The sequence below is a fragment of the Enterovirga sp. CN4-39 genome (genome assembly GCF_049446235.1).
Classification (GTDB): Bacteria; Pseudomonadota; Alphaproteobacteria; order Rhizobiales; family Beijerinckiaceae; genus Enterovirga.
In genome coordinates this window covers 223,032-334,680 of record NZ_JBMSEF010000003.1, presented here as the reverse complement: position 1 = coordinate 334,680, position 111,649 = coordinate 223,032, and the positions used below count along the sequence as shown (strand labels likewise).

The 111,649-nt window shown below is 65.9% G+C and carries 109 protein-coding genes and 1 pseudogene (2 of these 110 only partly in view); 43 read left to right on the top strand and 67 right to left on the bottom strand.

Features of this window, described 5'->3' with window-relative positions; all coding sequences use genetic code 11:
• The 3 genes from ACO2SS_RS08210 to ACO2SS_RS08200 form a co-directional block, all read left to right on the top strand.
• Positions 1 to 853: the 3' portion of an MFS transporter gene (locus tag ACO2SS_RS08210; protein WP_423277123.1), read on the top strand. It extends 830 nt beyond the left edge of the window; 853 of the gene's 1,683 nt are visible here — the last part of the coding sequence; its start codon lies off the left edge, out of view; it ends in the stop codon at positions 851 to 853.
• Between the two features lie 174 nt (positions 854 to 1,027).
• Positions 1,028 to 1,534: an NUDIX domain-containing protein gene (locus ACO2SS_RS08205; protein WP_423277122.1), complete on the top strand. Its 507-nt coding sequence runs from the start codon at positions 1,028 to 1,030 to the stop codon at positions 1,532 to 1,534.
• 81 nt (positions 1,535 to 1,615) lie between these two features.
• Positions 1,616 to 2,716 carry an alkene reductase gene (locus ACO2SS_RS08200; protein WP_423277121.1) on the top strand — a complete coding sequence of 367 codons (1,101 nt, stop codon included), beginning with the start codon at positions 1,616 to 1,618 and terminating at the stop codon, positions 2,714 to 2,716.
• 46 nt (positions 2,717 to 2,762) lie between these two features.
• Here the strand turns inward: ACO2SS_RS08200 and ACO2SS_RS08195 are convergent, their stop codons facing one another.
• Entirely contained in the window at positions 2,763 to 3,002 is a 240-nt protein-coding gene (locus tag ACO2SS_RS08195) for a hypothetical protein (RefSeq protein WP_423277120.1), read from the bottom strand.
• Between the two features lie 197 nt (positions 3,003 to 3,199).
• Between ACO2SS_RS08195 and xth the strand changes: the two genes are divergently transcribed.
• Complete coding sequence (gene xth / locus ACO2SS_RS08190) at positions 3,200 to 3,994, top strand: exodeoxyribonuclease III (protein ID WP_423277119.1); 795 nt, start codon at positions 3,200 to 3,202, stop codon at positions 3,992 to 3,994.
• Between the two features lie 63 nt (positions 3,995 to 4,057).
• Here the strand turns inward: xth and ACO2SS_RS08185 are convergent, their stop codons facing one another.
• The 15 genes from ACO2SS_RS08185 to ACO2SS_RS08115 form a co-directional block, all read right to left on the bottom strand.
• Positions 4,058 to 4,888 (bottom strand): tetratricopeptide repeat protein, encoded by an 831-nt coding sequence (locus ACO2SS_RS08185; protein WP_423277118.1) that lies wholly within the window; start codon positions 4,886 to 4,888, stop codon positions 4,058 to 4,060.
• Positions 4,875 to 6,605: a dihydroxy-acid dehydratase gene (gene ilvD, locus ACO2SS_RS08180; protein ID WP_423277117.1), complete on the bottom strand. Its 1,731-nt coding sequence runs from the start codon at positions 6,603 to 6,605 to the stop codon at positions 4,875 to 4,877. Before ilvD ends, ACO2SS_RS08185 begins: the two co-directional genes overlap by 14 nt.
• Positions 6,606 to 6,890: 285 nt before the next feature.
• On the bottom strand, positions 6,891 to 7,736 hold the full coding sequence (locus tag ACO2SS_RS08175; protein WP_423277115.1) for a protein-L-isoaspartate O-methyltransferase family protein: 846 nt from the start codon (positions 7,734 to 7,736) through the stop codon (positions 6,891 to 6,893).
• A gap of 9 nt (positions 7,737 to 7,745) precedes the next feature.
• The gene (locus ACO2SS_RS08170; RefSeq protein WP_423277114.1) at positions 7,746 to 8,699 is read right to left on the bottom strand and encodes a cyclase family protein; all 954 of its coding nucleotides are present in this window, start codon (positions 8,697 to 8,699) and stop codon (positions 7,746 to 7,748) included.
• Between the two features lie 86 nt (positions 8,700 to 8,785).
• Entirely contained in the window at positions 8,786 to 9,934 is a 1,149-nt protein-coding gene (locus ACO2SS_RS08165) for a DUF305 domain-containing protein (protein ID WP_423277113.1), read from the bottom strand.
• A 118-nt stretch (positions 9,935 to 10,052) separates the two neighbouring features.
• Positions 10,053 to 10,634 (bottom strand): NADPH-dependent FMN reductase, encoded by a 582-nt coding sequence (locus ACO2SS_RS08160; protein WP_423277112.1) that lies wholly within the window; start codon positions 10,632 to 10,634, stop codon positions 10,053 to 10,055.
• Positions 10,635 to 10,648: 14 nt separating this feature from the next.
• Positions 10,649 to 12,256, bottom strand: coding sequence for a carboxyl transferase domain-containing protein (locus ACO2SS_RS08155; protein WP_423277111.1), 1,608 nt, complete (start codon positions 12,254 to 12,256; stop codon positions 10,649 to 10,651).
• Positions 12,257 to 13,806: 1,550 nt separating this feature from the next.
• Positions 13,807 to 14,625: an AIPR family protein gene (locus ACO2SS_RS08150; RefSeq protein WP_423277110.1), complete on the bottom strand. Its 819-nt coding sequence runs from the start codon at positions 14,623 to 14,625 to the stop codon at positions 13,807 to 13,809.
• Positions 14,622 to 15,533 carry an AIPR family protein gene (locus ACO2SS_RS08145; RefSeq protein ID WP_423277109.1) on the bottom strand — a complete coding sequence of 304 codons (912 nt, stop codon included), beginning with the start codon at positions 15,531 to 15,533 and terminating at the stop codon, positions 14,622 to 14,624. The genes ACO2SS_RS08150 and ACO2SS_RS08145 overlap by 4 nt, the downstream gene beginning before the upstream one ends.
• Before the next feature lie 719 nt (positions 15,534 to 16,252).
• Complete coding sequence (locus ACO2SS_RS08140) at positions 16,253 to 16,603, bottom strand: ethanolamine utilization protein (RefSeq protein ID WP_423277179.1); 351 nt, start codon at positions 16,601 to 16,603, stop codon at positions 16,253 to 16,255.
• A 164-nt stretch (positions 16,604 to 16,767) separates the two neighbouring features.
• Complete coding sequence (locus tag ACO2SS_RS08135) at positions 16,768 to 17,193, bottom strand: hypothetical protein (protein ID WP_423277108.1); 426 nt, start codon at positions 17,191 to 17,193, stop codon at positions 16,768 to 16,770.
• A 148-nt stretch (positions 17,194 to 17,341) separates the two neighbouring features.
• A complete protein-coding gene (locus ACO2SS_RS08130; RefSeq protein ID WP_423277107.1) occupies positions 17,342 to 17,557 on the bottom strand; it encodes a hypothetical protein in 216 nt (71 codons plus the stop codon).
• The gene (locus tag ACO2SS_RS08125; RefSeq protein ID WP_423277106.1) at positions 17,554 to 17,877 is read right to left on the bottom strand and encodes a DUF4258 domain-containing protein; all 324 of its coding nucleotides are present in this window, start codon (positions 17,875 to 17,877) and stop codon (positions 17,554 to 17,556) included. Before ACO2SS_RS08125 ends, ACO2SS_RS08130 begins: the two co-directional genes overlap by 4 nt.
• Positions 17,878 to 17,923: 46 nt before the next feature.
• The gene (gene uvrA, locus ACO2SS_RS08120; RefSeq protein ID WP_423277105.1) at positions 17,924 to 20,902 is read right to left on the bottom strand and encodes an excinuclease ABC subunit UvrA; all 2,979 of its coding nucleotides are present in this window, start codon (positions 20,900 to 20,902) and stop codon (positions 17,924 to 17,926) included.
• Between the two features lie 312 nt (positions 20,903 to 21,214).
• The gene (locus tag ACO2SS_RS08115; RefSeq protein WP_423277104.1) at positions 21,215 to 22,180 is read right to left on the bottom strand and encodes a class I SAM-dependent methyltransferase; all 966 of its coding nucleotides are present in this window, start codon (positions 22,178 to 22,180) and stop codon (positions 21,215 to 21,217) included.
• 709 nt (positions 22,181 to 22,889) lie between these two features.
• Between ACO2SS_RS08115 and ACO2SS_RS08110 the strand changes: the two genes are divergently transcribed.
• A complete protein-coding gene (locus ACO2SS_RS08110; RefSeq protein WP_423277178.1) occupies positions 22,890 to 25,304 on the top strand; it encodes an arylsulfatase in 2,415 nt (804 codons plus the stop codon).
• Positions 25,305 to 25,612: 308 nt separating this feature from the next.
• Here ACO2SS_RS08110 and ACO2SS_RS08105 read toward each other — a convergent pair whose 3' ends face one another.
• The 4 genes from ACO2SS_RS08105 to ACO2SS_RS08090 form a co-directional block, all read right to left on the bottom strand.
• Positions 25,613 to 26,668 carry a dipeptidase gene (locus ACO2SS_RS08105; RefSeq protein WP_423277103.1) on the bottom strand — a complete coding sequence of 352 codons (1,056 nt, stop codon included), beginning with the start codon at positions 26,666 to 26,668 and terminating at the stop codon, positions 25,613 to 25,615.
• A 94-nt stretch (positions 26,669 to 26,762) separates the two neighbouring features.
• The gene (locus ACO2SS_RS08100) at positions 26,763 to 27,782 is read right to left on the bottom strand and encodes a zinc-binding alcohol dehydrogenase family protein (RefSeq protein ID WP_423277102.1); all 1,020 of its coding nucleotides are present in this window, start codon (positions 27,780 to 27,782) and stop codon (positions 26,763 to 26,765) included.
• Between the two features lie 63 nt (positions 27,783 to 27,845).
• Positions 27,846 to 28,733 (bottom strand): dihydrodipicolinate synthase family protein, encoded by an 888-nt coding sequence (locus tag ACO2SS_RS08095; RefSeq protein ID WP_423277101.1) that lies wholly within the window; start codon positions 28,731 to 28,733, stop codon positions 27,846 to 27,848.
• 148 nt (positions 28,734 to 28,881) lie between these two features.
• On the bottom strand, positions 28,882 to 29,685 hold the full coding sequence (locus tag ACO2SS_RS08090; protein ID WP_423277100.1) for an SDR family NAD(P)-dependent oxidoreductase: 804 nt from the start codon (positions 29,683 to 29,685) through the stop codon (positions 28,882 to 28,884).
• A 98-nt stretch (positions 29,686 to 29,783) separates the two neighbouring features.
• Between ACO2SS_RS08090 and ACO2SS_RS08085 the strand changes: the two genes are divergently transcribed.
• Positions 29,784 to 30,176: a winged helix-turn-helix transcriptional regulator gene (locus tag ACO2SS_RS08085; protein ID WP_423277099.1), complete on the top strand. Its 393-nt coding sequence runs from the start codon at positions 29,784 to 29,786 to the stop codon at positions 30,174 to 30,176.
• 80 nt (positions 30,177 to 30,256) lie between these two features.
• Here the strand turns inward: ACO2SS_RS08085 and ACO2SS_RS08080 are convergent, their stop codons facing one another.
• Positions 30,257 to 30,850: a TetR/AcrR family transcriptional regulator gene (locus tag ACO2SS_RS08080; protein ID WP_423277098.1), complete on the bottom strand. Its 594-nt coding sequence runs from the start codon at positions 30,848 to 30,850 to the stop codon at positions 30,257 to 30,259.
• Between the two features lie 74 nt (positions 30,851 to 30,924).
• Here ACO2SS_RS08080 and bdcA point away from each other — a divergent pair, with 74 nt between their 5' ends.
• A complete protein-coding gene (gene bdcA / locus ACO2SS_RS08075; protein ID WP_423277097.1) occupies positions 30,925 to 31,638 on the top strand; it encodes an SDR family oxidoreductase in 714 nt (237 codons plus the stop codon).
• 186 nt (positions 31,639 to 31,824) lie between these two features.
• Here bdcA and ACO2SS_RS08070 read toward each other — a convergent pair whose 3' ends face one another.
• Both ACO2SS_RS08070 and ACO2SS_RS08065 read right to left on the bottom strand, forming a co-directional pair.
• The gene (locus tag ACO2SS_RS08070; RefSeq protein WP_423277096.1) at positions 31,825 to 33,081 is read right to left on the bottom strand and encodes a vanadium-dependent haloperoxidase; all 1,257 of its coding nucleotides are present in this window, start codon (positions 33,079 to 33,081) and stop codon (positions 31,825 to 31,827) included.
• A 199-nt stretch (positions 33,082 to 33,280) separates the two neighbouring features.
• Positions 33,281 to 34,045 carry an ArsR/SmtB family transcription factor gene (locus ACO2SS_RS08065; protein ID WP_423277095.1) on the bottom strand — a complete coding sequence of 255 codons (765 nt, stop codon included), beginning with the start codon at positions 34,043 to 34,045 and terminating at the stop codon, positions 33,281 to 33,283.
• Here ACO2SS_RS08065 and ACO2SS_RS08060 point away from each other — a divergent pair.
• Positions 34,044 to 34,358: an NIPSNAP family protein gene (locus ACO2SS_RS08060; protein WP_423277094.1), complete on the top strand. Its 315-nt coding sequence runs from the start codon at positions 34,044 to 34,046 to the stop codon at positions 34,356 to 34,358. The genes ACO2SS_RS08065 and ACO2SS_RS08060 overlap by 2 nt on opposite strands.
• Positions 34,355 to 34,702 carry an antibiotic biosynthesis monooxygenase family protein gene (locus tag ACO2SS_RS08055; RefSeq protein ID WP_423277093.1) on the top strand — a complete coding sequence of 116 codons (348 nt, stop codon included), beginning with the start codon at positions 34,355 to 34,357 and terminating at the stop codon, positions 34,700 to 34,702. The genes ACO2SS_RS08060 and ACO2SS_RS08055 overlap by 4 nt, the downstream gene beginning before the upstream one ends.
• A 22-nt stretch (positions 34,703 to 34,724) precedes the next feature.
• Here ACO2SS_RS08055 and ACO2SS_RS08050 read toward each other — a convergent pair whose 3' ends face one another.
• From ACO2SS_RS08050 to efp, 3 genes are all read right to left on the bottom strand, one after another.
• On the bottom strand, positions 34,725 to 35,213 hold the full coding sequence (locus ACO2SS_RS08050) for a BA14K family protein (RefSeq protein WP_423277177.1): 489 nt from the start codon (positions 35,211 to 35,213) through the stop codon (positions 34,725 to 34,727).
• A gap of 395 nt (positions 35,214 to 35,608) precedes the next feature.
• Positions 35,609 to 36,781, bottom strand: coding sequence for an aminotransferase (locus ACO2SS_RS08045; protein WP_423277092.1), 1,173 nt, complete (start codon positions 36,779 to 36,781; stop codon positions 35,609 to 35,611).
• A 20-nt stretch (positions 36,782 to 36,801) separates the two neighbouring features.
• Complete coding sequence (gene efp, locus ACO2SS_RS08040; protein WP_423277091.1) at positions 36,802 to 37,368, bottom strand: elongation factor P; 567 nt, start codon at positions 37,366 to 37,368, stop codon at positions 36,802 to 36,804.
• Between the two features lie 121 nt (positions 37,369 to 37,489).
• Between efp and epmA the strand changes: the two genes are divergently transcribed.
• The 5 genes from epmA (at position 37,490) to ACO2SS_RS08015 (ending at position 42,310) form a co-directional block, all read left to right on the top strand.
• Positions 37,490 to 38,527 (top strand): EF-P lysine aminoacylase EpmA, encoded by a 1,038-nt coding sequence (epmA, locus tag ACO2SS_RS08035; protein ID WP_423277090.1) that lies wholly within the window; start codon positions 37,490 to 37,492, stop codon positions 38,525 to 38,527.
• 102 nt (positions 38,528 to 38,629) lie between these two features.
• On the top strand, positions 38,630 to 39,667 hold the full coding sequence (locus ACO2SS_RS08030) for a lysine-2,3-aminomutase-like protein (RefSeq protein WP_423277089.1): 1,038 nt from the start codon (positions 38,630 to 38,632) through the stop codon (positions 39,665 to 39,667).
• Positions 39,668 to 39,741: 74 nt separating this feature from the next.
• Entirely contained in the window at positions 39,742 to 40,614 is an 873-nt protein-coding gene (locus ACO2SS_RS08025) for a sulfurtransferase (RefSeq protein WP_423277088.1), read from the top strand.
• 51 nt (positions 40,615 to 40,665) lie between these two features.
• Positions 40,666 to 40,995 (top strand): hypothetical protein, encoded by a 330-nt coding sequence (locus tag ACO2SS_RS08020; RefSeq protein WP_423277087.1) that lies wholly within the window; start codon positions 40,666 to 40,668, stop codon positions 40,993 to 40,995.
• A gap of 94 nt (positions 40,996 to 41,089) precedes the next feature.
• Entirely contained in the window at positions 41,090 to 42,310 is a 1,221-nt protein-coding gene (locus ACO2SS_RS08015; protein ID WP_423277086.1) for an alpha/beta hydrolase, read from the top strand.
• 82 nt (positions 42,311 to 42,392) lie between these two features.
• Here the strand turns inward: ACO2SS_RS08015 and htpG are convergent, their stop codons facing one another.
• Positions 42,393 to 44,282, bottom strand: coding sequence for a molecular chaperone HtpG (htpG, locus tag ACO2SS_RS08010; RefSeq protein WP_423277176.1), 1,890 nt, complete (start codon positions 44,280 to 44,282; stop codon positions 42,393 to 42,395).
• Positions 44,283 to 44,569: 287 nt separating this feature from the next.
• Between htpG and ACO2SS_RS08005 the strand changes: the two genes are divergently transcribed.
• A complete protein-coding gene (locus ACO2SS_RS08005) occupies positions 44,570 to 45,880 on the top strand; it encodes an FAD-dependent oxidoreductase (RefSeq protein ID WP_423277085.1) in 1,311 nt (436 codons plus the stop codon).
• A gap of 271 nt (positions 45,881 to 46,151) precedes the next feature.
• Here the strand turns inward: ACO2SS_RS08005 and ACO2SS_RS08000 are convergent, their stop codons facing one another.
• The 6 genes from ACO2SS_RS08000 to ACO2SS_RS07975 all read right to left on the bottom strand — a co-directional run bounded on the left by ACO2SS_RS08000 (position 46,152) and on the right by ACO2SS_RS07975 (position 50,671).
• The gene (locus ACO2SS_RS08000) at positions 46,152 to 46,580 is read right to left on the bottom strand and encodes a hypothetical protein (RefSeq protein WP_423277084.1); all 429 of its coding nucleotides are present in this window, start codon (positions 46,578 to 46,580) and stop codon (positions 46,152 to 46,154) included.
• A gap of 79 nt (positions 46,581 to 46,659) precedes the next feature.
• Complete coding sequence (locus tag ACO2SS_RS07995; protein WP_423277083.1) at positions 46,660 to 47,139, bottom strand: Hsp20 family protein; 480 nt, start codon at positions 47,137 to 47,139, stop codon at positions 46,660 to 46,662.
• Between the two features lie 269 nt (positions 47,140 to 47,408).
• Positions 47,409 to 48,437 (bottom strand): adenylate/guanylate cyclase domain-containing protein, encoded by a 1,029-nt coding sequence (locus ACO2SS_RS07990; protein ID WP_423277082.1) that lies wholly within the window; start codon positions 48,435 to 48,437, stop codon positions 47,409 to 47,411.
• 92 nt (positions 48,438 to 48,529) lie between these two features.
• Positions 48,530 to 49,498 carry an NADP-dependent oxidoreductase gene (locus ACO2SS_RS07985; RefSeq protein ID WP_423277081.1) on the bottom strand — a complete coding sequence of 323 codons (969 nt, stop codon included), beginning with the start codon at positions 49,496 to 49,498 and terminating at the stop codon, positions 48,530 to 48,532.
• Positions 49,499 to 49,540: 42 nt separating this feature from the next.
• Complete coding sequence (locus ACO2SS_RS07980; protein WP_423277080.1) at positions 49,541 to 49,969, bottom strand: cupin domain-containing protein; 429 nt, start codon at positions 49,967 to 49,969, stop codon at positions 49,541 to 49,543.
• 63 nt (positions 49,970 to 50,032) lie between these two features.
• On the bottom strand, positions 50,033 to 50,671 hold the full coding sequence (locus tag ACO2SS_RS07975) for an HD domain-containing protein (protein WP_423277079.1): 639 nt from the start codon (positions 50,669 to 50,671) through the stop codon (positions 50,033 to 50,035).
• A gap of 188 nt (positions 50,672 to 50,859) precedes the next feature.
• Here ACO2SS_RS07975 and ACO2SS_RS07970 point away from each other — a divergent pair, with 188 nt between their 5' ends.
• The 3 genes from ACO2SS_RS07970 (at position 50,860) to ACO2SS_RS07960 (ending at position 53,926) form a co-directional block, all read left to right on the top strand.
• Complete coding sequence (locus ACO2SS_RS07970; protein WP_423277078.1) at positions 50,860 to 51,876, top strand: GlxA family transcriptional regulator; 1,017 nt, start codon at positions 50,860 to 50,862, stop codon at positions 51,874 to 51,876.
• Positions 51,877 to 51,989: 113 nt separating this feature from the next.
• Positions 51,990 to 52,784 (top strand): crotonase/enoyl-CoA hydratase family protein, encoded by a 795-nt coding sequence (locus ACO2SS_RS07965; RefSeq protein ID WP_423277077.1) that lies wholly within the window; start codon positions 51,990 to 51,992, stop codon positions 52,782 to 52,784.
• Between the two features lie 53 nt (positions 52,785 to 52,837).
• A complete protein-coding gene (locus ACO2SS_RS07960) occupies positions 52,838 to 53,926 on the top strand; it encodes a TRAP transporter substrate-binding protein (RefSeq protein WP_423277076.1) in 1,089 nt (362 codons plus the stop codon).
• A 22-nt stretch (positions 53,927 to 53,948) separates the two neighbouring features.
• On the opposite strand, the gene ACO2SS_RS07955 is transcribed toward ACO2SS_RS07960, so the two are convergent.
• Entirely contained in the window at positions 53,949 to 54,230 is a 282-nt protein-coding gene (locus tag ACO2SS_RS07955; RefSeq protein WP_423277075.1) for a hypothetical protein, read from the bottom strand.
• A gap of 47 nt (positions 54,231 to 54,277) precedes the next feature.
• Entirely contained in the window at positions 54,278 to 54,721 is a 444-nt protein-coding gene (locus ACO2SS_RS07950) for a PaaI family thioesterase (protein WP_423277074.1), read from the bottom strand.
• Between the two features lie 157 nt (positions 54,722 to 54,878).
• Between ACO2SS_RS07950 and ACO2SS_RS07945 the strand changes: the two genes are divergently transcribed.
• The 3 genes from ACO2SS_RS07945 to ACO2SS_RS07935 all read left to right on the top strand — a co-directional run bounded on the left by ACO2SS_RS07945 (position 54,879) and on the right by ACO2SS_RS07935 (position 57,681).
• Positions 54,879 to 55,610: an MBL fold metallo-hydrolase gene (locus ACO2SS_RS07945; RefSeq protein WP_423277073.1), complete on the top strand. Its 732-nt coding sequence runs from the start codon at positions 54,879 to 54,881 to the stop codon at positions 55,608 to 55,610.
• Positions 55,611 to 55,756: 146 nt separating this feature from the next.
• Complete coding sequence (locus tag ACO2SS_RS07940) at positions 55,757 to 56,422, top strand: helix-turn-helix domain-containing protein (protein ID WP_423277072.1); 666 nt, start codon at positions 55,757 to 55,759, stop codon at positions 56,420 to 56,422.
• Positions 56,419 to 57,681 carry a YbfB/YjiJ family MFS transporter gene (locus tag ACO2SS_RS07935; RefSeq protein WP_423277071.1) on the top strand — a complete coding sequence of 421 codons (1,263 nt, stop codon included), beginning with the start codon at positions 56,419 to 56,421 and terminating at the stop codon, positions 57,679 to 57,681. Before ACO2SS_RS07940 ends, ACO2SS_RS07935 begins: the two co-directional genes overlap by 4 nt.
• Here the strand turns inward: ACO2SS_RS07935 and ACO2SS_RS07930 are convergent.
• The 3 genes from ACO2SS_RS07930 to ACO2SS_RS07920 form a co-directional block, all read right to left on the bottom strand.
• On the bottom strand, positions 57,600 to 58,643 hold the full coding sequence (locus ACO2SS_RS07930) for a LysR substrate-binding domain-containing protein (RefSeq protein ID WP_423277070.1): 1,044 nt from the start codon (positions 58,641 to 58,643) through the stop codon (positions 57,600 to 57,602). The two genes, ACO2SS_RS07935 and ACO2SS_RS07930, sit on opposite strands and share 82 nt — an antisense overlap.
• Before the next feature lie 67 nt (positions 58,644 to 58,710).
• Entirely contained in the window at positions 58,711 to 59,463 is a 753-nt protein-coding gene (locus ACO2SS_RS07925; RefSeq protein WP_423277069.1) for an enoyl-CoA hydratase-related protein, read from the bottom strand.
• A gap of 38 nt (positions 59,464 to 59,501) precedes the next feature.
• The gene (locus ACO2SS_RS07920; RefSeq protein ID WP_423277068.1) at positions 59,502 to 60,254 is read right to left on the bottom strand and encodes an SDR family oxidoreductase; all 753 of its coding nucleotides are present in this window, start codon (positions 60,252 to 60,254) and stop codon (positions 59,502 to 59,504) included.
• Between the two features lie 201 nt (positions 60,255 to 60,455).
• Here ACO2SS_RS07920 and ACO2SS_RS07915 point away from each other — a divergent pair, with 201 nt between their 5' ends.
• Complete coding sequence (locus ACO2SS_RS07915; RefSeq protein WP_423277067.1) at positions 60,456 to 61,331, top strand: AraC family ligand binding domain-containing protein; 876 nt, start codon at positions 60,456 to 60,458, stop codon at positions 61,329 to 61,331.
• A gap of 119 nt (positions 61,332 to 61,450) precedes the next feature.
• Entirely contained in the window at positions 61,451 to 62,707 is a 1,257-nt protein-coding gene (locus tag ACO2SS_RS07910) for an MFS transporter (RefSeq protein ID WP_423277066.1), read from the top strand.
• A 41-nt stretch (positions 62,708 to 62,748) separates the two neighbouring features.
• Here ACO2SS_RS07910 and ACO2SS_RS07905 read toward each other — a convergent pair whose 3' ends face one another.
• Complete coding sequence (locus ACO2SS_RS07905) at positions 62,749 to 63,819, bottom strand: NAD(P)H-dependent flavin oxidoreductase (protein ID WP_423277065.1); 1,071 nt, start codon at positions 63,817 to 63,819, stop codon at positions 62,749 to 62,751.
• A 304-nt stretch (positions 63,820 to 64,123) separates the two neighbouring features.
• Entirely contained in the window at positions 64,124 to 64,504 is a 381-nt protein-coding gene (locus ACO2SS_RS07900) for a tautomerase family protein (RefSeq protein ID WP_423277064.1), read from the bottom strand.
• A 95-nt stretch (positions 64,505 to 64,599) separates the two neighbouring features.
• On the opposite strand from ACO2SS_RS07900, the gene ACO2SS_RS07895 reads away from it, so the two are divergent.
• From ACO2SS_RS07895 to ACO2SS_RS07880, 4 genes are all read left to right on the top strand, one after another.
• The gene (locus ACO2SS_RS07895) at positions 64,600 to 65,457 is read left to right on the top strand and encodes a LysR family transcriptional regulator (protein WP_423277063.1); all 858 of its coding nucleotides are present in this window, start codon (positions 64,600 to 64,602) and stop codon (positions 65,455 to 65,457) included.
• 438 nt (positions 65,458 to 65,895) lie between these two features.
• Complete coding sequence (locus ACO2SS_RS07890; protein WP_423277062.1) at positions 65,896 to 68,631, top strand: ATP-binding protein; 2,736 nt, start codon at positions 65,896 to 65,898, stop codon at positions 68,629 to 68,631.
• A gap of 92 nt (positions 68,632 to 68,723) precedes the next feature.
• Complete coding sequence (locus ACO2SS_RS07885) at positions 68,724 to 69,902, top strand: MFS transporter (RefSeq protein WP_423277061.1); 1,179 nt, start codon at positions 68,724 to 68,726, stop codon at positions 69,900 to 69,902.
• Between the two features lie 113 nt (positions 69,903 to 70,015).
• A complete protein-coding gene (locus ACO2SS_RS07880; RefSeq protein ID WP_423277060.1) occupies positions 70,016 to 70,522 on the top strand; it encodes a hypothetical protein in 507 nt (168 codons plus the stop codon).
• 244 nt (positions 70,523 to 70,766) lie between these two features.
• Here ACO2SS_RS07880 and ACO2SS_RS07875 read toward each other — a convergent pair whose 3' ends face one another.
• The 3 genes from ACO2SS_RS07875 to ACO2SS_RS07865 form a co-directional block, all read right to left on the bottom strand.
• Positions 70,767 to 71,324: a cytochrome b gene (locus ACO2SS_RS07875; RefSeq protein ID WP_423277059.1), complete on the bottom strand. Its 558-nt coding sequence runs from the start codon at positions 71,322 to 71,324 to the stop codon at positions 70,767 to 70,769.
• Entirely contained in the window at positions 71,321 to 72,373 is a 1,053-nt protein-coding gene (locus ACO2SS_RS07870; RefSeq protein WP_423277058.1) for a catalase family peroxidase, read from the bottom strand. Before ACO2SS_RS07870 ends, ACO2SS_RS07875 begins: the two co-directional genes overlap by 4 nt.
• A 154-nt stretch (positions 72,374 to 72,527) precedes the next feature.
• On the bottom strand, positions 72,528 to 73,334 hold the full coding sequence (locus ACO2SS_RS07865) for an SDR family NAD(P)-dependent oxidoreductase (protein WP_423277057.1): 807 nt from the start codon (positions 73,332 to 73,334) through the stop codon (positions 72,528 to 72,530).
• Positions 73,335 to 73,605: 271 nt separating this feature from the next.
• Between ACO2SS_RS07865 and ACO2SS_RS07860 the strand changes: the two genes are divergently transcribed.
• On the top strand, positions 73,606 to 74,829 hold the full coding sequence (locus ACO2SS_RS07860) for a TadE/TadG family type IV pilus assembly protein (protein WP_423277056.1): 1,224 nt from the start codon (positions 73,606 to 73,608) through the stop codon (positions 74,827 to 74,829).
• A 65-nt stretch (positions 74,830 to 74,894) separates the two neighbouring features.
• Here the strand turns inward: ACO2SS_RS07860 and ACO2SS_RS07855 are convergent, their stop codons facing one another.
• Positions 74,895 to 75,035, bottom strand: a complete 141-nt coding sequence (locus ACO2SS_RS07855; RefSeq protein WP_423277055.1) for a hypothetical protein — start codon at positions 75,033 to 75,035, stop codon at positions 74,895 to 74,897.
• Positions 75,036 to 75,530: 495 nt separating this feature from the next.
• Between ACO2SS_RS07855 and ACO2SS_RS07850 the strand changes: the two genes are divergently transcribed.
• The 5 genes from ACO2SS_RS07850 (at position 75,531) to mgtA (ending at position 80,566) form a co-directional block, all read left to right on the top strand.
• Positions 75,531 to 76,550 carry a 4-hydroxythreonine-4-phosphate dehydrogenase PdxA gene (locus ACO2SS_RS07850; RefSeq protein WP_423277054.1) on the top strand — a complete coding sequence of 340 codons (1,020 nt, stop codon included), beginning with the start codon at positions 75,531 to 75,533 and terminating at the stop codon, positions 76,548 to 76,550.
• Positions 76,551 to 76,707: 157 nt separating this feature from the next.
• Positions 76,708 to 77,034, top strand: a complete 327-nt coding sequence (locus ACO2SS_RS07845; RefSeq protein WP_423277053.1) for a hypothetical protein — start codon at positions 76,708 to 76,710, stop codon at positions 77,032 to 77,034.
• Between the two features lie 15 nt (positions 77,035 to 77,049).
• Positions 77,050 to 77,274 (top strand): DUF6894 family protein, encoded by a 225-nt coding sequence (locus ACO2SS_RS07840; protein ID WP_423277051.1) that lies wholly within the window; start codon positions 77,050 to 77,052, stop codon positions 77,272 to 77,274.
• A gap of 126 nt (positions 77,275 to 77,400) precedes the next feature.
• A complete protein-coding gene (locus tag ACO2SS_RS07835; protein ID WP_423277050.1) occupies positions 77,401 to 77,850 on the top strand; it encodes a host attachment protein in 450 nt (149 codons plus the stop codon).
• 82 nt (positions 77,851 to 77,932) lie between these two features.
• On the top strand, positions 77,933 to 80,566 hold the full coding sequence (mgtA, locus tag ACO2SS_RS07830) for a magnesium-translocating P-type ATPase (protein WP_423277049.1): 2,634 nt from the start codon (positions 77,933 to 77,935) through the stop codon (positions 80,564 to 80,566).
• A gap of 89 nt (positions 80,567 to 80,655) precedes the next feature.
• On the opposite strand, the gene ACO2SS_RS07825 is transcribed toward mgtA, so the two are convergent.
• The 5 genes from ACO2SS_RS07825 to ACO2SS_RS07805 all read right to left on the bottom strand — a co-directional run bounded on the left by ACO2SS_RS07825 (position 80,656) and on the right by ACO2SS_RS07805 (position 84,438).
• Positions 80,656 to 81,441, bottom strand: a complete 786-nt coding sequence (locus tag ACO2SS_RS07825) for an alpha/beta fold hydrolase (protein WP_423277048.1) — start codon at positions 81,439 to 81,441, stop codon at positions 80,656 to 80,658.
• 206 nt (positions 81,442 to 81,647) lie between these two features.
• On the bottom strand, positions 81,648 to 81,947 hold the full coding sequence (locus ACO2SS_RS07820; RefSeq protein ID WP_423277047.1) for a DUF1127 domain-containing protein: 300 nt from the start codon (positions 81,945 to 81,947) through the stop codon (positions 81,648 to 81,650).
• Positions 81,948 to 82,241: 294 nt separating this feature from the next.
• Positions 82,242 to 82,964, bottom strand: coding sequence for a response regulator (locus ACO2SS_RS07815; protein ID WP_423277046.1), 723 nt, complete (start codon positions 82,962 to 82,964; stop codon positions 82,242 to 82,244).
• A gap of 77 nt (positions 82,965 to 83,041) precedes the next feature.
• Positions 83,042 to 83,362 (bottom strand): hypothetical protein, encoded by a 321-nt coding sequence (locus tag ACO2SS_RS07810; RefSeq protein WP_423277045.1) that lies wholly within the window; start codon positions 83,360 to 83,362, stop codon positions 83,042 to 83,044.
• Positions 83,363 to 83,367: 5 nt separating this feature from the next.
• A complete protein-coding gene (locus tag ACO2SS_RS07805) occupies positions 83,368 to 84,438 on the bottom strand; it encodes a 1-aminocyclopropane-1-carboxylate deaminase (RefSeq protein ID WP_423277044.1) in 1,071 nt (356 codons plus the stop codon).
• Here ACO2SS_RS07805 and ACO2SS_RS07800 point away from each other — a divergent pair.
• A complete protein-coding gene (locus ACO2SS_RS07800) occupies positions 84,437 to 85,081 on the top strand; it encodes an Lrp/AsnC family transcriptional regulator (RefSeq protein ID WP_423277043.1) in 645 nt (214 codons plus the stop codon). The two genes, ACO2SS_RS07805 and ACO2SS_RS07800, sit on opposite strands and share 2 nt — an antisense overlap.
• A 786-nt stretch (positions 85,082 to 85,867) precedes the next feature.
• Here ACO2SS_RS07800 and ACO2SS_RS07795 read toward each other — a convergent pair.
• Together ACO2SS_RS07795 and ACO2SS_RS07790 are read right to left on the bottom strand one after the other, a co-directional pair.
• A complete protein-coding gene (locus tag ACO2SS_RS07795; protein ID WP_423277042.1) occupies positions 85,868 to 86,542 on the bottom strand; it encodes an FkbM family methyltransferase in 675 nt (224 codons plus the stop codon).
• Positions 86,543 to 86,765: 223 nt separating this feature from the next.
• Positions 86,766 to 88,067, bottom strand: a complete 1,302-nt coding sequence (locus ACO2SS_RS07790) for a UDP-glucose dehydrogenase family protein (RefSeq protein ID WP_423277041.1) — start codon at positions 88,065 to 88,067, stop codon at positions 86,766 to 86,768.
• Between the two features lie 737 nt (positions 88,068 to 88,804).
• On the opposite strand from ACO2SS_RS07790, the gene ACO2SS_RS07785 reads away from it, so the two are divergent.
• The 4 genes from ACO2SS_RS07785 (at position 88,805) to ACO2SS_RS07770 (ending at position 97,495) form a co-directional block, all read left to right on the top strand.
• A complete protein-coding gene (locus ACO2SS_RS07785) occupies positions 88,805 to 89,770 on the top strand; it encodes a hypothetical protein (protein WP_423277040.1) in 966 nt (321 codons plus the stop codon).
• 93 nt (positions 89,771 to 89,863) lie between these two features.
• Positions 89,864 to 92,866, top strand: coding sequence for a glycosyltransferase (locus ACO2SS_RS07780; protein ID WP_423277039.1), 3,003 nt, complete (start codon positions 89,864 to 89,866; stop codon positions 92,864 to 92,866).
• 115 nt (positions 92,867 to 92,981) lie between these two features.
• Positions 92,982 to 95,027, top strand: a complete 2,046-nt coding sequence (locus ACO2SS_RS07775) for a glycosyltransferase (RefSeq protein WP_423277038.1) — start codon at positions 92,982 to 92,984, stop codon at positions 95,025 to 95,027.
• 1,874 nt (positions 95,028 to 96,901) lie between these two features.
• Positions 96,902 to 97,495, top strand: coding sequence for a hypothetical protein (locus tag ACO2SS_RS07770; protein ID WP_423277037.1), 594 nt, complete (start codon positions 96,902 to 96,904; stop codon positions 97,493 to 97,495).
• 71 nt (positions 97,496 to 97,566) lie between these two features.
• On the opposite strand, the pseudogene ACO2SS_RS07765 reads toward ACO2SS_RS07770, so the two are convergent.
• From ACO2SS_RS07765 to ACO2SS_RS07745, 5 genes and pseudogenes are all read right to left on the bottom strand, one after another.
• Positions 97,567 to 97,767 (bottom strand): annotated as a pseudogene (locus tag ACO2SS_RS07765) (IS5/IS1182 family transposase); the annotation flags it as partial.
• 380 nt (positions 97,768 to 98,147) lie between these two features.
• A complete protein-coding gene (locus tag ACO2SS_RS07760) occupies positions 98,148 to 98,504 on the bottom strand; it encodes a hypothetical protein (RefSeq protein ID WP_423277036.1) in 357 nt (118 codons plus the stop codon).
• Complete coding sequence (locus ACO2SS_RS07755) at positions 98,501 to 99,283, bottom strand: hypothetical protein (RefSeq protein WP_423277035.1); 783 nt, start codon at positions 99,281 to 99,283, stop codon at positions 98,501 to 98,503. Before ACO2SS_RS07755 ends, ACO2SS_RS07760 begins: the two co-directional genes overlap by 4 nt.
• Positions 99,284 to 99,286: 3 nt before the next feature.
• Positions 99,287 to 99,895: a hypothetical protein gene (locus ACO2SS_RS07750; protein WP_423277034.1), complete on the bottom strand. Its 609-nt coding sequence runs from the start codon at positions 99,893 to 99,895 to the stop codon at positions 99,287 to 99,289.
• Positions 99,896 to 99,961: 66 nt separating this feature from the next.
• On the bottom strand, positions 99,962 to 100,480 hold the full coding sequence (locus tag ACO2SS_RS07745) for a hypothetical protein (protein ID WP_423277033.1): 519 nt from the start codon (positions 100,478 to 100,480) through the stop codon (positions 99,962 to 99,964).
• A 35-nt stretch (positions 100,481 to 100,515) separates the two neighbouring features.
• Here ACO2SS_RS07745 and ACO2SS_RS07740 point away from each other — a divergent pair, with 35 nt between their 5' ends.
• Together ACO2SS_RS07740 and ACO2SS_RS07735 are read left to right on the top strand one after the other, a co-directional pair.
• Positions 100,516 to 100,764 carry a helix-turn-helix domain-containing protein gene (locus ACO2SS_RS07740; RefSeq protein ID WP_423277032.1) on the top strand — a complete coding sequence of 83 codons (249 nt, stop codon included), beginning with the start codon at positions 100,516 to 100,518 and terminating at the stop codon, positions 100,762 to 100,764.
• A gap of 188 nt (positions 100,765 to 100,952) precedes the next feature.
• On the top strand, positions 100,953 to 101,888 hold the full coding sequence (locus tag ACO2SS_RS07735) for a hypothetical protein (RefSeq protein WP_423277031.1): 936 nt from the start codon (positions 100,953 to 100,955) through the stop codon (positions 101,886 to 101,888).
• 18 nt (positions 101,889 to 101,906) lie between these two features.
• On the opposite strand, the gene ACO2SS_RS07730 is transcribed toward ACO2SS_RS07735, so the two are convergent.
• Both ACO2SS_RS07730 and ACO2SS_RS07725 read right to left on the bottom strand, forming a co-directional pair.
• Complete coding sequence (locus ACO2SS_RS07730) at positions 101,907 to 102,902, bottom strand: alpha/beta fold hydrolase (RefSeq protein ID WP_423277030.1); 996 nt, start codon at positions 102,900 to 102,902, stop codon at positions 101,907 to 101,909.
• 695 nt (positions 102,903 to 103,597) lie between these two features.
• Positions 103,598 to 104,653, bottom strand: coding sequence for a matrixin family metalloprotease (locus tag ACO2SS_RS07725; protein WP_423277029.1), 1,056 nt, complete (start codon positions 104,651 to 104,653; stop codon positions 103,598 to 103,600).
• A gap of 270 nt (positions 104,654 to 104,923) precedes the next feature.
• On the opposite strand from ACO2SS_RS07725, the gene ACO2SS_RS07720 reads away from it, so the two are divergent.
• A complete protein-coding gene (locus ACO2SS_RS07720; RefSeq protein ID WP_423277028.1) occupies positions 104,924 to 105,994 on the top strand; it encodes a helix-turn-helix transcriptional regulator in 1,071 nt (356 codons plus the stop codon).
• A gap of 109 nt (positions 105,995 to 106,103) precedes the next feature.
• On the opposite strand, the gene ACO2SS_RS07715 is transcribed toward ACO2SS_RS07720, so the two are convergent.
• From ACO2SS_RS07715 to ACO2SS_RS07680, 8 genes are all read right to left on the bottom strand, one after another.
• Positions 106,104 to 106,349 carry a hypothetical protein gene (locus ACO2SS_RS07715; protein ID WP_423277027.1) on the bottom strand — a complete coding sequence of 82 codons (246 nt, stop codon included), beginning with the start codon at positions 106,347 to 106,349 and terminating at the stop codon, positions 106,104 to 106,106.
• The gene (locus ACO2SS_RS07710) at positions 106,349 to 106,606 is read right to left on the bottom strand and encodes a hypothetical protein (protein WP_423277026.1); all 258 of its coding nucleotides are present in this window, start codon (positions 106,604 to 106,606) and stop codon (positions 106,349 to 106,351) included. Before ACO2SS_RS07710 ends, ACO2SS_RS07715 begins: the two co-directional genes overlap by 1 nt.
• A 13-nt stretch (positions 106,607 to 106,619) precedes the next feature.
• The gene (locus tag ACO2SS_RS07705; protein ID WP_423277025.1) at positions 106,620 to 106,850 is read right to left on the bottom strand and encodes a hypothetical protein; all 231 of its coding nucleotides are present in this window, start codon (positions 106,848 to 106,850) and stop codon (positions 106,620 to 106,622) included.
• Complete coding sequence (locus tag ACO2SS_RS07700) at positions 106,847 to 107,275, bottom strand: DUF5681 domain-containing protein (protein ID WP_423277024.1); 429 nt, start codon at positions 107,273 to 107,275, stop codon at positions 106,847 to 106,849. The genes ACO2SS_RS07705 and ACO2SS_RS07700 overlap by 4 nt, the downstream gene beginning before the upstream one ends.
• A 94-nt stretch (positions 107,276 to 107,369) precedes the next feature.
• Positions 107,370 to 108,128, bottom strand: a complete 759-nt coding sequence (locus tag ACO2SS_RS07695) for a hypothetical protein (protein ID WP_423277023.1) — start codon at positions 108,126 to 108,128, stop codon at positions 107,370 to 107,372.
• Positions 108,118 to 109,032: a helix-turn-helix domain-containing protein gene (locus ACO2SS_RS07690; protein ID WP_423277022.1), complete on the bottom strand. Its 915-nt coding sequence runs from the start codon at positions 109,030 to 109,032 to the stop codon at positions 108,118 to 108,120. Before ACO2SS_RS07690 ends, ACO2SS_RS07695 begins: the two co-directional genes overlap by 11 nt.
• Before the next feature lie 286 nt (positions 109,033 to 109,318).
• Positions 109,319 to 109,564 (bottom strand): hypothetical protein, encoded by a 246-nt coding sequence (locus tag ACO2SS_RS07685; protein ID WP_423277021.1) that lies wholly within the window; start codon positions 109,562 to 109,564, stop codon positions 109,319 to 109,321.
• Positions 109,565 to 109,789 (bottom strand): hypothetical protein, encoded by a 225-nt coding sequence (locus ACO2SS_RS07680; protein WP_423277020.1) that lies wholly within the window; start codon positions 109,787 to 109,789, stop codon positions 109,565 to 109,567.
• 137 nt (positions 109,790 to 109,926) lie between these two features.
• On the opposite strand from ACO2SS_RS07680, the gene ACO2SS_RS07675 reads away from it, so the two are divergent.
• Together ACO2SS_RS07675 and ACO2SS_RS07670 are read left to right on the top strand one after the other, a co-directional pair.
• Positions 109,927 to 110,571: an Arc family DNA-binding protein gene (locus tag ACO2SS_RS07675; RefSeq protein WP_423277019.1), complete on the top strand. Its 645-nt coding sequence runs from the start codon at positions 109,927 to 109,929 to the stop codon at positions 110,569 to 110,571.
• Between the two features lie 263 nt (positions 110,572 to 110,834).
• The gene (locus tag ACO2SS_RS07670; RefSeq protein WP_423277018.1) at positions 110,835 to 110,999 is read left to right on the top strand and encodes a hypothetical protein; all 165 of its coding nucleotides are present in this window, start codon (positions 110,835 to 110,837) and stop codon (positions 110,997 to 110,999) included.
• 174 nt (positions 111,000 to 111,173) lie between these two features.
• Here the strand turns inward: ACO2SS_RS07670 and ACO2SS_RS07665 are convergent, their stop codons facing one another.
• A protein-coding gene (locus ACO2SS_RS07665) for a hypothetical protein (RefSeq protein WP_423277017.1) crosses the window boundary here: on the bottom strand, positions 111,174 to 111,649 show its end. Its footprint extends 952 nt past the window's final position; the window shows 476 of its 1,428 coding nt (coding positions 953–1,428); the start codon falls outside the window, past its right edge — the gene reads right to left on this strand; the stop codon is at positions 111,174 to 111,176.

The following is a 111,649-nucleotide window of genomic DNA, read 5'->3' as shown; positions in this document are numbered from 1 at the left end:
CCTTACCCAGACGCTCAAGGTCGACGGCACGACGGCAAACCTCGTCATCGCCATCTCGCTGCTGATCGGAACACCCTTCTTCATCTTCTTCGGATGGCTGTCGGACAAGATCGGCCGCAAGCCGATCCTCCTGGCAGGATGCCTGATCGCGGCGGCGACCTACTTCCCGCTCTTCACCCAGTTGGCGAAGATCGCGAACCCGAAGCTGATCGAGGCGACGGAGAACGTGAAGGTCGTCATCACGGCCGACCCGGCGCAATGCGGCACCCTGTTCGACCCGGTGGGGGTGCGGACCTTCACGGCACCGTGCGACCTCATCCGCCGCACGCTGGCGACGAACTCCATCCACTACGATCTGGTCTCGGGTCCCGCAGGCTCGCCGCTGACCGTGAAGGTCAACGGCACGGAGGTCCAGAACCTGCAGGGGACCGGGGCGAGCGTCGTCGCGGCCGCTCAGGCCGCCGGTTACCCGAAGGCCGGCGATGCGAGCATCCTGAAGACGCCGTCCATCGGCACGGTGCTGACGGACAGCCGCTCGCTCGCCCTGATCGGGGTCCTGTTCCTCCTGGTCCTCTACGTGACCATGGTCTACGGCCCGATCGCCGCGCTCCTGGTCGAGCTCTTCCCGACCCGGATCCGGTACACCGGCATGTCGCTGCCCTACCACATCGGCAACGGCTGGTTCGGCGGCTTCCTGCCACCGACGGCCTTCGCGATCGTGGCCGCCAGCGGCAACATCTTCTCGGGCCTGTGGTACCCGATCATCTTCGCACTCATGACCTTCATCATCGGTCTGCTTCTGCTGCCCGAGACGAAGGACCGCGATATCTTCACCTACGATCCCCATCGCTGAAAAGCGCAGGGACCCAGACCAAAGACCGGGAGAGCCCTCTCGACAGGGCTCTCCGTACAACGAATGGGGAGGCGGAGGCCGCATCGGTGACGATGCGGCCTTTCCGTTTGGCCCTGCGACGAAGACAGACCAGCCTGGACTTTCCCGATCTGCGCTCGCAGCGCAGTCTGAGACATGGCGAAACGCAGCGCGGGCATCCTTCTCTACCGGCGCCCCCCGGAGGGGCCAGAGGTCCTCCTCGTTCACCCGGGCGGACCGTTCTGGGCGAAGCGCGACCTGGGTGCCTGGTCGATCCCGAAGGGCGAGATCGACGCCGGTGAGGATCCCCGGCGTGCAGCCTTGCGGGAGTTCGCGGAGGAAATCGGGACCTGCCTGCCCGAGGCGGGCCCTTTTCTCGATCTGGGCGAGGTCAAGCAGAAGAGCGGCAAGGTTGTCTTCGCATTCGGCCTCGAGCACGATCTCGATCCAGCCCTCATCCGCAGCAACCTGCTCGAGATCGCCTGGCCGCCGCGATCCGGCCGCAAGCTCACCGTGCCGGAGATCGACCGGGCCGGCTGGTTCTCGCTTGCGGAAGGTCGGGAGAAGCTCCTCCCGGGCCAAGTGCCCTTCTTGGAGCGCCTCGCCAGAGCGCTGCAGGACCGAATGTGCGCCGTCACTTCTCAGAAGGTTCCGTCTGGCTGACCTGCGCCTCGCGCTGGTCCCGATGGCCGAACGCCGCCCCTACATTGCGGTGCAGCAGAAACTCGCTGCAGAAGGAAGTTTATGTCCGACGCATCACCGCTGTTTCAGCCGCTGAAGGCCGGCGCCATCGCGATGGCCAACCGGATCGTCATGGCTCCCCTCACCCGTAACCGAGCGACACCGGGCACGGATGCTCCTCGCGCGATGCATGTCGAGTATTATCGTCAGCGCGCCGGGGCCGGCCTGATTGTCACCGAAGGATCGCAGATCTCGCGGCAGGGCCAGGGCTACATCTGGACGCCCGGCATATATACCGACGAGCAGGTCGCGGGTTGGAAGAAGGTGACGGATGCCGTCCACCAAGCTGGCGGGCGGATCGTCATCCAACTCTGGCATGTCGGCCGCGTGTCCCACGTCTCGCTGCAGGCAGAAGGGGCTGCGCCAGTCGCCCCGTCCGCGATCCCCGCCAAGACGCGCACCTATGTCGAGGCTGGCTTCACCGAGGTCTCCCAGCCGCGGGCGCTCACGCTCGACGAGATCCCTGGTATCGTCAAGGATTTCGCCCGTGCCGCCGAGCGGGCTCGGGAGGCCGGGTTCGACGGTGTCGAGATCCACGGCGCCAATGGCTACCTGCTCGACCAGTTCATGAAGGACGGCGCCAACCAGCGGACGGACAAGTATGGCGGCTCGATCGAGAACCGCGCCCGTTTCACCCTGGAAGTAGCCGAGGCTGTTGCGAAAGCCTGGGATCCTGACCGCGTCGGTATCCGCCTGTCTCCGGTTACGCCGGCGAACGGCATCACGGACACGGAGCCGCAGCCGCTCTTCGAGCACGTCGCCAGGAAGCTCGGCGAGTTGCGGCTTGCCTTCATTCACGTGATCGAGGGCGCGACAGGCGGGCCGCGGGACAACATCCCCTTCGACTATGCGGCCCTGCGGGAGGCCTTCGGGGGCACCTACATCGCCAATAACGGCTACAGCCGCGAACTCGCCGTCGAGGCCGTTCGCTCGGGCAAGGCCGATGCGATCGCCTTCGGCAAGGCCTTCATCTCAAATCCCGACCTCGTCGAGCGGCTCCGCATCGGGGCACCGCTGAACGAATGGGACCAGAAGACCTTCTATGGCGGCGACGAGCGCGGCTACACGGATTACCCGACGCTGGACGCTGCCAGAGCTGCGTAGGCGCCGGCTACCACGAGGGGTCGGCCCAGGACCCAGGACCGGCTCCTCAGCCTTTGGCGACGAGCACGTCCTCTGCGGGGGCGATGATCTGCTGGCAGCCGGTGTTGAAGTCATCGCCGAACAAGTTCGGGATCGTCGGCACCGACTGGCACTGGACCTTGTAGTTGCGGACCGGCGTCGGGTTCACCGGGTTGCCGGTGACCGGGTAGGGGTAGTCTGTCGATGCGACGCAGCCGGCCAGAGAGCCGGACGCGGCGAGAGCGAAGACAAGTTTGAGAAGTCGCATTCGGGCCAGCCTCGAGGATGTCCGGAAGGTGCCTGCCGCCACGCCTCCGCGCAACCGTGCTCTGTCGAGGCAGAGCAGATCCGCCTCGCGTGTTACATCCGATCAACAGAGCCCGTTATCCCAGGCTTGACCGCACCGGCCTTGCCGGGCTTGAGGGCACGAGAACGGTCGCGCTCGCGACCCGGGATTAGCGGCTCATGATCATCGCGACCTGGAACGTGAACTCGGTCAAGCAGCGGCTCGGCCACCTGCAGAAGTTCCTCACCGAGACACGGCCCGACGTTCTCTGCCTGCAGGAGATCAAGTGCGTCGACGAGGCGTTTCCCCGGCTGGAAGTCGAGGACCTCGGCTACAACGTCGCCGTACACGGCCAGAAGGGCTTCAACGGCGTCGCGATCCTCTCCCGCCTACCATTGGCCGACGTCACGCCTCGCCTGCCCGGCAACGAGGAAGATGTGCAGTCGCGATATCTGGAGGCGGTGATCTCTCTGCCCGGAGGCAAATCCGTGCGGGTCGCGTCGATCTACCTGCCCAACGGCAATCCGATCGGGACGGAGAAGTTCACATACAAGCTGGCCTGGATGGATCGCCTGCGAAACCACGCAGCGGAGTTGCTGGCCCTCGAAGAGCCTACGATCCTCGGCGGAGACTACAACGTCATCCCGGAATTCAAGGACGTGTCGGACCCGGAAGCCTGGGCCAACGACGCCCTGCTTCAGCCGGAGAGCCGCGCCGCCTACCGCCGGCTTCTCGGCCTCGGCTACACGGACGCACTCAGGGCGTGCGATGATCGGGGCGGTCTTTATACGTTCTGGGATTATCAGGCTGGCGCCTGGCAGAAGAACAAGGGCATCCGCATCGACCACCTGCTCTTGTCGCCCCAAGCCGCCGACAGGCTCAAGGAAGTCGAGATCCACAAGCGCATGCGCGCGCTAGACAAACCGTCCGACCACGTCCCAGTTTCTGTGACGCTCGACCTGCCTACGGACTGAGACCGGCGAACTCCCGCAGGCTGCCCCGTCCCGCCGCACCGACCGGGAGAACGGATTCTGCGATCAGCGGCGCCGGCTCTGAAAGCGCTCGACGAAGGCGCTGGCGTTGCGCCGATCCGACTCGCTCGCCCCCTCCAGTGCCTCGGCATGCATCGCCCAGATCCACGCATCGCGCTTCGGGTCCGCGGCTTCCTTGGCGAGCATGAGCCACATCAGCCCGCGGGCACGCTCCCGCGGCACGCCCTGGCCGTTCAGCAGCATGCGCCCGAGCAGCGCCTGGGCACCGACATGCCCCTTCTCAGCCGCAAGATTGAACCAGCGCGCCGCCTGGCGCTCGTCGCGATCCACGCCGCTTCCATTGAGGTAGAGTTGGGCGAGGCTGAATTGTGCGGTGGGATCCCCGAAATAGGATGCGGCGTAGGAATACAGCTCCGCCGCCTTTTCCGGATTGACCCCGACGTTGCTGTTCTTGATGCCCTCCAGGAAATAGCTTCCCAGGGCCACGAAGGCACTCGCCACGACCCCGGCGCGCGGGGAGTCCGGGGCCTCGTCGGCATTCTCGTCGGCGATCCTGGAGAAATACCCGAAGGCCTTCAGGTCGTCGCGCGGGACGCCGTCACCTTCCGCATACATGCGGCCGAGCTTCCAGGACGCGAGCGAGTGCCCTTGATCGGCCGCGTATTCGAGAGCCTTAACGGCCGCGGCCTTATCGCCCGCATTGTAGTTGCGGACGGCGGAACGAAGCGCCTCGCGCGCGGAGAGATAGCCCTCCGGAACCGGATTGCGCGGCCCCGGGCGGGGCCCGGTCAGGTCACTCGCAGGTGCCCTGACCGGGCTCGCCGCGAACACGGCGAGCCCCAGCACGGACAGAAGAAGCGGCCTACAAGTCCGCATAGGTCGCGATGTCCTTTCCGCCACCTGGATGCGTGACGGCTCCGTTGAGCGCGTTCCCGACCCCCTGAGCGTACTTCCACAGATAGCCCGAGAGCGGCGGGCGCTCGGGCGCCTTCCACTCCGCGCGGCGCCGGGCGAGCTCATCATCCGTCAGGTCGACGGAGAGCGTTCCCTTGATCGCGTCGAGCGTGATCATGTCCCCGTCGCGCAGAAGCCCGATCGGCCCGCCGACAGCCGCCTCGGGCCCGACATGGCCGACGCAGAAGCCACGCGTCGCGCCGGAGAAGCGGCCGTCCGTGATCAGCGCGACCTTGTCGCCCATGCCCTGTCCGTAGAGCGCGGCCGTGGTGGACAGCATCTCGCGCATGCCCGGGCCACCCCGCGGACCCTCGTAGCGGATGACGAGAACATCCCCTTCCTTGTAGGTGCGCTTCGTGACGGCCTCGAAACAGGCTTCCTCGTTGTCGAAGACGCGGGCGGGGCCGGTGAAGACCTGCTTCTCGACGGGCATGCCCGCCACCTTTACGATCGCGCCCTCGGGAGCGAGGTTGCCCTTGAGGCCGACGACGCCGCCGGTCGGCGTGATCGGCCGGTCGGCCGGGTACACGACGTCCTGATCCGGGTTCCACTGCACCTTGGCCATGTTCTCCGCGATCGTGCGGCCCGTCACCGTGATGCAGTCGCCATGCAGGAAGCCGTGGTCGAGCAGCGTCTTCATCAGGAGCGGGATTCCGCCGACCTCGAACATGTCCTTCGCGACGTAGCGGCCGCCTGGCTTCAGGTCGGCGATGTAGGGCGTGCGCTTGAAGATCTCGGCGACGTCGAACAGCGTGAACTCGATCCCGGCCTCGTGCGCGATTGCCGGCAGGTGCAGCGCGGCATTCGTCGAGCCCCCGGAGGCCGCGACGACCGTCGCAGCGTTCTCCAGTGCCTTGCGGGTGACGATGTCGCGCGGCCGGATGCCCAGCTTGAGCAGCTCGACCACCATCTCGCCGGCCGTGGCGCAGAACCGGTCGCGGATCTCGTAGGGAGCCGGCGCTCCGGCCGAGTAAGGCAGAGCAAGGCCAATCGCCTCCGAGACCGTCGCCATCGTGTTGGCCGTGAACTGGGCGCCGCACGCACCTGCGGACGGGCAGGCGACCTGCTCGAGCTCGTCGAGGTCGGCATCCGACATGTCGCCGACGGAGTGCTTGCCGACGGCCTCGAAGAGATCCTGGACGGTGACGGGCTTGCCCCGGAACGAGCCGGGCAGGATGGAGCCGCCATAGATGAAGACGGACGGCACGTTGAGGCGCACCATCGCCATCATCATGCCCGGCAGGGACTTGTCGCAGCCCGCCATGCCGACCAGCGCGTCATAGGCGTGGCCCCGCATGGTCAGCTCGACCGAGTCGGCGATCACCTCCCGCGACGGCAGCGAGGCGCGCATGCCGCCATGTCCCATGGCGATCCCGTCCGTCACCGTGATGGTGCAGAACTCGCGCGGCGTGCCTCCTGCGGCCGCCACGCCCTTCTTCACCGCCTGAGCCTGGCGCATCAGGGAGATGTTGCAAGGTGCGGCCTCGTTCCAGCAGGTCGCGACGCCGATCAGGGGCTGGTGGATCTGCTCCTTCGTCAGACCCATCGCATAGAGGTAGGAACGGTGCGGAGCCCTGGCGGGACCTTCGGTCACGTACCGGCTCGGCAGCTTCGATTTGTCGATTAAACGCGCGTCCATAACTCGATCTCGCTCACACCCACCGCTCAGCGGCCGAAAGACGTCCGCTCCTACCACCCGCGCGACGGCGCAACGAGACTCGCGACAGGGCTCGCCAGCAATGGAAGGCAAGCGTCGAGCCCGTCTCAAAGACGCACTAAACCGTTGTGGGGCAACAACTTTACCGCGGCTATGGACTGATCCGGGTTTATGGCGGCATCGCGGCGAAGCGTTGTAGGTTCCGGGGCGTGATCGGGATGTTTTGCCGATGTGGCAAACCTACAACATGCTCCCCGGGAGCCCAGGTCAGACCTCGCGAGTAGAAAGCCAGACATCGGCATAGATCGCCGTCGCCGATTCGTCCGGCGAGCTCTCGGAGGAGAGCCAAACCGAGCGGGTCCTCCCGATCGGCTGGGCCGGCAACCCTCGCGCCCGCACGTCACGCGCTTCCGCCCCGATGCAGCCCACGAAGGCCACGCTGCCGTGCAGCTGCACCGAAAACCCGCCGGGCTCGCGCCGGGCGAGAAGCGTCCGTCCCTCCATGGGCGCGGGTTGCCAGGGCATGATGAGGCGGCCCTGCGGCTTCAGGCAGCGCAGCCAGGCAGGATCGGGCGCTACCGCACCGGCCGAGACATAGACGATGTCGGCGAGCGGGAGCGCCGCGCCGACAGCCGACGCGGCATGGACGGCGACTTGCGGAAGAGAGGCGAGGTTCTCCCGGGCGACGGCCGCAAGGCTCGGCTCGATCTCGAATGCCTCCAGCCGGCCGCCCTGCCCCACCAGCTCCGCCAGGATCGCGGTGTAGTAGCCCGCCCCGATGCCGACCTGGACCACGGTCTCGCCAGCCTGCGGATCGACCATCGCCATCCAGGCGGCGTGGAGAGAGGGCTGGCCGTTATTGATGCCCTTGCGCCTGTCCAGGACGACGAGCACGTCCTGGTACAGCCGGGCCGGGTCCGACGTCTCCTCGTCGACCGGTCCCCCGCCGGGCGAGAACACGCGCCATGGCGGAGGCGTGAGGTAGCTCTCCCGGGGAACGGCCGCGAAGGCGGCTTCGACGCGCGGGTTGTCGAAGCCCTCCTGCCGCGCCCAGACCATCGCGGCCGCCGCATAGCGGGCGCGGATTGCCGAAAGGTCTGGGCGCACCGGCATGTCTGGCTCCTACCGCATGGCGATCGGCGCGACCGTCGATCCCGAGCCGCCCTGGATCTTCAGCGGCTGCAGCACCAGGGCGAATTCCTGCACGCCTTTTTGGGCCAGCTCGTCGAGCTTCATGTTCTCGAGAAGATGGACGCCGTGAACCACGAGCGCCAGCTGGTGGAGCGGGAGGGAAAGCTGCGGATCCGGGTTCGGGCTCACCTCGACCGGCCAGTTGTCGGACCCGAGCAGGACCGGATCCTTCGCGATCAGCCACTCGGCGGCCTTCACCCCGAGCCCCGGACAGGACTTCACATAGCGGGCGTTGTCCTTCGCCCAGAGCTTTCCCCAGCCCGTATTGATGAGCACTGCATCCCCCGGCTGGATGCTGAGGTTCTGCTTCTTGAGAGCGTCCTCGAGATCCTGCACCGTGATCTCGTAGGTGTCGGGGAGCGTCTCGACGCCCTTGAGGCCCGCGACGTCGATCAGCACGCCCCGCGTGACGATCGCGCCGACATTGTGGACGCCGAGCTTCGCAAAACCGCCGCGGGTCGTGTTCTCGTCCACCTTCAGGCAGTTGTACCAGCTGTTCTCGACGGTCTGGTGCGCGAAGGCGTCGAACTGCGTCCCGACCTGGCCGATCTCGCTGATGACGACCTCCTCGTTCGAGCCGCGCCGGTTCGAGCCCGCATTCATGAAGGTTCGCTTCGCGTGGACGTCGAAGCGGCGGGTGCCGAAGAACGGCATCTTGTCGTTCAGCACGTGCCCGAGCTCGATGATCTCGCCGGTCTTCACGAGCTTCATGGCGTTGGCGACGAGGGCCGGCTTGATGTGGTTGGCGGCGCCCCGCTCGTCGTTCGCGCCCCACTTGGAGGGGCAGCGCTGGTTTTCGGGCGGCGGCGACCAGGTCGGGCTCTGCGCCAGCGCCGCCCCCGCTGCAAGCCACGCCGCGCCGATGATCGCGAGCGATCTCACCATCCAATCCTCCCGGCCTTGTCGTTGACCCGCGTCGAGGCGGGCCCCGCCAGGATGCGGCCCCTCCGCCGCGACGGCAAGCAGGACCGCTACAGGGCGGGCGCCCGGTCGCTCGGATGCTCCCCCGCCGGGAGGACGAGAGCCGCGAGCGCGGAGCGCACGGCGGCCCGGCCCTGGAGGTTGTGCATCAACTGAACTTCCCCACGCTGGCCGTGCCGGATGCCGTGCGACATGAGCCGGAGCCGGATGTCGCCCGCACGGCGCAGCCCCTCGTCCGCCATCTGGATCGCGCCCGCATGGTGATGGGACATCAGCGCGATGAAGCGGCCATCGAACGAGGCCGCGTCAGCCTGCCGGGCGCTCTCCTTCTGGTCCGGGGTCAGCATGCCGGGCATGGCAGCCCGCTCCTGCGGCGAGCAGACCTCTAGGGGCGCGGCGAACCAGCTTCGCCACCACTGCTCGAGGATCTCCGTCTCGCCGATCTGCACGGCCGCGATGAGGCGAGCGACCATGCGCAGATGCGGATCCTGAGCCCGCTCCGCCCCGAGCCGGGCGAGCTCGATGCCCTGCCGATGGTGATCGATCATGCGCCGCATGTAGCCGCGATCATACGCCTCGTCGGCGCCCATCCAGGGCAGTTCCCGCCCCTGCGAGCCCAGGAGGGCCAAGATGCCGAGCCCCAGCACGCCGGCCGCCGCGGCACTGCTCCAGCCGATTGCGAAACGCCGGTTCGGCGAAGGCATGTCGCCCGCCACCCAGTCCCGGAGATACGGGAAGAGCGGGTACATCGAGGCCGAGGTCGCGTGGACCAGGAAGCCGATCCAGTACGGCTGCTCGAGCACGAAGATCGGCTGGAAGAAGGGAAACAGCGGAACCAGGAAGGCCCATTCAGAGAACGACGTGAACAGCGCCCAGATGAGCGCGACCGGGATGAGCGTCCAGGGCGAGAGCCGGGCCGTCCAGCGCCCGAGCAGCCCGAAGAACACGATCGCCCAGGAGAAATCCGCCCATTGGTGGAAGGCGATGCCCGCCGCGATGATCCAGCCCGAGGGTTCGATCTGGATCATGCCGTCCCGGAGCGGGATCGCGGCGACGGACATCCAGTCTACGACCGCATCCCGCCCGAGCCGTGCCGCCGTGAACTGGCTGACCAGGGTCGAGAAGGTGGAGCTGACCAGCCCCAGGAGCGCCGCCGCGCGCCAGTTGATGCCGGTCGGGGAGCGCCACCACGATGCCATGGTCGGTCAACTTGGGGCCGGCGGATGGGTTGCCTCTTACCTTCGGGGCTCGCCCGAAGGAGCCGGATCCCCGACAGCCGCCGCCTCGTCTAGACCGCCCCGCGCGGCCCGAGCCGCCTCAATACGGCAGCGGCCCTCCCGCCCGCTTCGCCGCGAGGGCCTCGGCGTACCAGGCGAACTCGTCGAGGAAGCGTCCCGCCGACCTGTCGATCCAGGGCTCGTTCGCGGCGCCCTCGTCGGAGAGCGACTTGCCGATGCTCGGGATCGCGAGGATGGAGGGGATCGACGGCATGCCGAGCTCGCCCAGCACCGTCCGCAGCGTCACGGCGGCCCGGACGCCGCCGAAGCGGCCGGCCGAGTAGGACATGATGGCCGAGGGCCGCCAGAAATACTCCTCGAGGAAGTGGTCGAGCAGGTTCTTCAGCGCCGGCGGGACGGATTGGTTGTACTCGGCCGTGACGATCATGAAGCCGTCCGCCCGGCGGTAGAGCCCCGCCAGTTCCTCCAGCACCTCCGGCGCGGTCCCGGTCGGGTATTCCTTGTACATGCGGTCGAGCAGCGGCAGCCGCTTCTCCACAGGGTCGACCAGCACCGCCTCGTGCCCCCGCTCGGCGAGCCGGCGCATGATGTAGCGGGCCGCCTTGATGCCCTGCCGCTCCGTCCGGACCGAGCCGAGGATGACCGGAATGACGAGGCCCATGGCTTACCCTCCCCTCACATCCTGAAGATGCCGAACTTCGTCTCCGGCACCGGCGCGTTCAGGGCCGCCGAGAGGGCGAGCGACAGCACGCGCCGGGTCTCGGAGGGCAGGATGATGCCGTCGTCCCAGAGGCGGGCGGTGGCGAAATAGGGGTTCGATTCGCGGTCGAACTGGTCGCGGATCGGCGCCTTGAAGGTCTCCTCCTCCTCGGCCGACCAGGCCCCGCCGCCCGCCTCGATATTGTCACGGCGGACGGTGGCCAGCACGGAAGCCGCCTGCTCGGACCCCATCAGGGCGACGCGGGCATTCGGCCAGGTGAAGAGGAAGCGGGGCGAATAGGCCCGGCCGCACATGCCGTAATTGCCGGCCCCGTAGGAGCCGCCGACCACGAGGGTCAGCTTCGGCACCCGCGCGGTGGAGACGGCGGTGACGAGCTTCGCGCCGTTCTTGGCGATGCCGCCCGCCTCGTAGTCGCGCCCGACCATGAAGCCGGAGATGTTCTGCAGGAAGAGCAGCGGGATGCGGCGCTGGCAGCAGAGCTCTATGAAGTGGGCGCCCTTCTGCGCGCTCTCCGAATAGAGGATGCCGTTGTTGCCGATGATGCCGACCGGGATTCCGTTCAGCCGGGCGAAGCCGGTGACGAGCGTCGTGCCGAACAGGCGCTTGAATTCGTCGAACTCGGAGCCGTCCACCAGCCGGGCGATCACCTCGCGGATGTCGTATTGCTTCTTGAGGTCGGTCGGCACGACGGCCTCGAGCTCGGCGGCGTCGTAGCGGGGAGCGACGACCGGCTCGATGTCGATGTCCGGCCGCTTCACGGTGTTCAGCGTGCCGACGATGCGGCGCAGGATGGCGAGCGCATGGACGTCGTCGGTGGCGTAATGGTCGGCAACGCCCGACAGGCGGGCATGGACGTCGGCGCCGCCGAGGTCCTCGGCCGAGACCACCTCGCCCGTCGCCGCCTTCACCAGCGGCGGGCCGCCGAGGAAGATCGTGCCCTGCTTGCGCACGATGATGGCCTCGTCCGACATCGCCGGCACATAGGCGCCGCCCGCCGTGCAGGAGCCCATCACGCAGGCGATCTGCGGGATACCCTCGGCCGAGAGATTCGCCTGGTTGTAGAAGATGCGCCCGAAATGCTCGCGGTCGGGAAACACCTCCGGCCATTCGGGCAGGTTCGCGCCGCCGGAATCGACCAGGTAGAGGCAGGGCAGCCGGTTCTCGCGCGCGATTTCCTGGGCGCGGAGGTGCTTCTTCACCGTCACGGGGAAGTAGGTGCCGCCCTTGATGGTCGCATCGTTGCAGACGATCACGACCTCGCGGCCTATCACCCGGCCGATGCCGGTGATCACGCCGGCGGCGTGGATGTCGCCCTCGTACATGCCGTTGGCGGCGAGCGGCGACAGCTCCAGGAACGGCGAGCCGGGATCGAGCAGCCGTTGCACCCGGTCCCGCGGCAGCAGTTTTCCGCGGCCGACATGCCGGTCCCGCGAGCGCTTCGGCCCGCCCTCCCCGGCCTCGGCGCGCTTGGCGAGCAGCTCGTCCCGCAGCGCGGCCCACGACTCGCGGTTCGCCCTCGCCGCGTCGGACGAAAGGTCGGCCGAGGACTGGATGACAGGCATGCGCTCTCCCTGACGCGTCTGGAGAGCGGCTTATCCCGAGCCCGCGGAGGGGGCAAACGCCGGCCGGCTGTTTTCGAGGGCTCCCGCCGCCGCTCACACCGGCGAAAGCCGGTGCCCATGGGGCCTGGATCCGGCTTTCGCCGGGATGAGCGGGGCGCTGCGCGTCTCCCCTCCCCCTCGTGGGGAGGGGCCGAGTCGAAGCGCAGCTTCGAACCGTGGGGGCGTTCCGTCGTCGAGCGGGTGCCAGGCGGACCTGACCCTGCCCGCCCGCACCGGCGAAAGCCGGTGCCCAGGGAGGCTGGATCCCGGCTTCCGCCGGGATGAGCGGGTGAGCGTGTCTCCCCTCCCCCTCGTGGGGAGGGGCCGGGGGTGGGGGGCGTCCCACCGTCGAGCGGGTGCCAGGTGGAGCGCCCCCCCACCCGGCTCGGGCTTTGCCCGAGTCCGCCCTCCCCACGAGGGGGAGGGGAAAGCGCCCACGCGCCGTCCGTCCCCGGCCCGGGGTCTGGTCCAGCGGTGGTTCAAACAGCCTTCCCGAAATCCTGTGAGGGAGCGGGACGCCGGTTCTCCGGCCTTCGATGATGATGGTTTGCGGATTTGCCTGGTCCCTCCCGGCGTCCCGCGACGGTCTTTTCGGCCCCTGGGCACACGCCCGGTTAGCCGCCCGGGCGCCACGGTTTCCGGAACCGCGACCTCGGGACCCGCCCTCGCCTCCGACAACGGTGCCCGGTGTCGACCGCCGTTCCCTCGCCGGAGACGAGTGACGGCAATATAGGAATAAATGCTAGATCTGTCAACTCGGGATTCCGCTCACACCGGCGAAAGCCGGTGCCCAGGGGGTGGGGCCCGGCCTGCGCCGGGGCGAGCGGGGAGAGGCTGGATTGCTTCGCTACGCTCGCAATGACGAGCCCGCCCGCGCCGCCGCGCGCCCTCTCCCGTGCGGGAGCGGGACGGGGTAGGGCAGGAGGTTTCAGGATCGAGCAACCACCGAGCCGCTGCGTCTGCCGCGAGACCCATCCGGCCGCCGCACAACCCCCACCCCGGCCGCCCTCGGCGCGCCTCCCTGCCAGCCCCGGCGCCTGCGCAGCAAGCGGGAAGGGAATCCAGACACCGCGGCCGCTCCAGACTTCATCTATGCCGGTGAACGCTCGGCCTCCTACAACCCGACGCTGGGCCTGCCGGAGATCACGGCCCCTCTGCTCGCCATCAACGCCGACGACGACGCGCGCAACTCGCCGATCACCGGCCTCACGGAACAGACGATCGGCAAGATCAAGGGCACTTGGCTGTTCCTGCTCCCGGCGAGTCCGGAGAGCCGCGGGCATGGCTCGGGCGGGCTGGCGAAGCTTTATACGAAGGAGCAGGGGATTTGGCTGGCGGGGGGGGGGGGCCGAGAAGGGATGGGGAGTAGGACTGCCTCATCGTCCGCTCAGCTCCGCTACACGCGATTAGCAACGGGTCTCGGAGCGCGCCGTTGACTTAGGTCCGAGTGTTAGTCCCTCGCATCCCGCTTCATCACCAGAGGGAGCCCGGCCCGAAAACCGAGAGGCCGCCTAGTGCAAACCGCAGGCCGCAAGCCGTTCCTCAATCGAGTCCACCTTCCCTCTTGCCTTGTCCTTTTCGTAGCTCCTAAGCAACTCTCCGAGCATTTTCTCGACGCTCGATCTACTCTTCAGATCTGACTTATAGTCGGAGAAATTGCCCTGATCGACCTCGTGATTTAGATCAATGATGATAGACCCTAGAAGATCATTTATTACATTTATGACGCATGCGAGCCTACTTTCCTCGAATGCCAGCCGCGGAGACTGACAGAGTTTTCGACCGGCCGGCTCAGATGCGAGCAGCTTTTTAAGTGCTGCAATGAGAAAGTACTGCGACAATCCGTAGTGAGCAAAAGGACTATTTTTGATTTCATTCGATCTAGCTGAAATGAGAGACATTATTTTCGCCAGAAATATGATTCGCTCCGCATTTACCTCCGGCCTGGCAAATATCTCCGCATATTTTTCATCAAAAACTTTGTATGTTTGATGACAGGACCAGGGCTCCTCAAGGTCGAATGCAAGCAAAAGCTTGCCGACATACTCGTTGGAGATTGAGTTGCCCGCGGCGATCTCGCCTCGTTTCACATCGAAGGAGTATCCTTCGAAATTCAACTTCTCGAACTCAGCCTGAAGTCGAACCTGAACCGCGTCATTGGATCGCAAATCCCGTGGCTTGATGCCGTTTTGATTATTGCTGTTGAGCGATATCTCTCTCGCCAGATCCTTGTCTGAACCAATCTCGATGATACGAGTAAGCACCTTCAGATCCGAGCTTATTCTTCCCTGCTCGCCGTGAAATTGCTTGAGGCTCTGCGCTCCATTCACGACGACGAAGTTCTCGATGGTGACCCCCCCGCTGCAACAGTGACCCGTTCCGCAAGGGCGGTAATCCCGTTATGGAAGAGTGGGAACTTCACATGCTGCGTAAGGCTCTCGATGGAATCACGGATGGCCTTGTTCACCTTGGTACTGCCAAGTGGCAATCGAACGTTCAACTCAAACAGAGAGCCGTCGGAGATTCCGGGCAACGCCGCGAGCTCCTTACCTTCCGCGAAAAGCACAACTACTTTTGCAACTGCGCCAGCTTGAAACTGAAGCGGTGCACCGTCGACGCTAAACGTGTATTTTTGTTTTATTCCACCTTCAACATTAAGATCCACGAAGTTACGTGTGATTGCAGGTCGATCATAGATGATAATCGAGGGGTCTGACTTCGTGACATCCAGCCCGTTTGCGTCAACAGGAACATTGGTTACGAAAACGCCCCTCACCCCGAACCCCTTGTCGATCAGGCTCGGGATGCCAAGCCTTGAGATCTTCGATTTGACCTCATCATCAACCTTGCCCTCAAGAAAGGCATCGATAGCCTCTCGTGTCCGCAACTGATTCAGGGTCCCCGAAAATTCACGAAGATCTTTGTCGCCGATCGTGCCAGACTGCTTGGTCTTAGATTGCAGAATGTGGATCTCAAGTTGGTTATTGTCAATGTAAATACCATCGATGCCACGATCATTGCTCTTGTCGCAGATCGCGTCTTCCGCTGAAACTTGATCTAGACGATATAAGTTCTCAAGAATCCAGTTCAGGAATGCGATTGAGATTGGCCGCCCCTTGTCGACGAACGGCTTTATCACCTCCATGAGGTTGCCGTACTCGAGATCACTTTCCTGCATGGACTGAACCCTTTCGGCGTAGATACGATGAGTCAGTGAGGGGTTGGTCACCTTCAGCACGTTACTAGTTCTGAAGCAACGGCTTACTCGACTGCCTGACGCACCGCCGGCTTCGCCCGCCCGCTCCTCATTGGCTCCGCCGCGACCGCCTCCTTCGCCCGCTTCACCGGCCGACGGGCCAGCACTTCGGCCAGGAGCCGCCCGGTAGAGCGCGCGGGCTGCGGGCGATCTCCTCGGGGGTGCCCTGGGGACACGATGCTGCCGCCGCCTTCGCTGCGATGCTCGCCTCACCGTCGCCCGCCGAGCCACCGCGCGGCGGCGTCGCCCGTCGTCTCCGGACTCGTGGCGATTGGGGTGCCGGGGGCGCCGCGCGCGCCCGGGTTGGCCACGCGCTCAAAGACCAGCCCCTTGGCTGGGATGCGGAGGCCGCCGCCGATCACGGGATCGCGCTGGCTGCCCGGGTCAGGCCTGAGATGACGTTCTCCACCCTCGTCATGCTGAGGAGCGCTGCGCAGCGGCGCGTCTTGAAGCACGCAGGAACGCTGTGCGTCCCCGGAGCAAGTCCGGGGCAAGCTCTTCGAGACGCATCGCTGGCGCGACGCTCCTCGGAGTCCTGCCCCGCGAAAGCGGGGGATGACGAGGTCGAGGGTGGCGGTACCGGCTGTTTGCCCGAGGTACGTCATTGCGAGCGCAGCGAAGCAATCCAGGGGGCTCGATTGTTTCCTCCGGTCGAGCCCGAGGACCGGCACTGCCTCCTCACAAGGCGGAGCCGCGCCAAGTCACCCCCCCGCCTCCTGCCAGTGCGGGTAGGTCACGTAGGCGGTGACGGCCCCCTCCGCGTGCGAGCGGATGGTGACCTTTTCGCCCTTCGGCATGTAGACGATCTCGCCAGGGCCGGCCGTGACCGGGCCGGCGCTCCCCGTCACCGTCAGCCGGCCCTCCAGGACGACCATGACGTCGTGCACGGTCATGGTCTCGTCGAGGCTCTGGTCGGGGCCGTAGCGGCCGTAGCCGATCGTGATGGGGCCGCCATGGCGCTGGTCGATCACGTTGCCCGCGAAGATGTCGGCATCCTGGCCGGGCGAGCGCTCGAGCGAGGCGTCGGCGAGGGCGAACTTGCGAACCGGCATCGACATCGTGTCCGATCTCCGTGGCAGGACCGGGGAGAAAATGGCCGGAGCGGCCTTCGGTTCGGCGCCGGGTGCCCGGGGCACGTCATTGCGAGCGCAGCGAAGCGATCCAGGGCGGTGTGGATTGCTTCGCTATGCTCGCAAGGGCGGAGAGCGCTGGATCCTCAGGTCAGGCCGGAGGACCATTGCGGGGTGCCGGAGGGCTGGTGCGTCCCCGGGCCGAGCCAGCGCGCGGCGGCGTCGGCCGTCGTTTCCGGGCTCGTGTTGAAGGCGATGGGGGTGCCGGGGGCGGCGCGGGTCACGGCGTTGATCACGCGCTCGAACAGCAGCAGCCCCTTGGCGGGCAGGCGGAGGCCGCCGCCGATCACCACGCAATCCCACTTGTGCGCGAGCGCGGCCGCGATCGTTCCTTCGGCGCTGTCGTCGGGCCGGAGGGAGCAGAACTCCGCCTCCCAGCCCCGCCCCCGCATGTCGGCGAGTGCCGCCTCGATGCCGGCCGCGATCTTTTCGGCGTTCATGCCGGGCGGCAGGTCGGGATCGGAGAAATCCACGGTTTCGGGCGCGAGCCCGATCAGCAACACGCGCGGCATGGTGCGGCCTCCGGCGGGTGGGGTGGGCTCAGCATGTCATGGCCGGGCTCGTCCCGGCCATCCCGATCGGAGGAGCGGGCGGGACGTCGGCCCGAGATCCTCGGATCAAAGCCCGAGGATGACGGAAGGACGAGGCGGTCGGGCGCCGTCAGCCCGCCAGCGGCAGGAGCTCGAAGACCTTGGCGTCCTTCGCCGCTTCGGCGATGTCGCCGCGACGAAGGGCCAGTCTCACACGCTCGATCTTCTTTGCGTCTTCGAGCGAATAGTAGGGTGACCACCCCCCCTCGCTCTCGATAAGCTCGACCTGCACTTCGGCCGCATAGCGGCCCTCGTGAAGGTTCTCGGTGAAGGGGCGGGTCGTCATCGCCGCCTCACCAGGAAGTCCGTCGACCATCTTGTTACCTCCGGCCGATAAGCCGTCACCAGAACGGCGGGCGAGATGGTGCCCTTCTCCAGACCCCACAGGACGTGGACGGGCCGCCCCGTGCTGTCGTGCTGCAGCACGAGCACAGATGGACCTTTGAAGTGGTCGGGATATTCCTCGACGACCACGGCCCCGTCCAGCCCGTCAACCAGATCGGCGATCATCAAGCCTCGGTCGAGCAGCTTGCCCGATCCGTGCCGGGAGAGAACCACAGCTCCTCGAGCCGCAAGGGCCCGGACCCGGTCGAGCGTCGCGCTCATCGAACCGGGGTGGCCGGGACGAGCCCGGCCATGACGCCGGTGCGGATCACTCGGCTGCTTCGCGGCGGGGGGAGGCAGCGGCCTTGCGGCCCTTCCTCGCCGGCTTCGGCTCGGGCGCGGCCTCGGCGGCGCGCTTCACCGGGCGCCTCGCCAAAACTTCGGCCAGGAAGCGGCCGGTGTGGCTCGCGGGGTTCTTGGCGATCTCCTCGGGCGTGCCCTGGGCCACGATGGTGCCGCCGCCGTCGCCGCCCTCCGGGCCCATGTCGATCACCCAGTCGGCCGTCTTGATGACCTCCAGGTTGTGCTCGATCACGACGACGGAATTGCCCTGGTCGGCGAGCTCGTGCAGCAGTTCCATGAGCTTCGCCACGTCGTGGAAATGCAGGCCGGTGGTCGGCTCGTCCAGGATGTAGAGCGTGCGGCCGGTGGAGCGCTTGGACAGCTCCTTGGCGAGCTTCACCCGCTGCGCCTCGCCGCCCGAGAGCGTCGTGGCCTGCTGGCCGACATGGACATAGCCGAGGCCAACCCGGCAGAGCGTCGCCAGCTTCTCGCGGATGGTCGGGACGGCCTTGAACAGCTCCGTCGCCTCCTCGACCGTCATGTCGAGCACGTCCGCGATCGACTTGTCGCGGAACTTCACCTCCAGGGTCTCGCGGTCGTAGCGCTTGCCCTTGCAGACGTCGCAGGTGACGTAGACGTCCGGCAGGAAGTGCATCTCGATCTTGATCAGGCCGTCGCCCGCGCAGGCCTCGCAGCGGCCTCCTTTGACGTTGAAGCTGAACCTACCAGGACCGTAGCCGCGCGCCTTCGCCTCCGGCAGGCCGGCATACCAGTCGCGGATGGGCGTGAAGGCGCCGATATAGGTGGCCGGGTTCGAGCGCGGCGTGCGGCCGATCGGCGACTGGTCGATGTCGATGACCTTGTCGATATGCTCCAGCCCCTCGATGCGGTCATGCGGGGCCGGGTGCTCGGCCGCGTTGTTGAGGCGCCGCGCGACGGCCCGGTAGAGCGTGTCGATGACGAGGGTGGACTTGCCGCCGCCCGACACGCCCGCCACCACCGTGAAGGTGCCGAGCGGGAGCTCCGCCGTCACGTCCTTCAGGTTGTTGCCGCGGGCGCCCACGACCTTGATCGTGCGCGCCTTGTCGTAGCGCCGGCGCTTCGGCGGGACCGGCACCGTCAGCTCGCCCGTGAGGTACTTGCCGGTGAGCGAGGCGGGGTCCGCCATGATGTGCGCGGGTGTGCCCTCGCTGACGATCTCGCCGCCATGGATGCCGGCGCCAGGCCCCACATCGACGACGTAATCCGCCTCGCGGATCGCGTCCTCGTCGTGCTCGACGACGATGACGGTGTTGCCGAGGTCGCGAAGCCGCTTCAGGGTGCCGAGCAGGCGCTCGTTGTCGCGCTGGTGCAGGCCGATCGACGGCTCGTCGAGCACGTAGAGCACGCCCGAGAGGCCGGAGCCGATCTGCGAGGCGAGGCGGATGCGCTGGCTCTCGCCGCCGGACAGGGTGCCCGAGTTGCGGGAGAGCGTCAGGTATTCGAGCCCGACATCCTGCAGGAAGGTCAGCCGCTCGCGGATCTCCTTCAGGATGCGATAGGCGATCTCGTTCTGCTTCGGGGTGAGCCGGTCGGGCAGGCCGTTGGCCCAGGCGACGGCCTCCTTGATGGAGAGCGCGGTCGATTCCGCGATGTCGCGGCCGTCGACCTTCACGGCCAGCGCCTCCGGCTTCAGCCGCTTGCCGCCGCAGACCTGGCACGGCGTCTCCGACATGAAGCGCGAGATCTCGTCCCGCGCCCAGTCGCTCTCCGTCTCCTTGTAGCGGCGCTCGAGGTTGGTGATCACGCCCTCGAAGGGCTTGTTAACCTCGTAGGAGCGCAGGCCGTCATTATAGGCCATGCGCACCGGCTCGCCCCTGGAGCCGTAGAGGATCACGTCGCGGACCTTCTCGGGCAGCGCGTTCCACTTGGACGCGACGGAGAAGCCGTAATGCTTCGCCAGCGCGTCGAGCGTCTGGCCGTAATAGGGCGAGGTCGACTTGGCCCAGGGCGCTATGGCGCCGCGCTTCAGGGTGAGCTCGCCGTTCGGCACGACGAGGCTCGGATCGATCCGCATCTCCGAGCCGATGCCCGCGCAAGCGGGGCAGGCGCCCGTCGGCGAGTTGAAGGAGAAGAGCCGCGGCTCGATCTCCGGGATGGTGAAGCCCGAGACCGGGCAGGCGAACTTGGACGAGAAGGTGATGCGGCGCGGCTCGGTCTCGCCCTCGGCGAGGTCGGCGTACTCGACGATGGCGATCCCGTCCGCCATCTCGAGCGCCGTCTCCAGCGAATCCGCCAGGCGCGCCGCCATGTCGGGCCGCACCACCAGCCGGTCGATCACCACGTCGATGTCGTGCTTGAACTTCTTGTCGAGGGCCGGCGCCTCGTCGATCGGGTAGTACTCGCCGTCGATCTTGAGGCGCTGGAACCCCTTCTTCTGGAACTCGGCGATCTCCTTGCGGTACTCGCCCTTGCGGTCGCGCACGACCGGCGCGAGCAGGTAGAGCCGCGTCTTCTCCGGCAGGGCGAGGATGCGGTCCACCATCTGGCTGACCGTCTGGCTCTCGATCGGCAGCCCCGTGGCGGGGGAATACGGCACCCCTACCCGCGCCCAGAGGAGGCGCATGTAGTCGTAGATCTCCGTGACGGTGCCGACGGTCGAGCGTGGGTTCTTCGAGGTCGTCTTCTGCTCGATGGAGATCGCCGGCGAGAGCCCGTCGATCTGGTCGACATCCGGCTTCTGCATCATCTCCAGGAACTGGCGCGCATAGGCCGAGAGCGACTCGACATAGCGGCGCTGGCCCTCGGCATAGATCGTGTCGAAGGCGAGCGAGCTCTTGCCGCTACCGGACAGGCCCGTGAAGACGACCAGCCTGTCCTTCGGGATGGTCAGGTCGACATTCTTGAGATTGTGCTCCCGCGCGCCCCGGACCGCGATCACGCGTTCGGCGGCGACACGGTCGAAGAGATCGTCGAGGCGTGCCATCTTTATCCGGCGGGCTTGGAGCCCGCGATGTCGTGTGAGACCCGGGATGTAGTCACTGCCCCGCCGATCGGCAAAGGCTGAGGCGGAATCAGGCTAGAACAAATCGGGTACACGAGCAATCGGAGCGGCGCAGGACGCATCGCTCGGCAGTCGACTGGTCGTCGGGGCCGCTCCCGGCCCGCCTCGGGAATGCGGCGCTTCGCGGGCGAAGAGCCGCTTCCGGACACGTAGCCGACCTCTGAGCACGGCGGCAGATCGACAGCGGCTCGGAACCGCTGTCTTCAACGGTAACCTCCAGCAGGTCCTCGTCGCCTACTTTCTGCGGCGCATATTTGTACCAGGTGCTGGCTGCACAGGTTTGCGAGCCAGCAGCAGCAGTGACGCGCCTTCGTCATCGGGGCGGAACGGCTGCGGCTTGAGCTTCCCCATGGCGAGCCCACCCACGAAGCCAACCAGTGCCGAGGCGTGCCATGCCCAGGAATGGCGATAGTGCACATCGCGGCATTTCACCGGTGAGCAGCGCTCCATCCAGTAGACAATGGCGTCGACGTCGGTCCAGGGCGTGATCTCGACCTCGGGAGAAACCAGACCGACGCGCGACGCGAGCGCCTCCAGCGCCGCCTTCGTCCACCACGTGAGGTGATGCGGCACAGCGTTGATCAGATAGTTCGGAATTCGGGTGTGCGCCGCCGGCACGTGCGGCACGCCGATGATCACGGTGCCCCCTGGCCGCACCGCGCGCATCATCGCGCGTGCCATCGCGACCGGCTGGTCGACGTGCTCCAGCACCTGGAAGGCGGTGACGAGGTCGTACTCGCCGGCATGCGTTCGCAGGTGGTCGTCCAAGCTCTCGACCCTGGCCCAGGATGCGCCGGGCTCGCCGGAGAAGTGTGGGTCCAGCCCCGTGTATTCGGCGTGGCGCACCTCGTAGCGGAAGGCGCCGAAGCCGCAGCCAACGTCAAGCACGCGGTCGCCCGGCGCGACGTGGCGGGCGGCCAGCCGGAACTCGGCGCGGGGGTGTCCTTCGCGCGGGTAGTAGCGGTCGCTCAGACGGCTGTACAGGGTCGTGTAGAAGCCAGCATCCCCCTGCCGCATGGGATCGAAGAAGTAGAGACCCGTCGGTGACTCCCAGAGACCGAAACGCTTCGTTCCCCGGAAGCTCGGGCGTGCATCGACCCGCAGCGTGTAGCGCCAGAGATCGGCGAGCAGGCGCGCGCTCACCCATTGCACGCGGCGGATCGCTGGTTCGCCCGTGACGGGGCAGAGTGGGGTCGTCATGCGATGCCCTCCAGGGCCGACCCGATCGACGACGGGTTGGCGCAAGCCTCCAGCCGGAGCGCTCGGCGAATACCCGCCCGGCCGATGGCCGCCCTACCCGGCCGGAGGTTGCGCTATACGGACCGGCGAAGGAAGCTCACCCGTCACGCCTGGGCTCGGCGAGGTGGCTCCGGCCGCCGCAATCACCGTCCTCACTTCAGTCTGTCGGGCGGCTTAAGATCAGGCCGGTCGCGACTGCTTCGCGCCCCTTCTCGGAAGTGGGGAGCTTCCGCGCCCGACCCCTTGTCGGACATTGAGCCGGGCCTGCCACTAAGTCCGAATTTGGCCCGAGGCGGAAGGACCGCTTCGCAGTGACGTGCGGAAGCGGACTTCGCCCATTTGGCTGCTCCCACCCAAGTGGGGCATGCCCAGAGCAAAACGGCGGAGCGGCTGATCATTGCGAGCCGAGGCATAGCTGAGCGTCCCACCGGATCAAGCAAGGACGCATCACCATCTTATGCCGTACGCAAGTCAGCTCGACGAGAGTTGCTCTCCTCACCGAGGATCCTGGAGTGTTCGGCAGTGACCAAGGCGGCGCGCAATTGCGACGCTGATCTTGGGCAGCACAGCGCGCCGGCTACATGATGCAGGAGACGGTCAGATGCTTATCCAGTGTCAGCTCCGTCAGTTCACCTCAAATGTATTCGTCGGCTGTGCTTCATTTGCTTTGATGGTCACAGCTGCCCACGCCCAGACAATCGGCGGAACGCCGGGATCGCCCAGCGCGACCACTACCATCGATGGAAAGTATCTGCCGCCGCCACCGCCGAAGTTCGGCGGCGAGATCAACTTGCAGGCCGACCAGTCGAAGCCATATTGGCAGCCGCAGGTAGTCCCGCCGAAGGGCGCGCCAAATGTGCTTTTGATCATGACCGACGATCAGGGCTACGGCGTTTCGGGTACGTTCGGCGGCGTGATCCCGACACCAGCCATGGATCGCATTGCCAACGCGGGGCTGCGATATACGCAGATGCATTCGACCTCGCTGTGCTCCCCCTCGCGGGCCGCGCTTATCACCGGGCGCAATCACCACTCGGTCGGATTCGGTATCATTTCCGAGCAGTCCACTGGTTATCCCGGCTACGATTCCGTCATCGGGCCGGACAACGCCACCATCGGCAACATTCTCAAGCAGAACGGTTACGCAACCTCCTGGTTCGGCAAGAACCACAACACGCCGAGCTATCAGATCAGCGCCGCCGGTCCGTTTGAACAGTGGCCGAGCGGGATGGGCTTCGACTATTTCTACGGCTTTATGGGCGGCGAGACGGACCAGTGGAATCCGTGGCTGTACCAGAACACGACGCAGATTTTCCCCTTTGTCGGTAAGCCCGACTACAACCTCATCACCGATATGGCGGATGAGGCTATCAGCCATATGCGGCAGCTCAACGCGAGCGCGCCCGACAAGCCGTTCCTTGTCTACTACGTCCCCGGCGGCAGCCACTCACCCCACCAGCCGAAGAAGGAGTGGAGCGACAAGTTTAGGGGCAAGTTCGACATGGGCTGGAATGCCATGCGCGAGCAGATTTTTGCCAACCAGAAGCAGCTCGGGGTCATTCCGGCGAATACACAGCTCACGCCGTGGCCGGACGAACTGCCAAAGTGGGACACGCTCTCGCCCGACGAGAAGAAGCTGTTCGCGCGCCAGGCGGAGGTATTTGCCGGCTACACAGCCTACACCGACTATGAAATCGGCCGCGTCATCCAGGCGGTCGAGGACATGGGTAAGCTCGACAACACCCTGATCATCTACATCAGCGGCGATAACGGCACGAGCGCGGAAGGCACGACGCGCGGGACATTCAACCAGTATACCGCCTACAACGGCATCCTCGATCTGCCGATCGCCGAGCAGATGAAACACTACGATGCGTGGGGCTCGGCCACGACCTATCCGCACATGTCGGTGGCATGGTCGTGGGCATTCGATACGCCCTTCAAGTGGACCAAGCAGGTGGCGTCCCATTTCGGCGGCACCCGGCAGGGCATGGCGATATCCTGGCCGGCCCGCATCAAAGATACCGGGGCCATCCGCACCCAATTCCATCATCTTATCGACATCGTGCCGACCATTCTGGAAGCGGCCGGGATCCCGGCGCCGTTGATGGTCAACGGCATCGCGCAAAAGCCGATCGAAGGTGTGAGCATGGGCTACACCTTCGACAAGGCGAACGGCGACGCGCAGTCGACTCGCAAAACACAGTATTTCGAGATGTTTGCGAACCGGGCGCTCTACCACGACGGCTGGATCGCTGCGACGACACCGCCTGCGCCACCTTGGCTCCTCGGTACGGTCAAGCTACCCACGGACATCGTCAATGGGTACAAGTGGGAACTCTATAATCTCGCCGAGGACTACTCCGAGTATAACGATCTTGCTGCCAAGCGGCCCGAAAAGCTGCGCGAGTTGCAGGATCTTTTCCTGGTGGAAGCGACAAAATACAATGTGCTCCCGCTGGACAACTCGGTTCTGCAGCGTATCGTCACGCCGAGGCCGAGCGCGACGGCGGGGAGGAGCACTTTCACCTACTCGGGTGAACTCTCCGGCGTGCCCTACAGCGACGCGCCCGACATCTTGAACAAGTCCTACACCATCACGGCCGAAGTGGACGTTCCCCAGAGCGGCGGCGACGGGATGATCGTCACGATGGGAGGCCGTTTCGGCGGCTACGGCCTGTACCTGCTCAAGAGCAAGCCGGTCTTCACCTACAACTTCCTTGATCTTGGACGCTTCCGCTGGGAAGGCCAGCAGGCGCTGACACCGGGCAAGCACACCATCGTGTTAGATTTCACATACGACGGTCCCGGCTTCGGCAAAGGCGGCACCGGCGTTCTCAAAGTGGATGACAAGGAAGTCGCCACGAACAAGCTGCCGCACACAGCCCCGTTCCTCCTGACCATCGATGAAACGTTCGACGTGGGCGTCGACAGCCGCACGCCCGTCGACGACAGGGACTACCAGTTGCCGTTCCGCCTGACCGGCACGCTCAACAAGCTCACCTTCAAGCTTGGACCAGCGCAGCTTACGAGCAGCGATCAGCAGACGATCCAGCACGCGCGCGCCAACGCAGCACACAATTGACTGCGTTGATCGACCACAGTTCATCGACGTAGGCATGGCACCGCCTAAGCCTAGCCGTGTCGCGTGGGTGAGTGCGAGTGGAACTCCCCAACGGTGCCTTGGCGCGAAATCCCGACCTGAAGACGGGCTTCCCCCCGACTTCTTGGCGCCGGCTCCCTTGTCCGGAAAGAGGACCGGTGAGGCTTTCCGCTTAAGGCGTGATCCGGACCTGAGTGAACGAGCGAGAAGGCTTCCGCTTACCACCCAACTCGGACGATCGGACCGAGCCCTCGCCGCACTTCCCCGCCGGGAGTTTACCGAGGCCGGCTCTACCCGATCGTGCGCTCCAGGACGCGGAGCCAGTTCTCGTGGCCGAGCTTTCGGAGCAGCGGCTCGTCGTAGCCACGGGCTCGCATCGCGGTGACCAGTCGCTGCAGGTCGGCCGAAGACCTGATCGCGCTCGGCACCACGGCGCCATCGTAGTCGGACCCGAAGCCGACGCGGGTCTCGCCGATCCGCTCAATCAGGACGTCGAAGTGGCGGATCACTATGTCGAGATCGGTGTCGGCCCGCATCTGCCCGTCGGGGCGCAGGAAGCTCGTGGCGAAGTTCACGCCGACCATGCCGTCGCTCTCGCGAATGGCGTCGAGCTGGCGGTCGGTCAGGTTCCGGGAGCTGGGCGAGATCGCGTGCACGTTCGAGTGGGTGGCCACGAGCGGCGCATCGGTGGTCCTCGCCACGTCCCAGAATCCCTTGTCGGTGAGGTGCGACAGGTCGACCAGGATCCGCAGCCGGTTGCAGGCGCGGACGAGCTCGAAGCCGAGCTCGGTCAGCCCCGGCCCGATATCGGGCGACGACGGGAAGCGCATCGGCACGCCGCCGCCGAAGATGTTGTCGCGGCTCCAGACCGGCCCGAGCGAGCGCAGGCCGACGGCATGCAGCACGTCGAGCGTGCGCAGCCCCGGATCGATCGCCTCTGCGCCTTCGAGGTGCATGACGACCGCGAGCGAGCCCCGCGCCATCGCCGCGCGCACCTCCTCCGTCGTCCGGCAGATCGACACGGCGCCGCCGGACAGCCGCTCCATCCGCAGGACGATCGAGGCCTTCTCGACGACGGTGGTCCGGGCGTCGGTCTCGCTGACGCCCGGGGGGAGCGGGATCGCATAGCCCTCCCCGCTCAGCGCCTTGAAGTCGAGACCCGACCGGGACGGTACATAGAAGGCGAACAGCCCGCCGGCGAAGCCACCCGCGCTGGCACGCGGAAGGTCGAGGTGGCCGCGCGGCTCCCCCTTCAGAAAGCGCTGCTCGGCCCCCTCCAATCCGTCGCGGTGGAGGCGAAGCAGGGCGTCGTTATGGCCGTCGAAGATCGGGATGGGGTCGGTCATGCGGGATGCTTCCTAGTGCATCCGCATGCACCGGAACACGTCGAGGACACCTGGCGAGCGTCATGCGCCGGCCAGGCAGAGGTTGCCGTCCCCCTCAGGCCCCGAAACCTTCCAGCACCACCTTGCCCTTCGCCTTGCCGCTTTCGATCAGGGCGTGGGCGCGGCGGAGGTTGGCGGCGTTGATGGTGCCGTAGGTCTCGCCGAGCGTCGTCTTCAGCGTGCCGGCATCGACGAGGCGGGAGACCTCGTTCAGGAGCTTGCCCTGCTCGGCCATGTCCGGGGTCTGGAACACCGGGCGCGTGAACATGAATTCCCAATGCGTCGAGACGCATTTCTGCTTGAAGATGCTGACGTCGAGCGGGCCGGGATCGTCGATCAGCCCGAAGCGGCCGAACGGGGCGATCAGCTTCGGGATATCCGGGAGGTGCTTGTCGGTCTGGGTGGTGGAGAAGACAAAGCCCGGCGCGCCGATCCCGAGCGCCTCCACCTCGGCCGCGAGCGGCTTCGAATGGTCGACCACGTGGTGCGCGCCGAGGTTCTTCACCCATTCGCGCGATTCCGGCCGGGAGGCCGTCCCGATGACGGTGAGGTCGGTCAGCTGCCGGGCGAGCTGGACGGCGATCGAGCTCACGCCCCCTGCCCCGCCGATGACGAGGAGCGGCGAGGCCGCGCCCGCGACGGGACGCCGGATGTCGAGCTGGTCGAACAGCATCTCCCAGGCCGTGATGGAGGTCAGCGGCAGGGCGGCGGCCTCGGCCCAGCTGAGCGAGGCGGGCTTCCGGCCGACGATGCGCTCGTCCACGAGATGGAGCTCGGAATTGCTGCCCGGCCGGTTGATCGCGCCGGCGTAGAAGACCTCGTCGCCCGGCTTGAACAGGCTGGCCTCCGGCCCGACCGCCCGGACGGTGCCGACGGCATCGAAGCCCAGCACCTTCCACTCGCCCGGCTCGGCGGCGGCGCGCTTGCGCACCTTGGTGTCGACCGGGTTCACGGACACGGCCCGCACCTCGACGAGAAGGTCGCGGCCCGTCGGGGTGGGATCGGGCAGTTCGATATCGACGAGCGCGTTCTCGTCCGTGATGGGCAGAGACTTCTGGTAACCGACGGCACGCATGGCGGGCTCCGTATCCTACCGGAGCCAGATGCCCTCTCCCCGGACGGGGCGCAAGGATGCCTGTCAGATCGCCTGCACGGCCTCGATCGCCTCCATGGCGCGCCGGGTATCCGCCTCCGCGAGCGGCAGGATCGGCAGCGGCGGGTCGGCCTTCGTCAGCCCGAGCGCCTTGGCGCCGGCATGGACCACGCGATAGCTCGACAGCTCCCGGAACAGCGCCCAGAGCGGCTCGAACAGGCCGTTGATCCGCGCGACCTCGGCGGCGTCGCCCGCCTGCGCGGCGCGGGTCAGCTTCAAGGCCGGCCCGGGCAGGAGGCCGCCGACGACGCTGTACCAGGCGACCCCGCCCGCCAGGATCGCGCCGCCCGCGTTCCAGTCGCCGCTATAGCCGATCGCGAAATCGGGCGGGAGGAGCATGCGCAGCGCCTCGTGCGCGGCGGGCATCTCGGCTGCGGGCAGGCCGGTGTTCTTCACCGCCGCGATGTTCGGCACCCGCGCCAGGCGGGCGATCAGCTCGTTCGAGAAAGTGAAGTGTGTCGTGGAGGGGTTGTTGTAGATGCAGAGCGGCAGCCCGGTCGCGCCCGCCACGGCCTCGTAGTGGCGGAACACCTCCTCGTCCTTGAGCGGCGTGTAGGAGACGGGCGCGAGGAGGAGCCCGTCGGCTCCGGCCGCCTCCGCGTCGCGGGCGAGCGCCTGCGCCTCGTCGGTCCGCATCGCGCCGACGCTGACGACGAGCGGGACGCGGCGCTTCAGAACCTCGGCGGCCACCTGCACCGCCCGCCGGCGCTCCTCGCGCGACAGGTGCATGTAGGAGCCGGTGCTGCCGAGCAGCCCGACCGAGTCGACCTTTTCGGTGGCGAGGCGCTCCAGCAGTGCGGCGAGATCCTCCGCCAGCACGCGCCCACTCGCGTCCATCGGCGTGATCGGAAAGGCTGACAGGCCGCGGAACATCGCTTCTCCTTCGGGCGCTCGGCTCGGCTACTCCTTAGGCTCGGGCGCAGGGAGTTGGAACATCGATCTCGGCTGCCAAGCCTGATCGGCGCTGCTTTCGCCGTAGGGCCTCCTCCGGGCTCGCATGCGACCGGAGGAGCGGGTCGGCCTAGACGTACCGGGCGGCAGGCCGCGCATCGAATACGGCCTGAAGCAGGCCGCTGCCAGCCATCTCATACGCGCCGAGAAGCGATGCATCGTGCAGCGATGGCGCGGTGACGCGCTCGCCCTGGTCCAGACCCGACAGGGCGGCGTCGACACAATCCTCCGTCGTCATGACGATGCTGTCCGGCAGAGGCTCCAACTCCGCCCCGCCCGCGACATCCCAGCCCTCGGAGACCACCGCGCCCGGAAGGACGAGTTGCACGCGCACGGCGGTTTCGCGGACCTCGCTCTGGAGGCTCTGGGTGAACAGGTACACATACGCCTTCGTGGAGCCGTAGACCGGTATTCCGGGATAGGGCGCGAAGCCGGCGCCCGAGCCCAGGTTCACGAGCGTGCCTTTCCCTCTCGCCTTGAAGGCTTGCAGCGCCGCCCGGGACAGAAGCGTGAGTGCCGTGATGTTCAGGGCGATCATCCGCGCGATCACATCGTCCGGCGTCCGGGTGAGCGGCTTCAAGGCCGAGAACCCGGCGTTGTTCACGAGAAGCGACACCGCAGCATCGCGGGCGATACGATCGGCCAGCGCCGCGACGCCGGCCGGCTCGGACAGGTCGGCGACGAGCGCCTCGGCGCGGATCCGGAAACGGGATCCGAGATCGGCAGCGATCCGCCGCAGGCGATCCTCACGGCGTGCGACAAGCACCAGATCGTAGCCACGAGCGGCGAGCCGTTCTGCATAGACCTTGCCGATGCCCGAGGACGCGCCGGTCACGATCGCCGTTCCGGCGCCAGATGAAGGAAGGGTGGTCAAGACAAGCTCCGCGAGATGTTCATCGCGGCGAGGTATACGGCCTATACTAGGTGTCAATTACGCACTACAAGTAGACCAGGTTTATCGGACGAGACCGCATGCCCTACACGGAAGACCAGGTGATCGAGACCATCCCGGTGGTCCGTCCGGTGCTCGAGCAGGTCGCCCACAAGTGGTCGATCCTGGTGTTGACGTTCCTGTGCGAGGAGCCGAAGCGCTTCAACGCTCTGAAGCGGCGCCTGGACGGGATCACGCAGAAGGCGCTCACCGAGACATTGAGGCGGCTGGAGAGGAACGGGCTGATCGATCGCTGCGTCACGACCGCCTCGCCGATCGCGGTCGTATATTCGATCACGCCCCTGGGCCGGACGTTACAAGCCCCATTGCTGTCCCTCTACGATTGGGCTCTCGCGCATCAGGGCGACCTGCGGGACGCGCAAGAGCGGTTCGATTCAGGGATCGCCGGCGCCATCAGGCAGGACGCGGCTTAAATCGACCGTGGAGCGTCGCTTCCGGCTTCCGAGTTCGGGCTACCGCCTCCCCCCGCCCCCCCGAAACGCCTCGGCGATCGTCAGCCCGGAAGGGCCTGCGCGATGGCCGCGCCGGCGAGCCGGGCGGTGGCGAGGAGCTGGTCCAGGCCGTGCCCGTGGCGGGCCTTAGCAGAGAGCCCCGACATGGTCGTGCTGACGAAATCCGTGATCCGCTCGGCCTCCTCCGGATGGCGCTCCGCGATGTAGCGGCGGATCATGTCCTCCGCGGCGATGTTGAAGGCGCGCGCCATCTCGCGGGCCTCCTGGTCGTTGCAGCGCGTCCCTTCCAGCACCAGACAGCCGCGGGCCATCGGATCGGCGGCGTAGCGGCGGGCGGCCTCCTCCAGCACGGCTGTAAGACACGCCGCCACGGGACGGTCGAGCCGCAACAGCTCCGCAAACGGAATGGCATCGTCGCCTGAATAGCGATCGAGAATGCGGGCGTAGAGGCCGGCCTTGTTGCCGAAGGCGGCATAGAAGCTCGGCGGGTTGATGCCGAGCGCCTCCGTCAGGTCCGCGACGCTCACGGCGTCATAGCCGCGAGCGTGGAAGAGGTGCTGGGCAGTGGCGACCGCCTCGGCGGGATCGAAGCGCCGGGGGCGGCCGCGAGGGCGGGATTTTTTTGTAGTCTGCATTACAAAATGCCTTGACCGGCGGAAACGCGAGGATTTATGTAGCGTCCATTACGTTTTATCTCAAGGAGGCCCGAGTGGCTGCGTTTCAGGACAAGTCGGTGTTGGTGCTCGGCGGCAGCCGAGGAATCGGAGCCGCGATCGTGCGGCGCTTCGCGGCAGAGGGTGCTGCCGTCACCTTCACCTATGCAGGGTCGCGCGACGCCGCGATGCGCCTGGCGGCCGAGACCGGCACCAAGGCGGTCCTGACCGACAGCGCCGACCGCGATGCGGTGATTGCGCGAGTGCGCGAGAGCGGGCCGCTGGACGTGCTGGTGGTGAATTCCGGGATCGGCGTGTTCGGGGATCCGCTGGACCAGGATCCGGACGCGATCGACCGGCTGTTCCGGATCAACGTCCACACGCCCTACCACGCCTCCGTCGAAGCGGCGCGGCGGATGCCGGACGGGGGGCGGATCGTCGTGATCGGCTCGGTCAACGGCGACCGGATGCCCGTCGCCGGAATGGCGTCCTACGCCCTGAGCAAGTCCGCCCTGCAGGGCATGGCGCGGGGGCTGGCGCGGGATTTCGGGCCGCGCGGCATCACGGTCAACATCGTGCAGCCCGGCCCGATCGACACGGACGCGAACCCGGAGAACGGGCCGATGAAGGACCTGATGCACAGCTTCATGGCCATCAAGCGCCACGGCCGGCCCGAGGAGGTCGCCGGGATGGTGGCCTGGCTGTCGGGGCCGGAAGCCGGCTTCGTGACGGGCGCTATGCACACGATCGACGGCGCTTTCGGCGCCTAGCTCCCCGGAGGCGGCGAAGCACACCCCCGTCCGCAGCGCCCGCTAGCTGCCTGCCAGATCCTCCAGGCAGCTTTCGGACGGACAGGGACACGGCTTCGCAGGGCCGGGCAGCGGCGCACCGGGACGGAGACGGGAAAATCCCTCCGTCCCAGCTCGCGCCCTTCACGCTTTCGGCCCTGCGCGCGCTCAGCGCGATGCCTCGACGGCTGGGGTACGCCGCGGGAGCTGTGTCCGCACGGTCAGCTCGCCGATCTTCCGGCCCATCTCCGCCCCTACCTCGCCCGAGAAGCGATAGTGGAAGCCGGCATAGATCCGGGCGTGCCTGACCTCATCCGCGTAGTCGCTGATGCGGGACCATTTCCGGGTCACGCCGGGCGCCGTCGCGCTGGTCAGCACGATCTCTCCCACCTCGTCTCCGACCAGCTCCTTCAGCACCGTCGCGACCGCGGAGGACGTGATGCAATGGGCGCACGGATATTCCGGGTGCATCGGCGTATCGGCCAGCGGCAGCCATTCGGGGTCTCTCGGCGTCGCAGGGTTTCCTGCGAGCTCCCCAGTGCGAATGGCCGTGATCGGCCGCCAGAAGCCGTATGCGTACTTGGCATCGAAAACGGCAATGTGGCCATCGTTGGCGGCCATCGCCGCGAGCGCGTAGAGGCGCGCGCAATCCAGGAGGTCCATATCCTGCTTCATCGCGACCTGCCGGAGGATGGGGTTGTAGGTGCGAGCACCGGTCAGCAGCCAGAACCGGCCGATACTCGTCTGCTCCGGGGTCCGGACCGTGCTGTTGCGGGATCCGACTTCGCGGATTTCGTTGTAGTCGCGCGTCCAGGTCTCGGAGGTCAGCGCCGGGGGCGGTGCCGGTCGAAACTGCGATCCGGACGCCATCACCCACGGCCTGATCGCCCCGACGGTCGAGTAGAGCGGGATCGCGGTCGGCACGTAGGCTCCGGGCGCCGTGTGCGGGCGATAGCTCTCCCGAGCGTCTGCTCCGTCATCGGCGCGATTCGCGAGCATGCCCTCGGCCGCGCGCATGCCGAGCTCGAGGCCCTTCTCCTTCATCGCCCCTTCGTCCACGCCGGCAAGCATCTGAGCCAGCGCTTCGTCGAGGCTCGCCCGCTTGTCGGGGAAAAGCGCGACGAGAACGTCATGGCCCGCCTTGGCGGCGGCCGCCTCCTTGGAGGCGTCGGGGTGCGTCCCGAGGGATAGCCTGTAGGGAGCGTATCGTCCCTGCACGGCATTCACGGCCTCGAACATGGCCGTATGGAGGATGGCGAGGTTTCGGCCGTGCGGCGCCGGCCCCAGCTGCTTTTCGGTGCCGATCACCTCGGCAGCCGAGTTCCAGTCCATCACAATGTCGGCGGAGGCCGACGTTGTCGCCGCTGCGCTGACAAGGGCGGCCGCGGCGATCGACAGGAGCCGAGTTCGTGACAAGGTAGCCATCGTTGAACTCCTCATGCTCTCGATGTGGACTGTGCGTGGGCGCTCGATGGGGCTCCTTTCGCCGAGTGGTTGCCGGGTGGCGCCGCGACGTCCCCGTCACAGGCGCGAGGTTAGGCTACGCCTCCGGCTGGCGCAGGCAAGCAGTTGCGGGCCGCAAAACGATCGGCCGGAGCGGCCCGATGCCGTGCCGCCCCTTTGCCTAGACGCCGAAGGTCTCGGCGAAGGCCTTTCGGCCGCGCGGCGAGAAGGCGATCACGCGCGAGCCCTCGACGCGCTTCGCCCAGCCGAGTTCGGCGAAGCGGCGAAGCAGGGCGGCGCCGAGCGCGCCGGCGAGGTGGGAGCGGCGGACCGACCAGTCGAGGCAGGCCTTGCAGAGGGGCCGGCGCGTGCCCGCGATCTCGTTCAGGTCGATCCCGAATTCGCGGACGAAGCTCTCCCCGGCCGGCGTGAGGTGGAGCGCCTCCGCCTCCCCCTCCCCGCGGATCAGGTCCCGCTCGACCATGCCGTCGAGCATCGCGACCCCGAGATCGCCCGCGAGGTGGTCGTAGCAGATGCGGGCCTCCCGCAGGGCCGGCTCGCGCGGTCCCGGACGGGTGCGGGCATGGCCGGCGCGTGCCGCGAGCCCCATCAGCGCCTCGAGCACGTCGCCGACATCCTCGCCCGAGAGGGCGTAGTAGCTGTGCCGGCCCTGTTTCCGCAGGACGACGAGGTTGCCGGCGAGCAGCTTCGCGAGGTGCGAGCTCGCCGTCGGAGCCGTGACGCCGGCCTGCCGGGCGAGCTCGCCCGCCGTCAGCGCGCCGCCGCCCATGAGGGCCGTCAGCATGTTGGCGCGGGCGGGATCGCCGAGGAGGGAGGCGACGAGCGCGATGTCGGGACCTGCCTTCATGGTTCGACGATAATCGAACCATCCCCGCAGCGCAAAGGGGCAGAGTGCGGCCGAGACAAGCCCCGAGGAGCCCCCCATGACCGTCACCTGCTGCATCCGCTACGTGCTCGATCCCTACAAGCGCGACGCTTTCGAGGAATATGCCCGCAACTGGCTCGCCATCACCCCGGCCTGCGGCGGGGACCTCCTGGGCTATTTCATGCCGCACGAAGGGACGGACAATATCGCGCTGGCCCTGATCTCCTTTCCGAGCCTCGCGGCGTACGAGGCGTATCGCGCCCGGCTGAAATCCGATCCCGCCGGGGCCGAGAATTTCCGCATGGCGCAGGCCGGGCGGTTTATCCTGTCGGAGGAGCGCAGCTTCCTGCGCCCGGTGGAGCCGGCAGCATGATCGCGGTGATCTTCGAGGTTCGACCCGCCCCGGGACGGCGCGAGACCTATCTCGACATCGCCGCCCGGCTGCGGCCGGAGCTCGAACGGATCGACGGGTTCGTCTCGGTCGAGCGCTTCCAGAGCCTCACGAACCCGGACAAGATCCTGTCCCTCTCCTTCTTCCGGGACGAAGCGGCCGTTGCCGCCTGGCGCATGACGGCGGAGCACCGCGCCGCGCAGGCGGCCGGACGGGGCGGCGTCTTCGCCGATTACCGGCTCCGCGTCGCCGCCGTCATACGGGATTACGGCCTCGCCGAGCGGGACGAGGCGCCCGAGGATTCCCGCGCCGCCCACGCCGGGTGACGCGCCGGCCGGGATCCGGCCTCTACCGGCAGGTGTGCCGGCGGCCATCGCGGCCCACATAGGTTCCGGTGGCCGGATCGAACGTCTTGTACCTGCGTGAGCAGTAGGCGACCCATTCCGGGTTGACGACAACGCGGGTCCCTGGCGGATGCGCCGCCGCTGCGCTGCCGACCAGCGCGCCGGCCGCCAACCCGGCAATACCGGCGCCGAGGAGGGCGCCGTCGCCGTAATAATACGGGTAGCCTCCCCAGCCTCCCCAGCCCCCCCAGCCATATCCGTAATAGGGCCGGCCGTAGACGGGAGGTGGTGGCCTGCCTGGGCGGCCGAACCGGGGCCCGCGTGGTCCCGGACCGAAGCCCGGACCGCGAGGGTCGGGTCCGAATCCAGGACCGCGAGGCCCAGGCCCGCCGAACCGCGGCCCGCCACCAGGCGGCCCGCCGCGGAATCCGCCTCCGCCGGGAGGCCCTCCCCTGAAGCCGCCGCCCGGTGGGCCTCCGCCGGGTCCCTGCATATGATCGACGATGGCGCCGCCATCCATGATCGCCCCGACCGTGTCGTTGGCGGCTGAGGCGGTAGCCGAACCGAGCGACGCGGAGGAGATCAAAGTCCCGGCGATACAGGCGGCGGTGAAACCAATACGCATTTCCCGTCCTCTCCCGACTGATTGCTGGCCTGCGGCTCGGGTGCGCGCAGGACGTTCAAGTCGAAGGCGAAACAAACCCCGGGAGGAGCGGTTCCGGTCCTAAGGATTACAATGTTGAAATCGGCGCGGCAGCGCGGCCGATGCGGCTTATTTCGTCCGTTTACGATCGGACGTTCTCTGATTTCGGCAGAATTCAACTGGGCGGTACGGGTGTAGTTCGGCGTCAGGCCAAGTTATCCCGGTTTGCAGGCGGCGTGGCCGGCCTAGAGCTCGAGCGGCTCCTGCAGGCGGCTCGCCACCTCCGCGATCCGCTCCGCCTCGACATTGGCGAACGCCACCCGCAGATAGTCCTCCTGGTCCGGGCCGAAGGCCGAGCCGGGCAGCGTCACGATCCCACGTTCGACCGCGAGCGCCTCGGCCACCTGCATCGCCGCGTGTCCGGGATAAGGGTGGCGAATATAGGCGAAATAGGCGCCGCGGCTCGCCATCTCCCATCCCGGAAGCCGGGCGAAGACTGCCGCCGCAGCGTCGCCCCGGCGATTCATCAGGGCGCGGTTCTCCTCCCGCCAGCTCGACAGAGCCGGGATCGCCCAGGCGAGCCCGGCCTGGCCCGCCCGCGCCGCGCAGATCTGAACGCAATCGAGGATCTTGGTCAGCTCGGCCAGCACCGGGCCGGACGCCGCGATCGCGCCGAGCCGATAGCCGGGAACGCAGTAGCTCTTCGAAAACGAATAGAGCTGGATCAGGTAGTCGCGCCAGAATGGATCGCGGAAGAGCTCGTGCGGCCGGGCGAGATCCCCGGGCCGGAAGTCGCGATAGGTTTCGTCGAGAACGAGCGCGATGCCGCGCCGGCGGCAGAGATCCGCGAAGCGCGCGATCGTGCCGGGCGGATAGACGGCCCCCGTCGGATTGTTCGGCGTGACGAGCAGGATCGCCTTGACCCTGTCCGTGAGAAGCCGCTCGGCCTGGTCCGGATCGGGCACGAAGCCGCTCTCCGCGCTGCAGGGGAGCGGCACGACCTCCACGCCCAGCATCGCGGCGTTCATCTGGTGGTTGAAGTACCAGGGCACCGGCAGCATCACGGCCTCGCCGGCCTTGGCCAGCAGCATGGTCGCCGCGAAGGAGCCCATATTGGCGCCGGTCGTGATCGCGACCTCGGCGGTGCCGACATCACCCGCATAGAGAGCGTTGATGTCGGCCGCATAGGCCTCGCGCAGCGCGAGGTCGCCCGTGATGTCGCCGTAGCCGAAGCTCTCCGGGCGCGCGGCCGCCTCGGCCAGCTTCCGCACCAGGTCCGGATGCGGGGCGTAGCCCGGTACGGCCTGCGTCAGGTCGATGAGCGGCCCGTGCCGACCGTCATACCGCGAGGCCCATGCCCGGGCCTCCGGGATCGGCGGCGGGGCGACGGCCGCGACGAGCGGGTTGATGAGCCTCACGCAGACGCGCCCTTTTGCGCTCAGTCCTTGGCGCGTTCCACGTAGGAGCCGTCCGACGTCATGATGACGACGCGGGTGCCGGTGGCGACATGCGGCGGCACCATCGTGCGGACGCCGTTCGACAGCACGGCCGGCTTGTAGGACGAGGAGGCCGTCTGCCCTTTCACGGTCGGCTCCGTCTCGACGATCTCGAGGGTCACGCGCTGCGGCAGCTCGATCGCGATCGGCACGCCGTTATGGGTCGAGAGCATCACGGCCATGCCCTCCTGGAGGTAAGGCGCCTGGTCGCCGATGATGTCCTTCGGAACCGCGACCTGGTCGTAGGTCTCCGGGTTCATGAAGTGGAAGCCTTCGGCGTCGTTGTAGAGGTAGGTGTGCTCGCGATCCTCCACGAAGGCGCGCTCCACCTGCTCCGTCGTACGGTAGCGTTCCGACACCTTCACGCCGTCCGAAATGCGACGCATGTCGAGCTGGGTGACGGGCGTGCCCTTGCCGGGGTGGATGTTCTCCGCCGTCACGATGACGTAGAGCTTGCCGTCGACCTCGACGACATTGCCTTTCCGGAGGGAGGAGGCGATGACCTTCACGAGAATGATCCTTGCTGTGTAAGCGACGCGGCCGGGCGGGCCCGCGGGAATTGACTTGGGGCCCGGTTAGCCGATCTTCCCTTTCTTCGCCAGTGACCGGCGCTTCCCGGGCGGCCTGCCGGTGAGCGGCCGTCCGCCCTGGTGGTCGCGGGACGAGCATGCCCGCCGGCGGCCCTTCCTCCTGCAGAGAAACCGGATCGTCGCGGCGACCCGGCGCTGGTTCGCGGCGCGCGGATTCGTCGAGGTGGATACGGCCGCCCTGCAGGCTTCGCCGGGAAACGAGGCGCATCTGCACGCCTTTGCGACCGAAGCCCTGACGACGGCCGGCGAGGGGCGCCCGCTCTACCTGCATACCTCCCCGGAATTCGCGGCCAAGAAGCTGCTGGCTGCCGGCGAGGAGAGGATCTTCTCGCTCGGCCACGTGTTCCGGAACCGCGAGCGGGGCGCGCTGCACCATCCGGAATTCACGATGCTGGAGTGGTACCGCGTCGAGGAGGAATACGACCTCGTCATGCAGGATGCCGCCGAACTCGTGCGGCTCGCGGCCGAGACGACGAGCCGGCCGGTCGCGAGCTTTCGCGGCCGAACCTGCGACCTGACGGCCTGGCCCGAGCGGGTGAGCGTCGCCGATGCCTTTCGCGAGCATGCCGGGATCGACCTCCTGTCCACGGTCGGGGCCGACGATACGGACCGGGATGCGCTCGCTGCAGCGTGCAGCGCGTCGGGAATCCGGACCGCCCCGGACGATACCTGGTCGGACATGTTCAGCCGCGTCCTGGTCGAGAGGATCGAGCCCCGGCTCGGCGAGGGCAGGCCGACCCTGCTCGACCGCTACCCGGTGGCGGAGGCGGCGCTCGCCCGCCGCTCGGAGGACGATCCCCGTGTCGCGGAGCGGTTCGAGCTCTATGCCTGCGGGGTGGAGCTTGCGAACGGCTTCGGCGAGCTGACCGACGCGGCCGAGCAGCGGCGGCGCTTCGTGTCCGAGATGGACGAGAAGGCGCGCGTCTACGGCGAGCGCTACCCCCTGGACGAGGACTTCCTTGCTGCCCTGGAGACCATGCCGCGGGCATCGGGGGTGGCGCTCGGGCTCGACCGCCTCGTCATGCTGGCCAGCGGAGCGGAGCGGATCGAGGACGTGATCTGGACACCGGTTGCTTGACTCGCACCCGGCCATCCCGGCGAAAGCCGGATCGATGAAACGGCTCGACGGCGAAGACGCCTGGACCCCGGCTTCCGCCGGGGCGAGCGGAATGACGATGCCTTGCCCGTGACCAAGCCACTGCGCACCTCCGATGACCTCGCCTCGGCGGGCCTGGCCTCTCCGGGAGACCTCGCCGCGCTCGACGCCGTCGCGGCCCGCTATGCCGTCGCGATAACGCCGGCGCTCGCAGAGCTGATCGACGTCGTCGATCCGGCCGATCCGATCGCGCGGCAATTCGTCCCCTCCGCGGAGGAGCTGGACACCCGGCCCGAGGAACTGGCCGACCCGATCGGCGACGAGGCGCATTCGCCGGTCGAAGGCATCGTGCACCGCTACCCCGACAGGGTCCTGCTGAAGCCGGTCCATGTCTGCGCCGTCTATTGCCGGTTCTGCTTCCGGCGCGAGATGGTCGGTCCCGGGAAGGCCGAGGCTCTGTCGCCCACGGCGCTGCAGGCCGCCCTCGACTACATCCGCGCCCGGCCGGGGATCTGGGAAGTGATCCTGTCGGGGGGCGACCCGCTCGTGATGTCGCCGCGCCGCCTGCGGGAGATCGCGGCTGCGCTCGCCGCGATCGAGCACGTCCGGGTGATCCGCATCCACACGCGGCTGCCGGTCGCCGATCCCGGGAAGATCACGCCGGAGCTGGTCGAGGCCCTCAGGGTCCCCGGCAAGGCGACCTGGCTCGTGCTGCACGCCAACCACGCCCGGGAGCTGACACCGGCCGCCCGCGCCGCCTGCGGGCGGATCGTCGATGCGGGCGTCCCGGTGCTCTCGCAATCGGTGCTTCTTCGCGGCGTGAACGACGATCCGGCCACGCTCGAGGCCCTGCTGCGGGCGCTCGTCGAGACCCGGATCAAGCCCTACTACCTCCACCATGGCGATCTTGCGCCCGGCACGTCGCATCTGCGGACGAGCGTCGCCGAGGGCCAGGCCCTGATGCGCGCGCTGCGCGGCAGCGTCTCCGGCCTCGCCCAGCCGACCTATGTGCTGGACATCCCGGGCGGCCACGGCAAGTCGCCGATCGGCCCGAGCTATCTCGCCGAGGACGATGGCCAAGCGCTGGTCGAGGACTGGCAGGGCTTAAAGCACCGCTATTGAGGCCGGCCGCCCCGGGCGACGTTGCAGCATCGGGGCCGGTGAGTCATGGCTTTGCAGGACATCGAGGAACGCCCATGAGCACCGAAACCGCACCGGCCCTGATCGCCCCCGCGGAACTCGCGAAGCGGCTGGGGCAGCCAGGCCTCGTCGTGCTCGATATCCGCTCCGCCGGCTATGGCGGCGGTCGCGCCGCCTATGATGCCGGCCATATCCCGGGCGCGATCCATTCCGACTACGTTGCCGATGGCTGGCGCCAGCAGAAGGGTGCGGCGGCCGGGCTCCTGCCCGATTCCGACCGACTATCGACGCTGTTCGGCGGGCTCGGCATCACGCCCGAGAGCTGGGTGGTCGTGGTCCCGGCCGGGATGTCCTCGGGCGATTTCAGCGTCGCGGCCCGGATATTCTGGACCTTCCGGGCGGCCGGGCACCGCCGTCTGTCCATGCTTGACGGCGGCTGGGAAGCCTGGGTCGCGGCCGGCCTCCCGGTCGCGACGGAACCCACGGAGCCGCCGGCCCGGACCGAGTATCCGGTCCGGCTCGCCCCCGACGTCCGCGCGACGCTGGACGAGGTCGAGCGGGTGGTGGCGGATGGCGGCGCAACCCTGGTCGATTCCCGCGGGCCCAAATCCTTTGCGGGCGAGGAGAAATCCCCGCAGGCGGCGCGTGCCGGGCGGCTGCCCGGCTCGGTCAATGTCGAGGGTGCGCAGGCCTTCGACGCGGAGCGCCATGGCCTCAAGGGTCGCCCCGAGCTGGAGACCCTGTTCGCGCCGGCCGGCGAGGGACCCGTCATCTCGTTCTGCAATACCGGCCAGGCCGCCGCGACGGACTGGTTCGTGCTGTCGGAGGTCCTCGGCCGGCCGGACGTGAAGCTTTACGACGGGTCGATGTCCGAATGGACGGCGGACCCGGCACGCCCTGTCGAGACCGGACCGGCGAAGCCGACCTGACGCGTTTGGCCGATTCAACCCTCGCGCGTAAGGTCGCGCCCGCGGAGGAACGTGATTCTGCGTGGGCGGATCAGATCATCGACGGCAGCCCTGGCTCTGCTTGCCAGCCTCGAGACTGGCTTCGCACGCGCCGAGGAGGAGCAACCTCTGCGGTTCACGGTAGGGCCGTCGGGCGCGCAGGGAGAGGAAACGCTCGACCAGAAACTGGCCCGGCGCGACCGCTTCCGCTTCATCTGCGTCGGCTGCGTGCGCGTCCCGGGGCAGACCAATGGAGCGACCTTCCGGCCGATCGAAACCCTCAACGCGCCCCAGCTGACGCGAGCGCTCGCGCCGCCCCCGCCTGAACCCCAGGAAGACGAAGCCGCGGCCGACCCGCCCTGAGGCGCAAGGCCGCGCCGGCCGCCCGGCGCTCATCTTGCTCGCGACATGAAGCCCGCCGGCCGCTATCGTGCCGCTCGATGGGGAGAGGGGCGAGTTGAAGCCGGCCGTTGTCGTTGCCGCCGTTGCGCTGGCGCTTTCAGCCTGCGGCACGCGGGCTCCCGATGCGATGCTGCCGGTCCAGGCGGAGGCGATCGGGGCCCAGCGCGTGCCCATGCTCGTCGCGACCACCCGCAACCCTCTGCCCGATCCGGGGGTGCTCTTCGGGGGAGAACGCTCCACGCGCGTCTCGTTCCAGCGGATCGACGTCTCCGTGCCGCCCACCCACCGGGTCGGCGAGGTGGAATGGCCGGATACGAGCCCCGGCGATCCGGCCCGCCACTTCGTGACGCTCCGGTCGGAGCCGCTCGAGGAGGCGGGGCTGAGGGACACCGTCCGGGAGATGATCCGCAAGTCCGGCCAGCGCCGGGTCCTCGTCTTCGTGCACGGCTACAACAACCAGTTCGACGACGCGGTCTTCCGCTTCGCCCAGATCAAGCATGACAGCGCCGCCCCGGGGGTCGCCATCCTGTTCACCTGGCCCTCGCGCGGACGGCTGCTCGCCTATCCGTACGATCGGGAGAGCGCGACCTACTCGCGAGGAGCGCTGGAACGGCTGCTCAACGGCCTTGCCGCGGAGCCGAGCGTGGGCGAGATCAACGTGCTCGCCCATTCCATGGGGAACTGGGTGACGCTCGAGGCGCTCCGGCAGCAGGCGATCCGAAAGGGACGGGTGCCGGAGAAGATCCGGAACGTGATGCTCGCGGCGCCGGACGTGGACATCGATGTCGCCCGCACCCAGGTCCTGGACCTCGGCCCGCGGCGGCCCAAGATCACGCTCTTCGTCTCGCAGGACGATCGGGCGCTCGCCTTCTCACGCCTGTTCTGGGGAAGCGCTGTCCAGCTCGGGGCGATCGATCCCGAGGCGGAGCCGTACCGGACGGCGCTCGCGCGCGCCAATATCACGGCCGTCGACCTGACCCGGATCAACTCCGGTGATCCGCTGCACCACGCGACCTTCGCCGAGTCGCCCGATGTCGTGCGCTCGATCGGGGCCCGCCTCGCCACCGGCCAAGCCGTCGGTCACGAGCAGAGCCTCGGGGAAGGCATCGGCCTTGTCGTGGGCGGGGCCGCCCGCTCCATTGGCGCGGCCGCGACCGCCGCCGCCTCCATCCCGGCCGCCGCGGTCGACCCCGCGAGCCGCCGCAACCTCGAAGACAACTTCAAGTCGATCCTGCCGGGCCTCACGGACCGGCAGCAGGGTGTGGCGACCGACTAGGCCGGCCCGGCCCATGGCGTGGTGGTAGATCCGACCACCACGCTGCGGGGAGAGCGTGCCCCAACGCGGGACGCGGGAGTGCTCAGCCCAGGGAGCGTCGCATCACGCGTCCGAGGCGCTGGGAGAACGCCTTCGGGTCGGCCGGCAATTCGCCGTCCAGGACCCTGGCCTCGTCATAGAGCAGGTGGGCGGCATCCTCGCTCAGCGCGCGGTCCTCCTCGCCGATCGCCGCGAGAGCAATGATCAGGTCGTGGTTGGGATTGACCTCCAGGACGGGCTTCGCGCCCAGGCCGCCCCGCCCGGATTGCGCCAGGATGCGCTCGAGCTGGCGATCGAGCCCGCTCTCGGGCGCCACGAGGCAGACGGGGCTTTCGGTCAGCCGCTCGGAGGCCCTGACATCGGCCACCTGATCGGCCAGCACGGTCTTCAGCGAAGCGATGAAGCCGGCGACGGCCTCGCTCGGGGCAGCGCCGGAATCGGCATTGGTGTCGAGCTTCGGGATGAGCGAGAGGTCCGCCCCACCCTGCGTGACCGACTTGAAGGGCTTGCCCTCGTAGTCGATCCCAGCCGTGACCCAGAAGCTGTCCACCGGATCGGGCAGGAGGAGCACCTCGACACCCCGGGCACGGAAGCCCTCGAGCTGCGGCGAGCTCTCGAGGCGCGCGAGGTCCGATCCGGCCGCGTAATAGATCGCGGTCTGGTTCTCCCGCATGGAGGCCGCGTAGTCCTTGAGGGAGCGCCAGCCCTCACCGGACGAGGTCGTCTTGAAGCGCGCCAGCCCGAGAAGCTGCCCCCGCCTCTCGAAATCCTCGTAGAGACCTTCCTTCAGGACGGGCCCGAAATTGTCCCACACCTTCGCGTAGGCCTCGGCATCGTCCTTCGCCAGCTTCTCCAGCTCGCCGAGCACGCGGTTGGTCACGCCCTTCTTGATCGCCGCGAGGATCGGGCTCTCCTGGATCATCTCCCGCGACAGGTTGAGGGGGAGATCGGACGAGTCGACGAGGCCGCGGACGAAGCGGAGGTACCTGGGGAGGATCTCCGCCTCGTCGGTGATGAAGACGCGCCGCACATATAGCTTCATGCGCCCCGACCGCTCGGGGTCGAGCAGATCGAAGGGCTTCGACCCGGGCAGGAAGGCGAGCGCCGTGTATTCGTGCCGGCCCTCGGCGCGGAAATGGACCGTCAGTGCGGGCTCGTCGAACTGGCCCGCGAGGCTGCGGTAGAAGTCGGTGTATTCCTCCGCGCTGACCTGCGCCCGCGGCTTCGCCCAGAGCGCCGACCCGTCGGCGATTTCCTGCGGCTCGGCATCCGGCTTCTCGGCGAAGGCGATCGGTACCGGCACATGGCCCGACTGCGCCTTCACGATCCGCTCCAGGTTGAAGCGCTCCGCGTAGGAGGCGGCGTCCTCCATCAGGTGGAGGGTGACGCGCGTGCCGCGCTCGGGCGCCTCGCCGGCTTCCGCCGCCCGCACCGTGTACGAGCCCTGGCCGTCTGAGGACCAAAAGGCCGCCTCGTCCTGGCCGGCCCGGCGGGAGGCGACGTCGACCCGCTCGGCAACCATGAAGGCCGAGTAGAAGCCGACGCCGAACTGGCCGATGAGCTGTGCGCCCTCGGCGCCCTGCGCCGACCCGGCCCGGTCGATGAACGCCTTCGTGCCGGACCGCGCGATCGTGCCGAGGGCCTCCACCATCTCGTCCCGGGTCATGCCGATGCCGTTGTCCTCGACGACGAGCCGGCGGGACTCGGGATCTGCCTTCAGCGTGATGCGGAGCTTGCTGTCCGCGCCGAGCAATCCCGGATTCGCGATCGCTTCGAACCGAAGCTTTTCGCAGGCGTCGGCGGCGTTCGAGATGAGCTCCCGAAGGAAGACGTCGCGGTCCGAATAGACCGAGTGGACCATCATGTGCAGCAGCCTCGAGACGTCTGCCTCGAAGCTGCGGCTTTCGGGGGCTGCGACCTGGTCTGTCGACACCGTTTTCAATGCCTTTCGAACAATCCCTGGCGGCAGGTAGGTGCCCTGCCGGGCGGGAAGTTTCAAGCGAGCGTTTCTGCCCGCGGCGACGCTGCCGGAGCGTGCCCCCTCCCTTCGGCTCGAAGATCCGGTGAGGGCCAGCGCCGCCCGGAATCGCAAGCCCATTGGGAGCGGATCCGCTCCCACTGGGCCGATTCTTTCAGATGATGGAAACGAGCCCGGAGGCGAAACACTCTGGCTGCACGGCCGGCCTAGCGACCACTCCTCACTCACCGGGGAGCAGGTTGATGAAGCGTCTGATCGGTCGGCAGGCGGTGGTTGTCGGGGCGGGAATCGCTGGCCTTGCGGCGGCGCGGGCCGTTGCAGACTTCGTCGAGCACGTGGTGGTTCTGGAGCGCGACAAGACCCAGGCCACGGGGGAGCCGCGGCCCGGCGTTCCGCAAGGACGACAGCCTCACGTCTTGCTGGCCGGTGGGCTGGGCGCTTTCGCGTACCTCTTGCCTGGCATCGAGGCCGACCTCCACCGTGCCGGGGCGCTGCCGCTGGAGGCAGGCCACGACGCACGATCTGAGATCCCGGATGTGGGCGTCCTCCCGCAGCGCCAATTCGGCATCAGGAGTGTCGCGACAACCCGGCCGATCCTCGAGCAGGTTATCGCCCGAAGGGTCGCGGCTCAGGAGAACATCACGTTCCGCCGCGGGGCCCGGGTCGTGGAGGTCGTGACGACGGCGAAGGGCGAGAACGTGGTCGGCGTCCGCTTCGAGGATGAGCGGGCCAATCTCGACACGATCGAGGCGGATCTCGTCATCGATGCCTCGGGAAGAGGGGGCGTGACGATGGCCTGTATCGCGCAGAATGGCCTCGAGCCGCCGCGCGAGACGAAGATTGGGATCGATCTCGGCTATGCGACCGGGATCTTCACCTTTCCGCCCGAGGCCAACCTCGATTTCACCGCCCTCATAACCTATCCGATGGTGCCGGAAAGCAGTCGCAGCGGCCTCATGATGCAGATCGGGCAGGGGCGCTGGCAGGTGATCCTGGCCGGACGTGGTGACGAGTTGCCGCCCGCGACCTTGCCCGACTTCCTGGTCTCCGCCGAGTTGCTCCCGACCCGGACGATCGCCTCGGCCCTGCGGAGAGCGGACTCGGTCGGCGAAATCGCACAATTCAGGTTCGGAGAGAGCGTCTGGCGCCATTTCGGCGTTTCGGGTCGCCTTCCCGGCGGTCTCATCCCGATCGGGGACGCGATCTGTCGCTTCAACCCGGTCTATGGTCAGGGGATGAGCATCGCGGCCATCGAGGGCAAGCTGCTGCACCGCCTCCTGGCGACCCACGCCGCGACGGGTGGCGCTCTCAGCGAGGTCGTCGCGGAATTCCTCGGGCGAGCCAATAACCTGATCGAGCCAGCCTGGCGCCTCTCAGCCGTGCCGGATCTCGCCTTTCCCGGCGTGAGCGGGGACCGCCCAGCCGATCTCGAAGAACAACTGCTGCGCAAGAAGGAACTCTTTCAGCGCGCTATGCACGACGACGATGCGCACAGGTCGCTGGTCGAGGCTCTGCATCTCACGCAGTTCGAGCGTGCGATGGAAATGGCGTAGGACGCCAAGGTCTCGATCGGGCTTGGGAGGCTCGAACGGTCCGTCCTGCCGAAGGCAATTCAGGCGAACATGCCGTTCCGCCCAGTGGGGACGCTGCTGCCGCGTCCCCACTGGGCATGAGCGCCTTCGTCAGCGGTGCCGCTCCGCTACCGTCATCTCGGGCGTCTGGCGAGCCCGACGGCCATGCCGAGGGTCATCAACGCCCATCCCGCGAGCGCCAGCGCCGCCCGGGACCGGAATGCAGTCGCCTTCATCGTCTCAGGATCCGGTTCTAGGCGGCGAGCGCGTCGGCCACGCGGATCTCGACGGGATACGCCGCCGCCGCGGGACGAGGCGGCGGGTCGTCGTCGCGATCCTCCCGCCGCCGTCTCACACGCAGGCGGGACAGGAGGCTGCCCCGCTTGCGGCCGAAGGCCCTCCGGACCTGCATTCGCGCGGCAGTGGTTTCCCTCTCGCCATCCAGTGCCTTGAGCGCGGCCAGGACCTCGTCCACGCCCACGATCGCCCCGTCATCCAGCTGGCGGAGGGCCGGCGCATTCTCGACCGCGTGCGCGTCCGACGCCCAGCGGGCGAGCACCTCGCGTTTCTTCGCGAGCGTCAGATCCGGGCTGCGAAGGACATCCTCCGGACTGCGGAGGAGGGTCGCCGGGCCTTCTGGGATGGTGTTGGTGGTGGTCGTGCTGTCGGCTGTGCTGCTCACCTCTGGTTCCTCCGGACATGAGCGGCCCAGCCCGCCCGGGGCCGGGTGACTGGACCGCTCTGCTGAAGGGAAAGCTGCGTTACGCGGCCTGCCGCCCGGGCTCGGCCTCGATCTGCGCCGGAGCATTGTCCTGGGCGACGCCGGGCCGGCTCGCGGCGCCGATCTCGATCCGGCGCGGCTTCAGCCGCTCGGGGATCTCCCGCACGAGGGCGACGGTGAGGAGGCCGTTCTCCAGGGTGGCAGCCTCGACGCGGACATGCTCCGCGAGGCTGAAGGTCTGCTTGAAGGCGCGCGAGGCGATGCCCTGGTGCAGGAACTGCCGGCCGGGCTGCTCGTCCTTGCGCAGACCTGCGACGACAAGCTGGGTGCCGTGCTGGGTGAGCTCGATGTCATCCGGCCCGAACCCGGCGACCGCCATCGTGATGGCGTACTCGTTCTCGCCCCTCTTCTCGATGTTGTAGGGCGGCCAATCGGAGCGGGCGCCCTCGTTCAGCATGTCGAAGAGCCGGTCGAAGCCGACGGAATGGCGGTAAAGGGGCGAAACGTCGAAAGTTCTCATGACCACATCCTCCTGAAGAGCAACATGGATGCGAGGCGCGCCCCCACGGGCAGCGCACCCCTGTCGAGCCCTGAAGCGCCTCGACGGCGAGCGATTTAGGAACGTGAGTACATCCTTCAAGAGGGCCGCCGATTTCGACTTTTGGCGAATGTGACGGTGGGGCTTTCCCGCAGTCGGCGTCCGGAAGTCGGGCGACACAGCCCTCCCCGGGCCAGGTTGGGGCCGTGTTGCCCCGGGCTGATCAGCCCGCGGGCGCGTCGGGCCGAACCCTATGCGCGCCCACCCTCCGTGGGGTCGCACCGGCGGCCGACGGCGGAGACCGGCTCTCCTGGCCGAACCAAGCTGCCACGATAGAGCCGGACGGGATGGTTCATCCCCCGGAGCGCGTGCGTGCCTTCGTCCGCGAACTCCTCGGCGAGGTGCTCGCTGCCTTCCTCGAGAAGCCGCGCGACCACGGAACCGCTGACCAGGATCTCGGCATCCAGCCGCCGGCAATAGCTCTCGATGCGGCTCGCCAAGTTCACGGTTTCGCCGAGCACGGTCAGCTCCAGCCGGTCCTCCGTTCCGACATTCCCGAAGACGACCTCACCGAAATGGATGCCCATCGCCATCCGGATCTCGGGCTGGCCACCCCGTCGGTTCTCCTTGTTCCACGCAGCGATCCTGCGTGAGATGTCGCCCGCACACAGGACGGCATTCGTGGCGTCGCGGGGTCCAGGCACCGGTACGCCGAAGACCGCCAGCAGGCCGTCACCCAAGAACTTGTCGATCGTGCCGTGGTTGCGGAACACCGCGTCAGCCATGATGGCCAACACCTCGCGCAGAACCGCCACCGCCTCTCCTGCAGGCATGCGCGAGGCGAGGTCCGTGAAGCCCACGATGTCCACGAACATGACCGCAGCCGGTTGCTCCCGCGCGAAGCTCGCCGGGACGTCGGCGTCGGCGAGCTGGTCGACCATCGAGGGGGAGAAGAACCGGCCGAGATTGGCCCGCTTCCTTTCGCTTGCGGCGAGGCGCTCCGCAGCCCTGACCATCCTAAGGGCAAGAAGGGTCGTGATGCCGATCGCCGACAAGCTCACGAGGGCGCGAAGCTCTTCAACGCCCGCAGCCTGTCGCCCATGCGTGATGGCGAAGCTCACGGTCGTCAGGAAAACGCAAATGGCGCCCGCGCCGAGTACGCTCCGCTGACCGCCGTCTGCGGCCAGCATCACGACGAAGATGTACAGGACAGCTACGGCGAATTCGAGCGAGCTTAGCGTATCGACAAGGAATATCGCCGCCGCAACAATCAACGCCACCGAGTTACCGCAGACCCATCAGTCGGATGTGGTCTAGCTGGCCGCCGACCTGAACTGGCAAGAATGCCGTATCCCTTCCGATGCACGGGGGCTCACCGGCCGGTGATCTGAAGGACGATTTTACCTTTGGGAGCGCGTCCGGCGTCTTCCATCATCTCGTGTGCCTCCCAAGCCTGCGAGAACGGAAGAACCGCTCCGATCCGCGTTTTCAGTTCGCCAGCGTCGAGGAGCTCGGCGATCCTGGTCAGCCGCTCCGATGTGACTGCGACGAGAAAGAATGCTGCCGAGATCCCCCGTTCGCCGGCCTGCCGCTGGTCAGGCTCGGACACGGTGGAGATGAGGGCGCCTCCGGGGCGCAGCACGGCAAAGGACCGCGCCTGGGTCTCGCCGCCGACCAGATCGATGACGGCATCGACATTGTCGATCTCGTCCTCGAACCGCTGGCGCCGATAATCGATCACCTTTTCGGCCCCGAGTTCCTTGACGAGGGCAGCATCCTGGGAACTCGCAGTCGCGACGACACGGAGTCCGGCCCGGCGGCCGAACTGGACAGCGTAGCCGCCGACGTTCCCGCCCGCCCCATGGATCAGGACTGTCTGCCCCGCCTTGAGCCGCGCCTCTTCGAACAACGCCTGCCACGCCGTGATCGAGACCACCGGCACCGAGGCGGCTTCCTGGAAGCTCAATCGGGCGGGCATCCTGGCGATCATCGCAGCCTCGGCCAGGGCGTACTCCGCATAGGCTCCTACGAAGCGCGGGTTCGTGACGCCGAACACGGCCTCCCCGAGGCCGAGCCCCCGAACCTCAGGCCCGATCCCGGCGACCACGCCCGCCAGATCCGAGCCGGGCGTGAGTGGCAGGGGCTGCGGCAGAGCGCTTCGGCCGGCGCGGATCCAGGCGTCCCACGGTCCCACCCCGGCGGCGTGGACCTGGACGAGAACCTCTCCGGGGCCAGGCTCCGGACGCTTCACCGCCTCGAGGGACATGGCGTCGGGGCCCCCGAAGGCATGGACCCGCCATGCCCTCATGCTCTTGCTCGCGGCGTTCGGGCCTGATGTCATCGCGTGATCTCCGTCACCTGCCAACATGCATCCCGCCGATCGCTACGGCTTCGGATCGGGCAGCGTCAGCACGTCGTCGTGCTCGTCGAGGACAAAGACGGCCAAGAGGCTTGCCGCCTCGCTCCCGCTTGCATTGGCGCTCACCTGGTGGCGCGAGCCAGGCTCCTCGAAGAAACCCTCCCCCGCCCGGTACACGCGCTCGGGCCCATCGTTCACGCGGCTCCGGATCGCCCCGCTCAGGACATGTGCGTAGATGAAGGCCGAAGGCGCGTGCCGATGTGCTGGCGAGGCGCTCCGGGGCGGGTACGTGACGACAACGGCCACGAGCCGCTTGCCGGGCGCGTTCGGGAGCGCGCGCTCGAAGACCGTCCTTACGCTCTCCACCGCGTGCCCGGGACCCACCGCGACAGGCCCGAGTGCGACCAGGGCGCCGAACAATGCGGTCGTCCCCATCTTCGACCAAGAAATCATGGAGACCTCCCGGCGCTTCGACCTGCAGGCTCTTCCGCGCGCAGCCGGCACGGCAGCTGCCGGTCACTCGGCCCAAGGCGCGTTGAGGATGCGGGTGCAGGCGTTCGGCTTCCGAAAGGTCGGATCGCGGTATTCGATGTAGTCGAAATTGACCGTGCCGAACGTCGTTTCCGGCTTCTTCAGGGCCGAGCACGTCTGGGCCCGGATGAACGCGCCCTTGAAATCGTGGCGCGGGAAGGCTGCGACGACCTCGTCTCGTTGCCCGGGCGTGAAATCGTCAAAGCCGATACCAATCACATCCATCAGAACGCCCGCGTTCGTCAGTGCGATTTCCGGCTTCATGTACTGGGGAATGCCAGGCGTCGTGTGCAGCGCGATCGCCTCCCACACGAGATCGGCCTGCGGGTCGGCGATACCGTGGCTCTTGAGGAAGTCCCGGGCAGCGTCGGCCCCGTCAACCTCGAACCGCTTCGTCGGACTGTGATGGCTGTCGACCAACCCGAGGTCGTGAAAGAGCGCCGCGACGTAGAGCAGCTCTGCGTCGAACGGAAGATTTCGCCTCATGCCGTTCAGGGCGCCGAAGAAATACACGCGAACAGAATGGTTATATAACATCTCGTCTTCGAGCTGCCGCACGAACTCCGTAGCGTCGCGCGCCATCCTGCTGTCGGGGATCTTCACCCCGGAGATCATGTCGAGCATCGTACCGTTCCAGTGCTGCTCCGATTGGTCCGGCCTGCCACGCGCTGCACCGGGACTGCGTCGCAGCCTCCGAGGGCGGGCTCTGCCTGCGCCACAATCTTATGGTTCAGTCCCACTCCCACAACGGGAGCCGCCCAGCGGATCAGGACAACCACGCGCCGCTTCGCGCCAGAATGTCTGGTGGTGCCATGACCGTGCAGAAAGTCGGGATCGTCATCCACGAAGGCGTGCAGGCGCTCGATGTCGCCGGCCCGCTGGACGCCTTCGGCGAGGCCAACAAGTTCACGCCCTCGGACGAGCGCTACGAGGTGGTCCTCGTAGGGGCGAGCCGCGATCCCGTCAGGGCGTCCAACAACATGCGGGTGCTGGCCGATGCCACCTTCGCCGAGGCGGAGGACGCGTTCGACATCCTTCTCGTCGCCGGTGGGCCGAGCCTTCCGCGAGGAAGGCCCGACGACCGGCTGATCGAGTACCTGCGCCGCGCCTCGCGCAGGGCGTCGATCTACGGCTCGGTCTGCACCGGTGCCTTCCCGCTGGGGCATGCCGGGCTGCTCGACGGCCGCCGCGTCACCACGCATTGGCGGATCGCCCGGGAGCTGGCCGAAAGCTTCCCGGCCGCGCGCGTCGAGCCCGATGCGATCTTCATCCAGGACGGGAAGCTGATCACATCCGCCGGGATCACGGCGGGGATCGATCTGGCCTTGGCTTTGGTGAACCGCCGCTACGGCCCGGATGTCTCGGTCGCGGTCGCGAAGCATCTGGTCGTCCTCGCTCAGCGCCAGGGCGGCCAGTCCCAGTTCAGTCCCTATCTCATGGCCCCGGCCGACCCGACATCGCCGATCCGCCGCGTGCAGGACCACGTCATGGCGAATGTCGGCCGGCGACACAGCCTTAAGTCGCTCGCAGATATTGCCGGAATGAGCACCCGGAGCCTCGCGCGACACTTCGTTCAGGAGACCGGCGTCACGCCACACAGGTTCGTCGAGAATGCCCGCCTCGACGCGGCCCGCAAACTGCTCGAAGGCAGCGACCGCTCGCTCAAGGCCGTCGCCTATGACACCGGGTTCGTGACGGCCGACCACATGCGGATCGTCTTCAACGATCGTCTCGGGATCGGACCCGCTCAGTACCGCAGGAGGTTCAGCATCCCGGTCTGCGCCGACTGGCCCGTTTCGTCGACGCACCGCGGCGACTTCCGCCCTTAGCGCCTGGGCCACCTTCGGCCAGGTGAACGGAGCTCACCCCCGCACGAGTCCATCTCGTTTGAAACCCGCAGGTCGCGACGTGATCCTTCCTCTGGACCAGCCAGGGAGATCACATGTCCGACCAGATCCTGTTGCGAACCGACGAGGGCGGTACCGCGACGCTCGTCCTCAACCGGCCGGACAAGCTGAACGCGCTCGATTACCCGCTGATCGACGCGCTCGCCTCGGCCCTCGACGACATCGAGACGGACGACGCGATAGGCTCCGTGATCCTGACCGGGGCCGGGCGAAAGGCCTTCTGCGCCGGGGCGGACATCAAGTGCTTCTCGTCGAGCGTCAACGCGGGCGTCGAGATCGCCCTGCGGGATTTCGTCCGGCGCGGCCAGCGCCTGACCAGCCGGCTCGAGACCTTCCCGAAGCCGATCATCGCGGCCGTGAACGGGCTCGCCTTCGGGGGTGGCTGCGAGATGACCGAGGCCGTGCCCCTGGCGATCGCGGCCGAGAGCGCCAGCTTCGCCAAGCCCGAGATCAGGCTCGGCTTCCCTCCCCCGTTCGGCGGAACGCAGCGGCTGCCGCGGCTCGTGGGCAGGAAGCGCGCCCTGAAGATGCTGCTGACCGGCGAGCCCATCACGGCCGGTGAGGCCGCCGGGATCGGGCTGGTCAACGACGTCGTGCCGGACGAGGAGCTCTTGCCGGCGGCGCGGGACCTCGCCGGCAAGGTGATGGCGCATTCGCGCCTCGCGGTGGCGGCCTGCCTGGCGGCCGTCACGCGGGGGATCAACCTGCCCATCGACGAGGGGCTCGCCGTCGAGGCGACCCAGTTCGGACGCATGGTGCCGACGCGGGACATCCGGGAAGGCATCGGGGCGTTTCTCGAGCGCCGCACGCCGTCCTTCGGCGGCCATTGAGCGAGCCGGCCCCACGGCCCCGACAACCGTTTCAGCCCTCCAGAAGGAATCCCATGAAGCGTCGAGACATTCTCGGCGGCGCCGCCGGTGCCGCCGCCGCAACGATCGTGGCCGCTCCGGCGATCGCCCAATCCGCGCCGGAAATCCGCTGGAGGCTGACCTCCGGCTTCCCGAAATCGCTCGACACCATCTATGGCGCGGCCGAGGTGTTCTCGAAGCTGGTCGGCGAGCTCACCGAGGGAAAGTTCCAGGTCCAGGTCTTCGCGGCCGGTGAGATCGTCGGAACCTTCCAGGCGGCCGATGCCGTCTCGAACGGAACGGTCGAGATGGCGCATACCGCCTCGTACTACTACGTCGGCAAGGATCCGACCTTCGCGATCGGCACGACCCTCCCCTTCGGCCTGAACGCGCGCCAGATGAACGCGTGGCTCTATCACGGGGGCGGCAACGACCTGCTGAACGAGTTCTACGCCGGCCACGACCTGTATTCGCTCCCAGGCGGGAATTCCGGCTGCCAGATGGGCGGCTGGTTCCGGAAGGAGGTCAGGAATCCCGGCGACCTCAAGGGCCTGAAGATGAGGATCGCCGGCATCGCAGGGCAGGTCCTGCAGAAGCTCGGGGTCATTCCGCAGCAGATCGCGGGCGGCGACATCTACCCTGCGCTGGAGCGGGGGACCATCGACGCCGCCGAATGGATCGGCCCCTACGACGACGAGAAGCTCGGCTTCAACAAGGTCGCGCCGTTCTACTACTACCCCGGCTGGTGGGAAGGCAGCGCCAACTTCCAGTTCTTCATCCAGCGCACGAAGTGGCAGGAGCTTCCGAAAGCCTACCAGGCGGCGATCGTCGCCGCGGCCTCTCACGCCAACCTGGACATGCAGGCGAAGTACGACGCCCGGAACCCGGCCGCGCTGCGCCGGCTCGTCGGTGCCGGGGCGAAACTCCGGCCCTATGGCGGCGAGATCCTGGAGGCCTGTCACAAGGCCGCCAACGAACTCTACGACGAGATCTCGCAGACGAACCCGGGCTTCAAGAAGATCTATGACTCCTACCGGGCCTTCCGCAACGAGGAGTATCTCTGGTTCCAGGTTGCCGAGTATACTTACGACACGTTCATGATCCGGGCCCGCACGCGGGGATGAGGGCCGCGCCGGCCGGGGACGCTCAGTTTCCGGTCCAGGGCTGCACGGAGATGTCGCCGTCCGTGTAGAACACGATCCGGAGCACTCGCTCGCCCCGGCCGACCTCGCAGACCACGCGTATCACGCGTCCATCGTTCTCGAAGCCGAGTTCGGTTGCGGACCGAACATCCTCGCAGGGCTCGTACATCTGGCGGATGTGATCCGCGAGGCCCTGGCGCCAAAGGCGGGAACTCAGCTCGTCCGCAGACGGGCTGGCCGCGGGTACGAGGAGTGCCGCCACGAGGGCCGCCGATCGCTTGGGCATTCGCTTACGCCCCCCTCCGACAAGCGCCACGGCGCCGAGACGCCGGCCTACCGGTCGGGCCTGTCGTTCAGGCACATGAGGGTTTGTTGCCCGGTTGCACAGAGGGCCCAGCCCCGTGCGGTCAGGACCGACGCCTCGAGATTGCAGAAGGTGAGCGTTCGGCCGGACCGGACGACCTGACCGGCGGCGCGCAGCGTCGTGCCGGCGGCCGGCGCGATGAGGTTCATCTTGAACTCGACCGTGAGCACGGAGCTGTTCGGCGGGAACAGCGTGAAGCCCGCATAGCCTCCGGCCGAATCCGCGACGGCGCTCGTCACCCCGGCATGGAAGAACCCGTGCTGCTGCGTGAGGTCGCCCGAATGATCGACCTCGATCTCCACCCGGCCCGGAGCCACCGAGAGCAGCCTCGCGCCGAGGTGGTTCATGAACCCCTGCCTGCCGAAGCTCTCGCGCACGCGCTCCGAGAAATTCTCGTCCCTGGCCGTGAACATGAGCGCCCGCTCCTTCTGAGAACCCCGTCTCAGTAGGAAGGGTCGGACGCACGGAGAACACACCGGCAAGTATACCCGCGGCGAAACGGGGCGTCCTAATGAGGCGCCTCGACGAAAAGCCGCGACGACGCGGATACCGCCATGGCGAGGGGACCCGATGAAGCTTCATGTCCTGGGTTGCGGGGACGCGTTCGGGAGCGGCGGCCGCCTCCAGACCTGCTTCTTCGTCGAGGGGTCGAGCAGGCGCTTTCTCGTCGATTGCGGCGCCACGGCGCTCGTCGCCATGCGCCGATACGGCATCGATCCGAACGAGATCGGTGCGATCTTCCTGACCCACCTTCACGGCGACCATTTCGGGGGGCTGCCCTTCTTCATCCTCGACGGCCAGCTCGTGAGCCGTCGCACGGCTCCGCTGCTGATCGCCGGGCCTCCCGGGTTGCGGGAGCGCCTCGCGGTCCTGATGGAAGCCATGTTCCCGGGCTCGAGCTCCGCGCACCGGCGGTTTCCATTGACCCTGGTCGAGCTCTCGCCCGAGACGCGAGCGGAGATCGGCGGCGTCGAGGTCACGCCCTTTCCGGTCCTGCACCCCTCCGGCGCGCCCTCCTTCGCCCTGCGGCTCGAATGCGAGGGCAAGGTCATCTGCTACACCGGCGACACCGAATGGGTGGATGCGCTGATTTCCGCCGGAAAGGGCGCCGATCTTCTGATCGCCGAGGCCTATACGTTCGAGCGCTCGGTCCGCTTTCACCTGAACTGGCAGGCGCTTCGTCTCCACCTGGAGGCGATCGGCGCCGCCAAGGTGCTGCTGACGCATATGAGTTCGGACATGCTGGACCGCGTCCCGGACGGCTGCATGGCGGCCGAGGACGGCCTGTCGTTCGCGATCTGAGAGGGCCACCGGGTCTGGCGGTCTGGGACGGCATGAACGGCGCTCAACCGGCACGAGCCGAACTCGCTTGAGAGGCGGGCGCTGCCTCGAAGATCCTCCGGGCTGCCTCGGCGAGGATGTCCTCGGCCGGGCTGCGGGGATCGGCGTTGGGCAGACAGAGCGAAGACACGGCCGTTCGCATCAGGGAGGCCGCCTCGGCGCTGTTCGCAGCGAGGGGCTACAGGGCCGTCACCATCGACGACATCGCCGAGCGGGCGGGCGTGACCAAGCGGACGGTCTATTGCCATTTCCGGAGCAAGGACGACCTCATCGCGTCGTGCCTGGATGCACCTGATGGCGAGCCATGCTGGCCGGGCCTCCTCGGCTCCGCCGCAGGCCCGGACGTCGAGACCGACGTCAAGCGGGCCTTTTCCCGGATCGCCGAGGCCTGCGTCGACATGCGATGGACGGGAGATGCCTTCGTGCGCGCCGCCATCGAGATGGCGGGCCTGCCCGGCCATCCCGCGCTCGTCGGCGCCCGGCGGCAGCAGGGCGGCCTGGAGGATGCCCTCCGCCGCCGGCTGGACGCCCTCGCCCTGTCCGAGCCCGAGAAGGTGGCCCGGCGTGTTCTCGTCCTCCTCAACGGCGCCATCGTCCACGGCCTGATCCATCACGACGTCAGGCATGTGGAAGAGGCGGGCCGGATGGCCCTGGAAGCGATCGCATCCGCGAGGCGCGAAGAGGCGCTGAAATTCCCGGCGCGCCTGAACGACCTGGCCGGCCGCCAGTCCGAACGGCGCGGCCTCGAAAGGCGAAGAGCGATGCCGAGGTGAGGGCCGGATCGCCGCCTGTTCCGGGGCTCGTCGGCTTGGACAAGGGGCTCGGTCCGCAGGCCCAGCACCGTCCCGCGGACGCGAAGCGGTTTCCCGCCTCGCTCGTCGCCTGGGGGTTGCTCGCGGTCGCGCTGGACATCGGCATCGCCCGGATCACCTACGGGACGGCGCTGCCGGCCATCCGGCGGGATCTCGGGCTCAGCTACACGGCGAGCGGCCTTCTCGGGGCCGCGAACCTCGCCGCCTATCTCGTCGGCACGCTGCTCGCCCCCTACGTGGCCGGCCCGGCCGACATGCGGAAGCTCGCATCCTACGGGCACCTCGCCTTCGCGGCCGGCGCCCTCGCGAGCGCGGCCGCGGCGGATGCGATCATCCTGTGCTGCGGCCGGGTGCTGATGGGCGTCGGCGCCGGTTTCGGCCTGGTCGGGGTGTTCATGCTCGTCTTCGCCGAGGCGCAGCCGCGCCATCGCGGCCTGGCCAGCGTTGCGATCTGGTCGGGAACCGGGTTCGCCATCGTGGCGAGCGCGCTCGCGGTCCCCTGGCTGCTGCCCGAACCCGAGATCTGGCGGGTGGCGTTCCTCCTCGCCGGGGCACTCGGAGCGGCGGCCGCGATACGGTTCGGGCTCACGCCGCGGCCGAAGGCGGCGCCGGCGGGTTCGTCCGAGGACGCTTCGGGCTCTGCGAAGCCGGGGGCGTTCGCGGCCCTGTTCGGCGCCTACCTGCTCTTCGGAAGCGCCTATATCGCCTACGCGACCTTCGTGGGGGCGGATCTCGCGGCCCGGGACGCGAGCCTGGCGGTGGTGGCCTGGACCTGGCTGAGCCTCGGGGCGGGCAGCCTGCTCGGATCGGCAGGAGGCGCCCTGCTGGCGCGGTTCCGGGTGACCGGCCTCTCCCTGGCCCTCGTCCTGTTCAGCGGCGCGCTCGGCGCATTCTGCACCGGGACGGGCGGGGTGGCGGGCTCGCTGTTGGGCGCGGCCCTGGTCGGGTTGGGGCTGTCCTTCGCACCGGCCGTCGTGACGGCCCTCGTGCGCGAGCGGACGAGCGAGGCGGCGTATCCGCGCCTGTTCAGCTTCGCCACCGGAGCGCTCGGCGTCGGGCTCTTCATCGGCCCCGCGATCGCCGGCTGGCTCGCCGATGCGCTCGGCTCCGCCTCGGTCACCGCCTTTGCGGCAGCCTGCTACCTCGGGGGCACGGTGCTGGCATTGCTCGACGCGGCCTCGTCCCGACGAGACGTGCGGCCGGCGCCGAGCCCGACCTGATCTCGCAGGACCGGCGCAGCTCCTTCCCCCGCATGCGCAAGGCCGGGCGTTCGCTCCCGCCGCGCCGGTCCGACATCGGTTTCGGAGGTGGCGATCCCGAGCAGCCATCGCCTGAACGCGATCATCTCCGGCCGGGTCTCGGTCCCGGATGGGGACACCAGCCAGTACGAGCTGGTCAGGCCTGTCTCCTTGGGGCCCACGACGACGAGCCGCCCGGTATTGAGGTCCTCGTCCACGAAGGGCCGCCTGCAGATGGCGAGGCCAAGCCCCTCGCGGGCGGCCTCCTGGATCATCTGCAGCGTGTCGAAATGCAGGCTCTGGATCTGCTCGGGCATCGCCGTCCGGGTCGCCTCCGCCCATGCGGCCCAGTCCAGGGCGACCGTCTGCAGCCTCAACAGGGTGGCGCGCTGCCAGTCCAGGGGGCCGGCGGGATCCCTGATCCTGGCGAGGTATTCGGGCGCCGCGACCGCGACGAGGGACTCGCGGAGCAGATGGTCGGCCTGCAGCCCGGGCGGCGGCTCCACCCCCATCCGGATCGCGAAATCCCCGTCCTCACCGGAGAGACTGACGCGGCGCTGCGACGTGTCCACCGACACCATGATTCTCGGGTGCAGCGCCCGGAAGGCGCCGAGCCGAGGCAGGAGCCAGCACAGCGCGAAGGTCGGCGCGACGCTGATGCGGACACGGCGCTCGCCCCGCGCCTTCGGCAGCCGGCGCGTTCCGATGGCTATCGTCTCGAGGGCGTCCGTGATGTACGGGACGTAGTCGCTTCCGGCCTGGCTGAGCGTCACGCCGCGCGGACCCCGCTCGAACAACTCGACGCCGAGCCAATCCTCCAGCGTCGCGACGCCGTGGCTGATCGCGCTCGGGGTCAGGCCGAGTTCCTCGGCTGCCAGCTTGAAGCTCTGGTGCCGGGCCGCGGCCTCGAACACGCGGAGCGTCGGAAGGGGCGGTAGGCTCAAGGGCATTCGTCGGGACCCGGCGGCGCTTCACTATAACCATCTCGCGATCGCCGAAGCGACCGGGCGGTCACTGCCGGCGGCTCGCGAAGGCCTCCATGCGGTCGCGGCGCTCGTCCGACGCGAAGGTGAGGTGAAACATCCGGCGCTCCAGCGCGAGACCATCCTGGAGCGGGAGGCTCTCCGTCCGGCCGACGGCCTCCTTGATCGCGCGCACCGCCATCGGCGGGAAGGATGCGATCGTCCTGGCCACCGCCTCCGCTTCCTTCATCAGGTCTTCGCGAGGCACGACCCGGGACACCAGCCCGACCATGCGGGCCTCGGCGGCCGTGAGGTGGCGTCCGGTGAGCAGGAGATCGAGCGCCACGTGGCGCCCCACGAGCCTCGGCAGGCGCTGCGTCCCGCCCGCCCCGGACATCGTGCCCAGAGCGATCTCGGGATGGCCGAACCGTGCATCCTCGGCCGCGATCACCACGTCACACATTTCGACAAGCTCGCACCCTCCGCCAAGGGCATATCCCGCAACGGCCGCCACGACCGGCTTGCGGAATTCGCCCAGGCGCGTGCAGCATCCTGCGAAATCCTTCGCCACGGCGTCTTGAACGTTCATGCAGATCATTTCGTGAACGTCCGCGCCCGCGGCGAAGTCACGGCCCTCGCCCGTGACGAGGACGACCCGGACGGTGTCGTCCCGGTCCAGGTCGTCCAGGGCTCCCGTCATCTCGGCGACCAATGCCGAGGAGAGCGCGTTCCGGGCCTCCGGCCTGCTCATGACCAGGGTGGCGACCCCGTCGCGTACCGACACCTTCACAAGATCCGCCACGTCACGATCCTCGCCCTTGCTTCGGCCGGCTTCGCTGGTCAGAGGCCGCCCGAGACCCTGAGGACCGCGCCCGTCACATAGGACGCCTCGTCGTCGAGCAGCCACAGAACCGCGTTCGCGATCTCGACGGGCTCGCCGATGCGGCCCATGGGCACCCGGGAGACCACCCGGGCGGGGCGGCCCGGCTCGCCCGCGGCGGCGTGGATTTCGGTGAAGACGGTGCCGGGCGCGACCGCGTTGATCCGCATCCCGGTCGGGGCAAGTTCCTTGGCGAGGCCGATCGTGAAGGCCTCGACGGCCGCTTTCGCGGCTGCGTAGTGGACATATTCGCCGGGCGCTCCGAGCGTCGACGCGATCGACGAGATGTTGACCATGCGGCCCCGGATACCGGCCGCCTGCCAGCGGCGAACCGCTTCCTGGGCGCAGAACATGACGCCGAGGACATTGACGTCCACGACCCGCCGGAGCGTGGCGGTCTCGGCCTGGGCGAAGGGACCGATGCGGCCGGTCGTCCCGGCATTGTTGACGAGGGCCGTCACCGGACCGAGCGCCTCCTCGGCGCGGTCGAACAGCGCCGCGGCGAAATCCGGGTCCGACACGTCGCCGCGAAGCCGCGCGACCTCGCCTCCCAGGCCCCGGAGCTCGGCCTCGAGCCCGCCCGCGGCGTCCTCGTCCTGCAGGTAGCCGAAGCAGACGGCATAGCGCTCAGCGACTGCCTTCCGGAGTATCGCCGCCCCGATCCCCCTGCCCCCGCCGGTCACGACCAGCACCTTGCGTTCCGACCCGTCCAAGGCTCCCTCCCATTGTCACCGCGTGCATATCGTCGGGGTCCGCCGCTGCCCGGGCAGTGGCTCGCCAAGTCTCGCTTGCTGCGCGGATAATTCCAGATCCCACCGGTGAAGTGCGCCGGCGCTGTACCGACCGCTGGCGCGATGCGATGCTCGGCGCTCCGGCCGGGACGGGCACTCGAACATGGAACGGTGGCGCCAGGAATGCACTTTCCAGTCCGCATGAACGCCCCCCTCCTCAGCCGGAACGAGCTGCGCCAGGAGGATCGCATCCGGGTCGCGACGGGCAGCCAAGGGATCCAGCGGCTGCAGGCGGAGCTGCACGGCTCGGCCTTCTCGCCCCATCGCCACGACACCTATGCGGTCGGGATCACGCTCTCGGGGGTGCAGACCTTCCGATACAGGGGCGAGCAGCGGCACTGCCTTCCGGGGCAGTGCCACATCCTCCATCCCGACGAGACGCATGACGGTGCGGCTGGAACGGACGAGGGCTTCTCCTACCGGATCGTCTATGTCGATCCCGGGCTCATCCACGACGCGCTCGGCGGAGGTCCCCTGCCCTTCGCCCGGGAGCCTGTCCGCGACCAGGCGGATCTCCGAAGCGGCATCGCCTCGCTGATCTGGGATTTCGACGCCGAGTGGGACGAAACCGCAGGCTCGGAGCTGGTCGAGGCCCTTGCCGAACTCCTCCGGCGCGCCTGCGGCCGCGCGGCACCCGAGCGACGCTCGCCGACGTCCAGCGGCGTGGCCCGTGCGCGGGACCTCCTCGCATCCTCCCCTACCGAGCGACATTCCCTTGAGGATCTGGAAGCGGTCGCCGGCCTCGACCGCTGGACCCTCACCCGTCAGTTCCGCCTCGCCTACGGCACGAGCCCCAGCCGCTTCCGGACGCTGCGGCAGCTCGACCACGTCCGCGGCCGGCTGGGCGGCGGCGCCTCTCTGGCCGAGGCCTCGCTGGACGCGGGCTTCGCCGACCAGAGCCACATGACGCGGCACTTCAAGCGGGCCTACGGCCTCACGCCGGGCGCCTGGCTGGCGGCCATGCGCAGGGGCGAGCGGGTCTCCCGCGAGGTCGCCTGACGAGCGCTGATCCCGCGCAGCGAACCGCAAGGGCTCGCTGGAGCACCCAGTACACTGACCAGTGAAACGGGCGGGGTCAGGTTGGGGCTATGTGTGCGTCCGCTCCACGAGGAGACCGGATGTCGCTCCAAGCTCCCGCACGAACCGAGGCCGTTTCGCCCGCGAGCCCTCGGCTACTCGTCATTCTCATCCTCGCCGCCTCGATCATGTCGATCTCGATGGGGCTGCGGCAATGTTTTGGTCTCTTCCTGTCGCCGGCGACCACGGATCTCGCGGTCTCGGCCACGTCCTTCGGTTTCGCGGTCGCGCTCCACAACCTCGTCTGGGGTTTGAGCCAGCCTTTCGTCGGGGCGCTCGGCGACCGCTTCGGCCCGCGGCCGGTCCTGATCGTCTCCGGCCTGATCTATACGGCGGGTCTCGGCCTGCTGGCGGTTTCGGACAACGCCCTGCTCGGCCTCGATCTCGGGATCGGCGTTCTGACGGGGATCGGTGTTGCGGGCACGGGCTTCGGGGTCCTTCTCGGGGCCGTGTCCCGCGCGGCGCCGCCTGAGCGCCGGAGCCAGTTGCTCGGCATCGTGTCAGGCGCGGGATCGCTCGGGGTTCTCGCGCTCGCCCCGCTCGGGCAGCACCTCATCGACGCCCAGGATTGGCGCGTCGCGGCCTCCGCCTATGCTCTGATCTGCCTCGCGATGGTGGCCCTGTCGTTCCTGATCGGCGGAAAGCCGGCGGATGCGCCGCAGGCCCGCGCGGAGGAGCGGCCCGCCAGCATCGCGTCCGCGCTTCGCGAAGCGCTTTCGCATGGCGGGTTCGTTGCCATGGCGGTCGCCTTCTTCGCCTGCGGCTTCCAGCTTCAGTTCATCACCGCCCACCTGCCGAAGTTCCTGGCCATCTGCGGCCTGTCCCCGAATGTCGGAGCAATGGCGCTGGGCATCATCGGCCTTTGCAACGCCGTGGGCTCCTACGTCTTCGGCATCCTGGGCGCGCGCTACAGCCGCCGTCACCTTCTGGCCGCCATCTACGCCGCCAGGACGGTCGCGATCGCGGCCTTCGTCGCGCTGCCCGTGTCCGAGACCTCGACCCTCGTCTTCGCGGCCGTGATGGGGTTCACCTGGCTCGGCGTGGTCCCGCTGGTCTCCGGGCTGATCGGCCGGCTTTTCGGCCTGGGGCACTTCAACCTGCTGTTCGGCATCGTGTTTCTCGGCCACCAGGTCGGCGGCTTCCTCGGCCCCTTGATCGGCGGGATCATCCTGGACGGCACCGGGGGCTACGACCTGGCGTGGTACGCCCTGATCGGGGTCGGCGCGGCAGCGACGCTGCTCCAGCTGCCGATGGACGACCAGCCTCGCCGGGCCGGAGCCGCTGCGCTGCCGGCGTGAGCCGCCAGCGCGGGTGCGGCTTCCGCCTTGGTAGCCGTCGCTCAGCTCAGGAGCCGACGGCCCTCCTCCCAGAGACGCCGCACGACGTCCCCTGCCGGCTCCGCCCGCGCGAGTGCCGCAGACTGGCCGGCCCAGGCCTGCATGCGCTGGACGTCGCCAGCGGACGCGGCGCTGGTCCTCATGGGAGCGGTCAGGGCGCGCTGTACTGGATAAGGCGCAGGCGACGGCGCCTCGGGCCCGAGCGCCGCCAGGGCGTAGGCCGTGGCGATCGACCGCCCGGCGCGGCCGCTGAAGGCCCGCGAGACGACCGTGTCCTCGGGCCGGGTGGTGGCGAGCGCCTCGGCCCAGGCAGGATTCGTCTTGGCCTCGGGGCAGCGCAGGAAGGCCGTCCCCACCTGCACGGCGCTTGCGCCGAGCGCCAGGGCGGCGGCAACGCCCCGGCCATCCGCGATGCCGCCCGTCGCCACGACGGGGACGGAAACCGCATCCACGACGGCCGGCACCAGCGCGAACAGCCCGACCATTCGACGCTCCGCATCCGCGGCTTCGAATGCCGCGCGATGCCCGCCCGCTTCCGCGCCCTGCGCGATCACCACATCCGCCCCGGCCTGCTCGGCCGCGACGGCCTCGGCGACCGTGCTGACGACGGCGAACCAGGACACGCCGCGCTCTTTCAGACGGGCGACGAACTCCGGCGGGTAGAGGCCCATCACGGAGGAGACGATCGGTGGCGCGGCCGCGAGCATTGCCTCGCATTGCGCCTCGAAGCTCGGCGGCGCGGCATCCGCCGCCTCCGGCGGGACGGGCGGCCCCCACCCGGCCAGGAAGTCACGAAGCGCGGCCTCGTGCCCTGCGTCCCGAACCGGCGCCGGATCCGGAATCCAGGTGTTGAGCTGGACGGCGCCGTTGCTGGCCTGCCGGAACTCCCGCATCCAGGCGGATATCTCCTCGGGCGTGTGGAGCAGCAGCCCGGCCGCGCCCATGCCGCCGGCATTCGCAACCGCAATCGAGAGCGAGGGCGCAGAGGCTCCAGCCATGGGGGCCAGCATGATCGGCACCTCGATGCCGAACCGCTGGCAGAACGCATTTGCACGCTCGATCGGAAAGCTCACGTCCGAACCTCATCATCGGCGACCCCGCCCGGCCCGGGCGTCGCCCACTCATCGCATCGTGGCTGCCCGGGATCCAACGCAACCTGCGAATAGCTGCGATCTCTTTTCGCGATCCGGTCCGGCAGCCACGCCCCCAAGTCGGGCGCGGCAGATGGCCGAGCCCGGCAAGTTGATCACCGTTCACCGTGAGTGAGACGTTTTCAGTTGCGGGCGCGATCCAGCGGTGCTGCCCAGATCAGGACGCCCAGCGCAGTTCGCCCGCTTGCCGACAAGGCCGAGACCATGATGAATGCGGAGAAACCTCTTACCCGAATTGCGCGACGCCCATGCCGAGCGACCAGTTCTCCTTCGGCGCTTCGAGGATGTTGATGAACACGTCTTCCGGCCGGACCCCCGGCGCGTCGCCGAGCAATTCCACGGCCCGTCGGAACAGCGCCTTCTTCTGCTCGGTCGTGCGAGTGTTGAACACGGTGATCTGGATATACACGAGATCGTCGCTGCGCATGACGCCGAGATAGGACGCGCCATAGCGAAAATTCGCTGGATCATGCTCGGTGAGGGTCATGAACTGATCGTCCTCGGGCACTCCCAATGCCTCGCGCATCGCGCGGTAGAAGCTGTCGAGTATGGCCCGGCGGTACTCCTCGGACTTCCCGGAACGCATCGAGATCTGGACGAACGGCATTTCGAATTCTCCCCGCGAGCAGATCGTCGAATGCTAGATCAGCATCGTCCATTTCGATGTCATATCGATTATGGTTTCAGCGATAAGAGAATGAAATGGACACCCGCCCGCTCGACGTCGATGCCGTTCAGGCTTTCATCCGCATCGCCGAATTCAGGAGCTTCACCCGCGCGGCCGACGCCATTGGCACGACACAGGCCGCCATCAGCCTGAAGTTGAAGCGGCTGGAAGACCGGCTGGGTTGCCGGCTGGTGGAGCGCACGCCCCGGCACGTTCAGCTCTCGTCGCGGGGCGAGGCGTTTCTCGTCCATGCACGGGAGCTGATGGAGGTCCATGATCGGGCGCTTGCCGCCCTGGACGGCACTCGGCAACGTCTCACGATCGGGATCAGCGATCACGTCGCCGGCCCGGAGCTCCCTGCCCTCATCGCGCGGATGAACGCGCAGGATCCGCAGCTCATCATCGAGATCCGGATCGGTTCCTCGGGCGACCTCTTGCAGAGCTTCGACCGCCGGGAAATCGATGCGGCGATCGTTCGGCTCCATGCGGGACGCGATGACGGAGAGCTCCTCGTCGAGGAGACGTTCCGGTGGTTCGCGGCGCCGACCTGGCAGCCTCGCGCTGGCGAAAAGCTGCCTGTCGCGACCCTCGCCGAACCGTGCGGGGTTCGCGTGCTGGCGGGGCGACTGCTCGACGCCGCCGGCGTGCCCTGGACCGAGATCTTCGTCGGCGGAGGCGTTGCGGCGGTCGCGGCAGCCGTGACAGCGGGGCTCGGCGTAGCGGCCCTGTCGCCCCGCATGGTGCCGTTCGGCGCACTCGATGTCGGCCCGAAGCTCGGATTGCCCGACCTGCCCCGCCTGCCCGTGCTGCTTCACTCGCGGGTCACGGGAGGGCGATCACGGGAGGTGCTGCTCGCGCTTTCTGCAGCCTTCAAGAGCGCGGTGCGCGGGTAGGTGCTGCGCGAAGAAAGCCGCTCGTCCGCGATCGGAACGGAGATCCGCGGCGCCTGGCTTGCAAGGCGCTCTCCTCCGAGACTGCACCATCAAAGCCCAGAGCCAAACATCTAGGCTGAACCTCGTCTCGGACCTCCTTTACAGGAGCCCTCCAGCAATGGAGAGATGCTCCGGATCCGAACCACCTCGGCTGATGGCATTCTGCTTGAGGCTGGAAACGTCTCAGTCGCCATGCTGGGTGGCGAGATTGGGAGGTTGTTGCACGTCTCTGCCGAAGCTGCTGATAGAGGCAGGCGTCGGCTTCGAGTTCCTCGTCGGCTCGGGCCTGGTCTCCTGTTCGCGAAGCGTCTCGTATCGTCAGCAGAGCATAACGGGGAATTTTGTCGGACTGGTCGCGGGACTTCCATCGCACCGTTCGTGGGGAGGCTCACGAAGACCATGCAGGAAGTTGTCGAATTCGGCGGGTTTCGTCTGCTTCTCGGCGCGCGCCAGCTTCTCAAGGATGGGCATCCGGTCGCGATGGGGGGGCGCGCGCTGGAGCTTCTGATCGCGCTGCTCGAGAGACATGGCGACGTCGTGAGCAGAGAGGAGCTCCTTGCTCGGGCCTGGCCCAATCTCTTCGTGGAGGAGGCCAATCTGCGGGTGCAGATGGCGGCGCTGCGACGGGTTCTCGGCGACGGCCAGGACAACCAACGCTACATCGTGAACGTCGCCCGCCGGGGCTACTGCTTCGTTGGCGAGGTCCGGCTTACGGAGGCGCCGGCGCACGAAGGGCCGTCTCCCGACGTCACGCAGGCTCGCCGCCAGAACCTGCCGAATGCCCTGGTATCGGTGTTCGGTCGGGAAGCCGCCGTTGCCGCAATCGGCGCATCCCTCTCCAAGAGCCGCCTCGTGACGATCGTCGGCAGCGGCGGCGTCGGGAAGACGACGACCGCTCTCCAGGCCGCGAGATCGTATCTCGATCAGTACGACTCGATCATCCTCGTCGAGCTTGCGCAGATCTCCGAACCTGTTCGGGTCGAGAGCTCCACCGCCGCCGCCATCTCGATGACGCTCGGCATCGAGCAGCAGCCGCTGCTTCACGTGCCTCCTCTCGGCCGCAGCCTCGTCATCCTGGACAATTGCGAGCATGTCGCCGAGGCCGCCGCGCAGGTGGCAGAAACGCTTCTGCTCAATTCGCCGGAGCTGAAGATCCTGGCGACCAGCCGCGAGCCTCTGCGGGCCGCGGGCGAGGTCGTCTCCCGCCTGTCCGGGCTCGAACTGCCGCCCCACGGCGCAGCCACTCTGGACGCGCTCGACTTTCCGGCAATCCGCCTCTTCGTGGAGCGAGCCGCCGACCTTCTCGGCAGCTATTCACCGACACCTGAGGATCTGCCCGCCATCGTGGCGCTGTGCCGGCGTCTCGACGGGATTCCCCTGGCGATCGAGCTTGCGGCCGGTCGGGTCGACACTTTCGGCGTCCCTGGCCTGATACAGCAGCTGGACGATGTTTTCCGTCTCCTGGTTTCCGGGCGAAGGACCGCCCTGCCCCGCCATCGAACGCTCCATGCGACGCTGAACTGGAGCTACAACCAGCTCTCTCCGGCCGAACAGACGACGCTCTCGCGGCTGTCGATCTTCTCCGGATTGTTCTCGCTCGATGCTGCTTCTTCCGTCGCGTCCATCGAGGAGCCTAGCTGGAGCACGATCGACGACCTGACGAACCTGGTCTCGAAGTCTCTCATCTCGGTCGAGTTCTCCCAGGCGCTCCCCCGCTACCGCCTGCTCGACACGACCCGCACCTATGCACGCGAGAAGCTCCGGAAAAGCGGCGAACACGATCGCCTGAGCCGCCGGCACGCGGCCCATCTGAAGGAGCAGATGTCGGCGGCCGAGCGTGATCTTCCGCAGATGACCGAACCGGCCTGGATGTCGACCTATGCGCCGCATGTCGACGACCTGCGTGCCGCACTCGCCTGGTGCTTCGGGCCAACGGGCGATGCGGAGCTGGGGACCGAACTCGCGGTCGCATCCTCGGTGCTGTGGTTCCAGCTTTCGCTCGTCAGCGAAGGACGGCGCTATTTCGAACACGCGCTCGCCGCGCTGGAAGGACATCGTCGCGCCGACCCGGCGAGAGAGATCGCGCTGCTCAGCTCCCTAGGCACCGCGCTGATCTACACGACGGGCCCGGGGCCGGAGATCGACAGGCTCTGGGAGCGGGCCGCCACCATCGCGAAGGAGGCGAAGGTCGTCGACCTCGAACTCGAGGTCCTGTCGGGCGCCTGGCTCTCCGAGCTGACCTCCGGCCGCTACCCCTCGTCCCTCGCGACCGCGGAGGCGTTCCGGCATCTGGCTGTCGCAACCACGGGCGACGCCGCTGCCGCGACCGTCCGCATCGCAGAGCGCCTTATTGGCGTCTCGCAATTCTTTCTCGGTCATGTCGTCGAGGCACGACAGCAGTTCGAGACCGTCATCGAAAGTCGCGCCGCCGCCCTCAGCCCCCTCGTGCGAATGCAGTACGATCAGGGGCTCAACGCGCGCGCCTATCTGTCGATGGTGCTGTGGCTGCTTGGCTCGAGCGAGGCCGCCCAGGACTCCGCCACCCGCTGCGTCGCCGATGCGCAGGAGCGTGGGCACGCTACCTCCCTGTCGCTGGTCCTGGTTGAAGCCGGTTGCCCGGTCCCGTTCTACGGCGGCGATCTCGATACGATGGAAGCACGCGTCGGAATGCTTCAGGATATCTCGCGTCGCCATCCGTTCGGGCCATGGCGCGCATGGGGACGGTGCTTCCGCGGCTCGCTTCTGTTCGGGCGCGGCGATTTCGGCCGGGCGGTCGAGCACCTCTCGGGCGGGCTCGATGAGCTGGCCCGGACGCGCTGGCCGGTCCGGCGCGCGCTCTTTCTCTGCCACCTGGCCCAGGCTCTCGATGCCGAGGGAAACCCCGCACGCGCCGGTGCTCCGATCGAGGAAGCCTTGTCTCTCTGCGCCGCGACCGGAGAAGGCTGGCTTCTTCCCGAACTGCTCCGGGTCCAGGCAGTCCTACTCGCTCGCGAGTCCCGCGAGCAGGCGCTGACCACCCTCGCGCGGGCGCAATCCTATGCCGAGGGCCGCAGGATGACCTCCTGGCTCGCCCGATGCGCGGAGACTGAACGATATCTTGCTCCCTCCACGTTGCCAGGGCCGATCCACTTGTGAACAATGGCCGGAGGCTTGGCTGGTCCACGCAGGACCTCCGGCCTCCACTTGTCGGCCAGCCCAGGACTACGTGCTTCGCGAGAGGGGGAGAGATGAGCCGGCACGCGCTTGCAGCAAAGGCACCCCCGTCGACAGTCGGCAGCCAGCGCAGTCCTTTCACCATCGACGTGATGCTCGGCTTGGTCACCATGGCCGGGCCTCTCTACATCGACATCATGCCCGCCTTCATTGCGGCGCTGCGGACGGAATACGGCCTGCGCCCCGAGCAAGCCGGCTTCGTGGCCGCATCCAACGGATATGGCGCCACGGTCGGAGCGCTGCTCGCGCTGTTCTGCGTCATGCGGATGCCGTGGCGAGCCTCGCTGGTCGGATTGCTGCTGGTGCTCATCGCAGCAGACCTGGTGACGATGGCGATCAGCGACTTCGAGATGCTTCTCGGCGTGCGCTTCATCCATGGGATCGCCGGCGGCCTGCTTGTCGGCTTCACCTACGCGCTCATGTCCCAGACGGCGGATCCGAGGCGCAGCTTCGGCGTGCTCTTCACCTTCCACTTCGGCTTCGGCGGCGTCGGGATCGCCCTATCGTCGCTGCTGGCGGACATGCTCCATCGCGGCATCGTCTTCGGGGTACTGGCAGGCTTCAGCCTGGCCGCCCTGATCCTGGTGCCCATGCTGCCGCCCTTCCGGCAGCCCGGGGCCGCGGGCGCCTCCGAGGCCGACGAGAAGCCGTGGCTGACACCCCCGCTTCTCCTTCGCATCGGCGGGATTTTCCTGTTTCAGGCCGCCAATCTCGGGCTGGGCGCATTCCTCATCGGGATCGGCATAGACCAGGGGCAGACTCGCCTCTTCGCAGGCTCTGTGGTCGGCATCGGGCTCGCGGCTGGCGTGCCGGGCGCGGTAGCCATGATGATGTTGAGCCGCACGCTCGGCTGGCGCCCGATCGTGCCTGCCCTCGTCATAGCGGGCCTCGCAAAGCTGCTGGTCATCTTCGGGACGACGCCCGCAGGCTTCGCGGTGGCAGTCGCCGCGGTGTACCTGACGATGGCGGTCGCACTGCCCTATGTCCTTGCCAGCTGCGCAAAGGATGATGCCGCAGGCCGAGCCACCGTGTTGGGGGGCTTCGCATCCAAGCTCGGCCTCGCCTGCGGGCCTGCCGTTGCCGGGATCCTCTACACGATGGGGTCCACCGTCCTGGTCTGTGCTTCCGTGGCGACGGTGATGCTGGCGGCAGCCTGCTTTGCCTTGTCGTTCCGGATCGACCCGAAACGGTAAACCCGGCTGCGCGGCGGGAATTTTCAGGTTTTTACATCCCGTTGCCAAGCTGCTGTGGCATGGTTCGGATCGGCAAGCCTCCAAAGAGTGCTCGGCAGGCGATCGGACCGCAGATGTCACGACGGCACCAACTCGAGAACGAACTCTCTGAGACCCTGAACCGCGTCTCCCTGGCGCCTTCCGAGCGCGATCTCGTTCGGCGCACCCTCATCGAGGCGCTGAAAAACGGCACGAGTTGCGAGATCGAGCAGGTCATGAGGACCCCATCGGACCTGCTCCGCCGAAGGCTCCGCGCCGTGACCCAGATCGAGCGCGACGATGCCGGCCGGATCGCGGAGATCAGCTTCCACCTGGAGCGAGACGGCGAACCCGTCCTCAGCTGGTGCTGGCAGGCAAGCGAGTTCGGTGGCGATGGCGAGGGGTCCTCGGACGCCAGTCGCGCCGCCCTCGCAGAGGCCCGGAACGCCCTGTCCTCCATCATCTTCAGCACTGCGACCATCCGCTTGGCGACCAAGGATGCCCCGGCGGGTCAATGCGTCCAAGAGCTGTGTGAGATCATCGCAGCCAATAGCGCGCGCCTACTCGACAACATCAGCATCGACCGCGCTTTCGCTTCCTGAGTCTGGGACTGCACGCGGTCACGCTCGCTACCGGCGGCAGCGCCCGCCAGCGGAGAGCGCGCGCGAAGGCCAGCCTGGCACGGCGAAGGCCGTCAAGAGCGTCAGAGGTCACGCGGTGCGGCAGCGGCCCGTACGGGACCGGCGCCGGGGCCAGGACAATCCAGCTTTCATCCCAGAGCAAATCAGCGGAGCTCGCCGATCTCAGCGAGAGTCCACCGTCCGACGAGGGGGTTCCGCGGCCACCTCAGTCCAACGAGGCGTTGCGACCGGGGATCGGTGACATGGCCTCGAAAACGCCGTCCCGGCGGACGAGGGCGTGAAACAGAGCAGCCGCAATATGGAGAAGGATCACGGCGAAGAAGACGAAGGCGAGCGTGCGGTGAGCATTCCAGAGCACCGTATGCAGGGCGTCGCTCTGGGGAGCGATGGGGGGCAGCCGAAACCCGCCCCCGAGATCCACCGGGTAGCCGGCTGCCGACAGCATGCTCCAACCGAGAAGCGGCATCGCGATCATCAGCGCATACAGGAGCACGTGCGACAGCTTCGCGGCGAGCTTCACCGGCTCGGGCAAGTCGGACGGAAGCGCAGGCGCGCCGGCCCTGAAGCGCGTGAACAGGCGCAGCAGCGCCAAGACCAGGATCGCGATGCCGAGCGGTTTGTGGATCGCGACCAGCGTCAGATATTTGGGTGTGACGGTCGACACCATGCCGACGCCGATGAACAGCATCGCCAGGATGCAGACGGCCATGAGCCAGTGCAGGACGCGCTGCGTCGGCGTGAAGTGATCCCGCGCGGCGCTCATCGCATCTTCTCCGTCGTGGTTCGCGGATACAGGTCCGCCTCGGACGTGCGCCGGTTGTAGGAAACCGAATAGGCCGCCGAGCGCGCCGCCGGGAAAGGGTCGTCCGATGTGCGCATGCCGGACGGCAGCACTGCAGGGTCGAAATTGACGTCCCGGCAGGGACCGTCGGGCTCCGGGACGACCTTGTCCACTTGGAGGACACCGACATTGATCGTGCGCCGGCTCTCCGGCCACGCCTTGCTCGGGTCGGCTGTCGGATCGCCCTGCTCCGCGACCGTAACGGCAAGATCCCAACGCTGCGGGGCTGCCGCGACCCGCTCGCCGATCTCCCGTTCGAGGAAATCGCTGCCCCGCGCCTTCATGTCCTCCACCGAGACATGGATCGGCGGTGCCGCCGGGAGGAGAGCCCAGCGCACGGCATGCTCGTTGCCGGATGCGTTGGTGAAGATGAAGCTGTTCAGGCCGTTGTAGCGCTCCTCGGCATAGCTCTGCGTGTAGGGTGCGCTGCCCGCCCAGGCTCCGAAGGCTGCGATCTCCGGGTGGGAGGAAGCGAAGCGCTTCATCGCCTCCGGGTCGTCCTTGCGTCCGGAGGCGACCAGCAACTCGTAGAATGCCTCCGGCGTCGCCACGGGGAAGAACGGCACGTTGATCATGGCCGTGCGCCATTCCTCTCCGTCCGGTGTCCGGAGGAGCAGGCTGATCCCGCGCACGCGGACCGTCGCGTCCACGACCTTCGGATCCGGCGTTGCGAGATTGAAGCGTCCCGTAACGGGGTAGCGACCGGGCGCGAAGACCTGCGCCTTCGAGAGTGGCACGCCGGCGCCATTGGCCTCGAAGGTGCCGGTGAAGCAGATGCCCTTGGCGTGGTTGCGGCGGTAGCCGAGAGCCGGGCCCGTCGGGGGTGCCAAGGCATCCACCAGCTTCGGGGGCGTCAGCCGCCCCGGCGAGAGCCAGCCCCCCGTGTAGGCGAACGCCGCTGCCGCGCCGCCCACGACGGCACCGATGAGGAGGAAAGATCCGATGGTCGAACGGGTGGATCCTAGCGGCACGAAGGCGTTCCTCGGTGATCCGGCATGCCGGCGCCCAGCGCCCGCGCTTCCGGCGAGAACCCGACCCCTACGGAATATCTGCGACGGAACTCCTGGCGAACTTGGCAGATCTCGCAGGCGGCGCCGGATCGCGCCGCCTCAAAAAGCGGGCCCGTCAGGCCGACGGGGGGTTCTGCCCGGGGGCTCGCTCCCTCCGTAGCGTCGGGAGGCCGATCCCGGCCGCGTCGAAGCCTCCATCCACCGCGATCTCCTGCCCCGTCACGTAGGCGGCGCGGTCCGAGCAGAGGAAGACGATGACCTCGGCGAGTTCGGTCTCCAGGCCATAGCGTCCGAGCGGGATCGCGTCGTGGTAGTCGGCCCGGATCGCCGCGCTATGGACCGCCTTCGCCATGGCCGTGTCCACGGGCCCGGGCGCAACCGCATTCACTCGGATCCCAAGCTCTGCGAGCTCGACCGCGGCCTGCTTCGTCAGGTGGGCGAGCCCGGCCTTGCTCGTGCCGTACGCGACCCGGAGCGTCGAGGCACGGAGGCCCGAGATCGACGTAACGTTGACGATCGCACCGCCGCCGCCTCGCGCCATCAGCGGCGTGGCAGCCCCGATGAGCAGGAAGGGTCCCGTCAGGTTGACGGCGAGCACGCGCGACCAATCCGCAAAGCTCGTCGCGAGGAGTGGCCCGAAGATGGCCGTCCCGGCATTGTTGACCAGCGCGTCGAGCCGCCCGAAGCGCTCTGCCACCAGTTCCACCGCGGCGGCGACGGCGGCCGGATCGGACACGTCGGCCGCGATGGCGAGCGTCGCCTCCGGCCGGTCGAGCGCAGCGGCCGCGGCCTCCACGGCCGGGCCGTCGACATCCAGCAGCGCCACGCGCCAGCCTTCCGCCAGGAACAGCCGGGCGACCGCAAGCCCAATCCCCCGCGCCGCTCCCGTCACGAGCGCGGTTCGATCGGCGATGCGAGTCATGAAGGTCTCCGTCCGGTTCGCGTGAGGCCCGTTTCGACCGGCCCAGCGCCTCAAGACGGTGACATGCGGGTGACGTCAAGCCGGATGCGGCCGAGGTCTTCGCGGAGATCCGGCGTCGAACGCCCGAACGGTGCCATCGATAGGCAATTCCACGACTTTCGGCTGCTCCCGCAACTCGCGGCGACCGGGCGAGAGAACGAACAATTTTAATCAAAGCAGAGAGGTGATCGAAATCCCGGACACGTAAAGGACTCGGCAGGAGGGACCGATTGTGCCGCTTGCCGCCGTCGTGAGACGATTCATCCGAGACAAGCGCGGCAACATCGCCGTGATCTTTTCTCTCGCGCTGCTTCCGCTGGTCGGTGCGACGGGGAGCGCGGTCGACTACTCGCGCGCCTCGTTCGAGAGGTCACGGCTCCAGGCGGCGATCGATGCCGCGGTTCTCCGGGGCGCGGAGACCGAAGCGGCGACACAGAATGCGGCCGCAACGAAGGCCTTCGCGGACATCTACGGATCGGCGACCCCGGTTCCGGCCTTCACCGCAAATGCCGACGGGAGCTTCACGGGCACGGCACGCGCCTCCGTGCAGACCCAGTTCATGCGCGCGTTCGGCAAGACGTCCATCCCGGTGACCGTCACGGCCACGGCGGTCGCAGGAGACGCGCCTCAGGGGGCAGTCTGCGTCCTGCTTCTCGAGCCAAGCGCTCAGGGCCTGACGCTGAACAGCGGTGCCAGCATCAATGCGCCGAACTGCGAGATCGACGTGAAGTCGACGGCGAACCCGGCAGCCATGTTCAACTCCGGCAGCACCTTCAATTTCGAGAAAGTCTGCGTCCAGGGCGCCAATGTAACGCAGAACTCGATCACCATTCCCAACCTTCAGACGAAGTGCCAGACGGCGTCGGACCCATTCGCGGGAACCCTCCCGACGCCGAGCACGGCAGGAGGCTGCACGTCGACCAACTACAATGGCGGCACGGTCTCGCTCGCGCCCGGCATCTATTGCGCGATCAACTTCAACAGCACGACCAACGTGAATTTCGCGCCGGGACTCTACGTCATCCGGAACGGCACCTGGAACGTGAACGGCGGGGTGTGGGCGTGCCCTACCTGCACCGGAGATTCCGGCGTCACGTTCTACTTCGCGGACGCGAATTCGAAGTTCCAGTTCAACTCGGGCGTGAAGGCCACCCTCAAGGCACCCGCGACCGGGCCCTATGCGGGGATCCTCTTCTTCGAAGCCCCGAACCTGTCCAAGAGTTCCTTCACCTTCAACCCGTCGGCCGGCTTCGACTGGACGGGGCTGGTGTACCTTCCCAGCCGCAACGTCACCTTCAACTCCTCCTCTCAGGTCTCGAGCGGCAACATCACGCTGGTCTTCAACACGCTGATGCTGAACGGGACGAAGTGGAGCTTCGACAAGGGCGCGAAAACCATCTCGCCCGGATCGGGCGGAAGTGGGCAGGCATCGTCGAGCGCGCGCCTCAAGTTTTAGCGCCATGGCAAGCCGGGCGGCCCGGCCCCAAGCGCCGGCTTGCGCGCAAGGAAGTCGCGCCGCGATCAGTGGAACAGGACGGCGACCACGGACAGCAGGATGGCGCCGATCACGGACAGCGTCGCGACCACAACGTCCCTGGGCGCAGCTATGCCATGGCGCTCGTCGCTCGAGATGTCGACAACGCCGAAGTCGTCGTCGCGCATCGATCCCGCTCCTCGACTCCCGGGGAGACTATCGAGCCGAGCATCGAAGTGATCTGGGTCTCCGGGTTACTCCCGAATCCCGAGTAGGCCGTCGCGCAGGCACGGGGACCTCGGTCCCCGAGGCTCCGTCGGACCTTCCTGCTAGGGCGGCGTCCAAAGGCGATGCATTCTCGCCGCTGAAAGAGCACGAAATCGCCCAACATCGACATAGGTCTGCAACGTACAGAGCTTGAGGCAATATCCCCTGCTCGAGAAGCGTAATCCTGGATCCATCCCAGCTCGTCTAGCTGCGTTCAAACGATCATTCGAGCCTCCAATCGAGATATTCTATCTGGAACACAGCCGTTATGATCGAGTATTGATGGAATTTTCCTTGAAATTACACAAATCATGGCGGCCTTCAACAAGCAGACGCAAGAAATTTGCATCGCCCCGACACCTGCGCGATCGTAGGCCCAGGCCCCGCGCAGAGGGTCGCCACCGGGATGAGGCGCAATGAGTCACGAGGGTCAGCGAGGTCGGAAGCCGAGGATCGCGCTCGCGATCGGCGATCCTGCCGGGATCGGCCCCGAACTCGCCGCCCGCATGGCCGCCGATCCTGCGGTGAACGCCGCGGTCTCGCTGATCGTCGTCGGGGACCGGAGGGTGCTGGAGCGTGGCGCGGGAGAAGCTGGGGTCGCCCTTGAGGATTTGGGCCATCTGGACTTCCGCGATCTCCGGAATCTCGACCCGGGCACGATCCGGCTCGGCATTGCCGCCGCGGCAGGCGGTGGCTCTGCCATGGCGAACTTCCGCACCTGCCTGGAGATGGCGCAGGCCGGCGAGGCCGACGCGGTCTGCTTCACGCCCTTCAACAAAGCCGCCATGAAGCTGGCGGACGCATCCTTCGACGACGAGATCAGCTTCGCGCTGCGGGTGCTCGGGCGGCCCGGGCCTGCGAGCGAATTCAACGTGCTGGACGGCCTCTGGAACGCCCGCGTCACCTCCCACGTGCCGCTCTCGAAGGTGGCGAGCCTGATCACCGAGGGAAGCGTGCTGCGCGGCCTCCGGCTCACGGACGCCTCCATGCGGGCGGCCGGGTTCGACGCGCCGCGGATCGCCGTCGCGGCCCTCAATCCGCATGCCGGCGATGGCGGAAATTTCGGTCACGAGGACGATGAGGTCATCCGCCCGGCCGTCGAGGCGGTGCAGAGGGAGGGCATTCGCGCCGACGGCCCATTCCCGTCGGACACCGTCTTCCTGCGCGCCACCAAGGGCGCCTTCGATGCCGTGCTGACGATGTACCACGACCAGGGTCAGATCGCGATGAAGCTGCTCGGCTTCGAGCGCGGCGTGACCCTGCTCGGCGGCTTTCCCTTTCCCATCTGCACGCCAGCCCATGGCTCCGCCTACGACATCGCCGGCCAGGGCGTTGCGCATCCCGGCGCCACCCGTAACGCGATCCTGCTCGCCGGCCGCATCGCGGCCTCCCGCCTGGAGGGCGCCGCCGCCCCTGAACCCTCGCTGGCTCTTTGACGTCCTGGCGTGGAGTGGCCCCAGGCCAGTCGCGTCGACGGCAAGCTGCCTCCTCTCCCGATCGTTCGGCCGCTGCAACGGTTTGATCGAGATCAAGGCGGGCTTCGCCCGTGCGCGGCAGCCTTGGCCCTCGGACTTCCACGCTTGAGGCAAGCCCATGCCCATGCGGCGAACTCATCCAGACGCCATCGAGCACATCAAGGCGCAGCTGCGGCGGATCCCGGGAGCCGAGATCCGGGTTCTCCAGGGCGGATCCAGCAATGCTTTCCGCCGGGCGGATCAAGGCGGCCGAGCGAGCACACGCCATCACCACGAGCCAGGTTTGGGCGAGCTTCTGGCCGAGCCGATCATGCAGGCCCTCATGCACGCGGACCGGCTCAAGCTCTGCGACATCCTGCGAGCCTGGAAGGAAGCGGGGCGGCCACGCGTCGCGCCCGGAGCGAAGGCGGCAGGTAGGCTGGAAGCCCAGGAGCGCGACGGATAGGCCGAGGAACTCGCGTTGCGCTGCTACTTTCACTTGATGGGCGGCGATGGCCCGATGCTCGACCGGCGAGGCGTCGACGTGAGCAGCGTCGCCGAAGCCCGGGACAAGGCTCTCCAGGCGATCGCGGAACTCCGCGCCGAGTACTCGGAACCGCTCCGGGACTGGAATGGATGGCGGCTCGAGGTCGTCGACGAGACCGGGCTGCTGCTCTGCACGATCCGGCTCAACCCAGCCAACTAGGCGAAAGGGAGCGGTCGCCCCGAAGCTGTAGCCAGCGGTGCGGTGACGTGGACGGAGGACGGATCGGGACGCCGTGACATAATGGAGTCCCCAGGCGTTATGCTGGGATGAGAGCGGGAGCATTCGATGTCCGCGCCAATCACCATCCCCCACGAAGCATGTGTCCTCGTCTGCGACGGGAGGAAGGCCCTGTTTCTCGAGAACCGCGGCGATGCGGTGTCGCCGGACCTGCACCTGGGGCAAGTGCTGGAGCTGGAAGAGAACCCGCCGACGCGTGACCAGGGCTCGGACAGACCCGGGAGGGTCACCTCGGGTTCTCACCGAAGCGCCGTGGAGCAGGAGGATTTTCACCGGGCAGCCGCCGAGGCGTTCGTCCTGAAGGTCGGGCGGCAACTGGAGGAACACCATCGCGCTCGGCCCTCGAGGCGGATCATCCTCGTGGCGCCACCTCGCACCCTGGCGATCCTGCGCGATGAGATGTCGGCCGAATTGCGGGCGCGCCTCACGGCCGAGATCGCAAAGGACCTGACGAAGCTTTCGGCCGCGGAGATCGCGCGGCACCTGACCGATGGCTGAACATCGCCGGGGGCGGGAGGATGTTCGTGTAGCCCTGCCCGCGACCCTTCAGCCTCTCGGCTGGCGCAAGCCTTGAAGCGGCATGGCGACCGGGGACGGCATTCCGGATGGCGCGATCCCGTCCCCGGGGAGTCTCGCCGGCCTGCGCGGTCGGCAGGACGCGCCTCCCTTCTGGACGGGAACGCTCCCGGCGATCGCGGACAGGGTCGGGTGTACGCCGGCCGGTCTCACCTCCCAGGAGGCGGCCGAGCGCTTGTCCCGCTTTGGTCCGAACCTGGCATCGCCTCCGGCCAGGCGTCGGCTCGTCCTCCGGATCGCGCGAAAGCTGGCAGAGCCGCTCGTCGCGATCCTGCTTGCGGCGGCGCTGGTCTCGGCGATCGCAGGGGACTGGGCGAGCTTCGCGACGATCGCGGTCGTCGTTCTCCTCTCGGTCACTCTCGAGAGCGTCCAGGAGCATAGTGCCGAGGCTTCCGTGGCCGCGCTCCAGCGGTCGGTCGCGATCGTGGCCACGATCCTGCGGGATGGCTCGCCGGTCGGGGTGCCGATCGACCGGATCGTACCCGGCGACATCGCCCTCCTGAGGGCAGGCGATCTCGTGCCGGCGGACGGCGTGATCCTGTCCTCCACCGCGGCGCGGGCTGACGAGGCGCTGCTGACGGGCGAGCCCTACCCGGTCGACAAGGAGTCGGCGCGGGAAGACGGGTCGGCTCTCACGGACCTCAATGCCTTGTTTGCCGGCACCGCCCTGGTGAGCGGAGAGGCCAAGCTCTGGGTGGTCGCAACCGGGGCCCGGACGCGGCTCGGCCAGATCGCAGCGGAGCTTCGCTCGGCCGGCTCGCCCGGGGCTCTCGAACGCGGGCTGCATCGGCTCGGGATGGTGGTGCTGCGGCTGACGATCTTCCTCCTGCTGTTCGTCCTCCTGTCGCAGCTGGCGCTTCATCGGCCTCCGCTCGAGTCCTTTCTCTTCGCGGTCGCCATCGCGGTCGGGATCACACCCGAGCTCCTGCCCATGGTCATGACCGTGACCCTGGCCCGAGGCGCCGTGCGGATGGCCGGCCGCAAGGTGATCGTCCGATCGCTGCCGGCCATCCACGACCTCGGCGCGATGGACACGCTCTGCACCGACAAGACCGGAACCCTGACCAAAGCGGAGGTCGAGCTGGCGGAAACCGTGACATCGTCGGGTGCTCGCTCCGGACTCGTTGCCGAACTCGCTCGCGTCAACAGTCGCTTCTCGACCGGGCTCACGACACCTCTCGATGCCGCGATCCTGGCGGGCGGCGGCGACAGCGACTTGCAGCAATGGACGCGCATCGCCGATGCGCCGTTCGACTTCGAACGACGGCGCTCGGCCGTGCTGGCCGAGACGCTGGGAGAGCGGCTGGTCGTGATCAAGGGTGCCCCCGAGCACGTCCTCCCGCTCTGCCCGGCTCTCGGTCTGCCGGATGGTCCGACGGCCGTCATGGACGATCGGATGAGGGAGCGCGTCGGCGCACTCTGCCAGGCCCAAGCTGAGCAGGGATTCCGCCTGCTCGCGGTCGCATGGAAGCGGGCACCGGGACACACGACGATCGGCCCCGAGGACGAGAGCGATCTCGCGCTCGCCGGGTTCTGCCTCTTCCGGGATCCCCCCAAGGCTTCTGCCACGGCAGCGATCGCGAAGCTTCGCGGCAAGGGTGTCGCCGTCAAGATCATCTCCGGGGACGACCCGAGAGTGGTTCGCCACCTCATCGGCGAGTTGGGCCTGCCGGCGCGTGGCATCCTCACCGGTGAAGACATCGGGCGGCTGACGGACACTCAGCTGGCGCATCGCGCCCCGCATGCGGATCTCTACGCACGCGTGTCCCCCGAGCAGAAGAGCAGGATCGTGCGCGCGCTCAGGGCGCGGGGCCATGTGGTGGGCTTCCTCGGCGACGGCATCAACGACGCGCCGGCGATCCGGGCAGCCGATGTCGGCATCTCGGTCGCGGAGGGCAGCAATGTCGCGCGCGAGGCGGCGGATATCATCCTGCTGAACCAGGACCTCGGGGTCGTCGCGGACGGGGTCGAGGAAGGGCGGCGGACCTTCTCGAACATCATGAAGTATGTGCGTGCCGGGGCGAGCTCGAACCTCGGGAACATGGTGTCTATGTCGGCGGCGCCCCTGCTTCTTCCCTTCCTGCCGCTCCTTCCGATCCAGGTGCTGATCAACAACCTGATCTACGACGTCTCGGAGCTCGGGATACCGTTCGACACGGTCGAGCCGGAGGAGATGGCCGAGCCTCACAACTGGGACATCCGCGGCGTGTTGCGGTTCGCCCTCGTCATGGGCCTGCTGTCCTCGTTCTTCGACATGGCGACGTTCGGTCTCCTGCTCTGGGTGTTCGAAGCCGACGCGGCGACCTTTCGGACCGCATGGTTCGTCGAGTCGATGGCGACCCAGATCCTTGTCGTCTTCGTAATCCGGACGAACGGGCCATCGCTGAAGGGGCGGCCGCATCCCGCGCTCCTCGCAAGCTCGCTCCTGGCGCTCGGTTGCGCACTGCTGCTCGCGTCCGAGATCGGCGCTCCGCTTGGCTTCGTTGCGCTTCCCGGGACGATCTGGGGCTGCATCATCGCGCTCACCGTCGCCTATCTGGCGGCGGCGGAGTTTGGAAAGCGCATGGCAGCCAGTCCGAGGCCAGCGTCGGCCCGTCGGCACACGTCGCACGGAAAGGCACCCGATGGCGGGGGGTGAGCCGATCGTTCAGGGTGCGGGCGGATCGAGACGCGGAACGGCGGCTCCGGGTCTCGAGCCAGTCCCGTCCGGGGGTAGGATCCTCCAGGTCAACGCTTTACCCGGCCGACAGCCCTGGCAGCCCGATCGATGACGTCGGCCACGGCCTTGGGCTGGGTGTGAAAGACGAAGTGACTGCCGGGGATCTCCTCGGTGACGGCACCGATCCGACGCGCGGTCTGCCGCAACAGCATCGGATTGATCACGTTGTCCTCGGTCGCGATCACGAACCAGCTCGGCTTGACCCGCCAAGCCGCCCAGGAAACCTTGGCCTTGACGGCGGACATGGCGGTCGCGACCTGCGAGTCCCTCATGAAGGCGGCGTCTGCCTCGCTCGCATCCCCGGCGAAGGCCGTCTTGAACCTGGCGCCGTTCACGAAGGCGAACCCGTCGGATTGCTCCTCGATGACGAGGTCGGGCGACAAGGGAAACTCCCTGAACTGATCGATCGTGGACTCGTGCACGTCGGGCGCGAGAGCGGAGACGTAGACAAGGCCGGTCACCTTGGGATGGATGCCCGTCTCGGTGATCACGGTGCCGCCATACGAGTGGCCGACCAGGATCGTCGGGCCGTCCTGACGATCGATCACGCGTCGGGTGGCGGCCACGTCCTCGGCGAGGGAGGTCAGCGGGTTCTGGACGATGCTGACCCGGTATCCCATGGCAGTCAGGTTGTCATAGACGCCGCGCCATCCCGAGCCGTCCGCAAAGGCACCGTGCACCAGGACGACGTTCTTCGCCCCTTCGCCCGGAGCGGGACCGGTTTGAGCCTGCGCGACACCGAGGAGGCTCGCTGCGGCCGCGGCAGCGATCAGGATACGGCGCGTCGTGAACATGGGTTTTCTCCTGAGGAGCGAGGGGATCGACCTCGCCTGATCGACGACCACCTGTTGGCGGGGCGCAGTTTCCGTTGCGCTTCAGATCTCGGAGGTTGTGGTTCAAACGAAACCTTGGAGCGGCCGCGAAGCCGCTCGCGCTCGATGCCGAAGGCGCATCTTGCCGAACCGGACCGCATCGTCCGCCCGGGCTGGGTGGCTGCTCCTCAGAGCTGGAGATGCGGCACATTCCTGGACCGGAAGTGAACCACGACGCCGGACCTGCCGCGGCCGTTCCGGACTGCGTGATCGATCTGCGAGCGATCGATCCCGATATCGGCGAGCATCCGGTCGTCCATCTCGAGGAGTTCGCGTGCGGCGCGACGGACGATCTCGCGGGCACGCCAAGCCCGCCAGAGCCGGACGATCACGGCCATGCCTCTTCCGGCCCAATCCGCCTCGTGCCGAACCGGGTACCGGGCGATGCCGTGGATGGAGAGCAAAGATTGCGTCGTGTGCATTTCCATGTCGAAGGTCCTCGATTGGCATTCCGTCCATTGAGAGATCCGACCGCCAAAGAAGATGCGGATTTATCTATCGCCAGATGAACGATGCTCGGTTGCCCCTCGACCTTGGGGATACCACCCGGAGTAAGCGGGGATATTTCTCCGCTTCCCGATCGCGTTACATGGACAACACGCAATCTGATGCCCGTTGCTAATGATATTCTTATTGATGTCGACTGAATCAGCGCTGACCCCGAGGATGGGTCAGAGCATTACCCGGGGCTCGGCCGGCCGCGGCGTCGTCAGGTCGCGGTCTCAGATCACCTCGACGTTTGCTGCGAGCACGTAGCCCATTCCGCGCTCGGTCATGATGAGCGTCGGCTGGCTGGGATCGGGTTCGAGCTTGCGGCGGAGCCGCAGGATCAGCACGTCGATGCAGCGATCGTAGACCTCGTCGTCATGCACCCGGCTCGCATTCAGCAATTGCTCCCGCGACAGCACGGTCCGTGGTGCGCGCAGGAAGGCCGAGAGCAGGTTGAACTCCGCCGCGGTCAGCTTCACCTCCTGCCCGCCCGGTGCCTTCAGGCGGCGCGCCCGCATCGAAAGCTCCCAACCGGCGAACCGATAGACCGAACGGTCCGCTCTGCGCCGGGCGGCGGCGTTGCCGGCCTCCGCCCGCCGGAGCACGGCGCGGACCCGCGCCAGCAACTCTCGCAGGCCGAAAGGCTTCGTGATGTAGTCGTCCGCCCCGAGTTCCAGCCCGACCACCCTGTCGGCCTCGTCGCGTCGGTTCCCGGTGATGATGATCACGGGCGTGTCGGCGCGACTTGCAACGGTTCGCAGAAGGTCGAGTCCGTCCTCGTTCCCGAGCTGAAGGTCGAGGAGGATGACGTCAGGCGACACGCGCGAGAGCGTTCGTTCCATGGCGCTGCCGTCCGCCGCGCGGCTCACACGGAAGGCGTGATCGGAGAGGTAGTCGCCGACAAGGTCCCGAATGGACGCATCGTCGTCGACCACGAGAACGTGCTTTTCTCTCATTGTCTGTCCGTCGGCTGTCCGGCCGACATCGCTCGACCGAGGCTGGTCGGCGCTCCCCTGCCGGTGGAGCGCTCGGCTCAAGCGAATATCGGCGGCAGCACATTGGATGTGCCGTGCTTCGAGGGTTCGAAGAACAGCGGACCCTCGATGGCCGCCGCAAGCAGGTCCGCGTTGTTGCAGAGGAAGCGCTCGGCGAGCGCGGTGGACGGGAAGGCCACCACGAGGACGAACGGAGCGCCCGGCCACCTTTCGGAAAAGCCGGGCGCCTGGCGCTGTTGGCCGAACTGGGCGAGCTCCGCCTCCCCGCCCAATCTCATGAGATAGATCCGGGCGAGCAGGGTCTCGATCGCGGCGCGCGGTTCCGGCTGGAGCCGCAGGATCATCGAGAGGCCGCTCACGGCCGCTATCCGTTGCGGAACAGATAGCTGTAGCCGTTCAGCGCCGGAACGCCGCCGAGATGCGCGTAGAGGACCCGCGATCCCGGCGGGATCGTGCCTTCCCGGATGAGTTCGATCATGCCGTGCATCGATTTCCCCTCGTAGACGGGGTCGGTCAGCATGCCGTCGAGACGGGCCGAGAGCCTGATCGCCTCGAGGGTTCCCTCCGACGGAACCCCGTATTCCGGGGCGGCAAAACGGGTATCGAGCACGATATCCGCATCGTCGATGTCGCGGCCGAGCTCGACGAGATCCGCCGTGCGCTGGGCGATGCGCCTGATCTGGTCGCGGGTCTTCTGCGGCTCCGCGGAGGCATCGATGCCGATGACGCGGTCGGCGCGGCCATCCGCGGCGAAGCCGACCACCATGCCCGCCTGCGTGGAGCCGGTCACCGAGCAGACCACGACGTAGTCGAAGGTGAGGCCGAGTTCGGCCTCCTGCATCCGGACCTCCTCGGCCCAATGGACGAAACCGAGACCGCCAAGCTTGTGGTCGGAGGCGCCCGCCGGGATGGCGTAAGGCTTGCCGCCCGCCCGGCGGACGTCCTCCATGGCGTCCTCCCAGGAACGCTTGAACTCGATGCCGAAGCCCTCGTCGACCAGCTCGACCTGCGCGCCCAGGATGCGCGAAAGCAGGATATTGCCGACACGATCGTAGACGCCGTCGTGCCAGTTGACCCAGCTCTCCTGCACGAGCCGGCACTTGAGGCCGAGCTTCGCGGCGACGGCCGCGACCTGACGGGTGTGATTGGACTGCACGCCTCCAATGGAGACGAGTGTATCGCAGCCCTGCGCGATAGCCTCGGGGACCAGGTATTCGAGCTTGCGGGTCTTGTTGCCGCCGAAGGCGAGACCGGAATTGCAGTCTTCGCGCTTGGCGAAGATCTCGACCCGGCCGCCCAGATGCGCCGTCAGTCTGTCCATGCGCTCGATCGGGCTCGGACCGAAGGTGAGGCTGTGGCGCGGAAATCGGTCGAGGCGAAGCTTCGTGGCCCGGCGGGTCCGGGAGAGAGGTGCTGGAGCGGCGGCGGAGATCATGAGCTCGATCCTTGGCTACGTTCCTGCACTATATTTCATTCGTAATTGCGCCGGGTTGCGATATTCGGCATTCCATGCTCGATTGCTTGCTCCCGTAGGGCGCGGATCAGCAATCCTGATGCGAAGATCGACTTCCCGAAGCAATCTTTCTGCTGGGCCTCGACGGGGGGCGGTGGCTCTGGACGCGATGGATCGCAAAATCCTCGATGTTCTTCAGAGAGATAGCCGGATTTCGAACCTCGCGCTTTCCGAACGCGTCGGCCTCTCGCCCGCGCCATGCTCGCGGCGCGTGAAGCGTCTGCACGAGGAAGGTTACATCAGCAGAGAGGTCGCGATCGTCGATCCGGCGCGCGTGGGCAATACGCTGATCGCCTTCGTGAGCGTCGAGCTCGATCGCCAGCGCGAGGATGTCCTCGCCTCCTTCGAACGCAAGATCGCTGCCCAGAAGGCGGTTCAGCAGTGCTACTTCATCTCAGGCGAAAGCGACTACCTTCTCGTCGTCACCTGCTGCGACATGGAGCATTACAACGCGTTTGTGCGTGAAGTCCTGGCCAACGAACACAATATCCGGCGCTTCCGTACCAGCTTCAATCTGAACCGGGTGAAATACGAGACGGCGATCGACCTCGAGATGATTTCATAGAGAGCGATGTCCGGCGCACCTGATCCAAGCAAGGGCGCGTGGATCGTTCTTCACTTCCCGTGGGGCTCGAGGCTTGTCCACCTGCCGGAAGCTGCGATCCCCCGCGGCAACCGCGAGCGAAGACCGTGGGGCGGACCGTTCAAAAGAGAACCACGTCGCCGCCCCACAGTCGGAGGCGCAACGGTCTGCGTGACCAGGGTCCAATGCCATTGCCGGCTAGGCTGGGTGCAATCCCAGCGCGTTCAGCGGCCCGGGCGGTAACTGGCGGAGAGGGGGTCCGAGCAACATTTGGACTAACACGTTGAAGTTGCTACGTCGTCGGCCGCAACCAGCCGATTACCCCAGCAATTACCCCAGCACATTCCAGAAAACGGGCTCCGTCCGAGCGCCTATCAGCGACACCGCGGCTTGATGGTCCGAGACTTCATTGCACAACGTCGACAGGCGACGGAGAGCAAGCGCACCTCACATCGAGACCTCGGTATCGGACGAAAGCTGATGCAACCGGTGCTCACGCCCCCGAACAATCACTGTCTCGCCGCAGGAGAACAGGCGCTGAGCGACGCGCGACCCGACAGAGCTCCCAACGCCAGCTACTAGGACGGGAGGCATGCAAGCTATGGTCTCTGGCCGCACGGTGCGTGGAGAAAGGCCATGGAACGCTCAAGCGAATCAGAGAGACCGAGCCGCAATGTCGACGCAGGCGGTCGGGTCCTGGCTGCAGATCATTAGCCGACGATCCGCCCGCGCTAAGCATGTAGAGAGTTCAAGACGCCGGTGGCGCGCTTAGGTCTCGATCGACACTCCGTCAGGCAAGCGCAGCGAGGAGCCGATCTCCGCGCAGACAAAGGATGCATTTAGCCTCCTCAGGATCGGCCTGCGGTTAAGCTCGAAGGTTTGATCGTGCAGGCGAAAGAGCGAATATCCGAACGGCTCAAGGAGCCCGCGGAAGCGTTCTAAGGGCACGTGACGGACGTTTGTCATGTTCATCCCAGCTTCGACTTGGATGAAATCAACTTTCTGAGCGCTTATCATCGCCCCGAAACCAACCAAAACCTTCAGGTCATAACCTTCGGCATCTACCTTCAAGACAGACACGTGGCTTATACCCTTGCTGGCACACCAAGTGTCACCGCGTTGGAACAGCACCTCCTGAGTTTTCCCGGGAATTTCCGACCGGACCACGCGATTAGCCGTCGAGTGATCTGCAACGGTCATGATGACGGCGTTGTCCGCATCTCCTAGTCCCAAACGGTGGGGTGTCGCATTGATATCGTTGGCCAGGTAATCAGATAGCTTATCAAATGCTGCCGGTACCGGTTCAAAGCAGTGCACGGATACGTTCGGGAATGACCGTCTTATCCTTCTTACGGTCTGTCCCACGTTGGCCCCAACGTCGAGAACAACGTTCGGCTCGTACGTCGGGATAAACCGCTTGATATCGGCAAATACGTCTGCCATTCGTTCACCGGATGCTTTCAACAGGTCGCGCTCAAGTCGTCCATCTTGAACTCGCTGTATCGTGAACCCAAGCGCAACGACTGCATTTCAGAAAGTCGAGAACAGCGAGAATCTTGGATCGAAGACCGTGGCGAGTGCTCAGCTTACGGCCGACCTCAGATCGTTTAGCCAGCATCCCTCGACTGATATGCCATTGGGCTGCTCCCACCAGCTTACGAACATCCTACCTCCCGATGCTGTCGTACGTGAAGCCCTGTTCCCGCATATCGTCAGGAAGGTAGATGTTCCGCAGGTCCACTACGACGGGATTCGCCAACAACGCCTTGAGGCGTGCGAGGTTCAACGCCCGGAATGACTCCCATTCGGTGACGATCACCAGCGCGCTCGCTCCCTCTGCGCAGGCATACGGATCATTCGTGTAAGTCACGTCCTGCAGCACGGCCTTCGCCTGCTCTATGCCCTCGGGATCATACGCTTGGATCCGGGCCCCCGCGTCCTGCAGGGCCGAGATGATGGAAATCGAGGGCGCGTCGCGCATGTCATCCGTGTTCGGCTTGAAGGTCAGCCCGAGGATCGCGATCGATTTTCCTCGCACGGACCCACCACAAGCCGCTACTACCCTTCGTGCCATAGCGCGCTTGCGCTGTTCGTTCACCGCGACGACTGTCTCGACCAGACGCACCGGCGCGCCGCAGTCCTGCGCCGACTTGATGAGCGCCAGCGTGTCTTTCGGGAAGCAAGAGCCGCCATAGCCCGGTCCTGCGTGGAGGAACTTCGAGCCAATGCGATTGTCGAGCCCAATACCGCGTGCCACCTCCTGCACATTCGCACCAACTTGTTCGCACAGGTCCGCTATTTCGTTGATGAAGGTGATCTTCGTCGCAAGGAACGCGTTTGCAGCATATTTCGTGAGCTCGGCCGTGCGTCGGCCTGTCACCAAGATCGGAGCTTGGTTGAGATAGAGCGGGCGGTAGAGTTCGCTGATGGCCTTAGCGCCGCGCTCATCGTTAGCGCCAACCACAATGCGGTCTGGCCGCTTGAAGTCGGCAATCGCTGCGCCTTCCCGCAGGAACTCAGGGTTTGAGACGACGGAGAACTCAGCATCTGGGCGCAGTTCGCGGATGATCCGTTCGACTTCGTCACCCGTCCCCACCGGCACCGTCGACTTCGTCACGATCACGGTGTAGCCCGATAATGCACGCGCGATCTCGCGCGCCGCCGCATGTACAAACGACAGATCTGCGAAGCCGTCGCCGCGCCGCGAAGGCGTTCCGACCGCGATGAACACCGCGTCGGCTCGGCGCACCGCCTCGGCGAGGTCGGTCGAGAAGGACAGCCGTTGCATGCGGACGTTCGCGGCCACGATTTCCTCGAGACCAGGCTCGAAGATCGGAACGCCACCCGCCCTTAGCGCTGAGATCTTACGCGCATCACGGTCTACGCACACGACCTCGTGCCCGAAATCCGCGAAACAGGCGCCGGAAACTAACCCGACATACCCGGACCCAATGATCGCTATACGCACGAGAACCCCTTAAGCGCTTAAGAAATTGAAACAGCCCAGTAGGAGACAATCCATCTAGCTGCCGCCCCCCACGAGATACCACCATTTGGGACATGCCGACGATAAAACCTAATTGATCTTTGACTCAACTATAACTCGAAACAGTACGGCAATTGATCGACGTCATAGTTAAGACCGTGGGTGCCTCATACATTGACGACCCTCAGGCGCTACTCGCGTGCGCGCCAGCACGGTCGACGTCGGGGTGAAAGCGACAACAACCGGGGGTAGAAAGCGGTACTCGCTCACGATGAAGCCCCTGCCGAGGAAATCGGTTGCTGACGGGCGAGCTGCTGCGACGGACAACCTAACGTTGGGCAAGTTGATTCACAGCTTACGGGAGCACGGTTACAGCAGCGAACCAATTGTCGAAACATCGAGGCGAGCGGGGCGAAGCGAAACGCCACTTCCCACGGGCCCCGACATAGGCAAGACGTTCTTCTTGCCGACCCCCACTGCTGCGTAGATCCGACAAGCGTCCGTCATGCTGCACGACGCGCGTTGCGGATAGATGCAGAACACATAAAAGCTTTTTTGATCGTCGACGGCAATCCGTCTCTCGTCGAAGCTCCTCGGCCTCACTCTTGTCGCCCATTTCTTTCATTAGAACACGAAAATTGGCTTGCCAACTTGCATGCCCATGGAGCAAAACGCGCAGGCGGTCAGCCGCGCAGGCCGCGGTCTATAGGAGCTTCGTAGTGTCGTTGAATCAAGCAAAGGCGCTGTTTGAGCAAAAGCGTTACGGCGAGGCTCAACGCGCCCTAGCGGCATTGCAGAGCCCGGAAGCGGGAAGCGTTGAGGCGCTTACAATCCGCGGCCAGATTGCTGGCGCTCTGAAAAACTGGATCGAAGCGGCTCAGGCCTGGGAGGCGGCCGCTCAGCAGGCTGACTCGGCGAAGGACCGACAGATATTTACACGCAGACTCGCGGAAGCCGCCCGGAAAAGCGGCCAAATGTCGAAGGCCAAGCAGGTACTCGCTCAACATCTAGAAACGTTCCCCAAAGACAAACTTGCCTGGCGCGAAGTTGCACATTTAAAATTGGCCAGCGAGAACGGGGGCCAGGATGGTAAGTACTGGAGCGAGAGGAAGGAATACATTTACTACGTGGCAGTTAAGCAGATTGCCGAGCGGATTGCAGGCAATGCTTATTCAATCCTTGATGTCGGCTCGAACGCCACACCTGTGCTCGACTGGTTTCCCGAAGTGCCCATCAGGCACTCTGTCGACGTTAGGCGCCCCTACAAGGCAGAAGGCATACGCTCATTCAAAGCTGATTTCCTGAATTGGGAGCCGAAGCGGCGGAAGTTTAATGTTGTTCTCTGTCTTCAGGTGCTCGAACACCTGGATCGTCCCCGAGAATTTGCCGAAAAACTTGTGAGCATGTCGGACGTGGCCATCGTCTCCGTTCCATACAAGTGGCCAGAAAATAAGACGCACTGGCACAAGCAGGATCCGGTCGACGAGGAGAAGCTCGCTAGTTGGTTCGGAAGACAGCCCAACTTCTCGTATATCGCCACCGAACTGTCTGGGGAGCAGCGCATTGTCGTCGTTTACGACCGTACCAGCGCTACACGGTGGGCGAACATCGTCCCTGCGAATTTCCTATATCGCTGGAGGACTCACGGCGCGGAACTGGTTCTAGCCGACGGCAGCGAAGCGTAACCCGAGCTTCACATCGACGATTGCGTTCTAGAGGGACATGTGTCGGACATAATTTGCAGGTTGGTAGCCGAGCGGATTGCGTGGCGACTGCTCGTGGCGCGCTTCTTCAACGGTCTCCTTCTTGCGACCGAGTTTGTTGAACTGGCCGCGATTGCGGATCTAGAAGCGTCCCAGCTTGAGAAGCTTCTGCTTCGATCTGGGTTGGGCGGAGCAGAGGCCCGGTGTCGCGAGTTCGGGATCGTTGACCGCGAATTCGTGTTCGAGGATCTTGAGAGGTTCTGGTCTGTCAGGGAGAGCGCTAATGGGCGTGCCGATACTCTCCCGGTGAGGCGGGCCGGTATCCAGCTCGTCACCGATTGCCTAGTATCGCGACATTTCCTGAGCGATCAAATCGGCATCTCTGCGACGCCCGTCGCAAATCGGCCCTGGGCGGAGGAGTACAGGCACTTCGGGGCTCCGCGGAGGCCCACGATCTCCCAGCGTCTGTGGTCGGTCGCTCGCGGCGATACTGATGACCTTGGCGACTCCGAGGAGGTTACCGGCCCCCGAAGCTCCTACTACATCAAGGCCCTGCGATCTTGGGACACGAAGGGGCGGTTCCGTCGCGCAGATAAACTCCGCTCCTCTAAAAGCTCGCAGAGAACGAGCCAGAGTCATACGCAGGACCACAAGGTAGTCCCCTCCAAGCCCAAAGGCGAGCGACTCGCAGCAAAGTTGGAGAAGAAACTCTGGGGTGGGTTTTCGCGGTCAGCGATCCGCGATCTCGAGAAGCTTTCCAGATCGCGGGAAGTCGGCAAGGAGGATCAGGCGGCTGCGTCCTGGGCCCTGGCGCGCTGGCACGCTTACGAGCGTCGGTTTGACCGAGCTCTAGACGCTTTGGTTCTCGCAAGAACCGCGAATGCAAGTCGGGCCAATAGAATAACGTTGATATATCTGGAGGCGGAGTGCCTTCTCGGGCTTGGGCAGGTCGACGAAGCAAGAATATTGATTCAAAACGCCCTAGACAGCCAGGGCGATAACTCGTCCGAACTGCTGCTTGCGCTAGCAAACACGTACGCTGCGGATGGCGGCGACCCCTCCCAGCATTTGCAACTTTCCTGCATAAATCGCGTATTCTCGGCACACAATTTCTCGGAGATCCGAAAGGCCGAAGAAGGCCTTCCTCTATCAATCGGCAACATTGCGGGGTCAGAAAACCTATCATACCGAGACGACGGACCGAAAGTTAGCGTTATAATGCCGGTCTACAACGCCTCGGAAACCGTGGAGACAGCGCTGAACAGCGTTCTTCATCAATCGTGGCGTAATCTCGAAGTGATTGTGGTCGATGACAATAGCAACGACGACACACATCACGTTCTTGAGACGATTGCGTCAAGGGACGAGCGCGTCATCGTCTTACGGCACGCGCACAATCAGGGCGCCTATCCTGCTCGAAACACGGCATTGCGGGCGGTATCAGGCGATTTCATCACCGTTCACGATGGCGATGACTGGTCTCATCCGCAAAAGATCGAGACCGAAGTCACCTACCTTGAGCGCAACCCCACCTCCGCTGCCGTGTTTCTTAGTTGGACGCGGGTACTTCCTTCTCTCCGTGTGACGGGCTCATGGCGACCCGGAGGGGAGATCATAACGACGGACCTTTCGTCACTTCTCTTCCGAAAAGAAGTTCATGAGAAGCTAGGTGACTGGGATCGAGTTAAGGTCGGCGGGGATACCGAGTTCGTGTGGAGGATCCAGTCAGCATACGGCCCGGGTTCAGTGGTCGGCTTGCACCAGATGGTCCCGCTTTCCTTCGCGCTTCATCAAGAGACATCCCTTACCCGCCGCGGCCCGACCCACGCGCGGACAATCTTCTACGGCGTAAGAAGGGAGTATCGAGAGACTGTCGAATGGTGGCACAGGAGGTCGCTCGACACGGCAGATCTGAAGATGGTTCCGGGCACTTCGGGTCGGCGGTTTCCGGTTCCTAGGCTGATTGACCCGGATGCGGATGGTCCAGCGAAGCTCGACTTCGTGTTCATCATGGACTTCAATATCGGAGGCGGCGCGTATGTGTCGACAATGAACTATGTCCATGCTGCCCTCGCCGCGGGTAAGTCGGTAGGCGTCTTCCATTGGCGAAGGTATGACCTCGACCCGAGTAAGCCTCTGAACGAGGAAGTACGAGAGCTCGCCGCAGCGGGTAAAATTGAGGTCCTTGTGGCTGGGGATGTCGTCGAAGCAGATACTATAATTGTCGGGTACCCGGTCATCCTGAAACATATGATCGACCGTCCGCCGAGAATTTCATACAGACATTTGCTCGTGATCATCAACCAGATGGCGTCTCGCCTGTTCAGCGGCGGGGACGTGCAGTATAACCCTCTTGACTTGCGAGCCAATCTCGCCGAAGCTTTTGGCGCCGAGGGGACGTGGGTCCCAATATCAGGCCTAGTCAGAGACCTGATGCTTAAAGATTCGCGGTACCCTAAACCCCACTTCGATATCTGGAATCCGCTCATCAACGCCGCCGTCTACCGCGGACGATTGTTGTCGTGGCGCGGTTCAGACAACGCCCAACCGGTCGTGGGGAGGCACTGTCGGGATCATTACACAAAGTGGCCGACGGCGGCCGCTGACATACTTGATGCATATTGTGCCGACAGGCCCTGCTCCGTTCGCCTCCTGGGTGGAGCCGAAGCCGCCTTCCAGCTGATAGGCGAGAAACCGAGCAACTGGGTGGTTCATGAATTCAATTCCTTGAGTGCGCCCGAGTTTTTGGCCGAACTGGACTTCTTCGTTCATTATCCGCACGACGATTATATCGAAGAGTTTGGCCGAGCTGTCATTGAAGCGATGGCAAGTGGTGTTCCCGTTATTCTCCCCCCCGTATTCGAGCAGACGTTTGGGCCCGCAGCATTGTACGCGAGCGCGCGTGAGGTTTGGGGCGTCGTAAAGAGATTGTGGTCGGATAAGGATCGCTATTTTGAGCGCGTTCACGCCGGTCGAAATTTCGTTTTGGCCCAATCCGGGTACGAGAAATTTGCCGAGCGACTCAAAAGATTGGACGAAGCCGCGGCCCGGGTTGATGAAGGGGCTGCAGCTGCATAGGGCGTTACCGGTTCCGTGCTTCCGGGTGCGGAGCGGCTGACGCTAAGAGCATTCTCGGGATGCTCACGGCGTCCCCGTGGGGCGTCAATCGGAGTGTGTCTCGGAAGCGAACATCGTGACGGGCTCATCAGCAGTGTTTCTTAACCCAGATGAAGTCGGACTTATAGTTCGCACCTATCTCGGACGAGAGGTTTCGGCTCGAGCCGTTCGTGAGTTGGAGCACAAGCATCCACTCGATATCCTGTGCGGGATTTTACTTGGGGATGAGTTTCTGGGTGTCGTCGATGCTTGGTCAGCTGGCAAATCCCAGTTGCCGCAGGTACGCCGCAGGATGTCCATCTCACCAGCCTTCTTTGAAATTGCCCGCAAGCATAACCTGCTTGAGAGGCCTGCGCTGTCCAGAATTCGCCTAAAGCCAACTTGGCATGCGCTGATTTCCTCAACGCTCGCTTGCGACTCTGTTTTGGCAAGGATCGAGGACTTCTTCCCGCTGCATAGGAACCTTCGGCGGTTTTGCGAACTTCGGTCGCAGCTTGGGGCGAAAGCAACGTCCCTGCCCTCCTTGAAGCCCGAACTGAGTCGCACCGCCTTCAGTCCTCACCCGCAGTTGGACCAGACCTCAGGTCGCGGGCAAGAGATCGATTGCCTAACAGCGATACTCGAGCGGGGCGATGTGGCGGGTTTCCACAGCGTCGTCGACAAGATCTACAAGGCAAAAGATTGGGGAACTCTGACTCGCGTCTACGCACGCTATGGTGGGAATAGTCCTTCGTTAAACGACGAAGTGCGTTTCATCGCGTCGTTGTATTTTGCTCGGCACCTTCTTGCGCGGAACGCATGTGGAACGGCTAACGCGATTCTCGAAGGAATGGAGGCAATCTCTCCCCGGGGTGATTTCGGCAATCACGGTCTGTTGAAGTTGTACAGAAGCCTCCTTTCCCAGAGTAGATCAAGAAGTGGACGTGTAGACGCTGCGCTGGCGCTGCATGAAAGTCGATTGGCGACCGACCCCTCCGATCCTGACGACTTGTTTCAATCAGCCGTTCTTCGACGGCACCAGAATCCCCATCTTGCCGCCGCCCGTTTTTGGAAGCTCCTTGCCTCCTCGGACGAAAGGCCTGTCGGCTGGCATCTAATGGCTGCCGACTTTTTCATGCGGAATGGCACATTCGAGGAAGCTTTTCGGGCGCTGTCGCCTGTCTTTCCGAAGGCTGTCGAGCATCCTGACGTTGAACTAAGTTTTGCCAGCCTAGCCGCTTTGTCGGGAGACACCATGTGTTGGGCTGGCCATCTGCGTTCGTACTTCGCGCGTTTCGCTTTAAGCGTGAGCATGTTCAATCTCGACGAGGTGGGGCTGCCTTCTCCCAGGACCAGCTCCCATCCGCCGAGAGGCCAGAGTCCGCTCGTTTCGGTCATCATGACGGCTTTCAACGCTGTCGACACCATACGCCTCGCTGCAGAAAGTGTTCTCGCCCAGTCAGTTGTCGATTTGGAACTAATCATCATCGATGATGCAAGTTACGACGGAACATGGGAGCGGATCTCTGATTTGGCTAGCCGGGATAGTCGTGTCATTGCTTTGCACCAAGACACCAACACAGGAACTTATCTCGCGAAAAACTTCGGGATATCGAGGGCACGGGGGACGTATATCACCTTTCACGACTCCGACGATTGGTGGCACCCGCAGCACGTTGAACTTCACGTACTCGCGATGACAAGGGGGGAGGTCGTTGCGAGTACGTCGAAGTGGGCAAGAATGTCGGCTGCTGGAGTTTTCCAGATCAGGGGAGGTGGAAGCTACCTGCATGACAATCCAGCCTCTACGTTCGTTCGTCGTGAGATTTTCGACGAGATCGGCCGATTTGATACCGTCCGGGTTGGAGCGGACAGCGAGTTGCTTTGGAGGCTCATCACGCGTTACGGCCATGCGAGAGTCCTTAGCATTGAATTACCGCTTGCTATCGGCCTCGATCACGATAGATCACTAACGACCAGCGGGGTGGCGGCTTTCGATGAGCACCGCTTTTCTCCAGTTCGGGCAAAGTACTGGGAAAGCTGGGTTCGATGGCACCTAAGTAGCGTGCTCGAAGAATTCCAGTTGCGCATGCCCGAGGCATCCAACGATCGTCCGTTCGTTGCCCCGGCTGAGATCGTTTGACGGTCAACTGGAATCAAACCCTTGGTTCGTCTGTAGTTTTTTCTGACTTGCAGAGTTATGATCAGAGCGGGAGAGCTTTCGCCAATCGTGTAACTCGGCCTGTCTTTCGTCGGCTTGCAGCTACTCGGCTCCTTGCGGTTCGGTCGGCACTCTCAGGCTGTCCGGTGAGGGAGCTGAGATACGCAGGTCTCGACCGTGTTGAGCCGCACTGATCTTTATCGCGGAATGCCCCGACCGAAGAGGACGTCGCTCCCTGAGGAAGCGGACTTGCCCGTCCGACTTTTTAGATGCTTACAGAAGTTGGAGCAGAGAGCGGGTGTGCGGTAGGACAAGCCCGGACGGGACGTCGTTAAGGGGGGCCTTCCGGTGGCCGGCGACGATGGCAGGCATCACTGCGGTGTGGCAGCCGCCCAGTAAGGGCGACACCATTGCAACCGGTCGGCGCCGGCCGGCTTGGCTCGATTTTGGAACCGGAAAGAGGCGTCCGATGATCCTCTTCGAGCATGATCTACTCGTTTGGGGGAAGCGGGTAGATCAAGTGAGGCCAATTTGAGAGGCGACTTTAGGGCAGCCGTGCAAGGCGCGGGGTGGGTTCACCTCGGCCCAGCTGCCCCCCGACTAACGAACAGCTCGCCTCATTCAGGGCGCTAGCGCCGCGACGCCGGCTTCTGTTAGATGCGAGCAGCGCCAGACAGCGTTCGCAGTCCTGCCGCGGGAATCCCATGTGAAGTAGAAAAGAGCTTCTATGCCGCTCTGAGGTGCGGCCAAGCTCCGTCGGATTCCTTTCACAATTGGTACCCGATCACTATCCCGTGGCGGACAACTCTGATCATGGTTTCTAACACCCCATTCAGTGACCCAACAGGGCCTGTTAGATCCTGACCCGCGGCACTCATCCGGCAAACGATTCAGTTCTGCCGCACGCTCGGACTCCGGTTCTTTGATCGAAGTGTAGAAGTGGATGGCGCGACGATCAACAAACCGGTCGATTCCTGCGGCTGTCAAAAGGTTCGCCGTCAGGGCGGCCGATACCGCGTTCTTTGGCCTCTGAGAGGCGAACCTGGGTTTGATGCGCGCTAAACCAGCTGCGATGATAGGCATGCCCCGCGTGAGTTGATGCGAGTCGCGCAGTTCCTTGATCACCGAAACCAGTTGTATATACCTATCGAGACCGCGGCGGAACCGATCCAACTCAGGACCATCCTCTAAGAAGACCCGGCCGGCTGACCCGTCCGTTTCGAGGTCACCGTTAAATGTCGCCCAGTTCAGTTCATTCCCGACCTGAATGGCATCAGGACGAACGTTTCGGTCGACGAACGCACGCCAGAGTTCTGCCATTCCGATTCGGAAGAGTTCCGGGGAAATTTCAGACAGAGCGTACTGTTCGCCAACCCGACGTTGTTCGAAGAAGCGGCGTTCATTGACAGTTAGTCGAAGCAGAACCTGAAGACCTGACCTCTGCGCAGAGGATACGAGCGAGAGGCGGTCAAGTTGGTCCGTTCGGATCGAGACTCGCACAGCCTTTGCTCCAGCTGCAGCGACATTCTCAATGATCGTGGATTGCTCGCTTTTAGGGATCCAATCCAGCGAAGTGTTAACGCCAACGATTTGGCGCTCTACAGCATTCGCCGGCAGCGAACAGAGGCAAATCGCCGCCAGGGCTCCGAGGACTGCTGGCTTACGCATCTGCCTGACTCTCTCTCGCCGGAATGGCCCGACGCAGGAGACGCCACGTCGAGCGCTTGTAGCAGCTTCGAACCTTTCCACAGCAAACCGGAGACTCGGTCAAGCGGCGGACATATTGCCGCCGCATCGGACTGGCGCTCGGCTAGCTAGGTGTTAAGCTGCCGTCAGTTGTCGGAGAAGACGGGCGCGTGGCTGGCTATTGGAGCTCGAGGCGAGAGAGCCTCTACTATCAAGCTGTTTACAAGATCGTAGCCGTTGTCGGCCAGGACGCAACCAGTATCATTGATGTTGGCTCTGCTGAAACAGACTACATTAAATGGTTCGAGTGGATCGGGCGGAAGGTCCAGCTCAACCGCGGTTTCAGAACGGGCCTAGAAGGGGTTGAGCGAATAGGAGCCGACTTCTACAAGTGGGAAACCCCCGAGAAGTTTGATATCGGGCTGTGCCTACAGGTTCTGGAGCATGTCACCGATGCCACTGAGTTTTGTAACAAGCTTAAGGCCATCTCGAGGCGGCTGGTTATTTCAGTCCCCTACAAGTGGCCAGCGGGAAGGCATAAAGAGCACGTGCACGACCCCGTCGACGAAGTGAAGGTGAAGTCGTGGATGGGCATTAGCCCGAACTACTCTCTGGTCGTGCGAGAGCCATTTGGTCCGGCAAGGCTAATCTGCTTCTACGACCTCGAAAACGGTCCATCGTTCCGCATCAACGTGGCCGATGCGAATCGAGCGCTGCGCGCAAGGAGCCAGACCTTGGGGTCTACTCAGCAGCGGACATCTTGATCAGAGATTATCTTGCGATTCTGCTACTCTCATTGAGCTCAGGCTCTTGGCCCGCAGCTGACGGGAGTCGGCTATGCAGCAGCGAGGTAGTTCGTTGCGGAGCAATCGCGGCGAGAGTGTCTTTGAGCCTGCAGAACGTGCGCTCAATGGCATTCTGACCACTGTACAGAACGGGCGAGAAACGGGCTGCCCAGAGCCGTGTGGCGGGATGTTTGTGGCACCGCCCCGCTGTCGGCGACCTGTCGGCGGATGGCATAGGTATCGTAGCCCTTCCACTTCCCTCCCGTCAGGCGGACCAGGGGGACCATCTGCCTCGCGGCCTCGGAGCGCACCTGGTGAGGCGGAACCTCGGCACGGACTTTGATTGCCTTCAGAGGTTGGAGACTAGCGGCAGGGATGCAGAACTCGATTGATCGGACGCGCAGGAGGATGAGAGGCTCGCCTCCTTGTCGAGCCGCATGTGATTGAGCAACTCGAGGAAGGCCTGGAGAGAGATCCACTGCCGTCGGATGATTGGCCCTTCAATCCACCGCTCCCCAGTGATCGACGTCGAGATCTAGCCCAAGTTTATGGGACCGGTACACCGCGCCCAAACCTGCTCAACCCTGATAGCCTGGCGCGCTCGTGATGTCGCACGGGGAGGCCGTACCGCTCAGATGTCCTTAGCTGCCGCAACGCGGTCCGCGAGTTGGATTAGGTCGAGCGTCACGCCGAGGGCGAGCCTATCTGCGGCCGGTATGCCCCCTGCCCCCACGATGCGGGCGGCTAACGCCCGCTCGTCTCCGAGCGCTTCCTGCACGAGCCTGGCCTTCGTGATGATGTCGTCCAGGCTCTCAGCTGTTGTCATGGCGACGGTGACAAGTGCCTCGAGCTTGGCAGAGCGCGCCGCGGCGGCGCGCTTCTGAGCAAAGCGGGCGGCCCGGCGGGAGACTTCCTGCTCCCTCCGAACCTCCGCGTCATCCGCTTCGGCAGCGTGGTAGCGTTGGACCGCGCGCGCAATGGCCGTCATGCTACCCTCGTCAACTTGTGAAGGTTACGGGTAAGTGTCAGGGCGAGAGCGGGGCCGGCAAAAGCTTCCTCGACGTCGCTCGCGAAATCGAGTTCGCCATCCGCACCCGGATAGCAGCACTCCATAATCGCAGCAGCCTTGGCGATCACCCCTTCGATCGTGCGGGCGTCGGTTTCGAGTAGAGCGTCTCTCGCTGCCACATACGCGGGCTGTGTGGCATCTAGGGCGGCTTTGGCGGCCGTTCGTCCGGAAGCGTCGCACCGGCGCTCCACCTCGGCCTGCCAGGCATCCCACGCCGCCACGATCTCGTCAGCGCGGGCCTGGGCCTCGGGCCATGGCTCACGAGTATGTCGCACGACGATGTCGATGCCGGAGGTGACCTCCTTCTCAGTGAAGCCGTCTTCCATGGTGGCCGGCCGGGCATGGGTGACCACGCGCTCGCAGGGCACCTTCCGCAGGTACTCGATTGTGACCTCTTTGAAGTAGCGCCGTTCGTCTCCGCGGCCTGAGTAACCGACAGGCACGACAAGCCCGCAATCCGTGTTCCTGACGTACAGCGTCTCGGGGAACTCAGGCGCGTCATAACGCTCCATCGCGTCATCGTCGGCGGCGAGGGCGACATTGTGCGCTGCCACCGCATTCCGGAAGCGATCGATCGCTGCAAGAAGGAGCCCATCCGCTTCAGCGGGCGTGGCGGCGGCAGGGATAACCTCGGCCGCAGTGACGGGAAGCGTAGCAAGTCTCGCAAGAAGCGAACGACGGGAAGCGTTCTGGGCCATCGCTCAGGCCTCCTGCTTCGAAACAGGACGGCCGCGGAGATCCACCCCGGCAACGCCACACAGGCTCACAATGAGAGACCGCACGGCGACCTTGTCCCAGTCGAGGTCGCCGATGTCTTCCTCGAAGTCGTCCGAACACAACGTATACTCGGCCGCGTGCCGAGCATGGACGGCGAGGCCCTCGATCGTCGCAGCAGGCATCTTGGCGATCCAATCCGCCAGCGCGTCCCGACGCGAGTGGAGATCGTGCATCGGGTGAGGATCGTACCCAGTCTGCTCGGCGATGCTCCGCATGGCCGTGGCTACGAAGACGTGCCGCTTTTGGCGGGCGTCCGCCATCTCGGTATCCGACAGCCCGGGAGGGTAGTAGGCCGGGTTCTGCGCCGCCCAGGCGCGCTCGGCCGCAATGTATCGCTCCGAGATCTCATCGAACTCCGGCTGCAGGCGGTCCATCTCGATGGAGATGGCGTCGAACTCTCGGCCGAGGGCGATGAGTTCGGCATCTGGCGAAGGCTGCGCCGCAACAGCAAGAGCGCTGAACGCGGGAGAGGCGGCCAGGCCGGCCAGGATAGCTCTCCGGGATTGAGAGCGAGCGACAGGGTTCGCAGACATAACGGTCTCCGTTGCTGGTTGCTGGTGGGGTGGAGGAGAGAGCGCCGGCTGTGCGGCGCGGGGGGGTTACTGGGCGGCGGGTGCGTCGCCCAGAGCTCGAATGGCGGCCTGCACCTCGGGCTTCTGCCAGGTGTTGTCCTTGATTGACTGCAGCAGGAACGCGCGCTGGGCGTGGTTCAAGGCCAGGAGGCCGGCTAGGATCTCAACGTTGAGGCGAGTAGCCGCCCGACCCTCCGGCGACATCAGGTAGTCGGTGATGCTCGGCGCCTCTGGATCAACGATCCGGCATCCCACTTTGCGGACGAGGATGTCGCGCGCTTTCGCCTTCGGGACAAATCCCCGCGCGGAGCGCTTCACCTGGGTTCCGACCCAGACGTGGTCGAGGCCGGCTCCGGCAGAGCGGACCCGAAAGAGCTGATTGGCTGTGGTTTCAACGATCATTGCGGCGGCTCCGATCAGGCGTTGAGACAACGGGTGGCGGTAGTCCCGCGCGGTGGGGGACGAGGAGTGATGACGGGGAAGGACACCATTATTCCTTTCGAAAATCGACAGAATATGCTTAGAGCGACAGAAATCGGCGGTCAAGTCGATTTTCGCGAGAGATTGCGAAAACCAACAGAATGAGCCATGATCCCGCTATGACACCAGCTCAATGCCGGGCGGCCCGCGGCCTGCTGAAGTGGACGCAGGATGATCTCGCTCGCGAGGCGGCTGTGAGCATCGTGACGGTGCGGAACTTTGAGAATGAGAAATCGGCGCCTCAGCGTGCCACTCTCGAGGTTATGCGGAGAGCCTTGTCGGGTGCCGGCGTCGACTTCATCCCAGAAAACGGGGGCGGGGCAGGCGTAAGACTGAAAGGCGCTCGTTGAGCTTGCGGCTGAGGACAAGTTTCACGGGGGTGGTGAGGAAAAACACCCGGCATGAACCCGTCAGATAAGCGGAATGCATCGGTCGCCAGAGATCGATTCCATCTTTTCATGAATCCGGCGATGTGATTGCTCGGACGCTGCTTCCGTGCCTCGAACCTTCCCGCCTAGATTCAGAGCGGGAGGGACACATGCCACTTCGATTTCGTGCCTATCTTCTTGACGAGACTGGTGAGCTCAAGCGCATCCCACGGCGCGTGCTCGATGGGCTCGTCTTCGGCAATGATGCCATCCCCGAATACGCCAACACCCGACAGAAGGTCGTCGACGTCTACGTGGAGAATGAGGACGGCAAGCCGGTTCGGATCCTCGACGCGCGTGGCTCGTATCTCGAGTTTGATGAAGAGGGCCGCATCGATCACAGCCTAGGCCGGCGCGCGATGGAGGTGATGGAGCTTGGGGATCGCGTGGCACGTGCCGCTCGCGCGAAGGTGGTCGATATCCGGCCCGGCATCGAACAGAAGAAGTGGCTGGAGACACACCGTTGGGAGGTCACGGCTGAGATCCTCGATCGCATCGCTGCCGATCTCTGGCCGGGCAAAGACGTCCCTCAGCTCTCGACAGTGAAGGGCAAGGCGCCAAAGCGACCACCGCTCACCTCAGAGGCGAGAAACGCCGTCGACGAGCTTTGGGGTAAGGTCGCGGGCATCGAGTGCCTGATCGAGGATCTGTCCGAGGTTGCCCTGAAAGGGTTTGCTTTCGAGACCCGTCGCATTGGGGCCGACTTCAGCGATGGGCGCGAACTCTGGCAGACCATCGCCACGCTGGCGGACAAGGCACGAGAGATCAAAGCTCGGCATCGCACAGGCCGAGGTGCCTGGTATGCCGTTCTACAGGTCTGGGAGCGTGTAGACGCGCGAGAGCATCGCTCGATCGACACGGTGGAGGTCAAATGCGCGACGCGGGACGAGGCCGTTGAAGCCGCCCAACGGCTCCTCCGCGAGAACGCGCATCGGTTCTCAGATCGGACCACGATCGAGGCCGAGATCCACTCAGAACTTGAATGGAGGTCGGTCGGCAGCGGCCCCGATCATGAACTCCCCTCGCCTCTTGCCAACAGCGAGTGACGGGCTCTGGCAAGCCTCCTACGGCTTGTTCAGCTCAGCCAGGAGAGCCGCGTGAAAGCGGTCCGGCGCTTCCACCTGGGGCGAGTGGCCGAGTTCAGGGAACTCGACCAGCACCGAGTTCGGGATCCGAGCGACGGTTGCTCGTCCTAGGAGGTCGTAGCGGCCAAGCCGCGCCGCGACCTCTGCTGGCGCACGGTTCGCACCTGGAGCCGTTCGGTCCTTCCCTCCGACGATCAGGACCGTGGGCACCCGAAGATCCGGGAACTCGTGCACGACCGGCTGGGTGAGGATCATGTCCGAGGTCTGGGCGCTGTTCCAGGCAACCCGTTCGGCGCCGGGTCCGGCATAGAGCCCCGCTTGCATCTGAACCCAGCGGTCGTACTCAGGCTTCCACTGTCCGTTGTAGTAGAACTTCAGCTGATACGCCTTGATGCTATCGAAGGTTGTCTTGCGCTCCCCCTCGTAGGCCTTCTCGATCGGGAGCCACGGCACGCCCGCAGCCTGCCAATCCTCCAATCCGAGAGGATCGACCATGACGAGCTTCTCCACGCGCTCCGGCATCATCAGGGCGAAGCGAGCCGCAAGCATGCCGCCCATGGAATGGCCGATCACGACAGCCTTCTCGACGCCGAGGGACGACAACAGGCCTGCGGTGTTCGAGGCAAGCTGCTGGAACGAGAACTGGTAGGCTGCGGGTTTCGTCGACTTGCAGAACCCGATCTGGTCCGGCGCGATCACCCGGTATCCGGCCTTGGTCAGCTCGGCGATCGTTCCTTCCCAGGTTGCGCCGCAGAAGTTTTTGCCGTGAAGCAGCACGGCCACTTTGCCGTTCGGTCGCTCGGGCCGCACGTCCATGTACGCCATTGAGACGTCCTGCCGCTGCGAGCTGAAACCGAACCGCTTCACCTCGTGCGGGTACTCGAAGCCCTCCAGTTCGGGTCCGTAGGTTTCGACGGCACTAGCAGAGAGGGTTGCCGCCAGCACCGCCGTGGCAGCAAGGACTGATCTCATCATTCACATCGCTCCGGAATCGAAGCTGGACCTATCCGGCACGTAAGCGACCAGACCGTGGCGGGCGCGTCTTCCAATTGTGCCTTCGGTGTCGCTGGTGCCTCGCTGTCCCTGCGGTTGAGGAACCAAGCGGGTCCCTGAACGTAGATCCGCGCCTGCCATGGCTGGAGGTCAGGGATGCGGTATCACAACACGCTGTTGTCATTCGGCGGGGCGCTGCTGATGACTGCCGTGACTTTCGCCAGCCAGTCTGCTCTGGCTCAGGCTCCCGCGGCTCCACAGGCAGACAGGGCGGCACAGGAGGCAGCGTGCTCAGGAGATGCGACGCGCTTTTGTGGCGAGGTGATTCCTGACGAGCAGAAGATCGCGGCATGCCTGCGGGCCAACCGCCCGAAGATCAGCCCAGCTTGCCAGGCCATGCTCAGGTAACGGCTGAGCGGCAGCGCTTTTGCGGCGAGACACCATGCTTGTCCGCACGCCCGCTGTAGAGGCCCGCGCGGATCCGGCTCTGAGTTAAGTGCTCGTTAAGGTGTGCGGCGGAGCACAGCGACTGGCTTACCCCTCGCGCATGTTGCCTTCACTCCAGAACGGAGTGGGGGGACTCGCCGCCGTGCTCTGGCTTGTGAAGGCAGCCGCCCGCTGAGGCGTCCCCTGGGTTGATCTACGCCGGTCGTGCAGGCCGACTGCCCCAAGCGCCATCAAGCGATGATCCAGCTTGCATCCTGGAACGCAATCCATTCGATGTCTCGGATCACCGTGTAGTCTCCGTCCGAAAATCGAACAAATCGGTACCCCGACTGCCACTCGTCGATCGCGGCGAACTCACTGCTCGGTCGGTTGAAGTAGACGGTATCGATACCCTGTTCGCCCATCGCCCAGTCCCCGGCGTCACCGCGACTGACATGGAAGACGTCATCGTCCAAGCCTCCATACAAGAGGTCGTAGCCGCCTTCGCCGAACAGGTAATCGCGGCCGTCGCCGCCAGAGATGACGTCGTCGCCTGCGCCACCCCAGATGGCATCCGCTCCCTGATCACCGACGAGCCAGTCTTTCCCATCACCACCGCTGATCACGTCATCGCCGCTTCCGCCAAAGATGTAGTCCGCCCCAGCGTCGCCGACCAACCAGTCGGACCCGCCTTGCCCGTAGATCTGGTCGTCTCCGCTTCCGCCGTAGCTGGCGTCATTTCCGCCCCCGCCGGCTAGATTATCTCCGCTTTCGCTGCCAACGAGTGTGACGCCCGGCTGCGTGGCCCCGTAAAGTGCTTGGACCCCGCTGATGTCTGAGACGGTGAGGCCCGTGATAGATTGTGTGAGGACCGTGTTCATGACAGCAGGCTCGCCGTCGTAATGATCTAGGCCGATAGCGTGCCCGATCTCATGCGCGGCAACGATGAAGAAGTCCGCTCCCTGGCTACTCGCAACGCCACCGCCCACCGGCTGCCAGCTCTCGGCCACATCGAACGTCACGGTGGCGGACAGGATCGAGCCACCAGAGTAGCTGTAACCGGCAGTTCCGAGGATACCGCCGAGCCCGTCGATGGTACCCAGGCGCACAAAGATGCTAGCGGTAGGCGAAGACGTGTACTCGAATGCTATGTTGCCGTAGGTCGCCCAATCATCGAAGGCCGCATCGACGTAAGGCGCCATATAGGCCGGAACGGAGCTATCCAAGGTCCATGTGATCAGGCCACCCGTCGTGCCGTAAGTGGGGGTTCCCCATTTTGGGCCTTCCAGAGCGTATCCAGCCATCATCGCCTCGCAGGTTTCTGCAACCGGTGTTCGGCAATGGTCGACCTACGGGCCGGTTCCCGAGCTAGGCGCTCGAGCCCGGCCGGTCTGCCGCGATCGCGACATGCAGAAGGGCCAAGAGAGCCAGAGCCGCCCAGACGCCGCCACCGCGCCACAGTGCCGAACCGACTATGCCCGTTAACCGTTTGAAAACCATTACCTGGACGGAAGGCCGGCGGCGGGTGCTTCAGATCGGCGACAACGGCGCGATCGCGCTGGCCGAGCCCGTACCAAATGCAAACGCCACCAGATCTGATTGCGGACCTCTACGAGGCTGCCGTCGAGCCGGACGGACTCGAGTTGATGTCGTCGCTCGTCCGGCGAGCTCTGAACATCGATAGCGCAGGATTCTGGCTCATTCAGGGTGGCAGCATCGTCGAGATGGCCAATACTCCGGATATCCGAGCCTCGGAGCCGGCTTACCTGGCGCGCTATCACGCTTTCGACCCCTGGACGAACCGGGATCCCGAACGCTTTGGGATAGTCTCGCTCGGATCCGAGCTTTTCGACGAACGTAAGCTCGTCGAAACCGAGTTCTACAAAGACTTCGCGCGCCACTACGGCATGTTCAGGCCTATGGGAGCGACAATCCCTCTAGGTGACGGCACCCTGGCAACTGTCGCTGCGAACAGGATCGCAGGCCCTCTGCTGGACGAGGAGGACAAAGCGCGGATGCAGGAGCTAATTGTCCATCTGCGCTCCGCACTTCGTCTTCGGTTGCGCTTCGCTGCACTGCGAGAGGTTGCAACTCTCCGAGAGGATGCCCTCGACGCTCTAGCGTTCCCGCTGGTGATCTCATCTGGCGACGGGCAAACGGCCTTTGTGAACAAACCCGCGAGAGAGGCATCTCGCCGGGACGGGCCTCTGACCGTCAGGAACGGCAGGGTGATCGCCGTTCGCGCTGAGCAGACGGTACAGCTTCACCACGCCATACAACTGGCGAGCGTGGGTGAACCTTCAGCGCTCGGGTTGATCGATCGAGAAAACCGTAGGGTACCCGTAAGTGTCAGTCCGGCTTCGGCAAGGTTATCGGGACAAAGCGGACACGTGGTGCTGTCGCTACCATCAACACGCCAGATGGAGTCTGATGCTGTGCTTAGACAAGCATTCGGTCTCAGCCCAGCGCAGGCTGAGCTCTGCCGATTGCTCGCTGCCGGGAAGACCTTCGAAGAGGCGGCCCGTTCCCGTGGCGTTGCTGTCGCCACGATGAGAAGTCACTTCAAGGCTGTGCTCGAGCGGACAGGTTCAGCGAACCTCCGGGACCTGCTGCGATTGGTCGGCTCCCTTCCTCAGCTCCAGGCATGATCTGGGGCCCGCGCCCGTACTTCCCGAGGAAGGGTGGTGGGTGAGCTGGCTCAGCAGCTCCACGAAGTCGCCGCCGTGCTCTTGCTTGTGGAGGCAACCGCCCGCTAGCTCACTGCGGGGCGGGTCCGTATCCGCCCCGGACGCACTCCGCGGCCCACTCCTTCTCGGTCAACTCGGGACCGTGAAAGCAGAGAACCCGGCCGGACACGTTCGCCTGCCCAGTCGCGACGTAATAGCGCCAGTTCTCAAGCGCATCCTCGGGGATCTCCGGGCTGTCCGACATGATCATGTCCGGCGGCGCGGTGTGCCGATCCCGCTCGAGGCGGATTACGCGGCGTTCGATGTCGCGGCTCATTAACGTCTACCTCTTGCGATCCGGGTAAGCTGCGCATCCGACAGGCTGGACAGGACGCCCCATTGATCGCGGCGGCCGCGGAGCGCCGGAAGGCTCTCGCCGGCCTGATAGCAGCGGATGAACTCCTCCGTTTCCGTGCCCGGCGAGTTTCCCCGGAGCACGTCAAAGAGCTCCTCGTCGGACATCCCATCCACGATCATGTCGGCTGGATTCGCTGCCTCAAGCTTTTTAAGGCGGCGCTGCAGGGTCGTACTCATCGGCCAGCCCTCCCTAAGTGTCCGCCCGGAGCGCGGCAGAGAGGATAGCGCTCTCTCGGATGTGTTGCGGGTCCTTCGGATCGCAGCCGAGCAGACGGGCTGAGACCTCGCGCACCATGTCGGGATCCGCCAGAGCCTCCGCGACGACGCGGTCCCGCTCGGCTTTTGACCGGCGCTTCACGTTTGCGGCGCGATGACGTTGTTCGAGCACGGCTAGCCGGCGCTGGATCTGAGCGGGGATCATGGACGGCCCTCCTCGAGGCGCGCCAGGCGCTGGTGCAGGTCTACGGCTTCGACGGCCCGTACATGGGCGTCGACCAGCTTCCCGAGCTCTGCTGCTTCGGACGGGGTGAGGTCGCCGGCAGCAACGGCCGCGAGAAGGGCGCCGGTCGCCTTCGTCAGATCTTCCGTCTTCTCGATCGCCGGCAGCGCGAACTTTATGGGGCGATCCTTCCGGACGGGGATCAGGCGCTCGAGGCAGAGCCGCAAGCCGGTCGGATCCCCGGCGAGGGCCATCTCGGAAGCCTTCCGCACGATGCTCTCCGCATCGCCGGCAAGCAGTTCCTCAAGGGCTCGCGTCGCAAGGTTCTTCGTCCCAGGTGCCTTGCCGGCCGGATTGCCGCTCTGGCCCGGCTTAAACCGGCCGCGGTGGGTGGCCTTCATCGTCATGACGCAGGTGTCCTACCACAAAATCACGGTATCATAGTACCGCCTGCAAAAGCAGACGGAAAGCAGGACAGGTGCTGGAGCGACTCGCGTCCCATCAACTCGTCCCCACGGTCGTCTGACCCTCGAACACCTGCAGCATCCGATGGCTGAGCTTAGGCCATCCTGAGCCGCGGTAGGTGTTCTCCTGCTCGGTCGCCCAAAGGAGCAGAGCAGGCTGCTCAGCGAGGATATCGAGATACGGTTCGACGAGCTTGGGCCGGCGGGCAAGGGAACGGGCCATGGCTGCCTGCCACTCGTCTTTGGCCCGCTCTTCCCCGACACGCGGCCGTCGTTCCCGCGTCCAGGTCGGGAGTGCCTTCAAGCGCTTCAGCACCTCGGGTTCGAGTTCCCTGGCCGCTTCTTCGCGGGCCTGGCTCTCACGAGCGGCCGCGGCAGCCTCCTCCTGCATTTGGCGGATGGTAGCTTCACGCTCCTGGTGCATGATCGCCTCCTGAGCGTCGAAGCAAGCGCTCTCGTAGCGACGTATCCGCTTCTCGCACCACGCCACGAGTTCGGCGATGCGCGGCAGATACCGCTGCTCGCGAACGATCCCAACCTTCGGGTCCGCCATCTCCTCGATGATCAACGCCGGGAAGTCCTCGAGCGCCAGTATGGCCTGGTCTAGGAAGTCCTGCGGATTGGCGAAGTCCTTCGGTACCGGATATGCGCCGATGATCTGCTTCAAGGCCTCGCCGACAAGCGATCCAGCCGGCCGGCCGAGTTCAGCCTGAACCTTTGCGATCCCGCGCTGAAGCTCGGCTGGCGTGAGACGGAGCGCGTTATCACCATCAAGGAGGGCGAGTTCAGTCGACACGCTGATACTCGGCTTCGATGATGAGACCGCCTTCCCGTCGACGCGTGGGTGAGCCGAAATCGAGTTGAGACCAGGCATGGATAGCCTCCTTTCCGTTCGGGGAGCTTGAGGTGGGTTGAGGGTCGGGCTCGTCAGCCCAGCAACCCTTGTTCAGCCAGACCTCTGGGCTCTTGATGAACCGACGTTCGGTCTTTCGAGCAGCGCAGAGCTGGGCGTACTGATCCGCCCCGGCGATCAGATCTGGGAGCGACGCTCTTCCGGCTTTCAGGACGCGGCCAAGCGCTCGGCGAGCGCCATCCCGGTCGACCTTCTTCGGGTAGTGCGGCCACCACTCGTCGAAGGCTACGCCGATCTCGGCTTCGCTTGGGCCGGACTTCTTTGCCCGAGTTTTTGATGCTGCGAGAGATATATCTCCTGAGTTCATGTTCATGGGTTTATTGTTCATGAGTTTGGGTGCACCGCCGTGCACCGGGGGAGGTGCATCCCCGTGCACCGGGGGTAGTGCACCATCGTGCACCGGGGTGGTGCATGGCTGTGCACCGGGGCCGGGTGCATCGACGTGCACCGGGGGCGAGGTATCCGGAGTTGCGTCGGAGTGCGCTGGAGCGTGCACCAGGAAGCGGTTGGTGACCCAGCCTTTCAACTGGCTCGGATCTCCGCCCGTGACCCGGTGCACCGTGATCCAGCCGCGCCCCTCGAGATCTCGGACCGCGTTGATGGTCGCCCGCCGCTTCAGCGATGCGGCGCCCGCCAGCGTGCTGTAGCTCGGGAAGCACTCCCCGGATTGGCCGTTCATGAAGCCGAGGAGAGCGATGCCGACGGCGCGAGAACTCGGCTTGAGCTGCGCGTCGCGCAGCAGGGCTTGAGTGAGATCAGCCTTCTCGCTGAGGGTTAGGGTGCCCACGGCGGCTCTCCGCGATGAGGACCCGTGGTCATCCTGATCGAGAGTGAGGCAGCGCTCATCGAGCTGCCCTCGGCGTGTAATGGATCTCCGCGACGGCCCTCGCATGCGCGACGGTCACGTTCAGTCGGCGAGCGATCCGCAGAACCAGGCGGTGGAAAGCTTCGGTATCCAAACCAGCACCTCTTGATGGTGCCGGCGTCCAAAGGCTTGGCGTGTTCGTCAGCCGATGCTATGTGAAGGATGTCCAGTCGCTTCACAGAAGCACCTTTCTGCCGAGTGCCTTCCCTCAGGAGCGCTCGGCAGTTTGCGTTTCAGGGGTACGCACACAGACGGCGGGCAAAGCCCGTCGCCACGCTTCGGCGTCCTCGTCGAGGACGAGCGTTCTTCCGCCGGACTTCACGGCCCGAAGGCGTCCGGCATTGACCTCATCATAGAATTTCGTTCGGCCAATGCCGTTGTCCGAGCAGAACTGGCGTACGGTCGATGCACCAGCCTTCCGGCTCGTGATGTCGGGTGCGAGCGCTGCCGACATTTAGGCCGCTTTCACAACGGCGGGGGCCTCTGGGAGCTTCAGCAGCTTTCGGGCGACATGCGCCGGTACAGTCACTCGCTTCCCGATTTTGATCGCCTCAACCTCTCCGCGGTTGATCGCCCGATACAGCGTGGCGGGAGCAACCCCGGCCGCCTTCGCCAGCGGTCGGACATCAACTCCGCCGCCGGCCTCAATCACCTCGTGGATAGCGGGATGGACCTGCATGCCGGGTCTCCAAATTGCGCGCACCTGTGCGCCCATGAACTCGGAGATACGGCAGCCGCAGGAGTCCGTCAAGGTTATTGCGCGCACGCATGCGCAGCTATACACAGATCGCGACTGCAGAGACGGGAGAGGCGAGAATGGCCCGGCCAAAGCTGCCTGAGGGCGAGGGGAAGCGGCATCCGCTTCACGTACGAACAACGAAGCAGATGCGCGAAGACCTGGAGGCCGCTGCCGCCGCCTCCGGCCGATCTCTTGCGCAGGAGATCGAAACCAGGCTCGAGCAGTCGTTCCTCGTCGACCAGATGCTCGGCGAGGTTGCCGAACGGATCAGAGCAACCACGATCGACCTCATGGCCGCTACGGTCGGGGGCCCTGTGAACCTGTCCGTAGGCTTCCGCGTGGCCCAGATCCTCTCTTGGTACGACTTGCCGAAGGACGAGGCGGCTGCGATCCGCAGCGTTACGGATCTCCTGCCTCACATCATGCAGCAAAAGCCTTTGCCGTTCGGCGCCTCGATTTCCGAGTTCGATGAGGCTGCGATCTTCGACGCGGCCATGAACGCGCCGATCCTGGGGGAGATTGAAGGCGGGAAGACCACGAACACGCCGACCCTGCCCGAAGGCGCCAGGATGGCCACTCTGGATGAGCTGGAAGATTTCAGGCCAATGCCTGGTCCAGCCGACCTATTCCGATCTGTGATCGAGAATGCGAAGGGCACGGCGGCTAAGGCTAAGGACAGCAAAGACAGACAGAAACGCACGACTCGTAAGGCAAAATCGTAAGACATGGGCCTCCGGGAAGCCGCGGCCGGTACCGTTCCGCTATCCAGGAGGCGATCACGACAGGAAGTAGCGGTCTCCAATTTCAGCCTTGATTGCTATCCGGATGAAGCCATCTGCGCGTGGCGCATAGCATTTGAACAACTAAGAACATCTACGAACAGTATCGGAATTCACGCCTCAATCACGCTATGCGCATCGAGGTATGCATCAAATACACTTGGCCTTGTAATGTCGGATCCACGTGGTATCAGGGAGGCCGCATTATGGCAGTTGCCACTGCATACGACCGAGGTGGCTACGATTATGGCTTCCGTAGTCGCCCCGTGCTGCCTCAATACGACAAGGCCCGCGACCTCAACGTCTACCTGATGACGGAGAAGGGCGAGGCGATCACGACCGAGCGCGGCGTGCGGCTGCGGAGGGCCTGATGTCCGCGCCGCTGTCGCAACTCGCCCCGGTCCCGGACTCACCCACCGGCAGGAGCTCGTACCCAGCGCTTCTTTGAACACAGCAAAGAGACCCGCGGGCAGTAAAGCAACGCTTACGCTCAACAAGCACGAGATGACGAATGGGCTCGACCTTGCCGATATCGGGCGCTTCTTCTATTTGGTCAAGGCCGGACGCGTCCGAACCGGCCTGAACGGCCTACCGTTGACGGGATACTCTGTCAGGTCAGGCCAAAGGCTTGTGATGATCTGCCTGTGAATGGCCGTCGACTTCTGTTCGGGCACGCCGACCGATAGCAATGCCTCAAGAACAACGCGACAGTTGTACAGAGATATGGTCTCGAACGCTGGATCCGATTCGGTCACGACTTGAGCGTGCCATGTTGCCATCCTATGCTCCCAATAAAGGAGCACAAGCGGATCGATTGGAGCATTCATTAGGTCCGTCGTCGCGGCGAACTCTTCAAATAACCCAAGGATGGTGGTTACATAGGCTTGTTCATGCGTTCCGGTCTTGCCCAGCCAAACCCGACCAAGATCCGACGCCTCACGAACTTCTATTCCCAGATTGTGATAGAAGCGCCGCCCTACCTCCGAGAGGTTCGAGCGGATATGAACGGTGTCGAACTCCT

Excerpts from the sequence above, each read along its gene's own strand:
- ACO2SS_RS07815 (WP_423277046.1), bottom strand. The coding sequence starts at position 82,964 with ATGAGAGAAAAGCACGTTCTCGTGGTCGACGACGATGCGTCCATTCGG.
- ACO2SS_RS07755 (WP_423277035.1), bottom strand. The coding sequence starts at position 99,283 with ATGGCCCAGAACGCTTCCCGTCGTTCGCTTCTTGCGAGACTTGCTACG.
- ACO2SS_RS07965 (WP_423277077.1), top strand. The coding sequence starts at position 51,990 with ATGTCCGACCAGATCCTGTTGCGAACCGACGAGGGCGGTACCGCGACG.
- ACO2SS_RS08155 (WP_423277111.1), bottom strand. The coding sequence starts at position 12,256 with ATGCCTGTCATCCAGTCCTCGGCCGACCTTTCGTCCGACGCGGCGAGG.
- mgtA (WP_423277049.1), top strand. The coding sequence starts at position 77,933 with ATGGCGACCGGGGACGGCATTCCGGATGGCGCGATCCCGTCCCCGGGG.
- ACO2SS_RS08065 (WP_423277095.1), bottom strand. The coding sequence starts at position 34,045 with ATGGGGGGCTCCTCGGGGCTTGTCTCGGCCGCACTCTGCCCCTTTGCG.
- ACO2SS_RS07985 (WP_423277081.1), bottom strand. The coding sequence starts at position 49,498 with ATGACATCAGGCCCGAACGCCGCGAGCAAGAGCATGAGGGCATGGCGG.
- ACO2SS_RS08115 (WP_423277104.1), bottom strand. The coding sequence starts at position 22,180 with ATGACGACCCCACTCTGCCCCGTCACGGGCGAACCAGCGATCCGCCGC.
- ACO2SS_RS08105 (WP_423277103.1), bottom strand. The coding sequence starts at position 26,668 with ATGACCGACCCCATCCCGATCTTCGACGGCCATAACGACGCCCTGCTT.
- ACO2SS_RS07950 (WP_423277074.1), bottom strand. The coding sequence starts at position 54,721 with ATGTTCACGGCCAGGGACGAGAATTTCTCGGAGCGCGTGCGCGAGAGC.
- ACO2SS_RS07865 (WP_423277057.1), bottom strand. The coding sequence starts at position 73,334 with ATGACTCGCATCGCCGATCGAACCGCGCTCGTGACGGGAGCGGCGCGG.
- ACO2SS_RS07805 (WP_423277044.1), bottom strand. The coding sequence starts at position 84,438 with ATGATCTCCGCCGCCGCTCCAGCACCTCTCTCCCGGACCCGCCGGGCC.
- ACO2SS_RS07980 (WP_423277080.1), bottom strand. The coding sequence starts at position 49,969 with ATGATTTCTTGGTCGAAGATGGGGACGACCGCATTGTTCGGCGCCCTG.
- ACO2SS_RS07845 (WP_423277053.1), top strand. The coding sequence starts at position 76,708 with ATGCCCATGCGGCGAACTCATCCAGACGCCATCGAGCACATCAAGGCG.
- ACO2SS_RS07915 (WP_423277067.1), top strand. The coding sequence starts at position 60,456 with ATGCACTTTCCAGTCCGCATGAACGCCCCCCTCCTCAGCCGGAACGAG.
- ACO2SS_RS07740 (WP_423277032.1), top strand. The coding sequence starts at position 100,516 with ATGAGCCATGATCCCGCTATGACACCAGCTCAATGCCGGGCGGCCCGC.
- uvrA (WP_423277105.1), bottom strand. The coding sequence starts at position 20,902 with ATGGCACGCCTCGACGATCTCTTCGACCGTGTCGCCGCCGAACGCGTG.
- ACO2SS_RS07850 (WP_423277054.1), top strand. The coding sequence starts at position 75,531 with ATGAGTCACGAGGGTCAGCGAGGTCGGAAGCCGAGGATCGCGCTCGCG.
- ACO2SS_RS07730 (WP_423277030.1), bottom strand. The coding sequence starts at position 102,902 with ATGATGAGATCAGTCCTTGCTGCCACGGCGGTGCTGGCGGCAACCCTC.
- ACO2SS_RS07760 (WP_423277036.1), bottom strand. The coding sequence starts at position 98,504 with ATGACGGCCATTGCGCGCGCGGTCCAACGCTACCACGCTGCCGAAGCG.
- ACO2SS_RS07975 (WP_423277079.1), bottom strand. The coding sequence starts at position 50,671 with ATGCTCGACATGATCTCCGGGGTGAAGATCCCCGACAGCAGGATGGCG.
- ACO2SS_RS08140 (WP_423277179.1), bottom strand. The coding sequence starts at position 16,603 with ATGCCGGTTCGCAAGTTCGCCCTCGCCGACGCCTCGCTCGAGCGCTCG.
- ACO2SS_RS07960 (WP_423277076.1), top strand. The coding sequence starts at position 52,838 with ATGAAGCGTCGAGACATTCTCGGCGGCGCCGCCGGTGCCGCCGCCGCA.
- ACO2SS_RS08060 (WP_423277094.1), top strand. The coding sequence starts at position 34,044 with ATGACCGTCACCTGCTGCATCCGCTACGTGCTCGATCCCTACAAGCGC.
- ACO2SS_RS07795 (WP_423277042.1), bottom strand. The coding sequence starts at position 86,542 with ATGGCAGACGTATTTGCCGATATCAAGCGGTTTATCCCGACGTACGAG.
- ACO2SS_RS08125 (WP_423277106.1), bottom strand. The coding sequence starts at position 17,877 with ATGAGCGCGACGCTCGACCGGGTCCGGGCCCTTGCGGCTCGAGGAGCT.
- ACO2SS_RS08165 (WP_423277113.1), bottom strand. The coding sequence starts at position 9,934 with ATGGCATCGTGGTGGCGCTCCCCGACCGGCATCAACTGGCGCGCGGCG.
- ACO2SS_RS07955 (WP_423277075.1), bottom strand. The coding sequence starts at position 54,230 with ATGCCCAAGCGATCGGCGGCCCTCGTGGCGGCACTCCTCGTACCCGCG.
- ACO2SS_RS07710 (WP_423277026.1), bottom strand. The coding sequence starts at position 106,606 with ATGAGTACGACCCTGCAGCGCCGCCTTAAAAAGCTTGAGGCAGCGAAT.
- ACO2SS_RS08080 (WP_423277098.1), bottom strand. The coding sequence starts at position 30,850 with ATGCAGACTACAAAAAAATCCCGCCCTCGCGGCCGCCCCCGGCGCTTC.
- ACO2SS_RS07700 (WP_423277024.1), bottom strand. The coding sequence starts at position 107,275 with ATGACGATGAAGGCCACCCACCGCGGCCGGTTTAAGCCGGGCCAGAGC.
- ACO2SS_RS07885 (WP_423277061.1), top strand. The coding sequence starts at position 68,724 with ATGAGCCGGCACGCGCTTGCAGCAAAGGCACCCCCGTCGACAGTCGGC.
- ACO2SS_RS07705 (WP_423277025.1), bottom strand. The coding sequence starts at position 106,850 with ATGATCCCCGCTCAGATCCAGCGCCGGCTAGCCGTGCTCGAACAACGT.
- ACO2SS_RS08095 (WP_423277101.1), bottom strand. The coding sequence starts at position 28,733 with ATGTTCCGCGGCCTGTCAGCCTTTCCGATCACGCCGATGGACGCGAGT.
- ACO2SS_RS08160 (WP_423277112.1), bottom strand. The coding sequence starts at position 10,634 with ATGGGCCTCGTCATTCCGGTCATCCTCGGCTCGGTCCGGACGGAGCGG.
- ACO2SS_RS07910 (WP_423277066.1), top strand. The coding sequence starts at position 61,451 with ATGTCGCTCCAAGCTCCCGCACGAACCGAGGCCGTTTCGCCCGCGAGC.
- ACO2SS_RS08070 (WP_423277096.1), bottom strand. The coding sequence starts at position 33,081 with ATGGCTACCTTGTCACGAACTCGGCTCCTGTCGATCGCCGCGGCCGCC.
- ACO2SS_RS07820 (WP_423277047.1), bottom strand. The coding sequence starts at position 81,947 with ATGGAAATGCACACGACGCAATCTTTGCTCTCCATCCACGGCATCGCC.
- ACO2SS_RS08005 (WP_423277085.1), top strand. The coding sequence starts at position 44,570 with ATGAAGCGTCTGATCGGTCGGCAGGCGGTGGTTGTCGGGGCGGGAATC.
- ACO2SS_RS08100 (WP_423277102.1), bottom strand. The coding sequence starts at position 27,782 with ATGCGTGCCGTCGGTTACCAGAAGTCTCTGCCCATCACGGACGAGAAC.
- ACO2SS_RS08200 (WP_423277121.1), top strand. The coding sequence starts at position 1,616 with ATGTCCGACGCATCACCGCTGTTTCAGCCGCTGAAGGCCGGCGCCATC.
- ACO2SS_RS08185 (WP_423277118.1), bottom strand. The coding sequence starts at position 4,888 with ATGCGGACTTGTAGGCCGCTTCTTCTGTCCGTGCTGGGGCTCGCCGTG.
- ACO2SS_RS07670 (WP_423277018.1), top strand. The coding sequence starts at position 110,835 with ATGGCAGTTGCCACTGCATACGACCGAGGTGGCTACGATTATGGCTTC.
- ACO2SS_RS07715 (WP_423277027.1), bottom strand. The coding sequence starts at position 106,349 with ATGAGCCGCGACATCGAACGCCGCGTAATCCGCCTCGAGCGGGATCGG.
- ACO2SS_RS07725 (WP_423277029.1), bottom strand. The coding sequence starts at position 104,653 with ATGATGGCTGGATACGCTCTGGAAGGCCCAAAATGGGGAACCCCCACT.
- ACO2SS_RS07800 (WP_423277043.1), top strand. The coding sequence starts at position 84,437 with ATGAGCTCGATCCTTGGCTACGTTCCTGCACTATATTTCATTCGTAAT.
- ACO2SS_RS07835 (WP_423277050.1), top strand. The coding sequence starts at position 77,401 with ATGTCCGCGCCAATCACCATCCCCCACGAAGCATGTGTCCTCGTCTGC.
- ACO2SS_RS07890 (WP_423277062.1), top strand. The coding sequence starts at position 65,896 with ATGCAGGAAGTTGTCGAATTCGGCGGGTTTCGTCTGCTTCTCGGCGCG.
- ACO2SS_RS08050 (WP_423277177.1), bottom strand. The coding sequence starts at position 35,213 with ATGCAGGGACCCGGCGGAGGCCCACCGGGCGGCGGCTTCAGGGGAGGG.
- ACO2SS_RS07895 (WP_423277063.1), top strand. The coding sequence starts at position 64,600 with ATGGACACCCGCCCGCTCGACGTCGATGCCGTTCAGGCTTTCATCCGC.
- ACO2SS_RS07735 (WP_423277031.1), top strand. The coding sequence starts at position 100,953 with ATGCCACTTCGATTTCGTGCCTATCTTCTTGACGAGACTGGTGAGCTC.
- ACO2SS_RS08135 (WP_423277108.1), bottom strand. The coding sequence starts at position 17,193 with ATGCCGCGCGTGTTGCTGATCGGGCTCGCGCCCGAAACCGTGGATTTC.
- ACO2SS_RS08130 (WP_423277107.1), bottom strand. The coding sequence starts at position 17,557 with ATGACGACCCGCCCCTTCACCGAGAACCTTCACGAGGGCCGCTATGCG.
- ACO2SS_RS08055 (WP_423277093.1), top strand. The coding sequence starts at position 34,355 with ATGATCGCGGTGATCTTCGAGGTTCGACCCGCCCCGGGACGGCGCGAG.
- xth (WP_423277119.1), top strand. The coding sequence starts at position 3,200 with ATGATCATCGCGACCTGGAACGTGAACTCGGTCAAGCAGCGGCTCGGC.
- ACO2SS_RS07880 (WP_423277060.1), top strand. The coding sequence starts at position 70,016 with ATGTCACGACGGCACCAACTCGAGAACGAACTCTCTGAGACCCTGAAC.
- ACO2SS_RS07675 (WP_423277019.1), top strand. The coding sequence starts at position 109,927 with ATGGCCCGGCCAAAGCTGCCTGAGGGCGAGGGGAAGCGGCATCCGCTT.
- ACO2SS_RS07995 (WP_423277083.1), bottom strand. The coding sequence starts at position 47,139 with ATGAGAACTTTCGACGTTTCGCCCCTTTACCGCCATTCCGTCGGCTTC.
- ACO2SS_RS08025 (WP_423277088.1), top strand. The coding sequence starts at position 39,742 with ATGAGCACCGAAACCGCACCGGCCCTGATCGCCCCCGCGGAACTCGCG.
- ACO2SS_RS08175 (WP_423277115.1), bottom strand. The coding sequence starts at position 7,736 with ATGCCGGTGCGCCCAGACCTTTCGGCAATCCGCGCCCGCTATGCGGCG.
- ACO2SS_RS07970 (WP_423277078.1), top strand. The coding sequence starts at position 50,860 with ATGACCGTGCAGAAAGTCGGGATCGTCATCCACGAAGGCGTGCAGGCG.
- ACO2SS_RS07685 (WP_423277021.1), bottom strand. The coding sequence starts at position 109,564 with ATGTCGGCAGCGCTCGCACCCGACATCACGAGCCGGAAGGCTGGTGCA.
- ACO2SS_RS07900 (WP_423277064.1), bottom strand. The coding sequence starts at position 64,504 with ATGCCGTTCGTCCAGATCTCGATGCGTTCCGGGAAGTCCGAGGAGTAC.
- ACO2SS_RS07750 (WP_423277034.1), bottom strand. The coding sequence starts at position 99,895 with ATGTCTGCGAACCCTGTCGCTCGCTCTCAATCCCGGAGAGCTATCCTG.
- ACO2SS_RS07720 (WP_423277028.1), top strand. The coding sequence starts at position 104,924 with ATGCAAACGCCACCAGATCTGATTGCGGACCTCTACGAGGCTGCCGTC.
- ACO2SS_RS07825 (WP_423277048.1), bottom strand. The coding sequence starts at position 81,441 with ATGTTCACGACGCGCCGTATCCTGATCGCTGCCGCGGCCGCAGCGAGC.
- ACO2SS_RS08195 (WP_423277120.1), bottom strand. The coding sequence starts at position 3,002 with ATGCGACTTCTCAAACTTGTCTTCGCTCTCGCCGCGTCCGGCTCTCTG.
- ACO2SS_RS08085 (WP_423277099.1), top strand. The coding sequence starts at position 29,784 with ATGCCCTACACGGAAGACCAGGTGATCGAGACCATCCCGGTGGTCCGT.
- ACO2SS_RS08205 (WP_423277122.1), top strand. The coding sequence starts at position 1,028 with ATGGCGAAACGCAGCGCGGGCATCCTTCTCTACCGGCGCCCCCCGGAG.
- ACO2SS_RS08170 (WP_423277114.1), bottom strand. The coding sequence starts at position 8,699 with ATGGTGAGATCGCTCGCGATCATCGGCGCGGCGTGGCTTGCAGCGGGG.
- ACO2SS_RS08110 (WP_423277178.1), top strand. The coding sequence starts at position 22,890 with ATGGTCACAGCTGCCCACGCCCAGACAATCGGCGGAACGCCGGGATCG.
- ACO2SS_RS07680 (WP_423277020.1), bottom strand. The coding sequence starts at position 109,789 with ATGCAGGTCCATCCCGCTATCCACGAGGTGATTGAGGCCGGCGGCGGA.
- ACO2SS_RS07855 (WP_423277055.1), bottom strand. The coding sequence starts at position 75,035 with ATGCGCGACGACGACTTCGGCGTTGTCGACATCTCGAGCGACGAGCGC.
- ACO2SS_RS07945 (WP_423277073.1), top strand. The coding sequence starts at position 54,879 with ATGAAGCTTCATGTCCTGGGTTGCGGGGACGCGTTCGGGAGCGGCGGC.
- ACO2SS_RS07875 (WP_423277059.1), bottom strand. The coding sequence starts at position 71,324 with ATGAGCGCCGCGCGGGATCACTTCACGCCGACGCAGCGCGTCCTGCAC.
- ilvD (WP_423277117.1), bottom strand. The coding sequence starts at position 6,605 with ATGGACGCGCGTTTAATCGACAAATCGAAGCTGCCGAGCCGGTACGTG.